Raw genomic sequence first — 115,343 nt, 5'->3', positions numbered from 1 at the left:
TAGTTTAACAAATAGCTCAATAGGGCTAAAGCGGTAATGTTCAGCAATAAATTTGCTATTTTGGCATTTTCGCTTTTCCAACCAAAACCTAAAAACCAATCGTAAAAAATAGTGGTAAGTTCGCTTCCTTCCATAATAAAAAATTTAGCACAAAAATAGCAATCCTTTTAGATTTTTATACAATTAGACTTTATTTAATGCCTTTACGGAAATAATCTTGCTCAAAATACCTTGAGAAGAAACTTTATCGCTTCTTGTAAGATACGATTTCGTGAAAACGAAAAGACAAAACACGGCCTTAATACTAACCGAAATTTAAAATAGTTTTTAAGATTTTTTCTGTGCTTTCCGGAAGCATTTCTAGCTGCTATTAAAAATAAATTTAAACTATTCTTAATTATCAAGCAGCCCTAAATAGTTTAAATATCTTTGCTGTGTAAAAACAAGTTAATGACGTTAAATTTCAGTAAAACTCTTTTTCTAAGGTATCTAAAAAGCACAGATTTATATAAATCTTTTGTAATGGCTTTAGCGGCGGTAATACCCGTTATGTTGGCAGTTTACACCGATAATATGGCCTTGGGTTTTGGTAGCGTTTTAGGCGTTTTATTAACCGCACCAAACGATGTGCAAGGTAATGTAAAACATCGTTTTAATGGGATGCTACTTGCTATTAGTTTAATAATGTTTACAACTTTGGTATTGAATTTAACCAAAGATTTTCTTGTACTCAATTTACTTCTTTTTTTTATAGCAAGTATGAGCATTTCTATGCTTTCTGTTTATGGATTTAGAGCTTCATTGGTAGCATTATCTGGGCTTTTGGCTTTGGTGTTAAGTTATGCTAATCTTGGTGAGGCATCGGTTTACCTTCATGTTTTTTTTATGGGTATTGGTGGCATTTGGTATATGCTTATCAGTACATTTTTTATCTGGTTGCGGCCAACCAAACAGTTAGAATTAGATCTTGGAGAAACGGCCAAATTAACAGCAGATTTTTTAGAATTACGTGCAGATTTATTGCGTTACAAAAATACCCGGGCAGATTTACAAAAAAAACAAACTGATTTACATACCAAAATAAATGATTTACACGAAAGCTTACGCGAACATTTGCTTAGCTCTAGAAAAAGATCCGGAAGCTCTAATTATACCAGACGCCGACTGCTTATTTTTATAGATTTGGTAGATATTTTAGAACTTGCCATTGCGCATCCGGTAAACTTTAAAAAAGTAGATGCGCTAACCAATCACAATCCCGAAATTATAAAAGAATACGTTAGCTTAGTTTTAGCAATGAGCAAGGAGCTTAGCCATATTTCGGAAGTTTTTATAGATGGTAAAAGATTAGAAACTTCTAATCTTGCCATAGACTCTATTAACACAATAGAAAAATTCATAACGCAATCTTATCAACAACAAAATCTATCACAGTCTACCTTATTGCTTTTAAAAAATGTACTGGATTTTGAAAAAAAACAACGCCAAAAAATACAATCTATAGAGCGTGTTTTAACCAATATAAAACAAGGAGATCTTGTAGGCTTTAGAAGCAAAGACATAAAAAAGTTCTTAACCCCAACAGATTATAACCCCAAAATTTTATGGGAGAATATAAGTTTTAAATCCAATATATTTAGACATGCTTTGCGCATATCTGTTTTATTATTAATTGGTTTTTTTGTTGGTACTTTTTTTCAATTACCTAACACCTATTGGATTTTACTTACTATTGTGGTAATAATGCGTCCCAGTTACGGTTTAACCAAACAACGCACGTTCAAAAGAATTTTAGGAACTTTAATTGGAGGGGCAGTGGCAATTAGTATAATATTATTGGTGCAAAACAATAATGTTTACGCTATTTTAGGTATAATTTCGCTCATTTTGGCATTTTCTATGTTTCAAAAAAATTATGTTGGCGCCGCCGCATTTATTACAATAAACGTGGTGATGATTTATGCTTTGTTGCGCCCTAATGCTTTTGATGTTATTCAATATCGCGTTTTAGATACGGTTTTGGGGGCTGGTTTGGCGTTTGGCGGCAGCTTTTTCTTATGGCCAAATTGGGAGTATAAAGAAATGAATAAAAGCGTAATTGCCTCCTTAGAAGCAAATTTAGATTACTTTCAAAGTATTACAGAATTATATATTTCAAAAAACGACGATTTATCTAAGTTAAAGCTAAGAAGAAAACAAGCTTTTCTGGCTATGGGTAATTTAAACGCCGCCTTTCAAAGAATGGCGCAAGAGCCAAAATCAAAACAAAAATCGTATAATAGGTTGTACCAATACACTTCTTATAACCATACTTTTTTAGCGTCTTTGGCCAGTTTAGGAACTTTTATTCGCACACATCCTACAGGTGGCGCATCGGTTTATTTTAAGGCTTACGCCGAAACGATTAAGGGCAATTTAAAGCGTAGTATTAATAATTTAAAAAATAAGGATAATAAAATTCCCGAACCCGAACTGGAAATAAAAGAAATAAAGCAATATATTAACCAAGAAAAACGCCGCTTAGACACCTTACGCTTTGAAGAACTGCAACTGGGCAAAAATCAAATTAGCGACAGTTTAGAAAACAGCATGCAGGAAGTACAGCTAATAACAGAGCAATTGCAGTGGTTGTACAAAGTTTCTTTAAATTTAAAAAAAATAAAATAAGAATATGAGCTATTTTAAAAGTTTACCGTTTTATGTTACTATGGGTATTTTGCTATTTGTGACAGCTGTTTATTTCTTATTTCGTAGCAAATATGAAATAAATCACGTAAACCCTTCCGAAGTAAATGTGGTAAACAAATGGGAGATGAGCGATACCTTGCACGAAGTTTCCGGTATTGCTTATTTAGATAAAACCTCTATGGCCGCTATACAAGATGAAAAAGGAAGTATTTTTATTTACAATTTAATTACAAAAAATATAGATAGAGAAATAAAATTTGCAGAAAATGGCGATTATGAAGGTATAGCAATGGTTGGTAACAAAGCCTATGTTTTAAGAAGCGATGCCTATATTTTTGAAGTAGAAGACATTACCAAAGAAGAACCACAGGTTACCAAACATGAGTTGGGTTTAACAGACGAATACGATTTTGAAGGAATTACTTACGATAAAAAATTTAATAGATTATTGTTAGCTTACAAAGACGAAAACCCGCAAAAAGATAAAGATTATAAAGAAATTTTACAGTTTGATCTTGAGCAGAAAAAACTCTTAAAAGAACCGGTTTATAAAATAACCTATAACAATCCGTTGTTTAAAGAATTACGCCACTTTAATACCGATAAAGTTTTTAAACCTTCCGAAATTGGCATACATCCCAAAACGGGAGATATTTATATTTTAGATGGCAAAACACCAAAATTGCTAATTTTAGATTCTAATTGGCAAGAAAAACAGCTTTACGTTTTTGATCCAAAAGTATTTAACCAGCCAGAAGGCCTAACTTTTAGTCCCGAGGGTAAAATATATATTGCTAACGAAGGTGGTTTTAGCGCTGCCAATATTTTACATGTAGTTTTTGGTAGCTCGCCAGTAAGCGCGCCATAATTTATTTGTCTTTTTTCCCTTTAAGGAAAGAGAAGATACCGCCATTTTTATCTTCTTTTTCTTCCTCAAATTGCTGTTCTTCTCTTTCTTTTTTACCGAATAATCGTTTAAAAAAACCATCTTTTTCGGTTGGTTCGCAATCTAATTCTTCTTGTATACTTTTTGGTATAGGTTCAAAATTGGCGTGCGTGTAGCTATTAAATTCTTTATCGGCATTTAGTTTTTGCATAAACTTCGCAAAAATTGGTAAAGCAGAATTAGCGCCTTGTCCCAATCCGGTAGAGCTAAAGCCAATTTTATGGTTATCGTTGCCAACCCAAACCACATTTACCAGTTTTGGGGTAATGCCCACAAACCAACCATCTTTATTGTCTTGTGTAGTTCCTGTTTTTCCGGCAATAGCATTGTGCAAACCATACGTGGTGCGCAATCTTTTGGCAGTACCTTCATTTACCGTAGTTTGCAACATTTCTAACATTATTTGCCTTGTTCGAATAGAAAATGCCTGTTTTTCAAATACTTCCGGTTCAAATTCTACCAGTAAATTTCCGTTTTTGTCTTCTATTTTTTTAATGAAATATGGTTGCGATGCTTTTCCGTTATTTACATAAGTAGAGTAGGCTTTGGCCATTTCTATAAGCTTTATATCGGCAGATCCTAAGGCTATAGAAGGAACCGGTTTTATTTCTTCTTCAATTCCCATTTTTTGCACTAAAGAAATAACATTTTCTATACCGGTTTCATTCAGTACTTTAACCGCTATCGTGTTTATAGATCTGCTTAACGCAAACTCTAACGAGTAGTTTAAATCTTCGTCATATTTGTTAGAAGCGTTTGTTGGCGTCCAATTATCTACATCTGTATAGGTTACGGCTTTTATAGGAAAGTGGGTGCAAACATCCATTCCGTTTTCTATGGCTGCGGTATATACAAAAGGTTTAAAAGTAGAACCTACTTGGCGTTTACTTTGCCAAACATGATCGTATTGAAAATACCTATAATCTATCCCGCCAATATAGGTTTTTATTGCGCCGGTAGAAGGTTCTACAGAAAGCATTCCGGTATTTAAAAACTTTAAATAATGCGCCAGGCTATCTATGGTAGAAACATTTTTTACCGTATTTTTCTCCCAGCCAAAAAGTTCGGTTTCTTTGGTTTTTTGTAAACTATCCTGAATTTCATTTTCGGTAAAACCTTCTTTCTCAATTTTTTTATAGAGTTGCAATTTTTTTACGGCTTCGGCTAAAAGTGCTTTGTTTTTCCACGGGGCATTGGCAGAATATGCATTCTCATATTGCTCTTGTAATTTTTGCATATGTTCGCGCATTGCTTCTTCCGCGTAAGCTTGCATTTCTGCATTTAGAGTAGTGTAAATTTTTAAACCATCTGTATATAAACTGTATGCGCTGCCGTCTGGTTTTTTTATCTTTTCTTCTTCTAAAATTGCTTTTACCTGCTGTTTTACCCGATTTCTAAAATAAGGCGCTAAGCCTAAATTGGCCGTATAATAATGATAGTCTAATTTTATTTTTTGTTGCATTATCTTTTCGGCCTTTGCGGCAGGTAGGTAATCGTATTTTACCATTTGTTGCAGAACTACATCCCGGCGCAACTGACTTCTTTCCGGAAATAATCTTGGGTTATAACTATGATTGGCTTTTAGACTTCCCACCAAAGTAGCCGCTTGCGAGAGCGATAGGTTTTTGGTAGAAGTATTAAAAAATTTATGTGCGGCACTTTCTATTCCGTAGGTATTATCGCTAAAGGGAACTGTATTAAAATAAAGCGCTATAATTTCGTTTTTAGAATATATTTCTTCAATACGCTCTGCAATTATGCTTTCTTTTAGTTTATTGATTACAATACTCAAAAAACCGTAGTCTTTTCTTCCGTAAAGGTTTTTTGCTAATTGCAAGGTAATTGTACTGCCACCTCCAGAAGATTTATCTGATAATAATATGGTCTTAAAAAACACACGTAAAAGGCTTTTATTGTCTATCCCATCGTGTTCGTAAAATCGGGCATCTTCTGTAGCTATAAGCGCATTTATTAAGTGCTGCGGAATATCTTCAAAACCTACAGACTGTCTGTCAAACGTGTAAATTTTACCTATTAATTGTTCATTATCTGCTAAGATTTGGGTGGCTTGGGCTTGTTTTAAATTGGCTAATTCTTTTGAGCTGGCTACTTTTCCCCAAAAACCAAAAAATATACTTGCATAAAAACCAAAAAATAAAACAACAAGTAAACTTATAAAAAGACCTATTCTTTTTACCCATTTGTTTTTCAGAAATTTTAGCATAAAAATCAATTAAAAATAGACTGCAAAAATAGAAATACAACCGATAAAAAGATTAGGCTTTCGCAGATGTTTAACATGTTTTTATAGTTATACTAAACGCTTTAAATTCCGTAAAGTACAAAAACAGATTGCATTTTAAGTTTAACTGAATTTTTTAAATTTTGCCATAGCTAAAACAAACAAACCATAGCACAACAGACCTGCCGCGGCAAAACCAGCCAAATACATTCCGTAATCAGAATTTTCTAGAAATGAAAAAGCATCGCTTAAACTTTTAATTTCCTTATCGCCTCTGGAGCTTATACCGGCTCTTAAAAAGAAATATGATAAAAGCATAACAACCAATCCTCTTGCTGTAAAACCAAAATACCCCAGGTTTTTTAGTAATTTATAATATTTTAAATCTTGTATAGCAAATTCATCTAAAAAATCTTTCTCAAAAACTTTTTTTAAATGAAAAATTGCTTTGGCCAACAAACCTAAACCAACAATAATGAGAATTATACTGGCAACAGTAGGACCCAAGGTTTTTATTAAACTACTATTACCGGAAGACTGACTGCTAATTACCGCTTTTATGGCAATGCCTGCAAAAGCAATATAGGATAAACCACTTACGGCAAAACCAACTTTTTTTAAGATACCTTTCTTGTCGTTGCCAATATCTTCGGGATCTTGTGTTACTTCTATATAACGCCAAAAAGCATAAGCAATTAATCCTAGCGCCATTGCAATTAACAGTACTTGACCATAAGCTTGTTTTTGTATCCATTCAAACACCTGTGTTTTTCCGCTCATTTGTCCGCCTAAATTTAAAGCCGTTAATAAACTTAAAACACCAATTATAATGTAAATACTTCCTTTAGCTACAAATCCTACTTTTGCAATTTTTTTATATTTACTATCCATTTTGTTGGTTTTTTTATGATATTTTGAATGCTAAGGTAAATTTTTTTATGGATTATTTTTTTAAAATCAGAAAAACTTAACATTTAATAATGCATACGTTAAAAACTTGTCAAACCTCTGTTTAAAAGCAAAAATTTAAAGACTAATTCTTATTTTCAAGAAAAATTTAAAAATGAACAATTTAAAAGGAAAAACAGCTTTTATTACCGGTGGTAGTAAAGGTATAGGTTACGGAATTGCAGAAGCTTTATTAAATGAAGGCGTAAATGTTGCTGTAACCAGCAGGTCGTTACAAGCAGCTGAAGACGCAGCAACTAATTTAGGCAGCAATAATTCTGCTAAAGCTCTGGGCTTAAAAGCAGATGTACGCAATTTGGTAGACCAAGAAGAAGCCATAAGAAGAACTGCCGAAGAATTTGGTAGCGTAGATTTTGTTATTGCCAATGCAGGAATTGGTCATTACGGCAATATAGAAGAAATAACAGATAGACAATGGCGCGAAACTATAGATACCAATTTAACCGGTGTTTTCTACACGGTAAAAGCCGGGTTAGAAGAACTTAAAAAATCTAAAGGATATTTTATAAGCATTTCTAGCTTGGCAGGTACAAATTTCTTTGCCGGCGGCTCTGCATACAATGCTAGTAAATTTGGTTTAACCGGTTTTACACAAGCAGTAATGTTAGACTTGCGCCAAGAAGGTATAAGCGTTTCTACAATTATGCCGGGTTCTGTTAGTACACATTTTAATGGTAACGATCCCGAAAACAATAAAGAAAAAGATGCGTGGAAAATTCAAAAAGAAGATTTGGGTGAGCTGGTTGTAGATTTATTTAAAATGAATAAACGAAGCTTACCAAGTAAAGTGGAAATTAGACCTTCTCAACCTCCCAAAAAGTAATTTTATGAACTATAAATTATTAGGAAAAACCGATTTAAAAACGCCGCCTATTGTTTTTGGCGGAAATGTTTTTGGCTGGACCCTAGATAAAAAAGAATCTTTTGCAATCTTAGACGAGATTTTTGAAATGGGTTTTAATTTTATTGACTCCGCAGATGTTTATTCGCGTTGGGCGGAAGGCAACAGCGGGGGAGAGTCCGAAAAAATAATAGGAGAGTGGATGCAATCGCGCGGCAACCGTGATAAAATTGTATTGGCTACCAAAGTTGGCTCCAGTATGCAGCAAGGTGGAGATAAAGATATTAGTAAAAAACATATTTTCACTGCTGTGGAAGATTCCTTAAAGCGCTTAAAAACAGATTATTTAGATTTATATTTCACGCATTGGGATGACAATAAAACTCCGGTAGAAGAAACTCTGTCTGCTTATCAAAAATTAATAGAAGATGGAAAAGTACGTTATATTGGAGCTTCCAATCTTTCGGCAGAGCGTTTACAGGCTTCTTTAGATGCTGCAAAAAATGAAAATTTACCTAAATACCAAGTTTTTCAACCGGAATATAATTTATTAGAACGCGATAAATTTGAAGGTAAAATAAAAGAAATTTGTGTAGAAAATGACTTGGGCGTAACCAATTACTTTTCTTTGGCCAGCGGTTTTTTAACCGGAAAATATAGGCAAGAAAGCGATTTTGAAGGTCAAAAACGGAAAGATTTTGTAGAAAAATATCTCAATCGCAGAGGTTTACAAGTTTTAGATACATTAGACGAAATTGCAAAAACGCACCAAGTTTCTAATGCTGCCGTTGCTTTGGCTTGGATAATGCAAAAACCGGGGATAACTGCGCCAATTGCCAGTGCTACAAAAAGCAAACATTTAACCGCTTTTACCGAAGCTGTAAAACTAGAACTCTCTGAACAAGAAATGGGGGTTTTAGATCAAGTAAGTAAAAAGTAAAACTCAAAAATTAAGCATAAAAAAGGCTATCGAGATTATTTTATCTGATAGCCTTTTTTTATATATTACAAATTACCTTAACCTAAATATTTTTTAAGAATCTTATTTTTAGATTGGTGTTTAAGTCTTCTAATTCCTTTTTCTCTAATTTGTCTCACGCGCTCACGGCTTAAATCAAACGTATCGCCAATTTCTTGCAAAGTCATTGCGGGTTGGTTGCCAATACCGTAATTAAGACGAATAACATCTGCCTCTCTAGTAGATAAGGTATCTAACGCGCGATTAATTTCTATGCTTAAACTGTCTAACATTAATTGATCGTCTGGTGTAGGAGATTCTCCCGAACTCAAAACATCGTAAAGATTAGAATCGTTTTCGCCTTCTTTAAACGGCGCATCCATAGAAAGATGTCTTCCGGAGTTTTTAATAGCAGTTTTAACTTGCGAAATAGTCATATCTAACTCTTTTGCAACTTCTTCTGCAGAAGGTGGGCGCTCTAAACTTTGCTCTAAATGCGAAAAAGTTTTATTTATTTTATTAATTACGCCAATTTTATTAAGCGGCAATCTTACCACTCGCGATTGTTCCGCAAGCGCTTGTAAAATAGATTGTCTAATCCACCAAACAGCATACGATATAAATTTAAAACCACGGGTTTCATCAAAACGTTTGGCAGCTTTTACTAAGCCTACATTTCCTTCATTAATCAAATCTGGAAGTTTTAAACCTTGATTTTGATATTGTTTTGCAACAGAAACCACAAATCGTAAATTAGCATTTGTCAATTTTTCCAGCGCTACTTGATCTCCTTCACGTATACGCTGTGCCAATTCTACTTCTTCCTCGGCTGTAATTAAATCTACCTTGCTAATATCTTGTAGATATTTATCTAAAGATTTCGATTCTCGGTTGGTAACTTGTTTCGTAATTTTAAGTTGTCTCATGTATATAGGCTGTTTTTGTAAATTAACACAGTTTTCATTATACGTAAATTAGACGAGAATTCCAAATAAACTTACAATAAAATGCTTTTATGCGTTATTCTTTAAAAAAATACGTCAATTTTGTGTTTTTCTAAAAAAATTAAAAGGTTTCATAGTTTAGTTATAAAACTAAAAAAATCACGAACAAAAAATGCTCGTGATTTTTTAAGTAGTTATAACGTACAATTTATTTGATTTCCATAACTTCTACGTCAAAAACCAAATCTTGTCCAGCCAATGGGTGGTTAGCGTCTACTAAGATAGATTCATCTTTTACCTCGGCAACACGCAATTGGCGCTCGCTACCATCAGGATTCTTAGAAACTAAGCCCATTCCTACTTCCGGTTCTATTTCTTGTGGCAATTGGCTTTTAGGAACTTCCATAAAAAGCTCATCTTTTACATCGCCATAAGCTTCGGCTTGAGGTATTTCTATGGTTTTCTTTTCGTTTACCTTCATATCAATAAGACCGTTTTCAAGTCCCGGAATAATTTGTCCTCCGCCCACGGTAAACTCGATTGGTTCTCTTTCTAAAGAACTATCGAAAACCTGGCCATTGGTAAGTTTTCCTGTGTAATGTACTTTAACGGTGTCATCTTTTTTAACTTGACTCATAGAGTTTAATTTTCAGTTTAATAAATATGCGTACAACCTTTTAACAGCTGTTTGAAAACGCTTTGCAAAACTATAAGATTAAAATTGAAAACCAAGTAGTTAAGTCCGTTTTCTTCTAATTTTGGATAAAGCTTAACATTTTTTTTAGAACATAGGGTCTTAACATTTTGTAAAAGTTAAAAAAAAGCATTTATCTTGGCTTTCTAACTTCAATAAAAAATTTATGAAAAAAGAAAACAGACAAGAAAAAGAAGATTATATTCTTAAAGATAATAAGAAAACAAAAATTGGTGCAGGCCTTATTATTGTAGTCTTAATAATTTTGGCCGGCGGCGTGATTGCTTCCGGATTTTATATGGAATGGTGGTAAAAAATTTTCATACCTAATCTTTAATTCAATTGGAGGAGGGTAAAAAATAGTATCGCTTACGCGGAATTTTTATTTTGAAACTAAAAAAAGGGATAGTTCGTTTTGAACTATCCCTTTCTTCCGTAAAGAAAAATTTTTATTATTCTGAACTTTCTAACATAGCCAAAAACTTATCTAAGTTTGGCAAGATTACAATACGCGTACGTCTGTTTTTCTCTCTTCCGTCTGCGTTGCCGTTGTCTGCTACTGGTTTATAGCTGCTTCTTCCTGAAGCGATTAGCTGCTGGCCGTCTACATCAAATTTATCTTGCAATAAACGAACGATAGACGTGGCTCGTCTCACACTTAAATCCCAGTTATCTTCTAAATAAGAATCTTTTACAATGGTTTTATTATCGGTATGGCCTTCTACCAAAACCTCCATTGCCGGTTCAGATTTAATAACTTCGGCAATTCTACCAAGTAGTTTATGCGCTTTCGGGTTTACCCAATAACTACCACTTCTAAACAATAATTCGTCTGAGATGGTAATTTGTACTACGGTTTCGTTTACATCAATATCAATACCGTCGTCGCCATCTGATAGCGATTTGGTTAAATTGTACGAAATGGCCAAATCTACAGAATCTTTAAAAGTTTTGGCTCCTGCAAGCTTTTCGGAATCTACATTCCGTAAAGTTTTACGCATTGCATCTTTAGATTTTTTAGACATAGCGCCAATGTCTTCTACCATTTCTAATTTTTCGTCGTTTTCTTCTTGCAAACGATTAATCTTTGCGTAATACTCTGTAACCCGGTCTTGAATTTTTGCGTATTTTTCTTCGCATTCTTCCTTATCTACGCGGGTTTTCATCAAGGTGCTGCGCGTGTTGTCTAATTCTGTTTCCAGCTCTGTATATTTCTTCTTAGAAACACAAGAACTTGTTACAATAGCCAAGGCTACAGCGGTTAGTGCAATTTTAGATTTCATAGTGAATTTTTTTAATGGTTAGTGCTAAATAACTCAATATATTCAGTAAATAGTACTTATGAAATCTTATACTTTTGTTAATAATCCTTAAAAGAAAATTGGTCGTATTATTGTTTGGTGGGGTTTTTGTTTAAGAAATAATCTGTAAATTTATATTATGAAGAAAATTGTTTTTTTATTCGGAATTTTTGCAGGCTTTTTGCCGGTAATAAGTTATGCACAATTAGATAATTCTAACACAACTACTAGTGGTAGTATGTTTGGTAGATCTACCAATATGAACGGTTTTTCTACTTCTACGCCAAGTTTATCTAAAACCAATAAAGGCATTTACAGCACTAGAAATACTTCTAGAAGTTTAGAAAGTAATAATGAAACTTTAGACATAACCAAAAATGAAGGTTTTATAGAGCCCAATCAAAAATTTGATCCTAAATATTTAAAGAAACAAGAAAGCAAACGCAATATAGAACAGTTTAAACGCAACCAAGATTTAGGAGAGTTTAGAACAACCGGAGCCAATGTAAAATTATTATGTCGCGATCATCAAGCCGTAGATGGCGATTTGGTGCGCATAATTGTAAACGGAAAAGTAGCTTTAGACCAAGTCTTTTTGGAAGGCTCTTTTAAAAGCGTTTTTATAAAATTGGAAAAAGGTTTTAATAAGATTGAAATAGAAGCTTTAAATCAAGGTTCTAGCGGACCAAATACAGCGGCTTTTAAAGTATTGGACGATCAAGGAACGGTAATTTCTTCTAACCAATGGAATTTGGCAACCGGTTTTAAAGCCTCTATGATAGTAATAAAAGAAGAGTAATTTTCCCTCTATAATTTTTAGTAAAACAAATAGGAGAGGGGCAAAAATTAAAAACTATGCAACGAGTTTTAATAGCAATAGATTATCATCCATCTTCAGAAAAAGTAGCAGAAGCCGGTTATGAGCTCGCTAAAAAAATGAATGCAGAGGTGTGTTTGTTGCACGTTTTCACGGAAACAAAATATTATGGAGTAGAATTTCCTACCTTTTTAGGATACGACAGTTATAATGTAGCCTTGAATATGGAAATGCAATCGGAGATAAAAAAAGTAGCCGAAAATTATGTAGAAGAAGCTGCCAAACATTTAGGAAAAAACATACAAACCCAATTGAAAGTAGGAGAAACTGCCGAAGAAATTTTAAAGTATTCCAAAGAATGGAAGGCAGATTTAGTAGTAATGGGCACGCATAGCCGCAGCACTTTAGAAAAACTATTTATGGGAACCGAGGCTACTAAAGTTTTAGAAAATACCACAATACCAGTATTTATGGTGCCGGTAAAAAAGTAAATTTACGCAATAACTAATCTTGGTTTTTGTGTTTTTGCCTTTGTTTAGAAATAAAAGGTAAAGCCAAGCTAATAATACTACCAACTACTGTCCCGCCAATAAGACTTAGAAAAACAGAATCCCAAATAGAGTTGCTGGCAATATAATACATTATAAAGGTAGCAATACCCACTATAAAAAATACGAGTAAGAATAATCTAATACGTTTAGGCATAATCTGCTGTTTTTACTGAAAATTACATATATTTATAGAAATTAAAAACCGATTTAACGTAGCTTTTTATTATTTCGTTAAGGAATGTTTAATTTTTTGTAGTGTGTAATAACCAATCTTCTATGAAAAACCTTTTTACTTTTTTGATTGCAATTCTATTTTTTTGGAGTTTAATAAGTTGTAAAACCACAAATCTTGAAATAAATAACCAACCAGATTTTATAGCGAATAAAAATATTGGAATAGATTTTCATTCGGTTTTAACTCCAAATAGTAGGGTTTCAAGTAAGTTATCTGCTAAAGGAACACTCACAAATAATGATGTTATTAATAGCATTTCAGTTGCTTCAAATTCACAAATATTTATAAAGTTTAAAGGCGATAGCATAACTGGATTTTTACCATTTTATCGTAAGGGTAGTGGTAAAAAAAGTGCTAATGCTTTAGGTTCTATAGAATTTGAAGGAATTCCAAAAGAATTTCAAATGACATATAACCCAAGAAAAAATCGTACAGAAATTGAATTTAACATTAAACAAATTAATAGTGACGAAATCTTAAATGCAAAAATTTATATTCACGACAAAGGTAATAGTTTACTGAATATAAGCAGTTCTGAAAGAAATACCATTCAGTATTTTGGAAAAGCCAAAAGTTTAAGCAGAACTACTAAAAAGTACGAACTAGAGACAGGAAAACATTAAAATTTAATCTGAAAAAAGCATACTAAATGAATCTTTTACAGAAAAATCTTAGCCTATTATTAATCGTGCTATCATCTAGTGTTTTTTTTAGTGCGTGTACAAGCACGCAAAATCTTCCGCAACAGCGTCCGGATTTTATCGAAAACAAAACAATAGCAATCCGTTTTAATTCTGCAGAGCCAAAATTTAATCGTGCTTTAGAGCAATTATCTGTGCAAGGAATGCTGGGTGCTGGCAATACCGCCGGAAATATATCGTTAACAGCATCTAAGAACTATCTAAAAATTAAAGGAGACAGTATTAAAGCGTATTTACCATATTTTGGAAGCAGACAAGGTATTAGCATGCGCGATAATTTAGGAGCCATAGAATTTAGCGGGATTCCCAAAAATTATTCGATGGTTTACGATACAGAAAAAAGACAAACAGAAATTAGTTTTAGCATCGACCAAAAAGAAAGCAATGAAAATTATTCGGTTATTTTGTATATAAGTAATAGCGGCGGTAGTGTTTTAAATATAAATAGCAGCAATCGTGATCGTATTGCTTACCGTGGAAAAGCGACAGCCTTAAAAACAGAGGAGTATTAGTTTGAAGTTATTTTTCTCTTTATGGAATTATTCTATTTTACATAATATAAATTATAGTACAAATATGTTTAGCTGAATAAAATGGTGAATAACATCTTTCGTGCTATTTTACAACCAATCTGTGTTTTCATTCACAAACTATAATACTAAAACAAAATTGATTATTCGTGAACTATTCATAGTAGCATAAAATAATTATTACCTAATTCTCTTTTTTTCTTTTGGAGCTATTATTTCTCCTTGACTATTTAGTACTTCAAAAAATTTATATTCCAGTTCAATTCTTTCAATTAAAATTCTGGTTTCTTGCGCGTGTAATTCTTCTACACTCCAAGAAACGGGAATTGCTTTTTCTATTATCCAACCGCTAAGCATTTTATGTTCAGAATTTAAAAGACTTATTACAAGGTTTACAGCTTGTGTTTTATGGTTGTTAATTCTGTTCATACACCAACCAATTAAGCGCGAATCTGGCTCATAAGCTCGTTTAAGAACTAAATTCTCAAAATGCACTTTTTCTAGTTTAGATTCTTCGGTTTTACAGATGCTTGCTTTTAAACCATTAACAGATTGAAAATGTATATCTTTAGAAAACTCCTTGTGCTTGAATTTAACAACAAAATGCATATTTAAAGGCGGATAATTCATAATAACTAAAAATGATTTTTCATTAATTCTGAACGTTGAAGCCTTCGTGAGCAATCTCTAAACGTTCAATAAAAACTTCACTTTTCATCGCATTTAGTTCTGCATAATTAATAGCTACCGGCCAAGCACCTTTTATTTTCCATGTTATAGTTGGTTCGTGTTCTTCGTTTAATAAACTTATTGTGATATCTCGTCTTTCTACATTGCCTAGTCGTACAGTACTAAACCATTCAAACAATTCGTTATCTTATTTAAGAGCACCTCTTTTTAAAACAATAGAAGAATATTTGCGTAATCCCGGAATTTTCTGAGTTGCATATTCTTTTGAGGCACCATCTCTATATTCTACTATTTCTTGCGTTGCAGAAAGTCCTGTTATTTCCGTAAAGCCTATACGCGTACCACCCCATTCTACCTGAAAATGAAAATTAACCAAAGGATAGTCCATATTATTTAATTTATAAATTTGTAAGTTACTGATTATAAATATACTAAATAAATTTACTTTACTACTTATTTTGATTTATAAAAGAGGCTATTTTCAAAAAGCACCTCTTCCCTATCTGTATAGTTATTATTGGGCAATGCCAGATTTTCTAATAGATTGCGTAAAATTCAATTTCTCTTATTGGGTGTAATTCGAACGGTTTTTAAGCTCGTATAATTAAAAAGTTCAGTAAAAAACCTTACTCTCAAAGTGGTTTTTTACTATAAGATTTATAAAAACTTAAACGAATACTAAGGCATTTCCTGAAACTGCATTGCAGTTTTTTCAAACCTATAAACATTTGGCCATTTTTGTTTTTCGGTGGTATCTGCAATTTTAAGTAAACGTTTTTTAAACTCCGTTACTATTCCCGTCTTGGTAATATATTTCACGGCTTCTTCATAAGACTTAAACATGCTTTTACAAAACGCTTCTTTTAATTTGTTTTGTTCTGCGGCATAGGTTTGGGCAATTTCTATATTAAAAAGCATTAAATCTGCTGTTAAATGCGGTTCTACCCCCAATTGTCTAAAATGTTTAATTTCATTTTGCGCAACAGATCGTCGGGTTTTTGCTTTACGCTTTGTATCTGGAAAATATTCTTTAGAAATTTTAAACTTAGCCTTTCGCACCAACTCTTCTTCCCGCGGATTAAACACAAAATCGTAAAAAACCTTTACCGGTTTAAACCGCTGATAAAGATCTAAAACCTGTTCTTCTAATTCTTCTTTTGATAAATCTTTTAAATAGGCATTTAATTGGCGCTTACTCATTCCGTAAAGCTTTTAAAAAATAGATAATTGCTCACACATTCTTGTTTCTTTTTTTTCCTAAAAGATACCCCAAATAACCAGCAGGAAAATAGGCTACCACCAAATCTAAACCAATAAACCAAGTTGGGGCCGGGACGCTAATTGCGTTTACAATGCCACCACCAAAGAAGAACAGAACTGTAATAAAACTTACTTTAAACAAGTTATCTTCTGCAATTAAAACGCTAAGCAAAGTGGCAATAAATGTTCCTAAAACGTGGGCCAATAAGGGTAATAAAAATTGCGGACTTTCATACAAATCAGGAATTGTTTGTAAACCGCTGGCTCCCGTTATATCAAAACCGGCGGTTTCTGTAATAAGGGAAGCGCTTATTAAAACTAGGCTCATATTTACCAAGCCGCCAACAAAAATGCCTAAAAGAATTCCTATTATATTTTTTGCTACCGCGCTCAATTAATGTTGCATTTTAGAGCCGTAACTCAAATCTCCCGCATCGCCAAGGCCCGGTACGATATAGCCGTTTTTATCTAATTTTTCGTCTATTGTAGCAATCCATAATTCGCTGTTTTCAGGAAACTCTTCTTCTACCAACTTCAAACCTTCTTTGGCGCCAATTACGGCAACCAAATGTATTTTTTTAGGTTTCCCCATCTTTTCTAAAGCTTTTAAAACGTTTACAAAAGATTTACCGGTTGCCAACATAGGATCTGCCAAAATTAACGTCTTATCTTCTAAAGATGGCGAAGCTAGATATTCTACCAATATCTCAAACTCTTCGTCTTCTTTAGGATGATGTCTATAGGCAGAAATAAAAGCGTTTTCTGCCCAATCAAAATAATTTAATAAACCATTATGCAATGGCAATCCGGCACGCAAAATAGAACAAATTACCACATCTTTTTTGGGTAATTGATGCGTTGCGTTGCCTAAAGGTGTTTTTATTTCTTTAGGAAAATAGGATAAGGATTTACTCAATTCATAACCTAAAATTTCGCCTATACGTTCTATATTCTTACGAAAACGCATAGCGTCTTTTTGTCTATCTACATCGCGTAATTCTGACACAAATTTGGTAGCTAGACTGTTTTCTTCCAGTAAATGGTGAACTTTCATAAGGTTTTTTTCAAAAATAAGAAATCTTTTTGGCTAATTATGCGCTGTAAAAAAATATTATTGGTTTACTTTTTCCTGCATCCGCTCATAATCTAAATAACCCTTTTTTCCGCCGGTGTAAAAAGTATCTTTATCCCAATTGTTTAATTTGGCATTTTGTGCAAATCTCTCTACCAAATCTGGATTAGAAATAAAGGGTTTGCCAAAAGCCACCAAGTCTGCGTCGTCACTTTTAATTACCTCATTAGCTTTTTCTAAATCAAAATTGGTGTTAATCATTAAAGTACCTTTATAAATTGGTCTAAAATGCTTGGCAATATTAGTAATCGCGTGCGGCACTTTGCTTACGTCATTAAAAGGTTCTGACAAATGCACATACGCCAAATTATAATCGTTTAGTTTTTTGATTATATATTCAAATGTCGGAATGGTTTCTTCGTCCATTTTCATTCCAAATATATCGTGTAAACTAGGATTAAACCGCACTCCTATTTTATTTTGCGGCATCACTTCTGCCACGGCATCTAAAACTTCAAAAAAGAAACGCGCTTTGTTTTCAATGCTTCCGCCGTATTCATCTTCGCGCTTATTGGAAAAATTATTAAAAAATTGATGAAAAAGATAGCCGTTAGAAGAGTGAATTTCTATTCCATCAAAATCAGCATCCATTGCATTTATGGCTGCATTTTTAAAATCTGCCACAGTTTGTTTAATATCTTCTTTGCTCATTTCTTTTGGCGTAACCGTGTCTTTAAAACCTTGCGGCGTAAAAGATTGGCTTTGCGGATTTATAGCAGAAGGCGCCAAAGGTTTTTCGCCATTATGAAAATCTGGGTGAGAAATTCTGCCCACATGCCAAAGTTGTAAAAAGATGCGTCCTTTTTCTTCGTGCACCATTTTTGTTACTTCTTTCCAACCTTGGGTTTGTGCTTTGGTGTAAATTCCCGGCACGTTTACATACCCAATTGCTTGCGAAGAAACCGGAGAACCTTCGGCTATAATTAAGCCTGCAGAGGCTCGTTGTTGGTAATATTTCCCTTGCAATTCTGCCGTTGCTTTTTTCTCGGGGTTCTCTGCCCTACTTCGCGTCATTGGCGCCATTACAACACGATTTGGTAAAAATAATCCGTTTAGGTCGTAACTATTTAATACGGCGTTTTCTTTCATAGTATTTTAATTTTTGTTTTCAAAATTAAAAAAGTTGCGCCAGACAAAGCTATATCTAAGTTTAAATAAATGGTAAAATTTAAAAACGTTGGCATTTTTAGCTTCCGTAAAGCTATTCGTTTAAAAATAGTTATTCTTTTTACTGATTTTGAAGCTATTCTTTACGGAAAGTAAAGCGGATAAAAAGTAATTTAAAGCTAGTTTTATAATTCTAGCGCATTTAAATTTCCGTTTAACGGAAAAAATTAATCTATTTATTAGCTCTTTACGGAAAGAAAGAAGTTTTAAAATATGTTAAATGCTATGTGGTTACGACTTAAGTTTTTATCTTCAAAATAAAAAATTATGAGCGAGCAAAAGAAAGAAAATAGTAAAGCTAAAGAGAGTAAAAATCAAAAGGAAGATCCGTACAACTCTGAAATTACAGAGCAAGAAAAAAAGATCTTAAACCAAGAAAACGTTCATAAAGATGGCGGCGACGACGAGTTTTTAAGAGAAAGAAAACGCAACCCAGATTTTGCCGCAGAAGATTTAGATATTCCTGGGCAAGAACGTGCCAAAAGGAATAAAGAAGATTCAAAATTGCGCGACGAAGAAAATGATTTTTACAGCAAAGGCGGCAATACCAATAAATTAGAAGAAGATAACAGCGCCGATTAACTACTAAAAAATCTTGAAAACTTTTTAAAAATAACCGTTTAGGTATAAAGCTTAAACGGTTATTTTATTTATATTGAATTTTATAATAAGATTGTTTTTTATTTCTCACGGGAGTTTTTAATTTATAAGTATTTACCGTTATGCCTGTTACCGCATTGCAACAGCAATTATTGCCAACCTTAAAAAAATATTTTGGTTACGATAGTTTTCGTAAAAATCAAGAAGAAATAATAAAATCTGTTTTAAACCAAGAAGACGTATTGGTTATTATGCCAACCGGTGGCGGGAAATCTATTTGCTACCAACTACCGGCATTACTTTTAGATGGGGTTTGTATTGTAATCTCGCCACTTATAGCTTTGATGAAAGATCAAGTAGACGGACTTAAGGCCAACGGCGTAAAAGCAGAATTTTATAACAGCAGTCAAACCTACGAAGAGCAAGATGCTATTCTTAACAGCCTGGCTAAAAAAGAATTGGATTTACTGTATGTGGCACCAGAAAGTTTGGGCGGTTTAAACAATATTTTAAATAGCAACTACGTGAGTTGTATTGCCATAGATGAGGCCCATTGCATCTCTTCTTGGGGGCACGATTTTAGACCGTCTTACCAGCAATTGGGGTTTTTAAAAAAATCTTTACCGCAAGTACCGGTTATCGCCTTAACAGCAACTGCAGATAAGGCTACGCGGCATGATATTGTAAAGCAGCTCAACATACCGCATGCCAAGCAATTTATAAGTTCGTTTGATCGGAAGAATATCTTTTTGGAAGTGCGGCCCGCTGCCAATCGCGTAAAGCAAATTGTTAATTTTATAGAAAACAGAGAACAAGAAAGCGGTATAATTTATTGTTTAAGCCGGAAAGGAACAGAAAAACTGGCAGAAAAACTTCAAAATAAAGGTTTTAGTGCTACCGCCTATCACGCCGGTTTAAGTTTTGAAGACCGCAACCAAGTACAAGAAGATTTTATTTTTGACAAAGTAAAAATTGTTTGCGCCACCGTAGCCTTTGGAATGGGAATAGACAAATCTAACGTGCGCTTTGTAATACATTATAATTTACCCAAAAACTTAGAAGGTTATTACCAAGAAATAGGTCGCGCAGGAAGAGACGGCTTGCCATCTAAAGCTTTGCTTTTTCACACCTATGCAGATGTGGTGCAATTAAGAAGGTTTACGGAAGGAGCAGTTAATGAAGAACTGCAAAATGCAAAGTTAGATAGAATTAAAGAATTTGCAGACGCCACAGATTGTAGAAGAAAAATTTTACTGAGTTATTTTGGGGAGTTTTTACCGGAAAACTGCGGTCATTGCGACGTTTGTAAAAATCCGCCTGAATTTTTTGACGGCACCATTTTAGCACAGAAAATTTTATCGTGCATTGCCAGATTACGCGAAAGCGAGTCTACCAATACAGTAATAGATGTTTTGCGTGGTGCTAGAAATCAAGAGATTTTAAATAAAAATTATTCCAGTCTTAAAACCTACGGAATTGGGAAAGATGTAAGTTGGCGGGATTGGCAACATTATATTACGCAATTAATAAATCAAGGTTATTGTGAGATTGCTTTTCACGAAAAAAACGCTTTAAAATTAACGCCCTATGCAAAAGAAGTTTTGTTTAGAAAGCAAAAGGTTCAATTAACCAAACCACAAGACATTGCTTCTAAAAAAGCGCAAAGCAGCAAGCAAAGTGTTTCTAAAACTACCTCTACTCTATTTGAACAATTGCGAAAATTGCGCTACCGTCTATCGCAAGAAGAAAATATACCCGCTTATCAAATTTTTTCTGATGCTACCTTAAAAGAAATAGAACGGGAACGACCACAAAGTGAAAGCGAATTCTTGGCAATAAGCGGCGTTGGCGAGTATAAAATGCAAAATTACGGAAGCATATTTATAGCCGAAATACAAAAATTTAATCGCGCTAAAAATGATAAAAAAGCTACAACCTATCAAAAGACCTATAAACTTTTACAGGAAGGTAAAACTATAAAAGAAATCGTACAAATAAGAGACCTTAAGGAGGGTACAATTTATTCGCATCTCGGGCATTTATATAAAAAAGGAAAACCTATAGATATTTTACAATTTATTAGTGAAAAACAGATAGAGAAAGTTAGGGCAGCAAAAAAAGAAATAAAAGAGGACACCGCGCTTAAACCTTATTTTGAATTTTTTGAAGAGAAAATAGATTATGCGGTAATTAGGTTATGTCTTGCCTATTTAGAGAAAGAAAATTCATAAACCTAAGCTAAAAGTTTGCTACGTTTCTTACAAGGTTTTATTTTTAAAAATCAATTAATAAAAAAAGGAAAAATGACAATATTAGCAAAAAACGAACGCCAATTAATTCTTTATTATGATGGAACCAGTGAGTTGGGCAAAAAAGTACGCGCGCACGCAGAAGCCTCCGGAGCGCAATTATTACCAATAGACATTACAGAAACCAAAGTTGCTGCTACAGAATGGACAGAAGTAGCAGAACTTTTAAATTGTAAGGTAAGCGAATTAATTGCTACAGACCATCCGGTTTTTAAACAAACTTACGGAGAGGACAATGTAAATTTAGATGCAGACGATGCTTTAAAAGTATTGGAGAAAAACCCAGAAACTTTGGTGTATCCTATTGCTGTGCGTGGTCAACGCGCAATTAGAGCAAAGCAATCTACAGATTTAAGAAAATTAATCAATCCGGATACAGGAGACATTCCGCAACCATAAGCAAACAGAATACTATATAAAAATCATCTTGTTATCTATTAAGGTAACAAGATTTTTTTATACCTAAATTTTTAAACTTAACTAAAATATTGCTGCATTTTAATCCTTTACAGGGAATAAAATAAATATACGCTATGGTGCTAAAAGTCTATTAAATTATTGGGATTCCTGTAAATTTGGACGTATCTTTATAACTCAATTTAAAAGTTATACTATGGATACAAACTTTAACTATGTTCACGTAAAAGCGAGTGAACGCTTGGAGAATTCTACGAAAGAGAAATTAAGTAAATTAAAAGAGCGCTATGATTTTCTGGTTAGCGCCGAAGTATATTACAAAACCGAAAAATCTTCCTCTAATCAAAAAGGAAGAATTGTGGAAATTGAATTAAGTGTACCCGGCCCAAGAATTTTTGCTTCCTCTAACGAGGAAAATTTTGATATGGCACTTAGTAAAACCATTAACGATTTAAAACGCCAATTGCAGAAAAAGAAAGAAAAAATGAGTACGCATTTATAACGTACAGTTGAAAAGTGTTGTAATTAATAACTTTTCGGTATTATAAAGCTAATCCCATATATTTATTTATATGGGATTTCTCATTTAATACAATACCAGTTTAGTTGTGTTTTTCTTTAAGCGTCTTTACCCATTTTAAAGATCTACAACCAATAGTGTCAACTACAAAAACGAAAATTTCATTAACATTTTGCACTTTATAAATAAAAAAAACCGAGCTTAATTGCTCGGTTTCTCTAAACTTCTTTATGATACAAAACTTTTAATTTGCTTTTTGTTTTGCTTCTTCTTTTAAGTCTTCGTTAGCGATAATTGCCAACTCTACTCTTCTGTTTTTAGCTCTTCCGTCTACAGTAGAGTTATCGTATTTTGGTTGAGTTTCACCATACCATTTTGTGGTAAACCTATCTGCAGCAACTCCTTGAGCTACGAGATAATCTGTTACAGAGCTCGCTCTTTTTTTAGATAAGGTCATATTGTAAGCTTCACGTCCGGTATTGTCTGTATGTCCTTCTACCAAAATATTAGTATCCGGATACTCTTTAAAAATTCCGACAAGCTTATCTAAAGACTGTTGCGATTTATCGTTTATATTATGTTTATCGGTAGCAAAATAGACTCCGCTGTTTTCGTCAAAAGTCACATTAATTCCTTCTCCAACTCGTGTAACTTCGGCTCCCGGCACTTGCTGTTCAATATCTTTAGCTTGTTTATCCATTCGGTTTCCAATATAGGCTCCGGCTGCACCACCAACTACACCACCAATAATAGCGCCTAAAGCAGTGTTATCTCCATCGCCAACATTGTTACCAATTACACCACCAATTACTGCTCCGCCGGCGGTTCCTGCGGCAGCGCCTCGTTGTGTATTATTAGAGTTTTTTATGGCCTCACAACCAGAAAAGGTTAAACCTAAAGCAATTAGGACAACCAAAGGTTTTTTAAATATCGTTTTCATAATAATGTTTTTTTAGAATTTTTTATTAAACTGCATGCGTATTAAAAAAGGCTCTCCGTTGTAGGTTACATTTTGTTCCCACACCATAGCATTTTCAGATAAGTTGACTAAACTCATTCTAAAACCTGTATCTATTTTACGGGCATTTTCACCATCATCAACCGGCTTTAAAGTAAAATTAAAGGTGTTAGAATTGGCTTGCACTTCTTGCACAGACCACACAAATTCTTGCGGTTGGCTGCTGCAATTAGTTCCGCTAAGTATATAAGACCCTTTGTTATTGTTAGAGATAAAGCTCCAATCTGAGTTTCTAAAACAATTGGCAGATGCATCGTTAAACATGTTAACATCTACAAAGCCAGAACTGTTAGGGTACGTGATTTTGGTTAACGTCCAATCTCCCTTAAAAGTACGTTCTGCTTGCCGCTCTACTTTGGTAGAAGCACAAGAGCCCATTACGGCTATTAGTAATAAAATTGCTATTTTTTTCATAAAGAATAAGGTTAGTTTATACAATTCTTAATTAACATCAAATTTAAAATCGATTGGTATTTTCTAAAAATAATTAAGAATGTTTAACGCCAACTTGTTAAAAATTAGCTAAAACAAGATTTTAAACCTTGCATCTTTAAAAAGCCATTAATTCTTCTAAGCTTTCTTGCAATTTATTCTTAGCCAGATACTTTTCTTCCAAATTAGCGGCAAATGGAATTGGGGTTTCTATGCTTGCAACTCTTTTTATTGGCGCATCTAAATACTCAAAACATTCTTGTGCAATTAATGCCGAAATTTCTGCCGCCAAACCACCAAACATAGAATCTTCTTGTAAAATAAGCACTTTTCCTGTTTTCCTTACGGAAGCGAAAATGCTTTCTTTATCTAGCGGCTGCAAACTTCTTAAATCTATAATATCGAGTTCTATATCCGGTAATTCTTTTGCAATATCTAAGGCCCAATGCACGCCGGCACCATAGGTTATAATACTTATATTGTTACCTTCTTCTAACTTGGCTGCTTTCCCTAAAGGTAAATTATAATAATTTTTTGCAACCTCTTGCCGAACGCTTCTGTAAAGGGCTTTATGTTCAAAAAACATTACGGGGTTTGGGTCTTCTATTGCGGCGGTTAATAAGCCTTTAGCATCTGCAGGAAATGCCGGATATAGCACTTTCAAACCCGGGGTTTTGGTAAACCAAGCTTCGTTTGTTTGGCTATGAAACGGTCCTGCCCCAACACCTGCGCCACAAGGCATTCTTACTACAACATCTGCATTTTGGTTCCAACGGTAATGCACTTTTGCCAAATAATTTACAATTGGGTTAAACCCGGAAGAAACAAAATCACCAAATTGCATTTCTACCACGGCTTTCATTTTATTTATAGAAAGTCCCATTGCTGCAGAAATTACAGCAGACTCACAAATAGGTGTATTTCTCACGCGGTCCACGCCAAAACGCTCTGCAAAACCATCGGTTATTTTAAAAACTCCACCATATTCTGCAATATCTTGTCCCATTAATACCAAATTTTCATGCTTTTCCATAGCTTGGTATAAACCTTCTGAAATTGCATCTACAAACCGAATGTTTTCCGTTTCGCTACCAGGTTCTAAAATTTCGGGCTCGTGGGCTTTGTAAACATCTTGTAATTCTTCCTTTACGGAAGATTTAATTGCGGGTTCTTCGTTGGCAATTTTTAAATTAGAGTTAATTTCTTTCTTTATCTGTTTTCTTTCTGTTTCATCTTCTGTTTCGGTAAGAATACCTTCAGCAATTAAAAAGTTTTTAAAATTATCTATCGGGTCTTTTTTTGCCCAATCATCTAATAATTGATTTGGTACATATTTTGTTCCGCTGGCTTCTTCGTGGCCGCGCATTCTAAACGTTTTAAATTCTATTAATACCGGACGCGGATTCTCTCTAACGCTTTGTGCAATTTTTTCTACCTGCTCTACTACTTCTATAATATTATTGCCGTCTATAATATGCGCTTCCATTCCATAACCTTTTCCTCTATCTGCCAAATCTTTACAGAAATATTGTTCGTGAGTAGGTGTTGATAGGCCATAACCATTATTCTCTATACAAAACAAAACAGGTAATTGCCAAACCGAAGCAATGTTTAAAGCTTCGTGAAAATCGCCTTCGCTTGTGCCACCTTCTCCGGTAAAAACAGCGGTTAGTTTTTTCTCTTTACGCAGTTTATGCGCCAATGCAATACCATCTGCCACGCCCATTTGCGGACCAAGATGAGAGATCATACCAATTACTTTAAATTCTTGCGTACCAAAATGGAAACTACGGTCGCGCCCTTTGGTAAAACCATTGGCTTTGCCTTGCCATTGCGAGAAAAGCCGCTGCAGCGGAATGTTTCTGGTAGTAAAAACCCCTAAGTTTCTGTGCATGGGCAAAACATATTCATCTTCTTGTAAACAAGCAGTTACGCCTACAGAAATAGCTTCTTGTCCTATGCCGCTAAACCATTTAGAGATTCTTCCTTGCCGAAGTAAAATAAGCATTTTCTCTTCGATAAGACGTGGTTTAAGCATCTGAAAATAGAGTTTTTTAAGACGTTGTGCAGATAATTTGGTGTTGGTATAATTAATCAGGGTTGCTTCAGTAATATTCATAGTATATCAATTAAAAACCCAAAGTTAACAATATTATTTGGTAGATACTTAAATTTAAAATTGAAAGCAGATTTTATCTACAGCAGACCATAATCTTTAATTAACTTCGTAAATTGCATAAATTTCTTAACTTAGATTATAAAAAGTATTTTTAAGATGGCCATGAATAATATACCCAGCGTAGATTTATCTGATTTTCTGTCAGACGATCCCGATAAAAAGCAAAAATTTGTACGAGAAATAGGTAATGCTTATGAAGAAATAGGTTTTGTAGCTTTAAAAAACCACTTTTTAAGTGACGATTTGGTGAAGGAACTTTATAAAGAAGTAAAAGCCTTTTTTGACTTGCCTTTAGAAGTAAAAGAAAAATATGAAATAGAAGGTCTTGGCGGACAGCGCGGTTATATTTCTTTTGGAAAAGAACACGCAAAAGGTAAAAAAGAAGGCGATTTAAAAGAGTTTTGGCATTTTGGGCAAATTCCCGATGAAAACGCAAACCTAACAGAGGATTATCCTGAAAACGTTCAGGTAGATGAACTTAAAGATTTTAACAGCGTAGGTATGGAAGCCTATAGAATGTTAGAAAAAACCGGAATTTATGTATTACGCTCTTTAGCACTCTACATAGGTTTAGAAGAAGATTATTTTGACCATTGGGCAAGCAACGGTAATAGCATTTTACGACCAATACATTATCCGCCAATAGAAACAGAACCAAAAGGAGCAGTAAGAGCCGGAGCTCACGGCGATATAAATTTAATTACCCTTTTAATGGGAGCTTCTGCCGGCGGCTTACAAGTTTTGCGTAAAGATGGCGAATGGATTGATGCCATACCAAAAGACGATGAGTTGGTAATAAATGTTGGCGATATGTTAGAACGGCTTACCAACAATAAGTTACGCTCTACAATACATCGGGTGGCAAATCCGCCAAAAGAAGAATGGGATGAACCCCGTTATTCTATCCCGTTTTTTATGCACCCTAGAAGCGAAATGAAATTAAACTGCTTAGAAGAATGTATAGACGAAGATAACCCAAAGCAGTATGAAGATATTACTGCCGGCGAATTTTTGCACCAGCGTTTGGTAGAAATTGGACTTATAAAAGAAGATGATAAATAGTTTGGTATGGATTTAAAAGACCAACTTCAAAACCTTTTTCCGGAGCATACCCCACCTCCGGAAAAAGACGACAAAAAAAACAAAGATGATTTATGGCTGCAAGACGATGCTTTACTCTGTAAATTTGAAAAAAGAAAAGGAAAACCGGTTACCATTATAGATGGTTATACCGGCGCAGACAAAGATTTTAAAAAGCTTGCTAAAGAGCTAAAAACCACTTTGGGCGTTGGTGGCACAACTAAAAACGACAAGATAATTATACAAGGAGATTACCGGCCGCAAATTATGGAGATGTTGCAAGAAAAAGGTTTTAAAGTAAAACGGGTTGGCGGTTAGCAAAAGATGGCAAAAAAACAATTACACATAGTTAACAGCGATAACCTTGGTAAAAAAATCAAGACGCTTAAAATTGAAGGAGAACATATTATTTGGCGGGAAATGCTTAACGAAGGTCCCACAACAAAAGATATAGATTCCGAAAAGTTTATAAAGCAACGAAAAGATTTTTTGAAAAGATATTACGGAATTTCTGCAACAGATTATGAAAAGAATTTTGTAGAAGAAATCAAAAAATTTAAGCGCTTAGAAAACTATAAAGAAATTATTCTTTGGTTTGAGTTCGATTTGTTTTGCCATGTAAATATGATAGCGGCCTTGCATCTAATCAATAAATACAAACCCACTATTCCTGTTTATTTGGTTTGTAGTAGACCGCTAGAAAAAGAGAAAAGTAAACAACCGCTTTCTGCTTTAAAGCTGCCGCAACTTAAAGAACATTATAAACACCGTATTAACCTAAACGATCAAGACCAAGAACAGGCGGTTTTGATTTGGAAATTGTATTGCGAGAAAAATCCTATTAAATTAAAACCCGAAATTAAGCGAACCTCCAATTTTGAGTATTTGTCTAGTTGCATACGGGCACATATTGAGCGGTTCCCGCATTACAAAACCGGTTTAAATTCGGCAGAGACCAATATTTTAAAACTCGTTACAAAAAATACGATTAAAAATCGCAAGCAATTGTTGGGTTATGCTTTAGAATATCAAGGTTATTACGGTTATACCGAAATACAAATGCAGCGCATTCTTAAAAAAATAGATATTTTTTTCTACGAAAGTGAAAATAAATTACAACTTACAGAAGAAGGTCTTGCGGTAATAAATAAAACAAAAAGTTTTTATAGAACCTTAAAAGACGATATGCAGTTTGGTGGCGTTGGTAAATACGACTTCCTCTACAACACACAAACGCATAATTTAATGAAGCTTTAAAAGCTTCTTTTTTCCACACAAAAATTTTAGTATGAAAATTAAAGAGTCAGAATTAATCATAAATCCAGATGGTAGTATATACCACGTTAATTTAAGACCAGAGCAAATAGCAGACACAATTATTACGGTAGGAGATCCCGCTCGTGTAGAACGCGTTGCGGCTCATTTTGACAAAGTAGAAACCAAAGTGCAGAAACGTGAGTTTTACACGCAAACCGGTACCTATAAAGGTAAACGCTTAACGGTGATTTCTACCGGAATTGGCACAGATAATATAGATATTGTAATTAACGAACTAGACGCATTAGCCAATATTGATTTAACTACACGCGAGGTGAAAAAAGACCTTAAAAGTTTGAATTTTGTAAGAATTGGCACCTCTGGTTCTATTCAAAAAGATATTCCGGTAGATTCTTTTGTGGTTTCTGAAAAAGGATTAGGGTTTGACGGATTATTATATTATTACGAAGCAGAAAAAGTAATAAACCAAACCTATACCGCGGCAATAAATAAACATTTAAAAATACAAGCAGGAAAAGCCACACCATATATGGTAGATGGCAGCCAAGATTTGATAAATTTGTTGTCGCAAGAAGATAAAGTTTATAAAGGCATAACGGGAACCAATGTTGGTTTTTACGGTCCGCAAGGTCGTGTTTTGCGTGCAAAAGTTTCAGATCCAGATTTTATAGATCAACTGGTAACTTTTAATTATGAAGACAAAAAAGTAACCAATTTAGAAATGGAAACCAGCGCAATTTTTGGTCTTTCTAAATTACTAGGGCATCGCGCTGTTGCCATAAACGCAATTATTGCTAACCGTGCAAACGGTAATTTTAGTGAAAACCCCAAAAAAGCAGTAGATAACCTTATTCGTTATAGCTTAAACAAACTGGCGCAATTATAATTTATTAACAAAAAATTAGAAACGCAGCTAACTGCCATTGCGTATTTTTAAACAAATATATTTTATATGGATGAACCTATTGAGACTAGGGTAAAGCACCGCGATCTTAATTGGCTAAGTTTTAATAAACGGGTTTTGCAGGAAGCTGCAGATAAAAGAAATCCGCTTTACGAACGTTTACGATTTTTGGCTATATTTTCTTCAAACTTAGACGAATATTACCGCGTTCGGGTATCACAGCTGCGACAAATTAAAAAAATAAAAAAGAGCCTTCGAAAAAAATTGGCTTTAAAACCCTCTAGAAAAGTAAAAGAAATTATTGCCAGGGTAAAAGAACACCAAAAAGAATTTGGCCATATTTTATATGATCAAATTTTGCCGGAACTGGCAGAAAACAATATTTATTTACTAGAGCAAGAAGATTTTAAAAAAAGGCAATTAGAACAAGCCGAAGATTTTTTTAAATCAAAAATAAAATCGCATTTAGCGCCTCAAATCATCGACTTTACGGAAGAAAAAAAAGCTTTCTTAGAAAACAACACTATTTATTTTTTTGTAAGCTTTTCTAATTCCGATAAGGCAGGTTTGGTAAATATTCCTGTAGAAGAAGTAGGACGTTTCTACCAATTTTCTAATGCCGGTAAAAACTTAGAAATTACTTTTATAGACGAGATTTTGCGCGTACAAATGCAGCAGGTATTTCCTAAGTTTAAAATAAGCGGTATTTACGAAGTAAAAATGTCTCGAGACGCAGAATTGTATATAGACGATCAATACAACGGTGTCTTGGCCGAAAAAATTTATGCTTCCTTAAAACAACGTACAGACGGCCAACCTACGCGTTTATTATATGATGCAGAAATGCCCAAAGATTTACAGAAAAAAATAAGAAAACACCTGGGCTTGGGTAAAATAGATATGATGCCGGGCGGTAAATATCATAATCTAAGCGATTTTTTTGAGCTGCCAGAACCCAAAAGTAAACCAGAATTATTTTTTAAGGAACTGCCGCCGCTTCCGCAGAAAAATTTAGAAAACTCTAGCAATCTTTTTAAAACTATTTACGAGCAAGACCAATTGGTACATTATCCTTACCAGTCTTTTTCTTATTTAGAAAAATTTTTAGAACAAGCCGTCAACGACTCGCAAGTAGTAGAAATTAAAATAAGCCTTTACCGCGTTGCAGACGAATCTAAACTAACTACCTTATTATTGAGAGCTTTAGATAACGGCAAAGATCTTACGGTTTTTATAGAAGCAAAAGCCCGTTTTGATGAAGAAAACAATATAGAATGGGGTAAAAAATTCGAAGAAAAAGGCGCAAGGGTAATTTATAGTTATCCTAAAATAAAAGTACACAGCAAGATTTTATTGGTGCATCGTATTGAGGAAGATCAAAAAGTGGGTTATGCTTATATTGGCACCGGAAATTTTAACAGTAAAACCAGTGAAATTTACGCCGATCACGCTTTGTTTACCGCGCACAAAAAAATCAGTAAAGAATTAGACCGGGTTTTTAAAGTTTTGGAAGGAGAATTAATAATTCCGCGAACCAAAAATTTATTGGTCTCTCCTTTTAATACGCGCCAAGAATTTACCAAAATGATTTTAAATGAAATCGATTTGGCTAAACAAGGTAAAAAAGCGCAAATTACTGCCAAAATGAACAGTTTAGAAGATACAGAAATCATAGATCTTTTGTATCGGGCTAGTCAAAAAGGAGTTAAAATTAGATTGTTGGTAAGAGGTTTTACTTGTCTAATTCCGGGTAAAAAAGGGCTGAGCGAAAATATTTATATGACCAGTATTTTAGATCGCTATCTAGAACATGGTCGTATTTATTTATTTAATAACGATGGCGACGAATATTTATATATAGGAAGCGCAGATTGGATGACGCGTAACCTAGACCGGCGCATAGAGGTTTTAACGCCAATTTATGATAACGCTGTAGCGGAAGAAATAAAAGACATATTAAATATTCAGCTTGCAGATAATGTAAAAGCAAGAATACAAGACGAAGCAGAAACCAACGACTATGTAGTAGATAATTCTGCTTCTAGAATAAGATCACAATATAAAATATACGAGTATTTAAAAGAAAAGAATACGTAATGAAAACCATAACTATTGGTGGCGTGCCAGAGCATTTTAATTACCCTTGGCATTTAGCAATAAAAAATAATCTTTTTAAAGAACAAGGTATAAATTTAGTTTGGAAAGACTTTCCCGGCGGCACAGGACAAATGTCGCAAGCTTTAGAAAACAAAGAAATAGATTTGGCCGTAATTCTTACCGAAGGTGTAATTAAAAAGATTAACGAAGGTAAAGATTTTAAGATTTTACAGAAATTTATTGGTAGTCCTTTAATTTGGGGCGTTCACGTGGCGGCTAATTCGGCATACCATAATTTAGATGAATTAGAAAACACCACAGCTGCTATAAGTAGATATGGTTCCGGTTCGCACTTGTTGGCTTATGTAAATGCCAAAGAACAAAATTGGGATACCGGCGCGTTAGATTTTAAAGTAATAAATAATCTAGATGGCGCTTTAGAAGCTCTGCCAAATAATGAGGCGCAATATTTTATGTGGGAGCGTTTTACCACCAAACCTTTTGTAGATAAAGGTATTTTTAGAAAAGTTGCAGATGTGCCAACGCCGTGGCCGTGCTTTGTTTTGGCGACCAGAGAAAATTATTATAAAAATAACATAGCATCGGTAAGTACTTTATTGAAAATAATAAATAGCGTTACCAAAGAACTTAAGTCACGAGAAAACTTAACAAAAGAAATTGCTGAGAAATATAATTTAGAATTAGAAGATGTAAATCAATGGTTAAGATTAACCTCTTGGAGCCAAGAACAAATATCCAAAGACGAAGTAAAAGACACACAAAACCAGTTAAAAGACTTAGGTTTAATCGGTGAAAAAATGTCTTACGAAGAACTTATTTAAGTTAATTTTTTATTTTTTTGAAATTAAAGGTTTTTTTAACGCAACTTTTTGTTTACCTTAACATCTAATGCATAGACGAACCAAAGTATTTATCTGTTATGATTATTTTTTTAGGTGTTTTGGCGGTGTTATTGGTAATTACCGTTTTACTTTTTTTATTTAGTAGAAATTCAGAAGAAACTTCAGAAACTACGCAAAATCAAGTCTCCATTGGCGATAAATAAACTACCATTTTATTGGTTTTTTTCCTTGTTTAAGTAAAATTTCATTGGTTTTACTAAAATGCTTATTTCCAAACCAATAACCTCTATTTGCCGCTAAAGGCGAAGGATGTCCGGTTTCTAAAATAAAATGTTTTTTAGCATCTATCAGTTTTTTCTTCTTCTTTGCAAATCCGCCCCAGAGCAAAAAAACCACTCCTTCTTTTTCAGAAGATATTTTTTTAATCACTGCATCGGTAAATTTTTCCCAACCTTTATTTTGATGACTTCCTGGCTCGTGTGCACGTACGGTGAGTGCAGCATTCAGTAATAAAACACCTTGTTCTGCCCAACGTTCTAAATTTCCGTTTGGCGGAAGTTCTGTATTTACATCGGTTTTTATTTCTTTAAAAATATTAACCAAAGAAGGCGGAATTTTAGCATCTCTGTATACAGAAAAACATAAACCATGTGCTTGGTGCTCGCCGTGGTAAGGGTCTTGCCCTATAATTACAACTTTTGTTTGGTTAAACGGACAGTAATCAAAGGCTTGAAAAATATTTTGCGCTTTGGGGAAACAAGTATGGTTTTTGTATTCTTCTCTTACAAAACTCACCAAATCTTTAAAGTAATCTTTTTCAAACTCTTCTTGCAGTTGCTTTTTCCAACTTTCTTCAATCTCAACCTTCATAATATTTATGTAAATTTGCGCAGCTACGAAAGTAGGAAATTTTTTATATGATAAAAATAACAGACAAGACATTAAAAGATTTAGAGTTTCCTGTGGTATGCGGGCAACTTAGCCAATATTGCGTAACAGATTTAGGTAAAGAAAAAGCGCTAAAATTACGCCCCTTCCCTACCGAAAAAGAAATTAGATTTAGCTTGGCGCAAACCCAAGAGTATAAATCTTCTGCTTTACAAGAAAGCACCATTCCCAATCACGGATTTGATCCCATTACGGAAGAAATAAAGTTGTTAAATATTAAGAACACAATTTTAGAAATAAACGGAATTAGAAGAATTGGTTTTATTGCACAAACGGTAAATACACATAAACGCTTTTTTAAAAAGTACCAAGAAATTTATCCGAAGCTTTATGAAACTTCCGAGACGGTTGAGTTTACTACGTTTATAAACGATGCCATAGATAAAATTATAAATAGGTTTGGAGAAGTTAAAGATGATGCCTCTCCCCTTTTACAACAAACCCGTCGCGCTATTAATCGCGTGCGCGGAAAAATAAATTCTAGTTTCTCTATCGAACTTTCAAAATACAACAGCTTTGGGTATTTAGACGAAATTAAAGAATCTGTGGTAGAAAATGTGCGGGTTTTAGCGGTTTCTGCTATGCATAGGCGCAAAGTAAAAGGTTCTATTTTGGGCAACTCTAAAACGGGAAGAATTGTTTACATTCAGCCGGAAGTTACTTTGCAGCATTCTAGAGAACTCAACAATTTACAATATGAAGAACACGAAGAAGTAAAGCGTATTTTAAAAACCTTAACGGAAGAAATTAGGCCTTATCGTGAGTTATTGATAGATTATCAAACTTATTTAAGTGCTATAGATGTTGTATCGGCAAAAACAAAATATGCCGAAAGTATGCAAGCTATTCTTCCGAAAATCACTAAAAAACGAGAGTTACAATTAAAAGATGCTTATCACCCATTATTGTATCTTACCAATAAAAATTCTAATAAAGAAACCTTTCCGCAGGACATAAATTTACAGCCGGATAACAGGATAATTGTAATTTCGGGACCAAATGCCGGCGGTAAAAGTATCACCTTAAAAACCGTTGGACTTTTACAAATAATGCTGCAAAGCGGTATGCTTATTCCGGTTCACGAATACAGTAGAATGTGTTTTTTTGACAAGATTTTGACAGATATTGGCGATAATCAGAGTATCGAAAATCATTTGAGCACTTATTCCTATCGTTTAAAAAACATGAAATATTTTCTTAGGAAGGTAGACGACAAAAGCTTATTTTTAATAGATGAATTTGGTACAGGAAGCGACCCGGAGTTGGGCGGAGCTTTAGCCGAAACTTTTTTAGAAGTTTTCTACGAGAAAAATGCCTACGGAATAATTACCACGCATTACGCCAATTTAAAAAAGATGGCCAACGAGACAGAAGGTATTAGCAACGCCAATATGCTTTTTGATGCCAGGACTTTAGAACCAAAATTTAAATTACATTTAGGTGAAGCCGGAAGCTCTTTTACGTTTGAAGTAGCCCAAAAAAACGGCATTCCGTATAGTTTGATAAATAGGTCTAAAAAGAAGGTAGAACGTGGTAAAATACGGTTTGATAAAAGCATTGCAAAATTACAGCAAGAACGTTCTAAATTAAATAAAACCACTACCGCCTTAAAAAAGAAAGAAGAAAAAGCTACAGAAGAAAAAGAAAAATTAGAAGAAACCAACCAAAGAATTCAGCAAAAGTTAGAAGGTTTTCAAGAGCTTTACGATAGCAATCAACGAATGATTCATTTGGGAGAAAAAATAGATTCTTTAGCTGAAAACTTCTTCAATAACAAAAACAAGAAAAACCTTATTGGCGAATTTTTAAAGCTAATTGCTATAGAAAATTCCAAACGGAAAAAAGTAAATAAAAAGCAGAAAAAACAACAAGAGCAACAAAAAAAGCAACTGGAAAAAGAAGCTCAAAAAGAGGTTGTTGAAATTAGGAAAAAGAAGAAAGAAGAAAAAAAGAAAGAAAAAGCTATTGAAAAAGAAGCAGCCGCGAAAAAAGTTACTTCTTTTAAAGTAAACGATAGGGTTAGATTAGAAGACAGTCGCGCCGTTGGCAGCATAGATAAAATAGAGAAAAAGAAGGCTTTTGTAAATTATGGTATGTTTACCACAGAGGTAGATATGTCTAAACTAGAATTGGTAGAACGCGCAAAAAAATGAAGCAAAATTTAGAGAATAAAAAAATAATATTATTTGATGGCGTTTGCAATTTGTGCAACAATGCCATCAATTTTGTTATTGACAAAGATAAAAAAGACGTTTTTAGATTTGCCCCATTACAAAGTGAAATAGGCGAAAAACTTTTGGAAGAGCGCGGTATAGATTCTTTGCAAACAGATTCTATAGTTTTAATAGATCCGGGAAATGCTTATTATTTAAAATCTTCTGCGGCTTTGCATATAGCAAAAGAACTATCTGGCGTTTATCCTACCTTAGGTCTTTTCTTGTATTTGCCAGAAGGTTTGCGCGATGCTGTTTATGATTTGGTGGCTCGTAAACGCTATAAATGGTATGGTAAAAGAGAAAATTGTCGCATTCCTACGCCAGAGTTACAGAAAAAATTTTTGGCTTAAACCATTTGTCGGGGTTGGCCGTCTTTTATTTTTTCTTTTGCCCAGTTTTCTTCTTCTTTATCGGGCTCCGGCTCTTCTTGCACTACTTTAGCTTTTGGTTCTAAATTCAGATTAAAATACATAGGAAAATGATCTGACCCGACAGATTTTTCTCTTTTTATCTCTATTAAAGTAAAATCGTGCGAATGAAAAACGTGGTCTAACGGCCATCTAAGCAAAGGATAATCAGCATGAAAAGTGTTATAAAAACCTCTGCCAATTCGCGGATCTAAAAAACCGCTTATCTCGTGAAATAATTTTGTAGTTCGTGACCAAGCTACATCGTTTAAATCTCCAAAAACCAAGGTTTTATCGTGAACCTCTTTTAAACTTTCGCCAACCAAAAGCAGTTCTGCATCGCGAGCAGTAGAGGTATCACTTTCTGTTGGACTTGGCGGTCTTGGGTGCAAACAATGAATTTTTATTGCCGTGTTTTGATCGTCATCTAAAATAACTTCGCCGTGAATAGAAGGAATATCTTTCTGCACCAAATATTTTACTTCAATATTTTTCAATTCTAATTTTGAGTACAGATGCATTCCGTAAAGGTTATCTTGCGGTATCTTTACGGTATAAGGGTAATCTTTTTCTAATACTTCTAATTCTTTTTCCCAGGTTTTATCGGTTTCTAAGGTTAAAAGAATATCTGGTTTTCTTTCTTGCACCAAATTTATAAGCTTATTATATTTTTTATTTGGAGTTAGCACATTGCTTACCAAAACAGAAATATTACGCTTTTCGCTTTGCGGATTGTATTTAAACACCTCTGTTTTAGCCAAATAAGTATACGGGTAAATATAATAAAATTGATATCCTAAACTGTAGATTAATAATCCGGCTGCAAAGAAATGCAGGTATTTATCAAAGTCTAAAAAAAATAAACACCCCAACAAACCCACTAAAATCAGTACCGAAATTTGTATTCTAGGAAAATCAAATCCACGAATCCACCACTGGTCTATTCTTGTTATAGAAGCCAAAGTTGGTATGAGCATTATTGCCGCATAAACTAAGACGATAATTTCTAGGGTTTGCATAGAGACTGTTTTTAACTTTTATTTTTAGGATAATTATCGTCCCAATTTTTGATAATGGGTTTATCTCTAAGTTTTCCTACAGATTTTCCTACCATCATAGACACTGCTGCATCTCCGGTAACATTTACAGTAGTTCTACACATATCTAAAGGTCTGTCTACCGCAAAAATAAGTGCCAAACCGGCTTCCGGAATTCCGGCTTGAGCCAACACGATAACTAACATTACCATTCCTGCGCCGGGTACCGCGGCAGAACCAATAGATGCTAAAGTTGCAGTAGCAATAATGCCTAATTGCGCCCCAATGCTTAAATCTATTCCAAATGCTTGGGCAATAAAAACGGCGGCAACTGCTTGGTATAAGCTGGTTCCATCCATATTTATGGTAGCGCCAATAGGTAAGACAAAACTGGCTACTTCTTCTTCTACTCCCAAATGTTCTTCTACGCGCTCCATTGTTACCGGTAAAGTTGCCGCACTAGAACTTGTAGAAAAAGCAAGTAATTGCGCTGGCGATATACCGTTTATAAAGAAACTTGGTTTACGTTTGGTAAAAATCCAAACTAGTAAAGTATAAATTACAATCATTAGAGCTAAACCAATTACAACGGTTAACGCATACATTCCTAAAGCTGCAAAAAGATCGGCGCTTGGAGCTTCTACCACCAAAGCCGCCAACAATGCAAAAACGCCGTAAGGAGCGGTAAGCATAATAATGTCTATCATTTTTAAAATAACTTCGTTAAAGCCATCAAAAAAATCTTTTACGGGTTTGGCAGTTTTTTCAGGTATTAAAATAAGTCCAATTCCAAAGAAAATAGAAAAGAATATTACTTGCAGCATATTAGAATTTTTTCCGGCTGCGCCAATAATATTTTCGGGCACTAAATCTACCAAAGCCTGCAAGGGACCGGCCTCTTTCTGTTTTTGTGCATTTTGTCTGGTTAATTCTGCATCGCCACCGTAATTTTCTACTAGCTCTGTGCGTGTATCGGGATTTATGGTCTTCCCGGGTTTAATTCCGTTTACCATCAATAAACCAATACTCACAGCTATTACAGTGGTAAGTATATAGATGCCAATGGTTCTAATTCCCATTTTAGAAATTTGAGAAATGTCTTTTAAATCTGATATTCCTTTTATTAGCGATGCTAAAATTAACGGTACCGCAATAAGTTTTAAAGCGTTTATAAAGATGGTTCCAAAAGGTTTTATCCAATCTTCAATAAAATCTGGTCCCCAAGAAAAATTGGTCAATATTAAAGCGAAAACAACCCCGGCGGCCATCCCCAATAAAATTTGCCAATGCAATGCTAATTTTTTCATATAAAAAAACTATTCGTTTATAAAGTTATTGCTTTTTGTTGTAAATAAAAATCGGTTAAAACCATTGCAGCCATTGCCTCTACTATTGGTACAGCGCGTGGCACTACACAAGGGTCGTGTCTGCCTTTACCTTGCATTTCTACCACTTGGTTTTTACTATTTATAGTTTGCTGTTTCTGCATTAAGGTTGCTACAGGTTTAAACGCTACTTTAAAATAAATTGGCATCCCGTTAGAAATACCACCTTGTATGCCACCGGAATAATTGGTTTTGGTGCTGCTATCTGTATTAAAACTATCGTTATGATTGCTCCCGCGCATTTTAGCACCTTCAAAACCGCTTCCGTACTCAAAACCTTTTACCGCATTTATAGAAAGCATTGCTTTTGCTAAATCTGCGTGTAATTTATCAAAAACAGGTTCGCCCAAACCTATAGGTACATTTTCTATAACGCAAGTTACCACGCCCCCAACGGTATCGCCTTCTTTACGGATTTTTCTCAGGTAAGTTTCCATTTTTTCGGCAGTTTTTTTATCTGGACAACGCACAGGATTGTTTTCTGTTTCAAATAAATCTATTTCCGTAAAGTCTTTTTTTAATTCTATTTCTCCCACAGCACTCACAAAAGCTTGAATTTTTACCTTGCTAATTACTTGTTTTGCAATAGCGCCCGCTACTACCCTACAAGCTGTCTCTCGTGCGCTTGCACGACCGCCGCCACGATAATCTCTGTGTTTGTATTTTTTATCGTAGGTAAAATCTGCGTGACTTGGCCGGTAAACATCTTTTATATGTTCATAGTCGCGGGATTTATAGTCTTTATTTACAATTTGGAATCCAATTGGTGTTCCGGTAGTTTTGTTTTGAAATATTCCGGAAAGAAAATCTACAATATCGCTCTCTTTACGTTGCGTAACAATAGCAGATTGACCCGGTTTTCTACGATCTAGATCTTTTTGAATAGCTTCTAAATCTAGCTCTAAATTTGCCGGACAACCATCTAAAATACCACCAATGGCTTTGCCGTGCGATTCGCCAAAAGTAGTTAGTTTAAAAAGTTTGCCAAAAGAGTTGCCTGCCATAGATAGCTTTTTAACAAATGTAATTTTTTATACCAATATCTGAAAATAGAATTTAAATTATCCCGCTTATTTTCTACAATAATAAAAAAATGCGGTTTAAAAACCTTTGAATATGTATATTTGATAAAACTTAAAAATTATGAGAAAACTGCTTTTTCTTTGCGGAATTACATTATTGTTTTTTACCGTAGGTTGCTCTGATGATGATTCTGATGTACTAAATTCTAACCTTGCGAATTATTATCCGTTAGAAAATAATAATTCTTGGACGTACACTAACCGCCTTAACATAGAGCAACAAGAGAACCAAGAAGGCACAGAAACGCTTACAGCAGTAGATGCCGGCAACAACGCCTATACTTTTGAGCGAGAAGGCGATATCTTAACCGGTTTTGCATCTAGCATTTTAACTAATGGCGAAGTAACCAAACAAAACAATAGTTTGCTATATAATGGCGCTTTAACTATAGATTTAAGTGAATTTGGTTCTTTTCCAATAAACCTAGAACCTATTGTATTTAGTATAGAAAATGCGAAATTGTATGATAAAGCAGCTAGCGCCGGAACCAATTTATTTTCTAATTCTAATCAAATAACGCAAGAACTTAGTTTTGAAGGACAAAGTTTTGATTTGGTTATAGACTATGACATTTTTATAGATCAAGGCCAAAAACTGGATAATTATAGCGTTGCTACGGAAAGTTTTGCAGATGTAATAACCTCCAAAATAGGTTTAAGAATGAGCATAAGCGCCATTGTTGGTGGTTTTATAAGCCTACCGCTGTTAGATGAAACCGAAGTAATAAGTTCTACCAATTACTTTGCAAAAGACATTGGACTTATTTACAACGAAACCCAATACGATATTGCTACCGAAGCCATAAGCGAAATAAACATACCCAGTTTAGAATACCACGCCGTTTTATCACAAGTTATTGATTCATATAGCTTTAATTAGGAATAATTAAAGTAAAGCTTCATTCAAAATACTTACGGGATGCAATGCTATTTTCTGCGTTCCATCTAGAATTTGATGTCTGCAACTCGTACCATTTGCCGAAATAACAACTTCAGGTGGCGCTTTTCTTACAGCCGGAAATAAAGAATGTTCGCCTATTTGCATACTTATTTTATAATGTTCTTTTTCATAACCAAAACTGCCCGCCATCCCGCAACAACCCGAATTGATAATGCGCACTTTATAATTTTTAGGTAAATTAAGCATATCAAAAGAATGCTTAGAATTACTTAAAGCTTTTTGGTGGCAATGCGTATGCAGCTTTATGGTTTTATTTTGTGTAGTAAATTGGTCACTTTTGATATTTCCAGCCTTTATTTCGGCAGCTAAAAATTCTTCTATTAAAAATACATTTTTAGAGAGTTTTACAGCTGTATCTTTATTATTTGCCAAACGTAAATATTCGTCTCGAAAACTTAAGATGGAAGATGGCTCTAGACCTATTAATGGACTTTCTTCTGAGATTATCTTAGAAAAAATACTAATATTCGAGTTTGCTAAAGCTTTTGCTTCTTCCAAAAAACCTTTAGAAATATAACTTCTTCCGCTTTCTTTATGGTTTAGTATTTTGACTTCGTAGCCTAAATTAACCAATAAATTTATAGCGTCTACTCCAATTGTAGTATCTAAAAAATTGGTAAATTCATCAATAAAAAAATATACCGATTTAATTTTATTAACCGGTTTTAAGTTAATTTTATTTTGCCCGAGTAGCTTCCATAAACTTCTACGCGCTAATAATGGTAAACTTCTTTTTGGGGCTATTTTTGCTATTTTTTTTAGGAGCGAGCTAGTTAGTTTATTAGAAAAAAAGAAATTGGTAAGCAGTGGAAAATTACTACCCAATTTATTATAAGAGTTATTTTTTGCAAAAAGTTTATTTCTAAAACTAAAGCCATTCTCTTTTTGGTATTGGTATTCAAACTCAGCTTTATATACCGCCATATCTACGTTAGAAGGACATTCGCTTTTGCAGCCTTTGCAGCTAATACATAAATCTAAAACTTCTTTTAGTTCTTTGTTATCAAATTTTTTGTCTTGTGGGTTTTGCGTTAAAAATTCGCGTAAAGCATTGGCACGACCGCGGGTTGTATCTTTTTCGTTTTTTGTAGCGCGATAACTTGGACACATAACGCCGCCGGCTTCTACACTTTTTCTGCAATCGCCGCTGCCGTTGCAATTTTCTACCGCACGTAAAAGTCCGTTAGTATCTTCAAAATTAAATAAGGTTTTTATTTGCGGTTCCGTACGATTTGCTTCATAACGCAAATTTTCTGTCATTGGTAACGGATTAACAATTTTACCCGGATTTAAAATGTTATCCGGATCAAACGTATTCTTTATTCTTTGTAATAAACTATAACAATCTGCGCCAAGCATTTCTTTTATAAAAGAAGCCCTTACCCTGCCATCTCCGTGTTCTCCACTTAATGAACCTTTATATTTTTTTACCAATTTTGCCACAGTAGCAGTAATTTCCTCAAAAAGTTTTACCTGCTCTTTGTCCTTTAAATTTAAAATAGGTCGCAAATGCAATTCTCCTGCGCCGGCGTGGGCATAATAAACCGCGCGTTGGTTAAAACGTTTCATAATTTGTGTAAACTCTTCAATATAGGCAGCTAAATCTTTTAGCGCTACTGCCGTATCTTCTATACACGCTACAGCTTTTGCATCGCCGTGCATATTAGACAGTAAACCCAAACCGGCTTTTCTAAGATTTATAGCCTTATCTATATTATCGCCACGCAAAACCGGATGAGCATAGCTTTTAGTTTTATTTTGTAAAAGTTTTAATAAATTATCTACCTGTATTTGCAAGTCTCTAGTGTGATTATCTCTAACCTCTAGCATTAAAATAGCCTGCGGATCACCTTCTAAAAAAAACCTACTTTCCTTAAATTTAATATGGTTTTTTGTGCAATCTAAAATCACCTTATCCATCATCTCACAAGTATATAGCGAGTGCTGCATAACCAATTCTACCGCTTGCAAGCAATCTTTAATATTTGTAAAATGAGCAGCTATTAGAGCTGTATTTTTGGGAGGTAAATTATCTAATTGTAGAGTTATTTCTGTAATAAAAGCCAAAGTACCTTCGCTACCGGCCAATAATTTGCACATATTGAATTTTTGTGGCAAATTGGAAAAAACTTCGCTTTCTAAAAGTGCATCTAATGCGTAACCGGTATTTCTACGATGAATCTCTGGTTTGGGAAAATTATTTTCTATTAATTTTTGGTTTTCTTTATCTTTTAAAAGCTCATAAATATTTTTATAAATACTGCCTTCTAAACTGTTTAATTTTGTTTTTTCAAGAAATTCTTTTTTATCAATTTCTTCAAAAGTAACTATAGAGCCATCGCTCAAAACCGCTTTTGCTGCAATTACTTTGTCGCGGGTTACGCCGTATTTTATAGAGGTGGTTCCGCTAGAATTATTACCAAACATGCCGCCCAACATACAGCGGTTAGAAGTAGAAGTATTGGGGCCAAAAAACAAGTCGCTGTCTTCTAAAAACCTATTTAAATCATCTCGTATAACGCCGGGTTGCACCACTACCTGCTTTTTATTTTCATCTAGCCGGATAATTTCCGTAAAGTGTTTAGAAATATCTATTACAAGACCATTTCCTACGCATTGTCCCGCTAAAGAAGTGCCCGCTGCACGCGGAATTATACTAAGCTTTTTTTCTTTTGCAAAAGAAAGCAACTGCTTAATATCGTCTGTGTTCTTAGGAAAAGCAACGGCAATTGGCATTTCTCGATACACCGAAGCATCTGTAGCATATAGGGTTTGGGAAAGTTTATCGTAGTGCAAACTTCCGTTAAGTTTTGTTTCTAAATCTTTTAGCAAAATAATTGATTGGATTTTTTATAAAAATACGATTAAAGCAGGAAAAACAAAGCTTGTTAATAAATTTTAAATTAACAAAACATTAGAAGATAAGCCGCATGCAGCGGTAGTTTAAGCAATATATTTGCTAAAAAACTTAGTAAAATGAAGAAGTATTTATTGACGGCGATAATCTTCGCCACAGGTATTTTAGTTTCTCAAGCGCAAGAAATTGCCCCTAATGCGCTCGGGCTTCGTTTAGGTGGTGCCAATGGTGTTGGTGCAGAAGTATCTTACCAACGCGCTTTTGGTGATAATAACCGGATGGAGTTTGATTTAGGTTGGCGAGATGATAACCATTTTGATTTGGTAAAAGCTACAGCGCTTTACCATTGGGTATGGAATATTGATGGCGGTTTTAACTGGTATGCAGGTGCCGGCGGTGGTTTAGGTATTGTAGACGACAACCATCACTACGAAGATCATCATCACGATGATGGCGCCTTTTTATATGTGGCCGGTAATATAGGAATAGAATATAACTTTGATATTCCTTTAATCTTATCGATAGATTTTAGACCGGAAATTGGTTTTAGCGATTATGATGTAATAGACGATTTTGCGCCAGATTTGGCCATTGGCGTTCGTTACCAATTTTAAGCTTTAGCTAAAGCCCTCTCATAAACATCTTCGTAGAGCGGAACAATAGCATCGATATCAAATTTCGATGCTATTTTTTTTGCATTATCTTTAAATGTGCTTAAAGTTTCTTCATCTTTTAAAATATGCAAAGCGTTTTTTGCCATATCTTCTACATCGCCAACATCGCTCAAGAAGCCAGAATTACCCTGTTGGTTAACTTCCGGCAAACCGCCAGTATTGGTAGAAATGACTGGCACACCATTTACCATAGCTTCTAAAGCAGCTAGACCAAAACTTTCGCTCTCAGAAGGTAACAAGAATAAATCTGAAAAACATAAAATTTTATTTACTTCGCTACTTTCGCCCATAAAAATAATTTTATTGCGTACGCCTAAATCTCTAGCTAAATCTTTGGCATTCATAATTTCGGGACCTTCTCCCACCATTATAAGTTTAGATTTTATTTGTTTATTTATTTTCGCAAAAATTTTTATAACATCGTCTATGCGTTTTACTTTACGGAAATTACTAATGTGAACAATAATTTTCTCATCGTCTGCTGCCATAATTCTGCGTTGACAGTCTTCAAAGTTATTTTGTCTTTTGGACGTATCTATAAAATTTGGTACAACTTTTATTTCGTTTTTAATATTAAAATAACGCAAAGTGTCGTCTTTTAAGCTTTGTGAAACAGAGGTTACCACATCACTCTGATTGATGCTAAAAGTAACTGCCGGTTTATAAAAAGGATGATTACCAACCAATGTAATATCTGTACCGTGCAAAGTTGTAACCATAGGAATATTAATACCTTCTTCTTTAAGCATTTGTTTGGCCATATAACCGGCATAAGCATGCGGAATGGCATAATGCACGTGTAAAACTTCTATATTGTGCAATTTTACCATATCTACCAACTTGCTAGAAAGCGCCAACTCGTAAGGTTGGTAATGAAATAACGGGTATTCTGGTACATTAACTTGGTGATAATGTATATGATTGGAAAGGTGTTCTAAACGAACCGGCTGTTTGTAGGTGATAAAATGTATTTCGTGCCCACGTTGCGAAAGCGCCATTCCTAATTCGGTAGCTACTACTCCGCTTCCGCCAAAGGTGGGATAACAAACAATTCCTATTTTCATATTACTTTTCTTAATTGCCTTAAATGTAAACTTTCTCTTAAGTCTTTGGTATAATTTAACCGCTTTTAACGCTTGTTACTCTATAGCTTGATAAATTGCAGCTTGTATTTTTGTTCGGATGTCTTCTGTTATTAATTTTCTATTGGTGGCATCTGGGAAGGTTCTGTTAGAAAGAAAAACATATATAATTTCTTCATCCGGATCTGCCCACGCATAAGTTCCGGTAAAACCGGTATGGCCAAAACTATTCATAGAAACGCAGCCACAAGTTGGTCCTACTTCTTCTAATTGCGGTTTATCAAAACCCACTCCTCTACGCACGTCTTCATCGCAGTAATAACAAGTATTAAAGGCGTTTATAGTTTCTCTTTTAAAGTAATTTCTCCCACCATAGTAGCCGCCGTTCAAATACATTTGCATGATTTTGGTCACATCATTAGCATTGCTAAAAACACCTGCGTGACCACCAATACTTCCTTGCATAGCTGCGCCTTGGTCGTGCACATAACCTTGTATTTTTTGCTCGCGCCAGTAATCGTCTATTTCTGTAGGAATAATGTTATTTTTATCTATCCGATTTAACGGTAAATAACCGGTTCTGTTTGCGCCAATAATTTTATACAAATGTTCTTGCGATAAATAGTCTAAAGAAGAAGCATAGGCACGTTCTATAAAGCGCTTTAAAAAATAGTAGGGTAAATCTGAGTATTTGTATTCTAATTTTTCTCGAAGTTCGCTGTTTGCTATAGCTTTATATATCGTGTCTTGTAAGTCTTGGCGCATATAGAAATTCTCAGCAACTTTAACAGAGAATTTCCCCGATTTATTTCGTTTAAAATATTTTGTAGAAGCTTTATTTGTTTCTTCGTCTATAGTAGCAATGTAAAAAGGAATCCAAGGTTTTAAACGCGCATAATGACTAAGCATTTCTTTTAAAGTAATATTTGCTTTATTGGTATCTCGTAATTCCGGTAAGATTTCTTGCAAAGTAGTATGCATACTGATAATATCTTTCTCTTGCAGCTCCATAATTCTTGGCAGAGTTGCTAAAATTTTGGTTAGAGAAGCAAGATCGTATACATCGTCATTTTTTACCTTTTGTTTTTCTGCGTAGGTATGGTAGCCAAAATTTTTATGATAAAACACCCGACCTTTTCGTGCTATAACCAGTTGTAAGCCCGGCGTCATTTTATTAGCTACCGCAATTTTTGCTAAAGAGTCTATTACCGTCAATTTTCTAGAATCTATATCTACACTTTCTGGAGTGCCGTAAGATAATCGGCCAATAGAATTTGTTTTATACTGTGTGCCTACCGGAAAAGTATTGCCAATACTAACAGGTAATTTACCTTTGGCTCCTAAAGCACCAAATAAAATTTGAGCAGCTTTTTCTTGCGCTATTTTGCTATTTTGATAAGCAACCAAAATTGCATCTATATTGGTAAAACTATCTACATCTAACAAAGCATAAGGCCTTGCAAATAGGCTTAGAATAGTTAGGTTTTGAGCGGCAATTTTATCTAACCATTGTAATTCTTTGTTAGAAAATTTATAATCTTGCCAAGGGTTTTGGTTTGCTTTATGAAATCCAACTATTACGTGGTCATATTCTTTAAGGTTAATTAAAAGTTCTGATAAATTATTACTTTCTACCTTATCTACAGCTGTATATTTTTTTAAGGTATTTAAAAAATCGTCCCCCTTTTTATCTCCTAAAGCTACGTAAGCTACTTTGGTATTTTTTAATTTTTTTATGGGTAAAATTCCGCGATTATTTTTTATAAGTGTAATAGCTTTTTCAATGGCTTCTTCATAAATCAAATCGTCTTTTGCGGTGTTTAAATCGTTTATTAAATTGGTAGTGTCTACGGATTTGTACGCATTAAGACCTACTTTATATTTAGCCATTAAAATTTTCTTTACGGAATGTTTTAATCGCTTTTCTGTTATTTCACCACTTTTGTATGCTTTTTTAATTTGCGCCACTCCTTTTGGCACGCTTTCCGGAATAAGCAAGATGTCGTTACCCGCTTTAAAAGCTTCCAAATCTACTTTTCCCGGCTCATCATAGTCCGAAATTCCTCGCATATTCAGGGCATCGGTAAAAATTAAACCCTTATACCCATAATCTTCTTTCAGTAAATTGGTAATAATAGGTTTGGAAATAGAAGAAGGATGATTTTTCCTATCATCTAAGACCGGTACATTTAAATGTCCAACCATTATACTGGAAACTCCCGCTTTAATCATTAATTTATACGGATATAATTCTATGCTATCCAGGCGTTTTCTACTAAAATTTAAAACTGGTAAGGCTTTATGAGAATCTACATCTGTATCGCCGTGTCCGGGGAAATGCTTAGCGCTAGATAAAACATTTTCGCTATGCATGCCCTTCATAAAAGCAATGGCTTTTTGGGTTACATTGTATTTGTTTTCGCCAAAAGAACGGTTGCCAATTATAGGATTATCCGGATTTACGTTTATATCTACCACGGGCGCAAAATTGATATGCACGCCCAATCTTTTGTTATGTTTACCTATTTGTTTTCCTACGCGCTCAACTGTTTTTAAGTCTTCTATGGCGCCAAGTGTCATATTCCACGGAAATGCGTAAGTAGAATCTAAACGCATAGACAAACCCCATTCTGCATCCATACCAACTAACAACGGTATCTTTGAGAGTTCCTGGTATTCGTTATTTAGTTTTGCTTGTCTTTGTGGACCGCCTTTAGAAAAAATAACCCCACCAATATGATAATTTTTTATAAGAGTTTTTATATGGTCTGTGACCGATTTTGGTTTACTCGAAAAAATATCGACCATAAATAACTGACCAATTTTTTGGTCTAAGCTCATACCACTATAAACACTATCTACCCATTTTTTTTGTGCAATTTTATTGGCGCTTTCCAGCGGACTTTTTTGCGAAAACACCAAAGAGGAACAGAGTAAAAAACAGAAAAGAAGACTTTTTTTCATAAAAAATTCGCCTAAATAAATTAAAAGAAAAGCGTTTAAAATTGGATTTACAAATTATAAAAACCTGCTATGCCAACTTTCTTTTAATGGCACTTCCCAATCTTGTTCGTATTCTTGCTTTGTGTTTACTAAGTTGTTAAAAACAATAGTATTAGGCGAAACCGAACGGTTTTTTACCATTTTGCGAAAATCTTTTAGTGCTTTGTAAGCCACAAATTCTCCTTGCTTGTAGGTAACATTCATTTTATCAAGCAAATCTACATTATATTCTTTTTCCAAATCTTGTATAAAATGCACCGAAGCATCAATAGAGCAACCGCTGGCACCGGTTTCTTCTTGGTCTAAACCAAAAACAATAAACCTACGGTATTGATAATCTACCCCAGCTTTAAGGTTAGCGCCGTGAGCTGTCCAAGTGGTTAAAAAATTATCTACTTTGGTTCTTATTTCTTGTAATTCTTCTTCCGTAAAGGGTCGATTGGCTTGATAAATCCAGATTCTTGAAGAACCTGGTAATTGCTTAAAAGGAACGAGCATAATAATAGGAATTTCTACAGTTAAATATTAAAGGTCTTCTGCTTCTGCTATCATTTCGGCAACATCTTTTACCTGTATGTTGTCTTCTTGATTTTTTCCTTTTACCCCATCTGTCATCATGGTATTACAAAAAGGGCAACCTGCTGCAACCACATCTGGTTTGGTTTCCATGGCTTGTTCTGTACGTGCTATATTAACGTCTTTATTTCCTTTTTCAGGTTCTTTAAACATTTGTCCGCCGCCGGCGCCACAACACATGCCCTTGCTTTTACACCGTTTCATCTCTACCAATTCTACTTCTAATTTTCTAAGTAAATCTCGTGGTGCTTCGTATTCGTTATTGGCACGACCTAAATAACAAGGATCATGAAAAGTAATGCGTTTTCCTTTAAATTTACCGCCTTGTACTTTTAAACGGCCTTCTTCCATCAAGGATTTTAAAAATTGGGTATGGTGCATTACTTCGTAACTTCCACCCAATTCTGGATATTCGTTTTTTATGGTATTAAAACAGTGTGGGCAAGCGGTTACTATTTTTTCTATTTCGTAGCCGTTGAGAACTTCAATATTTGTAGCGGCTTGCATTTGAAATAAAAATTCGTTACCGGAGCGTTTTGCGGGATCTCCTGTGCAACTTTCTTCGGTACCTAAAACTGCAAAATCTACTTTGGCTTTAGATAAGAGTTTTACAAAAGCTTTGGTAACTTTTTTTGCTCTATCGTCAAAGCTTCCCATGCAACCAACCCAAAATAAAACTTCCGGCTTTTTACCTTCTGCCATATATTCTGCCATTGTTGGTACTTTTATTGCTTCTGCCATAATATATATATGCTTTTTTGTCTAAAATTATTGTTTCTAGTTATTTTCTTCTGCCCATTTTAAACGGTCCATCTGGTTGTATGGCCAAGGAGCGCCATTGTTTTCTATATTGGTCATTGCAATATTGAGCTCGTTTGGTGCAGCACTTTGCTCCATCATTAAATAACGTCTCATATCTAAAATAATAGAAAGCGGATCTATACCAATTGGGCAGGCTTCTACACAGGCGTTACAAGTTGTACAAGCCCAAAGTTCTTCTTGCGTAATATAATCTCCTAACAGCTGTTTGCCGTCTTCTTTATATTCGCCATTTTTATTAATGTTTTCGCCAATTTCTTCTACTCTATCACGAGTATCCATCATTATTTTACGTGGCGATAATTTTTTACCGGTTATGTTGGCAGGACATTCTGATGTACATCTACCACATTCTGTACAAGTATAGGCGTTTAAAAGTTGTACCCAGTTTAAATCTTGTACATCGCTGGCACCAAATTTTTCCGGTTCTTCTTCTTCTCCATTTTCTTCCGGTGCAGCAAATGGGTCTGCGTTAGGATCCATCATTAAATCTACTTCCTTTTTCACTGCAGCCAGATTATTCATTTCGCCTTTAGGCTTAAGTTTTGCATAATAGGTATTTGGAAACGCCAATAAAATGTGCAAATGTTTGGAGTAATATAGATAGTTTAAGAAAAATAGAATTCCTAAAATATGCAACCACCAAGCAGCACGTTCTACAATAATTAAAGTGGAAACACTTAACCCGTCTAAAAGCGGAAGTAAAAACTGACTAACAGGAAAAGCGCCCATTATTTGACCATTGGCAGCAGCATAATGTTCTGCTCCTAGTAGTTGTAGTTGGTAATCACTAGCATTCATTAATAAAAACAAGGCCATTAAAACCATCTCAAAATATAAGATATAATTAGCGTCATTTTTTGGCCAACCCTTCATTTCATTAGCCCAAAAGCGTTTTATCTTACTAATATTTCTTCTGGTCCAAAATACTATAACACCCAATAATACCAAAAAAGCCAAAACTTCAAAAGAACCGATTAAAAAGTCATAACCGGGACCTAAAAAAGAAAAAATGCGGTGGGTACCAAAAATACCATCTATAATAATTTCTAAGACTTCTATATTAATGATTACAAAACCAACATATACAAAAATGTGCATTATACCGGCTATTGGTCGTTTTACCATTTTAGATTGTCCCAAGGCTACTCTGGCCATATTACCAAAACGAGCTTTAGGATTATCTGTACGGTCTACATCTTTTCCTAGTTTTATATTTCGGATTAAGCGTTTTACATTTCGGGCAAAAAAGCCAATACCAAAAAGTAGGGCAGCGATAAAAATTATTTGAGCGATTAATTGCATGCTAAATCTATTATTTTAAAGAATCTTTTGGTTTTTCATATTCTCCGGCATTTTTTCCAAATACAGAGAAATGTACGTAACGTTTTGGGTTTAATTTAATATCTTGTAAAAGCTCTTCCATTTGTTTGGTGGCTCGCTCAAGATTTTCGTAAGCGGTATCGTCATTTAATAACTTACCGGCTGTACCCTCGCCGTTTTCTAATTTGGCAGCTACCTTTTTAAAATCTGAAGCAACTTCTTCAAAATCATTTAAAATTTTATTTATTTCTATCGTAGAGAGCGTGTCTGAAAATTTATTGAAATTGGCAGACATTTCATCTAAATTTGTAAAAGTTCTATCTAACTTAGAGGAGTTATCTGCTAAAAGTGCATCTATAGACCGGGATGCTCCTTTTAACGATTTCATAGTTTCGCTAAATTCTTTAATGGCAACTTGGAGATTTTTTCTGGTATCGGGATCTAATAGTTTGTTAACTCCGGTAATTACAGAATCTGCACTTACCACGGCGTTTTCTACCTTGTTTTGAAGTGGGGTTAATTTATCGTTAACCAACTCTAATAAACCTTCATCTATTGTAGCATTTAGCGTATCGCCATCTTGCGCTCTTTCTCCCCCATATTCTGGAATTATAGATACAGATTTTCCTCCTATCAAACTACCACCATAAATTTGAGCAGTACTGCTTTTATCAAATTCAAATTTATTTTGCACGTTTAGGGTTACCAAAAGCTCTCCTTTATTATTTAAAAATCTAATATCTGTAACGCTGCCTACCTGCAAACCATTAATGGTTACTTTAGAAGATTTGGCAAGCCCTTCTACATCTTCATAAACAGCATAAAAAGTACGGTTGTTTTCTAACAAATTATTACCTTTTAAAAAGCTGTAGCCAAATATTAATAAAATTATGGCTATAATAACTAATAAGGCTGTTTTTACTTCTTTGGTTATTTTCAAGTGATTAAGATTTAGATAGTGACAAATTTAAGCATTAAATATAGAAAAGTAGCTTTATTTAGCTTTAGTTTTTAACGCCTCATTAACGCTTATTTTTTTTCCGTTTTTAAACGCAACTATATAACTTTGTTTATAACCTTTTTTATCTGCTTTACGCTGAAGCTCTTGTATGTCTAGATAATCGGAAGTTTTACCGTAATAATATTTATAAAGCTTTCCTTCTTTTTTACGGTCTATATTATGCAAGCCTCTAAAGTTATACGGTAACGTTTCTAAAGGTGTAGAACCGGCAGCAAGTTGCACTCTAAATATAATGTCTTTATAAATATCTGTTTCTTTTGTACCAGCAATTGGACTTTCTGGAGTAGATTGCATCTCTAAGGCATGCAAATTAATATTGTTTTTATAGTTAATAACGCCATCTACAATAGCCTCTGCCATTTTTACTTGGCCGTTGCCGGAATTTAAAAATCTACCTTCTGAGTTATTGGTTAAAAATCCTGTCTCTATTAATACACTTGGCATATAAGTTTTGCGCAGCACTAAGAAACCAGCTTGTTTAACACCGCGATTTAAACGCTGTAACGCGTTGGTAAATTGCTTTTGTACAAAGTCTGCCAATAAAATACTTTGGTCTAAGTATTCTTCTTGCATCAACGTCATACCTATATAAGAAGCTGGAGATTTAGGGTCAAAACCACCATAAGTAACTTCATAATCTTCTTCTAAATAAATAACCGAGTTCTCTTTCATGGCAATTTTTAGGTTATCGTCATTTCGGTGTAAACCTAAAACAAAAGTTTCTGTGCCGTGAGCTTGTGAGCTGTGGGCATTACAATGTACAGATACAAACAAATCTGCATTAGCATCATTAGCTATTTTTGCTCTTCCGTCAAGGGTAACAAAAACATCTTTTTTGCGGGTATAGAGTACTTTTATATCGTTTTGTTTCTCCAGTTCTTTTCCAACTTTTAAAACAATACTCAAAGCAATGTCTTTTTCTTTATATCCATTGCCACGGTTACCGGGATCTTTACCGCCGTGGCCGGCATCTAAAACAACTACAAATTTCTGGTTGTTAGAATTGCTCTGTGCGTTAACCGGAAAGACCATTACTAAAAAAGCAAATGCGCACAATAAAAAAGCTACTTGTTTTGTTCTCATCATAAATAACTTGTCAAGATTTTTAACGGCAATCTGTTTAATTTATATATTTTGACTATACCGCTTTCAAAAATATATGTAATTTTGACTTTTCAAAAAGCAAGCCAAACATTACAAAAATAGTACTATAAGCGTTGCGCACAAATATACAATACATACTTTTATTATTTTCGGTTTTCTTTATTGGCAAGCCTGTTTTTGCGCAAGAAATAGATACAGTTAGCAAACCAAAAATTCCGGCAATAGAGCTACCTGCCTTTAAAGAAGCCGACTCTACTTCTATTTTAAACCCGCTAAATTTAAAAGAGCAAGACACGGTAAAGAGCGATTCTGTAAAGGTAAAACAACAATCTTCGCTTACCGCGGATGTTATTTACTCTGCAGAAGATTATATTCGGTTTGACCGAAAAAATGAACGCGTTTATCTTTACAATGAAGCAAAAATAAATTACGGCGATATAAAAATAAGCGCCGGTTTAATTATTTTAGATAACCAAAAAGAAGAAGTCTATGCTTTTGGTATTGAAGATTCTTTGGGAGAATACACGCAGAAACCCGTTTTTGAGCAAATAAATAATAAAGTAGAACCAGACAGCATTCGTTTTAATTTTAAAACCGAAAAGGCTTTGGTATACAACTCCAGAACCAAACAAGGCGATTTTAATGTAAAAGGACAGATAACCAAGCGCGAAAACGATTCGGTTATTTTTATGCGCAATGTCAAATTTACCACTGCGCAAGATATAGATAATCCCGACTATTATTTTTACGCCCGGAAAATAAAAATGGTACCCGATAAAAAAATTGTTGCCGGTTTGGTAAATATGTATATCGCAGACGTTCCTACTCCGCTGGGTTTGCCTTTTGGTTATTTTCCGCTAACAGATGAACGTGCTTCCGGATTTATAATTCCTTCTTTTGGCGATAATAGAAATCGCGGTTATTTTTTAATGAATGGCGGCTATTATTTCGCGGTAAGCGAGTATTTTGATTTTGCTGCCTTGGGAGATTATTACACCAACGGGAGTTATGCTATGCGCTTAGAATCTAATTATGCTTTGCGCTATAATTTTCGTGGTAATTTGAGTTTTAGATATGAACGCTTATTAAATAGTGAACGCGGTTTCCCGGATTTTAGCGAATCTTCTATCTATAACATTAGATGGTCGCATACGCAAGACGCTAAAGCCAACCCGAATTCTAGGTTTTCTGCTTCGGTAAACTTAGGAAGTAGCCGTTATTACCAAGAAACCATAAACCAAACCAATACCGGTAGTTTTTTAAATAACAATTTAAGTTCTTCGGTATCTTATTCTAAACGCTTTCCCGGAGAACCGGAAATAAACCTTAATATCGCTGCTACACACAACCAAAACACACAAACCCAAGAGATAAATATGACATTGCCAACGGTGCAGGCAAGTCTGAGTAGAATTTACCCGTTTGAACCAAAAACAGGAGCTAAAAAAGGTATTATTCAAAATATAAATTTTCAGTACAACTTTAAAGGAGAAAACCGTTTTAAAACTTCAGATTCTTTATTTTTTAAACCCGAAATGTTTAAAACCGCAAGAACCGGTATTCAACACAGCATACCTATAAGCACCAATTTTAAACTTTTCAATTACTTTAGTGTATCTACCGGAACCAACTTTAGAGAAAATTGGGTTTTTAAAACCTACGAAAAGTCGTACGACCAACAAAACCAAGAAGTAATTACAGATACTATAAATGGTTTTGATGCCTATAGAACTTATGATTTTAACGCTAATATTGGTACTACGGTTTACGGAAAAGTAAATTTTAAAAAAGGAAGTAAAATACAAGCCATTCGGCACGTTATTAAGCCCAACTTAAGTTATAATATTAATCCGTCTTTTGACCGTTATTACGATACTTATTTAATTCCTGGAACGGGCGGTTTGGAAGACGAAATTAGAGAATATTCGCGGTTTGAAAGTTCTCTTTACGGAGCGCCAAATAAAAATTATTCCAGTTCTTTAGGATTTTCGGTAACCAACGATTTTGAAGCGAAAGTAGCTACTAAAGACACGCTTGAAGAAGAACCACGTAAAGTAAAGCTGCTTAGCAACTTACAATTTAATACTTCTTATGATTTTGCAGCAGACTCTATACATTTCCAACCCGTTAGTTTTAGAGGAACCCTTCCTATTATTCAGAATAAATTAGACGTTAATTTTAACGGAGCTTTAGACCCATATGCGTTAGATAACAACAACCAAATTATAGACGAGTGGAATATTAACAACGGTGGTAGTCTATTTCGATTAACACGGGCAAATGTAAGTTTTGGTTACTCTTTTTCTAGCACAGATTTTGAAGGTGGCGAAAAAAACACAGACGAGTTAGAAAACGAAACTTTTAGAAACGGCGGTAGACCAGACGATTTGTTTGGAAAAGGAATGGATTTAGACGGTACTTTCTATGATGAAAAAGAAGAAGATGACGAGCCGGTTACCAACGATACCGAGCGATATCACTATAAAATTCCGTGGAATTTACGCTTATCCTACACAATGACGTACAACAATACAGCGCGTCAAAACGAGATTTCTTCACACTCGCTTATGTTTTCTGGAGATGTAGAACTATCTCCGCGTTGGTCTGTGGGAGCTTCGTCTGGTTATGATATTAAAAATAAAGGCTTTACTTACACACAACTTCGTTTTTCGAGAGATTTAGAAAGTTGGCGAATGTCTTTTAACTGGACTCCCTTTGGAATACGAGAATCTTGGTATTTCTTTATAGGAATTAAGGCGAATGTGTTGAGCGATATTAAATATGATAAAAACCGAGAACGCGACAGAAACTTATAAAATTACATAAAATGAGAAGTATAATTAACACCTCTAAAGCGCCGGCTCCTATTGGGTCATACAACCAAGCGGTGCTGGTAAAAGAAACCTTATATATTTCAGGACAAATAGCCATAGACCCTGAAACTAACGAGTTAAAAACCAGCTCCCTAGAAGAAGAAACCGCTTTGGTAATGCGAAACTTGTCTGCTATTTTAAACGAAGCAGACATGACGTTTGAAAACGTAGTTAAATCTTCTATTTTTATTAGCAATATGAAAAACTTTGCTATAATAAATAAAATATACAGTAAATGTTTTCGGGAAGAAAATGCACCAGCCCGCGAAACGGTAGAAGTAGCAAACTTACCAAAATATGTAAATGTCGAAATTAGTATGATAGCGGTACGTTAAAATAACCTTATATGCTTCTTGCTACCATAGACTGGCTTCTTATAATTGGTTTTTTTCTTGTAAGCTTGCTTGTAGGAATTTTAGTTTCTAAAAAAAGTGGTAAAAACACAGCTAGTTTTTTCCTTTCTGGCAGAAATATGCCTTGGTGGTTATTGGGCGTTTCTATGGTGGCTACAACCTTTGCCGCAGACACGCCCGGTTTGGTTGCCGGTATTGTAAGAAAAGATGGCGTTTACGGAAACTGGATCTGGTGGAGTTTTTTATTAACCGGCATGTTAACCGTTTTCTTTTATGCCAAACTCTGGCGAAAAAGCAATATTACTACAGATTTAGAATTTTACGAGTTACGCTATAGCGGAAGAAGCGCAGCCATACTAAGAGGTTTTCGGGCGGTTTATTTAGGTGTTTTCTTTAACATAGTAATTATGGCAACGGTTTGTTTGGCCGCCATAAAAATTGGGCATGTAATGTTTGGCTTTTCGGAAGTGCAAACGCTTATTATAGCTTCTTTGGTTACCGTAACTTATTCTATGTTAGGCGGTTTACGAGGCGTTCTAATAACAGATTTTATACAGTTTATTATTGCAATGGTTGGTAGTATTTGGGCAAGCATTTATATTTTAAACCTACCCGAAATTGGCGGATTAGAAAATTTATTAAATCACCCTAAACTCGCACAAAACACAAATTTTTTCCCTGATTTTTCGCAACCTGAAATTTATGTACCTTTATTGGTTATTCCACTTGCTGTGCAATGGTGGAGTGTTTGGTATCCCGGGGCAGAACCCGGCGGTGGTGGCTATATTGCGCAACGAATGTTGGCCGCCAAAAACGAAAAACATGCCGTTTTGGCAACTTTATTTTTTAACGTTGCGCATTATGCTTTACGTCCGTGGCCGTGGATTCTTATTGGTTTGGCTTCTGTAATTATGTTTCCAACACTAGGCAGTTTGCAAGAAGCTTTTCCTGATTTGGGTGCCAGCTTTGTAAAAGACGACCTCTCCTACCCCGCTATGTTAACATTTTTACCGGCAGGTTTATTGGGCATAGTAGTTACTTCTTTAATCGCTGCTTTTATGAGTACAATTTCTACCCATTTAAACTGGGGAAGCAGTTATGTTGTAAACGATTTTTACGCCCGATTTGTAAACAAAAACGCCACCGAAAAACAAAAAGTTTTAGTTGGTAGACTTTCTACGTTAGTAATGATGGTGTTTGCCGGCTTACTCTCCTTAGTATTAGAAGAAGCGCGGGATGCATTTAATTTGTTACTACAAATTGGGGCCGGGACCGGCTTACTGTTTATCTTACGTTGGTTTTGGTACCGTATAAATCCGTATAGCGAAATTGCGGCAATGGCGGTTTCTTTCTTAGTTGCTTTACTCTTTTTTATAAATAATAAAGCAGATCAACCTTTATTTGAGCTTGCAGGCCATTGGCAATTAGTTTGCGGCGTTATTATAACCACTATTGCTTGGGTTTTGGTTAGCTTATTGACAAAGCCTAGCAACAAAGAAACTTTACGGAAGTTTGAAGAAAAAGTATTTGATAACAGCCAGCGTTTTGTTTATTTTAAGTATAAAATATTGGCGTTCTTTCTTGGTGTTATCGGTATTTATAGTATTCTTTTTGGTACCGGTTATTTTATTTATGGCGATCTTTTTTTAGCCGGAATAGCTTTTAGTATTTGTATACTTTGTACGCTTTATTTAATAAAGTATTGGAATAAAATTGTGTAGCCGAGTTCTTTCCGTAAAGTAAAAAATAACTTTACTTTTTTTTAACCAACAATTATATAATTTTTAGTAAAAATGCATAGAAAAGGCCTTATCTTTAAAGATGAACCAAAAAATTTGTACTATGCTAATCAAAGAAAAAGAATTTAACACGCTGATTGAACATACCGATAAGTTTTGTGTTTCTATGTTTATTCCTACTGCTCGTGCAGGAAAAGATGTTTTAGAGGAAAAAAATCGTAAACACTTAAAATCAGAATGGGATACGGTTAAAAAAGAATTAAACAACCAAGATATAGACCAAGCTCACTTAGAGAAGTTAGACCAAAAAGTAAATGGCATTTTACAAGACAGTAACTTTTGGAGAAACCAATCTGACGGTTTAGCGGTTTTTGTTGCCGAAGATTTTTTTGAATACTATAGCGTGCCGGTAAACTTTGCGGCTTATCATTATATTGGACAATCGTTTTATATAAAGCCATTGCTGCCAATTTATACAGACGATGAAAAGTTTTATATTCTCTCGCTACAAATTGAAGATGTAAAACTGTATGAAGCAACCAAATATACAATTGCAGAGGTAGATATTGAAGATTTGACTCCGGCGCGTTTAGAAGAACGTGTTGGTTATGATTATAAAGAAAAAGCCTTACAATTTAGAACCCAAAACGAAGATGGTGCTAAAACCCAATTTCACGGTCACGGCGGTAGCGAAAGAGACGAAAAAAACGAAATTTTATTGTTCTTTAGAGCAGTAAATAAAGGTTTGCAATCTTTCTTCAATAACAAAAAAGATCCTTTAGTAGTAGCATGTCAAGATTATTTGTTTCCTATTTACGAAGAAGCAAATACGTATAAAGAACTTTTTGACAAACCCGTACCTGGAAATCCGAATGATGGTAGCGCGCTAGATTTGCACGAGAAAGCAGTAGATTTACTCGAAGGTTTTATAGGGAAAAACGAACAAGAAAAAATAAACGATTTTAAAGAAACCACGCCAGAGAAGAAATCTTCTATTGTTCACGATATTATTCCCGCCGCTTTTGAAGGTAAAATAGACACTTTATTTTTAGAAAATCGTGCAGAGCTTTGGGGTAAATACAATGAAAAAACCAGAGAAGTAATTGTAGACAATGAAAAAGATGCTAAAAGTGTTTCTTTAATGAATTTGGCTGCCAAAAAAACAATTGAAACCGGCGGAAAGCTATTCTTGGTAGAAGCGCAATTTATGCCGGAACAAGAGGCTAAATTAAACGCGATTTACCGCTATTAATATTGTTTTGCTTTAATACCAATTTAAAGTAGTGAAGCTATCTTTCAAAAAAGTATTTTGCATCAATTTATCGGAAAACAATTTCCTATTTTGATAAATGCAGATTCTATTTGAAAGATAGCTTTTTTAATTGCCGGGAAATTTAATGTAATCTGGTGCTAAACTTTCTTTATCAGCTTGTTCTTTCACTTCTTCAGGAATTTGGTTTAACTCTATGTCTTTATTCAATACTTTATGGATTAACTCTTTAAACGTATCAAAATCTACCGAGTAAGAAAGACCAACGCCTTGTTTATAACCTAATTCTTCTCCTATATACTGAATTTCGTTCTCGCGATTAAAGAGTTTTGCTCGTAAATTACCTTCTTCGTTTAATAATAATTCTACTTCTACATCACCCACCACAACAGATTCTGTTACGCCGCCAATTGGCACCCCTACTTTACCGTTTATTAAAATACGTTTACTGATTTGTGTAGATAAAGTAACCCCAAAACGGTCTGCGGTATCTTGATCTGGCGTGCGGCCACCTTGGGTATAATTTATCCCGACTTCAAACTTAGCATCTTCATCAGAAAAAATATCGTTAAACAAACCAGATGCCCGCTCAAAAAGATTACCGGTTATAGCATTCTGACCAGTTGCATATTGACTGTAAAAACTACCTTGGGTAATTAAAGATAAAGCTTGTATTTCCGTGTTTTGCCTATCGCTAATCCGGTATTCCAATTCAGATTTTACCATAGAACTAAGCGTAGGATATTTTAAATCGAATTCTAAATCTGTTGCAGTTAGTTGGCCGGTTAAATCTATATAAACTTCTACCGGAATATTTCGGTTTACGGTAGGATTTTCAAGCAAAATAGCCGGGTTGGCTTCTGTCCTATATAAGGCGCTTACGTTAAGATCTGCGCGTGTTGGGCTGCCATCCCAAGTAATATTCCCGCCAGAAACTACTTCGAATTCTTTTTGTACCAAGCCCGCATACTTAAAATTATATACTCCTTCGTAAACCACAAAATCTCCCCACATATTAAACTTGCCGTTGGTGTTTATTTCTATAAGCAAAGTTCCGGCGCCGTTTCCCTTTAAGGAGCTTCCACTGTTTTGATCTACCACAATTTCTACTTGCGCATCGTTGGTAACGTCTAGTTCAAAAAACAATTCTAGACCTTTTACTTCTTTAATTTTTAATTCTTCCCCGGCTTGCAAAGCTGCTTTCTCTTCTGGGGTGATAAAGTAAATAAACGAATGATCGCCTATACTTTCTGTATCGTTCAACGGAATTTTAAAAATTGTACCGTCTTGGGTTTTTGCATTTACATCTATTACCAACTCATCTGTTGGTCCGGTAAGCGTGGCGTTTCCGCTAATAAAAGCAGTACCGTAATACAACGAATTTTCTTCTGCCTCTGTATCTAAAACCAGTAAACGCTCGGGGGCGGAAAGGTTTAAGTCTAAGCGCCATTTAGAAAAGTTATTATGTGAAATACTGCCATTTAAAATCCCTTTAGTGTTGTATTTTGTATCGGTAAGTTTAATATTTTCGAAAATAAATCTTTGCTCTTTTAAATTTACCAAAGCATTTTCTTCCATATCTAAATCTACTTCCAAGTACGGAATTTTAATTCCAGCTTGACTTAAACGCAAACTTCCTTCAATATCCGGATTAGTATAATTGCCGCTTACTTTTGCTTGCCCTGATGCAAAACCCCGGATGTTAGAAACCACATCTGTACCCAACGCACTAAAGCCGGCAAGCGCAAATTTATCTAATTCTACATCCAAATCTATACTGGGGTTTTCTTCTGCAACGTTAATACTACCGGTAGCCGAAAGGAAATCTTTTTCATCCCGGCCTAAAAGCGCATCTATATTATATTTGGTGAGATTTTCGTTAGCAGCTATTTCTAATTTTAAATTACCGTAATCTATCGTGTTAATTCCTATATTTTTTATTTTTAAGGAAGAAGTTGGTTTAAAAACACCTTCTTCTTGAAGAAAATGCAAATCGCCATTAACGGTACCAGACAGTTTTAAATTTTCTATATCGGGGGTTATTTTAGCCAAGTCTACATCCGTAAAGTCTAATTTAAAATTTTTGGAAGTAGAATCGCGCATTGCACCACTAAGCCTAATCAACTCGTTTTTATGACGCATTACCAAAGTGTCTAACTGGAAATTATTTATGTTTTTATCGAATACAATTTGGGTGCTTTCTTTTTTATTTGGGTTTAAAAACCACGTACTTTCTTTAAATTTTACATTGCTTTTACGTATACCTACAACAGATTTATTTTCCTCGTTAATAGTATGGTAAAAACTAAGATTATACTCATCGTTATTGTTGCTGCCGCCTTGCAACTCAGACCGTACAAAAAGCGTGTCGTTTAAGGTTACGTTAATCAAATTTACTTTAGAGAAATTATAAAATCCGGTAGAAACGCTGTCAATATCTATAAAAGTATTAAATAGCGGATTGGTGTTATCTACTTGCAAGTTTACATTTTCTAAAGTATTACCATAAGCTTTTATTTGAGGCGATTTAAAAGTGAGTTTAAAATCAGAATCGGTAGATTCTACTCTTCCTTTTATAAATGTGTTGGGTGCCAAAGTAATATCGGGCAGCACGACTTCTATTATTTTGTTGTAAACATCAAAATTAAAATCTAAATATTGGTCGCTTTCTATGGCAATTGGACTGTAATTAGTGTAAAGACTGCCCAAAGCATTTTCAAAAATAGCAGGTATTTCTCGTATGTTGAATTTCCCTACAATTTCACCATCTATAATATCTGGCGAGTTTATTTGTATGGTGCGCACTTCTTCATCAAAAGAAGAAGTAATGCGCAGTTGATCAAACTCATAAAGATTTTCTTGGTTTTTATAACTAGCATCTTGCAACAAAATTTGTCCGCGGGCATCATTTAGGTTTTCGCCACGCATATTCATACTTACTAAACCTTTAAAAACAGAAAGAGTGTCGCGCTTCACAAAATTGAGCGCGTGCAAATCTGCATAATTTACATCTGCTTTAAAATCATATATTCCGGTTTGGGTGCTTACATCTGCCAAACCATTAAATTCTAATTTTAAATTAGGATCGTCACTAACTAACTTTCCGTTAAAAATAGAGTGTCTCACCACGCCTAAAACCTCTATATTATTATAGGTATAATCGTTAAAAGTAAAGTTGTTTATCGTGCCATTTAAGCTGGTATTTAAAGTTTGTTGGGTTAAACCACTACCATCTACATTTGCAGTGAAACTTGCTTTCCCTAAATTTTTATTTCCTAAAAGTTTTCCTAAATTAAAATTATTGATGCGCACTTTACCCTTATAGGTAGCAAAATCAGGATCGTGCAAATCTCCTAAATCTATTTGTAAATTGGCACTACCCAATTGTGTATTTACCTTAGAATTGGTAGAAACCGTAGTTGGCGTTGCTTTTAAATAACCTTGTAGGTTTATATTGCCCAATTGGCGCAATTCTTTCGGTAGATTATTGCCAAGAATATTGGGCAGTAAATTAGCTAAATCGTAATAATTGGTTGCTAATTCTGTAAAATCACCACTTACGGCAAAATTGTTTTTATTTTCCGTAAAGATATTGTCAAATTGTAGATTGCCGGCAATAACCGTTCTGTCCATCCCGCGCAATTGTAAGTTTTCTAAAGAAAAATTGTTTAATGTTCCCTGCATTTCTCCAGAAAAAACAATCCTTTCGGAAGAACCTAATTCATCGTAGAAAACGTGTAAGTCGCTGGTGGCTATTTCGGTTTTATCAAAATTGGCTTTTATTTTTACCTTGTTTTCAAAATCGCCCATCTGCTCCGGATTGTCGTATAAAAATACAATCGAGCCGTTAAGGGTAGATTGCGGGGTTTCTAAATGCAGGTTTTGTAACTCCATCTTAGTAGAAGTGTAAGCAAAATTGGTAGAAAGATTATCTATAACCAAGCCGCGTTTTTCTTTTCCGCACATCGTGTTAACATCCAAAAACACATCTTTACCAGCAACCAAAAGGTTTTTGGCATTAATGTTTAATTCTGAAAGGCTTATAATCTCTGGCGTTTCTAAAGATCTGTCTTCGTAGCTAAACTCACTATTGGTAGCAATAATATGACTTATACTAAGCTTAAAATTATTGGTATTGGGTTTGCCATCGTCAAATTTATCTGCAAAAATGCTAATATTATCGCTGTCTTCTCCTTCATAACGAACCAAGCGTAACTTTAATTTTTGTGCAGTAACATCGCCAAAATCTAAACGCTGCCCAGACAATAAGCCGGGAAGATTAAGAATAGAAGTTTCTAATTCTTGCGCACTTATGAGCGTATCTTGATGGTGGTCTGCAATATAAACTTCATCTAGAACCACATTACCATCATAAGACAAACTAATTTTGTTTAAACGGATATCTGTTCCATAAGTTTGGTTTAAACTGCCAACTATTTTCTTAGCTACAGAAGTTTGAACACCCGGGATAGAAAATACCAAAAACAAAACAATAAAAAGCAGCAAAATTGCTACTAAAATACGCCCTATTATTTTTAAAAATTTTTTAATGTAAATTTGGTTTAATTGCGGTTTGACAATTTTTCTATTTTCTGCGGAATAATCTTAATTTTGCATTAAGTTAGGCTGTTTACAAATTTAAGTAGCTTTGGTGCAAAATAAGCAATTTATATTGGCAAAAATTAAAAAATGAACAAGGAAAAAACATATATTTTAGGCATAGAATCTTCTTGCGACGATACTGCGGCAGCTGTTTTATGCAACGCAAAAATTGCCAGCAATATTATTGCTACACAAAAAATACACCAAGAATACGGTGGCGTGGTGCCAGAGTTGGCTTCTAGAGCGCATCAACAAAATATTGTGCCGGTAGTAGATCAAGCTTTACGGAAAGCTAACATACAGAAAAAAGACCTTGCTGCCATTGCATTTACCCGTGGTCCCGGCCTTATGGGATCTTTACTGGTTGGCACTTCTTTTGCAAAATCTATGGCAATGGCTTCAAACATTCCGCTTATTGAAGTTAACCATATGCAAGCCCATATTTTGGCACATTTTATCGAAGAAGAAAATTTTAAAAAGCCAACTTTTCCTTTTTTAGGACTTACCATAAGCGGCGGCCATACGCAAATTGTTAAAGTAGAAGATTATTTTAAGATGAGTGTAATTGGCGAAACTTTAGATGATGCTGTTGGCGAAGCTTATGATAAATGCGGAAAAATGCTTGGCCTCCCCTATCCTGCCGGGCCAGAAATAGACAAACTTGCACAAAAAGGAAACCCGAAAGCTTTTGAATTTCCCATTCCGCAGGTAAAAGATTTAAATTTTAGCTTTAGCGGATTAAAAACGGCTATGTTGTATTTTCTTCAGAAAAACGAAAAAGCCAACCCAGATTTTATTGAACAAAATTTAGAAGATATTTGTGCATCGTTTCAGTACACTATTGTAAAAATACTTCTAAAGAAGCTAAAAAAAGCGGTGCAGGAAACAAAGATTCGGCAAGTTGCAATTGGCGGCGGGGTTTCGGCCAATAGTGGCATTCGAAAAGCTTTAAAAGAAATGGAGCAAAAACACCAGTGGCAAGTTTATATTCCCAAATTTGAATTTACTACAGATAATGCTGCAATGATTGGTATTGTTGGTTACTATAAGTTTTTAAAACAAGACTTTTCTTCGGCTTCGATAAGCGCGCAATCCCGTTATCATTTATAAAAATATTTTATGCAACTTTTTTACAATCCGCAGCTTAGCAAAACAGACAAAACGGTTCTTTTCCCTAAAGAGGAAAGTAGACATATTGTAAAAGTTTTACGGAAAAAGGAAGGCGACCAAGTTTTTGTAACCAACGGAAAAGGTTTGCTTTTTACCGCAGTAATCACTCAGGCAAATCACAATAAATGCTTTGCGGAAATTACCGAATACCAAGAAACAGAGGCGCGTAAATACAAACTACACCTGGCAGTTGCGCCAACAAAAATGAACGATAGGTTTGAGTGGTTTTTAGAAAAAGCTACCGAAATTGGTATAGACGAAATAACCCCAATTATCTGCGATCATAGCGAACGTACAAAAGTAAAACTAAACCGTTTTGAGCGCGTGTTGCAAAGCGCCTTAAAACAATCTTTACATTACCGTATTCCCGTTTTAAATGCGCCAATTAGCTTCGAAAAGTTTATTGAGGAAAATTCCGCGAAAGCGCAAAAATTTATTGCCCATTGCGAAGAAGGTCATAGAAAATCCTTAAAAAACCAAGTAGAACTCAATAAAAGCTACACGATTCTTATTGGTCCCGAAGGCGATTTTTCTCCGGCAGAAATTGAAAAAGCTTTAAATAACAATTATATACCAATTAGCTTAGGAAATAGTAGATTGCGTACAGAAACTGCAGCAATTGTAGCTTGCCATAGCATTGCTTTTATGCACGATAACGATTAAAACGCATCTCAAAATGAAAAAATTACTTAGTATAATTTTAATCTTAGGCAGCCTAGTGGGGTACGGACAAGAAATAGCACTTTTAAAATATAAAGGTGGTGGAGATTGGTATAGTAATCCTACTTCTTTGCCAAATTTAATAGCGTTTTGTAACAAAAATATAAATACAAAAATTGCGGAAAAACCGGTAACGGTAGAACCATCTGATCCGGTTTTGTTTACTTTTCCTTTTGTGCATATGACCGGTCACGGCAATGTTTTTTTTGATGAAAACGATGTACAGAATTTACACGATTATTTAATTAGCGGCGGCTTTTTGCACATAGACGATAATTACGGCATGCACGATTATGTGGTAGAAGAAATTAAAAAACTTTTCCCCAACATCAAATTAGAAGAATTATCTGCGCAACACCCAATATTTTCTGCTGCTTTCGATTTCCCGAAAGGTTTACCAAAAATTCACGAACACGACGGAAAAAGACCCCAGGCCTTTGGTATTACACACAATAATAGGCTGGTTTTATTATTTACGTATGAAAGTGATTTAGGAAACGGTTGGGAAAACCAGGAAATACATAACGACCCCGAAGCTGTAAGACAAAAAGCGTTAAAAATGGGCGCTAATCTTATTAAATATGTTTTTGAACATTAGAAATGAACGAGCAATTAACCCATGAAAATAATGCTTTTGAAGCAAAAGAATTTCCTATAATTTTACTTAGCGAAACGGTTTTGCAACCCGCAAATACCGGAAGTTTGTTTCGACTGGCAGATGCTTTTGGTGTAAAGAAAATTTATTTACCCGAAGGGATAAACCTTAATAGCAACCGATTAAAAAGAACAGCAAGAGCAACAATTAAATCGGTGGAACATAGCTTTTTCTTTTCTATTGAAGAGATTGTTGCGCATTATAAACAAGTAGGTTATAAAATTTATTGTTTAGAAATTACAGAAGAAAGCATTGCTATAGAAAGAATACAGCTACAAACCGAATCTAAAATACTTTTGGTGGTAGGAAACGAAAATTTTGGTATTAGTTCCGCTACTTTAAAATTGGCAGATGCTTGTATACACATTACTATGTTTGGTCAAAACTCTAGTATGAATATTGCACAAGCCACGGGCATCGCACTTTTTGAGATTACAAAAAAGCTTAGTCAAATTAAAAAGAAATAATATCTTTACGCTGTGACTTCCAAAACCATAACATACGGCATTTTGAGAGCAGTGGGTATAATTGTAGGTATTATACTGCTTTTACTTTTTATTTACAAAATACAATCGGTTATCGTATATATTGCTATGGCTGCTGTAATTGCGTTAATAGGAAGGCCTATTGTAATTTTTTTAAAACACCGTTGTTATTTTCCTAACGCATTGGCCGTAGTAACTGTGCTTATAATAGTCTTGGGCGTTTTTATTGGATTAATAGGTTTGTTTGTACCAATAATAATAGAGCAAAGCCGCAACTTGAGTCAGATAGATTTACAAGCTTTTAAAAACGATTTAAATATTCTTAATAATCAAATACGAGATTATTTAGGCTTACAAAAAGAGATAAATATTTTACAACACTTACAAGGAACCAGTTATTTTAAAGATTTTAATTTAGGAATGATTCCCAATTTTCTAAATATGGTTTTCAGCGGATTTGGTGCAGGTCTAATTGCTATTTTCTCTACGCTATTTATTTCTTTTTTCTTTTTAAAAGACAGTAACCTTATGCTTAACAGTATTTTGGTTTTTTCTAACCGTGGAGAAGAAGCTCGTTTTAAACGTGTTTTTAATAAAATTAAAGTCTTGCTATCGCGCTATTTTGTAGGATTAACTATGCAACTTTTCGTATTGTTCGTTTTGTATTCTATTTTACTGATGGTTTTTGATATAGACAACCCAATTGCGATTGCTTTTATATGTGCTGCCTTAAATATTGTGCCCTATTTAGGACCGATTATCGCCGGGGTTTTAATGATGCTTTTTGTAATATCAAGCAATCTTGGCTCCGATTTTTCCAGTATTATTTTACCGCGTTTGCTTTATATTTTAGCCGGTTATTCTGTGGCGCAGCTTATTGATAATTTTATAAATCAACCTTTAATTTTTGGAAAAAGTGTACGCTCGCATCCTTTAGAAATATTCTTAATTATCTTAATAGCAGGTTTGTTATTTGGCATAATAGGCATGGTTATAGCTATACCCTCGTACACTGCTATAAAAGTAATAGCCAAAGAGGCTTTTAGCGAATATAAAATTGTAAAAAAATTAACGCGCGATATGTAATGCCAGATTTTGCTGTTTTAAAAGATGAAATTCAAGATTTTATAAACCAAAACTTACAAGCAGATCTGCCTGCTTTAATCTTAAAAGGCAGTCCGTTTAAAGAAGTAAGCATACAAGAAATTGCTGCACAAATTGAAGCCAAACAAAAGGCAAAAAAGAAATTACCTACCTGGTTTAACGCCAAAAACATACTATATCCACCTACTTTAAATTTAGAACAAACCTCTTCTGAAGTTACTGCGCGCCACAAAGCAATTTTGGTTAACGGGAAAGTAATAGACCTAACGGGAGGTTTTGGGATAGACAGTCATTTTTTTTGTAAAAAGGCAGAAGAAGTTTGGCATTGCGAAATTAATACAGAGCTTTCTTTGCTCGCTACACACAACCATAAAATCTTGGCGCCAAAATGTAAAATGAATTTTGTTACTGGTAACGGACTTGAATTTTTAAAAAACGAAAGCTTAGAATTTGATTGGGTTTATATAGACCCGTCAAGGCGGGAAAAAGGAAAAAAAGTATTTCTGTTGGAAAATTCTACGCCCAATATTTTAGAGAATTTAGAATGGATTAGCAAAAAAACACAAAAACTGCTTATTAAAACTTCACCCTTGTTAGATATTAACCGAAGCATTCAGCAATTAAAATGGGTAAACAAATTGCACATTGTAGCCATAGATAACGAAGTAAAAGAATTGCTTTGGGTGGTAGAACCCAATTACCAAACCGAAAAAATAAAAGTAGAGTGTTTTAACTATAAAAGCAAATCTACTGAAAAATTCACTTGTCTTTTCTCTTCTATAAAGGAAAAAGAAATTAGCTACAGTAAACCCCAACAATTTTTATACGAGCCCAACGCGGCTATTATGAAAAGTGCTTGTTTTCAAGCTCTAGCCGAAAAATATTCCGTAAAGAAAATAGCCGCTAATACCCATCTTTTTACGGCAGACCAACAAATAGATTTTCCCGGTAGAAGATTCAAAATTTTAGAAAAGTTGCATTTTTCTAAAAAAGCATTGGCAAATTCAGGCATTAAAAAAGCCAATATCGCTACGCGTAATTTTGTGTTAAGCGTAGAACAAATCCGTAAAAAATTTAAGATTAAAGATGGCGGGGAAACCTATTTGTTTTTTGTTACTACACAGGATGAAGAGAAGATGATTTTGGTTTGCGAAAAAATATAATTGCTGGTATCTAAAAGGAAATTCACTTTCTATCATCAATAAAACGAATGGGTTTGCGTTCTTCCGGTTTAAAAATCATAGTTTCTAAAACTTTTTCCTCTTTTAAAACAAGCTCCGGTAAAACGCGTAAATTGGCGCGTAAATGATTTTTTAAAGCTTTCTGTGTGTCAACTGATACCGTGTTAGGGATGTAAATTTCTATGGCATCTGTGTCTAATTTATTGGTGCTAACACGTATTAAATACAAATCTATTTCTTTAAAACGTGCCAAGACTTCTTCTATTTGTTGCGGATAGACGCTGGTGCCTTTAAATTTAATAAGCTGTTGTTTTCTACCCAAAACCGTGCTTATGCGATTTCCTTTAACGCCACAATTACAAGGCTTATTTATTTTTGTAACAATATCGCCCGTGGCATAACGCAAAAGCGGCATGGTTTCTACTCCCAAGGTGGTAATTGTAAGCTCTCCAGCTTCGCCATTATTTACGCTATTACCTTCTTCATCTACTACTTCCGTAAAGATTAAATCTTCGGGAATATGATTGCCGCGGTGCATTTTACACTCGGTAAAAGCGGTGCACATTTCTGTGGAAGCATAGGTAGAAAACAACTCGATATCCCATAATTCCTTAATTTTCTTCCCTAAAGTATTTAATTCAAAATTATTATTCCGTAAAGGTTCGCCAATGCAAATTGCAGCTTTTACAGAGCTTTTATTGCAGTCAATATTATTTTCTTTAGCAAACTGAATCATTTTTAATAAAAAGGAAGGTACGGCCACCAAATAACTTGGCGAAAACCGTTGTATAGAATCCCACTGTAAAGCCGGCGCTCCGGAGCCAACACGCACAATGCCGGCGCCTAATTTTCGTAAGCCTAAAAAATATGCCATTCCGGCAATAAAACGCCTGTCTAATGTGGTGGTAATTTGCACCACGTCTTCTGGTTTTACGCCAACCAGTTTAAACGATTTTGCTTCGTTTTCTGCCAATCTTTGCAAATCGTTTTCGTTTAAAGCAAAGCTAACCGGTTTTCCTAAAGTGCCCGAGGTAGTCACATAATCTATAATTTCTGTCTGCGGAACGCAAATAAAATCACTTGTTTGCGCAGCCAAATCTTTTTTGGTGGTAATAGGAATTTTACTAAAGTTGGTAGGCGTTATTTTAGAAAGTTCTATATTATTTTCTTGCAACAACTTTTTATAAAAAGCAGAGTTTTTTTCTAAATAATAAAGTTGCGTCAGTACTTTTTGCCACTGCTCACTTTTTAAATCTGTTTTATCTGCCATGCAATTTCTAAATTTTGCGGTAACTTTTTTTTATTAACTTTTTAAGTTGCTTTACGGAATTTTTTGTGGTCACCTCCCGTTTTAAAGCTTGTTTAAAATGAATAATGGCTTTTTTATATTGCTTTTGCGCATAATAATAATGACCTATTAAATAATAGGTTTCCCAAAAATACGGATTTAAATTCCGAAAAGTATTTATTTCTTCTTCTTGCAAGCTTTGTTCGCTATTTATGACTGTTTTAAACAGCTTTACTTTTTTTCTATACGTCTCATAATCCTGAAAATCCTGCGTGTGTATAAAACTATCTTCGCTAATTTTTAAACTATCAATTCCTTTAAGCGAATAATCTCCGTTTTCAAATTCCGTAAAGGCTTTTTTGATATCGTAGGCAACAAAAGCGCCCATTTGGTAAGGACTAGAAGATACCCAAGCCAAATTAGATTCGGGTTTAAAAACCACACCGTGATGCGCCAACATTTGGTTAACTGCCAACTCGTTGCCCATTCCTAAAATTTTATTGTCTACTCCTCTTCTATCGCGCAGAATTTTTACTGCTTTTTGTGGCGTTATTTTATCGTTTTTCTCCAATAATTGGTTCATTCTGTCAAAACGCGGTAAAGTGTGACTGTTTTCAATAGTTTGTAAATTGCGGGCTTCATCTTTAAGGTTTTCACTTTGAAAATGATTGCTACACACCAACTTTGCTTGGTTTTTTACTTGGTAGACGCCAAAATTTTTGGGAGCCACTTCTATAAGAATTGCCTTTCTCTCTTTGCTGCTGCCAACCATAATTGCTTCAGACACAAAAACTTCTTTATTTCTGGCAATAGCAATGGCTTCTTGGGTAGTTTTGGCATATTGTAAAATTTCGCGCGTAAGCAAAGCAATTGGTGTTTTGGCTTTCCAGGGAATTTTAGATTTCCCGGCGTTTATGGTAACCGTTAAACCCGCGTTGTTCATTCCGCTTACTACGCCCACAAATCCGGGCCAAGTATACATCATAAATTTGTGTCCTTTTTGCGGATTGATAAAAGCTATAATTTTTTCTTCGGAAAAAGCATCGCCTGCATAAAAATCAAAATTACGACCAATAAGTAATTCCCCGTCGCTGGTTTTTTGGTCCCAAGCTGCAAAAGAAGTACAGCCTACTAACATTAAATCTTGCAAAGCGTGGCCAATATCGTGTGCGCCGTGCAAATACAAAGAGCGCACATAAGGTTTTGCGAAGTAGTTGTATTTATGCGTATTATAGCGGGAAATTCCGTAAATTTCTGCTTTGTATTCTTCGTTTACGTGCGTGTACAAATCGCGATTATAAAAAGCAATTATTTTACTCAAAAACTTACGGTAACCCGGTTTTTCTACCATTGTAAAAACCTGGTTCATCAAAGCTTCTTCTTGTTTTTTAAGAAGCTCGCGCGATAAACTTCCTATGGCAAAACCGCGCTCTAAAGCCTCTCCTTCTATATACATTTCCCATAAACCTTCCTTGTTTTTACGCAAGCTGTTGTTGCCAACTTTATAAAAATCTTCTGCCAATTTTGTTCTAGCCGTATCTACAGAAACAATTCCTGATAAATCCGGACGGTCTTCCAAAGATTTTTTGACGCCACAACTGCCCAAAAAACAAACCATTACGAAACAAAAAAGAAGCTGTTTTTTCATAATAAGTAAATTGGGTTTGGTTTTGTTCAAAAGTAAAAATATGGTAAAAATTAATTAGAATCTGTTTTCTTCTTTACGGAATCAATCCGTTTAAAAAACACCTTAAAAAGAAAAGGTTGTACGCAAATCGTTACAAAACTAACACATAAAATACCAATTACCGAAATTGCCGCCACCGAATGTAAGGCAGGATGTTTTGCGAAAATTAAAACCCCAATTCCTAAAATTGTGGTGATTACAGAAAGAAAAATAGAAGTTTTATAGGTAGCAAGATTTTCTTTTTCGTAGCGTAAACCATTGCTAATAAATATGCTATAATCTATTCCCAAACCAAAAATAAAACTGGTAATTATGATGTTAAAAATATTAAATTCTATTTTTAACCAATACATAATTCCTAACGCGATTACCCAAGTTATCGCAATTGGTAACATAGTAAGCAAGCCCCATTTTAAACTTCTGTTTACCAATAATAAAAGTAAAAAAACCGCTGCAAGCGAATAAAGAACTAAGTTATTGAACTGGCTTTTTAAATTGCCCAAAAGTGATTCGTTTAAAGATTTTCTGTTTATAAGCAATAAATTTTCCTCTTTTCTAAAGCGTTCTCTAAATTCTTCCGCATTTTCTTGCAGGCTTTTTGCGGTAGATAAAACCGTATAAAGAGCTTTGGTAGCAGAACTGTCTATAAATTCGTTTAGAGATAAAGCTTCTAATTTTGTGTACTTTGCTATGCCAATTGGCTTATAGGTTTTCTTTAATTTGTTTTTAAAATCATTAAAACTCGAAGCCTTAAAACCAGTCTCTTTTACTGCTAAAGAAAGCCGTTTTTCAAGATTATTTAGTCTCTGATTATTCCAGAAATTTTGCCATTTTTTAATTTTTTCTTCTTGTTTGGCTTTGGGCAAAACCACCTGCCCAACACTTGCATAACTTAAGATTTCTTTTTCTTTTTTGGCTGTTTCCAATTCTTCGAACAATTGGGAGTTTTTTAGAAGTGCTTTTTCTAAAGTCTTGGCGTGGCTAATTACATAAATATTTTTGCCGTGCATATTAGCAACGCTATCCAAGTTTTTTTCGGCTTGTTTTAAATAAGTTGGTTGGTAATTAAGCTTACTTAAATTGGAGGTAAAAGAAACTTTTTGGAAATAAAATAAGGCTGCTATAAAAACAATTCCGGTACCAATTAAAAGATAAATATTCTTATGAAAAGCATACTGTGCAAACTTGTCTAAAACAGTTTTTCTATTTGCGAAATTTTCTTTCGGTTTATATAAATGCGGTAAAAATAGCAAAGCATAAATTGCGGTGGTTACTACGCTAATTGCTGCAAAATAGCCTAAATCGTTTAAAGCCGGACTATCTATAAATCCAAGGCATAAAAAAGCAGAAGCCGTGGTAAAACTACTCAGTAAAACCGGTTTGCTCACTCTGGCATACAATTCTTTAACCTTAGGATTTGCTCGATAATGCGTCAAAATGTGTAGCGAATAATCTAAGCTAATCCCAATTAAAACCGACCCAATACCCAAAGCAATTAGCGAAACTTCTGACTGAAACAAAAACAGAAAAAACAAAGCGGTAATCCCGCCAAAAACACTTGGCAATAAAAGTAAAAACGGAATATATATTTTACGGTAAAACCAGATTAAAATAATTATAAGCACGCCTAAAGCTATACCAACACTAGTAAAAATATCTTTTTTAATTTGCCTTGCATTAGCTACCGAATATAAAATTGCGCCCACGGCTTCGGCAGTTACATTTGGTTTTTTTTGGTTTAATTTGTTTAAAGTTTTACGTAATTCTTGTGCAAAAATTTCGCTGTTTTTAGCCGATTTTGCTTCTTCTGTCGGCGTGATAAAAAGCAATAAGTTTTTACCATCTTGGGTAATTAAAAAATTATTGTACAACGTAAAACCAGACGAGAACTGTAAAGTTTTTAGTTTTTCTAAACCCAAATTGGTAAACCCAAGCGGATCTTTGAGTAAAAACTGTTTGCTAAACATACCAGCCGGCGAAGTAAGCGAACGGTAAGCTTGCCCTACTCTTTTACTTATGCTGTCTTTTGCCAAACGTTTTTCTATAACTTGATAATCTTTTTCGTTAAGAAAAAGCGGCAAATGTTCATTTACAAAAGTATAGGTTTGTAAAACATTGTCTTGCGGCACTTTACCTTGTATATTGGCTATATGCGGAGAAGCTTTTATTGTTTGAAGAAAAGTTTCCGCGTAAGCTGTCAAATCTTCTCTTGTGGCAGTACCTTTTGCTTGAATATTTACAATTACCTTATCGGAAAAATTTACGGTATTTAGAACTTCTTGTAATTTTTGAGATTCTTTAGATTTCGGAATTAACTGCGTGATTTCTTCCGTAAAGTTTAAACGCGAAGCAAAAAAAGTCATCCCGCTTAACAAAACCAGAAAAGCAATAAAAGCCGGCAAACGATTTTTTCTAATTATCTCAAAAATTTTATAAAAGAAAGTCCCCATTTACGAGAGTTTTTTCTTAGCTGTAGGTTTAAATACCGAAAGTAAAAAGTAAAAAATAAGTCCGCTGCAAATAGCGCTCAAACCAGCCAAGATAAAGCTTCCTATGAGATAGGTTTTCATTCCTACCAAAACATCTAAAGCAGAATTTACCTTATCTAAATTAAGATTTAGACTCACTTCTTCGCCGGTAACCAAAGCGCCCGTTTGATAGCTGGCATACAAAATAAACGGAATAAACGGCGGAATGCTAACGTTAGAAAACACAAAAGCCAACAGCTTATTGAGCCCCAGCATTTGCGCCAAAAAAAACACCAGTAAACTCTGTAATCCCCAAAATGGAGCAATACCAATAAAAACGCCTAAAGCAATGGCAAGAGCTTTTTTAAGCGGCGGTTCGTCAATTTTAAGAATATCTTCTTTCCAGATGCGTTTACTGCCTTTTTCTTTAATTTGGCGGATGCGTTTTTGCGGAATTACAAACAGAAAAGCGTAGATTACAAACCAAATATTGAGCAAAGTAATACGCACAATATCTATTACCGGTCTAAAATGCGTAACGCGTTCTTCCGGGTCATAAAGTACTTTTACCGGAATGTTTTTTACCGGTATTTTCCGCCAGGCGGTTTTTACGATAATTTCTATTTCAAACTCAAATTTTGGGGTAAGTAACTTTATATTGTTTACTACTTGTAGCGGATATAAACGTAAACCACATTGTGTATCTTCTAAGTTGATGCCTGTTTCTATCCACACCCAAAAACTAGAAAATTTGTTCCCAAAACTGCTGGTATTGGGCACTTCTGGGTCGTCCATTTTTCTAGAGCCAATAATTAAAATTGGTTCTTTATTGTTGGCTTCCAACTCGGTTAAAAAAGACGGCATATCTTCTGCAAAATGTTGCCCGTCAGAATCTATGGTAATGGCGTGATGATAGCCCAGTTTTTCTGCTTTTTTAAAACCTGCCAATAGCGCTTTTCCTTTTCCTTTATTTTCTGTAAAATTAATGCGGGTAATTTCCGGGAAACCGTTTAAAATCTCTGGCGTTTTATCTGTAGAGCCGTCGTTTACCACAATCAGGTTGCGCGTATATTGCAAAACTTCGTTTAAAACACGCGCCAAGGTATTTTGGTTATTGTACGTAGGTATTATTACACAACAATTTAACCTGTCAAATTTCTCTTGATATGTGGGTGTTTTTTTCAAAAATGGCTATTCAAAAGAGGTTAGTTCCAGTTGTAATTTAGCTACCAAGTTATTTTGGGCGTCAAAAGCTTTTCCGAAAAGGTGTAATTTATTTTCCGAAGTTTTAAAAATAGTCAATAATTTTAAACTCGTCTCCTCTTCTACTTTTACCACCTTTAAAAACTTCACGTTTTTTATATGGTTAATTAATAATTTTTCTTGCGAATAGTTTTCTGCTTCTTTTTTAAAAATATCAATTAAAACTACTCCCGGTAAAATAGGATTTTTAGGAAAATGACCTTTAAAAATAGCGTGTTCAGAATTTAAAACTACCCAACTTTCAGATTCGTTTTCGTTTTGAATATGCCTTTTTTGGACGTATAATTGCTTATCCATAAAAAAATTTGAAATAAAAATTAAGGTTTAAAAACCGCATTATGAATAATTTCGTTTACACGGATTTTTTCTAAGCTAATTAATGTAAAATCTTTAGCATTTTCCATAATTTTTATCTTTTCTACCAGCAAAGTTTCAGGATTAATGTATAGAACCAATTGCTCTATAAAATCTTTGATAGTGGCCTCTTTAGGTATTAAATGAGCCGTTATAAATTGCTTTTCTTTACGATAATTTACAGTAAAACTATTATCGCTAAGCATTTCGCCATTTATACTTTTGGCGATTAATTGACTTAATCTACGCAACAATTTATTAGAAGAAATGGCTATTTCTTTGGTGTTGCCTTCTTCTTCAATAAACAATTTTTGATTGGTAAAAAGCAAGCTAAAAGATTCTGGCGAAAGATAAATCCATTTTAATTGCTTTGGTGCTTTATAAATAAACTTTCCCGAACTTTTGGCCGGTTCTTGTAAAAAATCTAATTTTTTAGTTTGTATAAATTCGCCTTGTAAACTATTTATATCGGCATTTTTTTGCTGGATATTTTCTTCTAAGCGTTTTACTTCTTTGGCAGAAAGCTTTTCTTGTGCTATAACCGAGCCACAAAGCAAGAAACAAAAAATAAGTAAACTATTTATACGCATTGATTTTGAGTAATTTATCTACGCTTTCGCAAGTGTAATCATTATTTTCTAAAAATAGCAACAATTCTGCCAAGATACGAACCGTGTGTGGTTTTGAGTCGTGTAACAGAATAATTTTACCGGGTTTTATATTTTTGGTCAAACGTTTTAAAATATATTTTTCCGAAGAAAATAATGCATCAAAAGAGCGCAAACTCCAACCAATTGGTGTGTGTTTTGTTTTTTTAAGTGCTTTTTTAACCTTAGGATTAGAAACCCCAAAAGGAACCCGAAACATATTTAACCGAATATTACCGTGACTAAAAGCCGCCCGATCGCAACTCTCGATTTCGCGTTGTACGGTTTTGGAAGATAAAAATCCAAAGTTTTTTGGATGACTATATGTATGATTGCCAACGCTATGGCCGGCTTCTATAATTTTTTTAAAAAGCTGCGGATTTTCGTCAATTTTATGTCCTATACAAAAGAAAGTAGCTTTTACATTATGTTTTGCCAACAGCTGCAAAATAGCTTCGGTTTGTGTGTTTGGTCCATCGTCAAAAGTTAGAGCCACTTTTTTTTGGGTGGTTTTCTTTTGATGTAGTGCTTCAAAAAAATAATTTGTCCTAACATTGGTGGCGCCCCAAATGGTAATTCCAAACCAAAAAGCTCCGAGAATTAAATAAGTATAAATTGGCCAGGAATAGCGAAAAACCAGTAAACTAAGCAAGAGAAAAAGCCCTATAAAAAGATAATTTATGCTCTTAAATTTTAACATGTGCGCAAAAGACTAAAACTATGGTTTTTACCACGGTATACATTGTATAATAAGATATACTCAGGCTTTTTACGGATTTGGAACTGATTTAATTTACAACTTTGTGGAATTTTACCTTCTTTTAAAATATGACAAGCCAACCAAAAAGCATAGGCAGAAGCGGTGTAAAATTCGCCTACCAAATGTTTATAGTATAACTGCGGAATATCTTGCAACTTTCCTTGAGAAAAAACCGAAAAATATGGCTGATCTACCAGCATCGCATTTTGCCCTAAAATTATAGCATCAATATCTTTCAGCGTTATTTCCTTTTCTTGTAAAAAATTCCGTAAAGCCATTTCGACTTCATCTTCTTGCAACTGATTATAAATTTTGTTGCCTAAATATTGGGCATAAGAATTAGCTTTTTTGAAGTTACTCAACACAAAAAAAGAAGCCCCCTCGCCTATTATACTTCCTGGAGAAATGTGCTGCATTAAATGTGTATTGGTAAAGTTCTCTTCTTTTATTTGTCCATCTAAGCGTTGCAAATCTATACTATAATCAGAAATTTCGTCTACCCCACCAACTAGATAGTTTTTGTGCTTTTTGGCGGTTTGTAATTCCATTTCGGCATCTAAGAAAGCACTTTCAAAAGAAACCGAACTTTGTACATACGTAGTATTATAAGCTTTACAATCTAATTGTAAAGCAATTTGCCCTGAAACCGTGTTGTGGGTAGATTGTATAAACTTGGTTGGCGTTAAAAAATCTTCTTTATTCTGCAGCATATCTTCCAGAAAAATATCAGAATCCTGTTTACATCCCATACCTGTTCCTACCAAAATACCGGATAATTCTTTTACATTGGCATCTTCTAAACTAGCATTTGCAGCTGCTACGCCCAATTTTACCGCAGTAGACATACGTCGCATTTCTCTCGGACTAATATATTTCTTAAAATCTGTAAAACAATGTTTTAAAACTGGCGCATTATATAGATTTGGACCCTCTAAAGCCTGTAAACTTGCTTTTTGTGCAGAAATAGAACCGGTGCCGTTTATGTAAATTTTGGGTTCCATCTATGCTTTACTGAAAATTAAACTGGTACAATTACCGCCAAACCCAAAAGAATTAGACAAAACGTGTTGGTTTCTATTTGTCTGAAAATCTTCTACCGGTTTTATAGAAGTTTCGGGCATTTTGTTTTTAAAATTTAAATTTTTAAAAACCACTTGTTTTTGCAAAGCTAAGATAGCAAAAACAGCCTCTACTGCGCCGGCAGCGCCCAAAGTATGACCGGTAAAGGCTTTGGTAGAACTTACCGGAGGTAAATTAAAATTCTTAAAAATACGTTGTAGCGCTTTGCCTTCCGATACATCGTTATTAATCGTTGCCGTGCCATGCGCCAAAATATAATCTATTTGAGAAGCGTCTAAATTTGCTTTTTGCAAAGCTTGCTGAATGGCCAAATAATTTCCTTCGCCGGTAGCCGAAGAAGCGGTTTGGTGGTAAGCATCGTTTGCGTTGGCATAACCACTGCAATAGCTTAAAATAGGTTGATTTCTTTGTTTTGCAGTTTCTTCGCTTTCTAAAACTAAATAAGCTGCCGCTTCGCCCAGGTTTAAGCCATCCCGATTTTCATCAAAGGCTTTACAGGCTTTTTCAGACAAAATCAACAAACTTTTAAAACCATTAATGGTAAATTTTGACAAACAATCTGTCCCGCCAACCAAAACCTGTTTGGCTTTGTTGGTTTCTATCAGTTTGGTGCCCGTTAAAATAGCGTTTGCACTGCTGGAACAAGCTGTACTAATGGTGGTTACCAGATTTTTACAACCTAAATGTGCGGCAATAACATCTGTAGTAAAACCCGGATGTTGCGCTTCTATATATTTTTGTGTTTTCTGCTTGTCGGAAAACTTACGGTAATATTTTTCGGTATAATCCATACCTCCCACGCTTGTGGCATTTATAAAAGCTAAATCGCGCGGTAAATTTTCTAAATTTGCGTTTTTTAGAGCTTCTTTGGCTGCGAGGCTTGCCAATAAAGCTCCACGGGTAAAATTATTATCGTTAGGCAGGTTTAATTTTTGCACCAATGCCGTATTGCTTTGTTTAACTTCTCCAAATAAATAATTGTTTGCGTGTTTGGTGTCTAAAAAATCGAGATGACGTAAACCTGATTCAGAATTACATAGACTGGCAAAATTTTCGGCTACTGTGTTGCCAATAGCAGAGATGACTCCCATACCGGTTATTGCCACGCGGGTTTTCATACTTATTTTTGGTGCTGTTCTATATAATTTGCCATCGTATCTACGCTATAAAAAATTTCTTTACCTTTTTCTGGATTGGTTATTTTAAGGCCATAATCTTTTTCTAGAAGCACGATTAGCTCTAAAGCGTCTATAGAATCTAAACCAATAGCATCGCCAAAAAGTTCGTCTTTATTGCTAATATCGCTTACTTCTAAGTCTTCTAAATTGAGTTGCTTAATAATTTTAAGCTTTAACTCCTTTCTTAAATCACTCATCTACACTATGGTATAATTGTTTCAGATTATCTGGGGTAAACCCTATTTTTCCTTTGTTGGAAATCAAGGCCAAAAATACATTATATCTGTCGTTATACAAATCTATCCAACCACAAATTGCACTATTTGCTTTGTTGGTTTGCAGGAGAATACTGGTATAGGTGTGAATAAAATCTGGCGTGAAATTTTCTGCAATAAAAAAAGCGTTTTCGCTTTTCAAATTGTGCTTAATAGCAATTTCGCCCATTACAATATTGGGTAAAGTATAAACAAAAACAGCAGGAGAAGCCATTGCATTTTCTTTTTGGCTAATGCTTTTTTGATGCTCTAAATCTGTTGATAAACTACTGGCATTGTTTTGAAAAACCAAAGCAGTATTTTTATCAATTTCATTTTCTTGTAGTAAAATTTCTGTACAAATAATTCCCATTTTAGAGAGCAAATCCATTTTATAAAACTTTGGATACGCTAGGTTTTCCTCTTTATAAATACTTTTTAAAAAATCTGCTAAACTTATTTCGTTAGATTTTGGATAAAGCATATTTTCTTTACGGAATAAACCGCGGCTGTTAAGATGCACAAAATCTGTTATTTGAAAAGTAGCATTCATCAGGCTTGTTTTTTTAAAAGCATTGCAAAATTACATCCGCCAAAACCCGAAGCTGTTTTTAAAACATTTCTTAAGGATTTTTGGCTTAGTTGGGTGATTATTTCCAATTTCTTGGAAGTGCCCATTTCCGTAAAGTTAAAATTGGGAAGCAATTGATTTCTTTTCATACACTCAACACTAATTATCGTTTCTAATAAAGCCGAAGCTCCCAAAGTATGACCATAATGTGCTTTTAAACTGTTAAGCGGAATGGCTTGCAAACCTGCCCGCGAAAAAGCTTTAGCCTCCATCTCGTCGTTATAAATTGTGGCCGTACCGTGCGCAGATATAAAATCTATTTCTTTGGCAGTAAGCTGCGCTTCTTTTAGTGCGTTTTGTATGCTTTTATAAAGTCCGTCACCGGTTTTAGACGGTCCCGAAATATGATTGGCATCGTTTGCTGTGGCTTCGCCGTCTATGCTTATGCCATTTTGAGACATTGATTTAGCGCTTAGCAAAATACAGGCCGCAGCTTCTCCTAAATTAATGCCGTTGCGTTCTTTGCAAAAAGGCGCACAAATTTTGGAATCTAAAGCCTGAAAGGAAGAAAATCCCGAAACGGTAAATTTTGATAAAATATCACCACCAACTATAAGCGCATGGTCGTAATTTTGATGTGTGATTAATTTTTTACCCACCGCAATTGCCAAACCTCCGGAAATACAAGCATTAGAAAGCACAATTGGAGTTTGAGGAAGATTAAAAAAAGTTTGTAGTTGTTTGGCAAGTTCAAATAATTTTGCTCTTTCTTTAGGGAAAGCATTGTCGTGGCTTAAGGCATCTATATTTCCTTTGGTGGTAGAAATAATAACCGCTGTTTTGTTTAAGTCTAAATCGGGATTTTTATCTAAAATTTTGTCTACGGCCAGGAGCAACATTTTTTCTAATTTGGTATAATTTTTAGAAGTTGCAGAGAGATCTTCAAAAGCTTTTTCTAAGGCTTTTTCTGGAAGTTGTGCTCCAAAAAAAGCTTTGTCTAAATAATTTTTATCCTCTATATATTTTATTCCGCTAAGGCCATTAACCAAGTTTTCGTAGTTTTCCTGAACAGAAAAACCCAAAGGCGAAATAATTTCGGTATTGGTTATATACGCTTTTTTCGTCGTTTTTGCCATTGTAGGTTTGGAGCCAATTTATGATTTTGATACCTCTTGCAAAAGTACCAAATACTTTAACCAATAAAAAGCGTTATTCTTTGGCTAAAGTTGTTGTAATTTCGGCACTTGCCAAAGCCTTGTTTTGCATATCTTTTATTTCTGCATGATAGCGTTTTATGGTACCTAAGGCGTGAGTGAGCTTAATTTGGGTAGTGATTTTTTGTCCTACTTTGGGAAGATGGTAAATTTTAGCGTTTTTAATGGCTGCCAGATAACCAATTTTTGGAGTGTTTTGCTTTTGGTGCTTTGCCAAATAACCAGCTTTTAGCGCAATACTTTGCGCCATATTTTCTAAAATTCCTGCTTCTGATAAAAAACTATCTTCTACCAAGCTATGTTCTTTCGGAATATTAAAACCTGTTTTAGCTAATGAAGCCTTGCAAGAATATAAAGCATCTACCAGGACAAAAGGTTCTTTTTGTGGTAATAACAGGCTTACTTCTTCTTCCGTAAGTAATGATTTTTCAGGCATATTTATCTTTAGTTTTTAAACGCTTTCCAATAATCATAAAAGTTAAACCATTGGTATGGATACTTCTTTACTTTTTCTTCTAAATCTTTAAAATAACATTCTAAAATTGTGGTAATGCGATAATTTTTTCCCCGGAAGGGTCTAGCGTAAAGATGGTAGTGATAATTGCTTTCTCGCATAATGTGTACAAATAAAATAGGACGTTTTATGATGGAAGCCAATTTATAAGGACCTTCTAAAACTTGTGTAGTTTTATTTAAGAACTGCATTGGGATGTTTTTATCTTTTCCGTCTCTATCTGCGGCTATCACTATAAGTTGATTGTTACTAAGCGCTTCTTTAATTTTAAAAATATGCGAGAAATCTTCTTTAACCAATATAATATTTAACCTGTTATTTTCTGCTATAGAACTAATATATTCTTTAATTTGCTCATGCTCATTATCTGTCATAAGCATATTTACTTTTGCTTTGGGCGTTAAGTCTTGAAAGAAATTATTGGCTAAGTTAAAATTACCTATATGTGCGGTAAACAAAAAGCCACCCGATTTTTGCGTTAATAAGTTTTCTATATGTTTTACGCCATCTAACTCAAAACTATATTTCTTTTTTTGGTTTAAATTAATAGCCAAACGATCTATTAAAACCTGCCCGAACGCATAATAGGTTTTTAGAACGCCAAGAGCGGCTTTGGGTTTGGAAAATTGTAGACGTTTGTGCAAAAAATAAAAATTACTTTTTGTGGCTTTGGGAGCAAAAAAAACAAAGTAAGGAATTGGCAAAGCTGTGAGCCAATAGGCCGCTTTGACTCCAAAATTTTTGATAAAAAACACAAAAACTTTAAAGCCTAAAACTGTTCCTCGGGATTTTCCCGTCCACTCTGCCATATTAATTTATTTTTGTTATGCGAGCTTAACCAAGTGCTGTTAAATTTCTATTACAAAAGTCTGCTAAAATAAAAAACCGTTGGCATTTGCCAACGGTTTTTTTATTAAGGAGAACGAAAGAATTTCTAATTTAATTTATTCTTCATTTGCTCTGCTTTTTCATCTTCGCCTAACTGAAGGTAAATATTTCTAAGCGTTCTTATAGCTTCTGTATTATTTGGGTCTAATTCTGTAGCTTTCTCTAAATAAGGTAAAGCTTCTTGGTATAATTCTTTTCTTTCCTCACCCAACTCCTCATAGCGCTTGTTATCTTCTTTAGACATTCCTAAATTATTCATCTCGTCTATAATTTCTTGCTCTTTCATTAACTTTGCGGAAGCTAAATTAATATAGGCATCTGTCATAGAAGGATCAATTTCTATAGCTTGTTTGTAATATTCTACAGCTTTTTCGGGTCTTTCCATTTGCATAGAGGTAATTCCTAAATTGTAGTACAAACCGGCGTTATTAGGATCTTTTTCAATAACCTTTTCTACCAGCTCACTATACTTATCCAATTTACCCATTCTGTAATAGATATTAGCTTCTGCCAACATTAGACTAGGATCGTCCGGACTTTCTGCTTTAGCACGGTTTATAGCTTCTATAGCTTTTTTATCATTATCGTTTTCAATATGTATTTGTGCAATACTTCTAATGATATCTCCTTTCTTGGAAGGAATTTCTTCTTCTCCCGGATTTATATAGTCTCCACTTTTGATGTAGATATCACGATTCTTTTTATTCTGAAAAGTTTGTACTTCGCCGGTTTCTTTCTCTACCGCTGTGTACTGTATACCCTCTCCGGTATAACCCATTTTGTCTAACTTCTGAAAATACTCTAAGGCTTTATCTTTTTCTCCTGCCTGAAACATATTGGCAGCAGCGTAATAAAGATAAATAGTGTCTTGTGTATTTAAATCATAAGCCGCTATTAATTTTTCTGCCGAAGAAGATAATTTCTGTTGGTTTTGATCTGCAATTGCACTATTTACCATTGCATCTTTAACCTTTGTTAAACCTTGCTCTCCTTCTTGCTCTTCGCCATACTCAATTGCTTTTTGAAAAGCATTGGCAGAGGTCATTAAATCTTTAATCGTTGCAGTTTCGGGTTTGGCACCTAAATATGCGCGTCCTTTTGCCAAATAAAAATCTCCTTTTATACGATCTTTTTCAGAGGCAACTTGACCCTCTACAGAATTAATTAAAGATTTTGCATACTTGTAATCACCTTCTTCTACAGCATCACCTGCTTTTCTTATTTCTTTACGTTGTCCAAAGGCTAAAATTGTAACCAAAGACAAGCCTATTGTTAAAAAACTCTTTTTCATTTTAGTTTTTGTTTTATGATTTATTCTTCTTCTTCCGTTTTATCAAGATTTGTGCCATCGTTTAAAGAGCCGTCTTCTTCGTGGGTATTTTCTTCCCCGGTTTCTTCAATCATCTCTTCTTCTTCCTCTTCGTTTACAATTTTTGCAACGGCTGCAATAGAATCATCTTCTCGTAAATTTATTAAACGTACGCCTTGCGTTGCACGCCCCATCACCCGAAGATCTGCTACGGCAATTCTTATAGCTACGCCAGATTTGTTGATAATCATAAGATCATCTAAATCAGTTACGTTTTTCATAGCCACTAATTCTCCGGTTTTTTCGGTAATCGAAATAGTTTTTACTCCTTTACCTCCACGATTGGTAACACGATAATCTTCTAAGCTGGAACGTTTTCCGTAACCGTTTTCAGAAACTACCAAAATATCTGTTTCTTGGTCATTTACTGTAACCAGACCTATTACTTCGTCTTTATCGCTATCTAATCGAATACCACGAACTCCTGAAGCGTTTCTACCCATAGGACGTGTTTTACTTTCTTCAAAACGAATACATTTACCACTTTTTGCAGCGAGCATAATTTCGCTGTCTCCGGTAGTAAGCCTTGCAGAAAGCAATTCATCTCCTTCTTTTATGGTTATCGCATTAATACCATTAGATCTAGGTCTGGAATATTTTTCTAAAGAAGTTTTCTTAACCTGACCTTTTTTGGTGGCCATAATCACATAATGATTATTGATGTACTCTTCGTTTTTGAGATCTTCCGTACAGATAAAAGCTTTTACTTTATCTTCAGGATCTATATTGATAAGGTTTTGTATGGCGCGACCTTTAGAAGTTTTACTGCCTTCTGGTATTTCAAAAACGCGCATCCAAAAACATTTACCTGCTTGGGTAAAGAAAATCATGTATTGATGGTTGGTACCTACAAAAAGATATTCTAAAAAGTCTTCGTTTCTGGTTGTAGATGCTTTAGAGCCAACTCCTCCTCTATTTTGTTTTTTATACTCTGTAAGCGGTGTTCTTTTAATATAGCCTGCATGGGAAATTGAGATAACAACTTGCTCGTCTGGAATCATGTCTTCCATACTTAAATCGCCTCCGGCATAGTTTATCTCTGATCTGCGCTCGTCTCCGTACTTTTCTTTAATTTCTAGAAGCTCTTCTTTAATAATCTCCATACGCCTTTCTTTGCGCGCTAGAATATCTTTGAGATCTTCTATGGTTTTCATTAAATCTTCGTACTCGATACGCAATTTATCTTGCTCTAGACCGGTTAGTTGTCGTAGACGCATTTCTACAATTGCTTTGGCTTGTACTTCACTCAACTCAAAACGCTCTATTAATTTATTACGAGCTTCTTCTGTATTGTTAGAAGAGCGAATAAGTGCAATTACTTCATCAATATTATCTGAAGCAATTATTAAGCCTTCTAATATATGAGCGCGATCTTCTGCTTTTTTAAGTAAAAATTGGGTGCGACGTAAAACCACTTCGTGACGGTGATCTACAAAATGCATAATCATATCTTTTAGATTTAGCATTTCCGGTCTACCGTTAACCAAAGCAATATTATTTACACTAAAAGATGATTGTAAAGCGGTATGCTTATACAAGGTATTAAGTACTATATTAGGAATAGCGTCGCGTTTTATCATATAAACAACGCGCATCCCATTTCTATCAGATTCATCTCTAATTAAAGAAATACCTTCAATCTTTTTATCGTTTACCAAGTCTGCCGTTTTCTTAATCATATCGGCCTTATTTACTTGGTAAGGAATTTCAGTAACTACAATGCATTCTCTCCCTTTCACTTCTTCCATATGCGCTTTTGCACGCATTATAACGCGACCACGGCCGGTTTTGAAAGCTTCTCGCACACCATCATAGCCATAAATAATTCCCCCTGTAGGGAAATCTGGCGCTTTAATGTGTTGAATTAATTCTTCTATTTCTATATCGTGGTTTTCTATGTAAGCTACGGTACCGTCTACCACTTCCGATAGGTTGTGCGGCGGCATATTGGTAGCCATACCTACTGCAATACCACTAGCGCCATTAACTAACAAATTGGGAACGCGCGTAGGTAAAACTGTCGGTTCTTCTATGGTATCGTCAAAATTTAATTGATGATCTACTGTATCTTTATCGATATCAGAAAGCATATCTTCGCTCAATTTGCGCATTCGTGCTTCTGTATAACGCATTGCAGCAGGACTATCGCCGTCTACAGAGCCAAAGTTACCTTGACCATCCACCAGCATATAACGCAAACTCCATTCTTGCGCCATTCTAACCATCGTATCATAAACAGAGGTATCACCGTGTGGGTGATATTTACCTAAAACCTCCCCTACAATTCTAGCAGATTTTTTATGTGAGCGGTTGGAAAGTACGCCCAATTCATACATTCCAAATAAAACCCTTCTGTGAACGGGTTTTAAACCATCACGAACATCTGGCAGCGCACGTGACACAATGACCGACATTGAATAATCAATGTAGGCAGACTTCATTTCATCTTCGATATTAATGGGAATCAGCTTTTCTCCTTCAGCCATAAAAACTCAAATTTATTTATTAAATTCTAACGCGGCAATTTAAGCAAAATATCTATTATATATAGGGTTTTTAATGAGTTTCACACATATTTTATTAACAAAAATTTATCGGGTGTTGGTTATAAGTTGCTGTTAATCTATTTTGAATTTTGACAATAATTTTGTCTATTAGCGATAAACCTTTTATAAGGCATGGTTTTTGAATAACTTTGAGGGAATAACTAATTGAGGAGATATAAAGATGGACGATAATTTTTCACCACGAGTAAAAGATGTAATTACCTATAGTAAAGAAGAAGCTTTACGTTTGGGGCACGATTTTATTGGTACCGAGCATTTGGTACTTGGTCTTATACGCGATGGTAACGGTAAAGCAATAGATATACTAGATTCTTTAAATATAGATTTAGATCACCTTAGGAGAAAAGTAGAAATTCTTAGTCCGGCCAATCCGGAATCTGCTAATCTTTCTAACGAGAAAAAGAATTTACACCTAACCCGACAAGCAGAGCGAGCGCTTAAAACTACGTTTTTAGAAGCCAAACTGTTTCAGAGTTCATCTATAAACACCGCGCATTTATTGTTGTGTATTTTACGGAATGAGAACGATCCTACCACAAAGTTATTCAATAAATTAAATATAGATTACGATAACGTAAAAGGAGAGTTTAAAGCAATGATAACACAAGACGACGATTTTATAGATAGCCCCACATCCGAATCTTTTTCTAATGAAGATTCACCTTCCGGAGATGCTACCAAAAACAATCCATTTGGCGACACACAAGGAAAAAAAGGAAAAGGAAGCAAAAAATCCAAAACTCCGGTTTTAGATAATTTTGGTAGAGATTTAACCGCAATGGCAGACGAGGGTAAATTAGATCCCGTAGTTGGTCGTGAAAAAGAAATAGAACGCGTTTCACAAATTTTAAGTAGACGTAAAAAGAACAACCCTTTATTAATTGGCGAACCGGGAGTAGGTAAAAGTGCTATTGCAGAAGGTTTAGCTTTACGGATTGTACAACGCAAAGTATCCAGAATATTATTTGATAAACGTGTAGTTACCTTAGATTTGGCAAGCTTGGTAGCGGGAACCAAATACCGCGGACAGTTTGAAGAGCGTATGAAAGCTGTAATGAACGAGCTCGAGAAAAACGACGATATAATTTTATTTATAGATGAAATTCATACCATTGTAGGGGCCGGCGGTGCCACCGGAAGTTTAGATGCCAGCAATATGTTTAAACCTGCTTTAGCGCGCGGAGAACTACAATGTATTGGGGCTACCACTCTGGATGAATACAGACAACATATAGAAAAAGATGGCGCTTTAGAGCGACGTTTTCAAAAAGTATTAATAGAACCTACCAGCGTAGAGCAGACTATTGAAATTTTAAACAATATTAAAGAAAAATATGAGTCTCACCATAGCGTAGAATATACAAAAGGTGCTATTGAAGCCTGTGTAAAATTAACCAATCGCTATATGTCTGAACGTTTTTTGCCAGACAAAGCTATTGATGCGATGGATGAAGCCGGATCTCGTGTTCATATTACCAATATAGATGTTCCCAAACGCATATTAGATTTAGAACGGAAATTGGAAGAAGTTAGAGAAACCAAAAACTCTGTGGTTAAAAAACAGAAATATGAAGAGGCAGCCAAACTTCGGGATGATGAGAAAAATTTGGAAAAAGAATTAGAAGAAGCCCAACTTAAGTGGGAAGAAGAATCTAAAGAACACAAAGAAACGGTTACCGAAGATAATGTAGCAGATGTTATTTCTATGATGACGGGAGTTCCTGTAAATAGAATTGCCCAAACAGAAAGTAATAAATTGGCAGAATTGCCCGACCGCATTAAAGGAAAAGTAATTGGCCAAGACGAAGCTGTTGGCAAGGTCGTAAAAGCTATACAACGTAACCGCGCCGGACTTAAAGATCCTAATAAACCAATTGGTTCGTTTATCTTTTTAGGGCAAACCGGAGTAGGAAAAACTCAGTTAGCCAAAGTGTTAGCCAAGCAAATGTTTGATAACGAAGACACTTTAATTAGAATAGATATGAGTGAATATATGGAAAAATTTGCCGTATCTAGATTAATTGGAGCGCCTCCGGGATATGTTGGTTACGAAGAAGGCGGACAATTAACAGAAAAAGTTCGTCGTAAACCTTATGCAGTAGTTTTATTAGACGAAGTAGAAAAAGCCCATCCAGATGTATTTAATATGCTTCTGCAAATTCTAGATGATGGCTATATAACCGATAGCTTGGGCAGGAAAATAGACTTTAGAAATACGGTTATTATAATGACTTCTAATATTGGAGCCCGTAAAATTAAAGATTTTGGGCAAGGAGTTGGTTTTGGTACCAAGGCAAGACAAGATCAAGCAGATGAAAATACCAGAAGCATTATAGAAAATGCTTTGAAAAAATCTTTTGCGCCAGAGTTTTTAAACCGTATTGACGATGTGGTAATCTTTAACTCTTTAGAACGAGAGCACTTACATAAGATTATAAATATAGAATTAGAAAAATTATATGTTAGAATTGCAGATTTAGGTTATAATTTAACATTAACAGACGCTGCCAAAGATTATTTAGCAGATAAAGGCTTTGATAGACAATATGGAGCCAGACCATTAAAAAGAGCAATTCAAAAATATGTAGAAGATGTATTAGCCGAAAAAATAATTACCTCCAAAATTCAAGAAGGAGATAATATTATTATGGACTTGGACAAGAAAAAAAATGAATTGACCGTTAAAATAGATAAGCCTAAACCAGAGAAAAAAGAGTCTTAGTTTTATAAAGGTATTGAATAAAAAAAGTAGCTGTTTTACAGTGAGTTTTTACTACTTGTCACATTGAGCGCAGTCGGAATGTCTTAAATTTCACGACGTCGCTTTAAATGACTTTAGGATTACTCCTTGAAACAGCTACTTTTTTATTTCCGTTTAACGGAAAACAACTTTCTAACAAAAATAAAGTAAATCTTTATCTATTGAAAAATGGTTTAAAAACTCCTTAGCTTTTTCCATTTCTTCCGCCATTACCTTATCTTGTTTTACTATAGGAACTTCCTTTCTAAAAGCTTTTACCAATTGCTCGATAAATTCGGAAGATTTTAAGGGCTCTCTATAATAAAGGGCTTGCGAAGCGTTAAATAACTCTATAGCTAAAACAGTTTTTAAATTCTCTACTACTTTCAACAATTTTGTGGCAGAGTTTGCGCCCATACTTACGTGATCCTCCTGCCCATTAGAAGACACAATAGAGTCTATACTTGCAGGCGTGCATAATTGTTTGTTTTGACTCACAATACTGGCAGCCGTATATTGCGGAATCATAAAGCCGTTATTTAATCCTGGGTCATTTACCAAAAACATTGGTAAATTCCGTAAACCAGAAACCAGTTGATAAATTCTTCTTTCTGAAATATTAGCCAATTCTGAAACAGCAATAGCCAGATAATCCATTCCTAAAGCCAAAGGTTGACCGTGAAAATTACCTCCGGAAATTATTTTGTCTTCATTTACAAAAATATTCGGATTATCGGTAACGCTGTTTATTTCTGTTTTTACGGTTTGGTGCACAAATTTAAGTGTCTCTTTAGAAGCGCCGTGAACTTGCGGAATACATCTAAACGAATACGGATCTTGTACATGCGCTTTTGTTTGTTCTATAATTTCGCTTCCTTCTAGAAAATCGCATATACGTTGAGCGGTTTTAATCTGCCCCCTGTGCGGTCTTACTTCGTGCACCAAGGCATCATAAGGCGACAAGTTACAGTCAAAAGCATCTATGCTTACTGCACTTACGGCATCTGCCAAATAAGAAAGTTTATGCGTTTCTAACAAAGCATAAACTGCGTGCGCACTCATAAATTGCGTTCCGTTAAGCAAAGCTAAACCTTCTTTAGATTGCAACTGAATTGCTTCCCATTCAAATTTTTTAAGAACTTTATCGCTAGCTACAATTTTACCTTCAAAATACACTTCTCCTTTTCCCAGTAATGGTAAAGCCAAATGTGCCAAAGGTGCTAAGTCTCCAGATGCACCTAAAGAACCTTGTTCATAAACTACCGGCAAAACATCGTTGTTAAAAAAGGCAATTAAACGTTTTAAAACTTTTAAAGAAATACCTGAATGCCCATAGCTAAGCGATTGTATTTTTAACAAAAGCATGATTTTTACAATCTCCGGTTTAATTTTTTCGCCGGTACCGCAGGCGTGCGATATCACTAGGTTTTCTTGTAATTGGGTAAGTTTATCTGTAGAAATTTTAACATTGCATAAAGAACCAAAACCAGTGTTAATTCCGTAAAAAGGTTCTTTAGAATTTTTTATTTTCTCGTCTAAATACTTTCTACTTTTTTTAATGCTTGCAGTAGCTTCTTCACTGAGCTCTAGCTTTTGATTCTCTAATAAAATTTCTTGAATATGCTGTAAATCCAGCACGTCTTTACTTATATAATGTGAATTGGGCATTTTTGGACTAATTTCTATTTTAAAGCCTCCAAAAGTGGAAATAACTCTTATTATTTCCAAATCTTTTGTGGTTTATTACTGGTTATTTTCAAATAAAGACTGAAAAGATTTTCCTAAGTTAGCTATAATATCACCTGCAATCATAGCTTCAAAACTGTTGGTTTTTGCAGCCTCGTCTCCTGCTCTGCCGTGCAAATAAACACCAAAAACGGTAGCAATATCCGGCGCATAATTTTGTGCAAGTAAGCCACCAATTATCCCGGTAAGCACATCGCCACTCCCTGCAGTAGCCATTCCCGGATTACCGCTAGTGTTTACATACATCTTTTTATTGGTAATACTTATGGTATTTGCACCCTTAATAACCAAAATTATAGCATATTTTTCAGCAAAGGCTTTTGCTTTTTCCAGTTTATCAAAATCGTCTTCCCACTCGCCTATCAAACGTTTTAATTCTCCCGGATGCGGAGTAAGTATGCTATCTTTAGGCAGTAACTCTAATAATTCTTTGTTTTCTGCCAAAATATTGAGGCCATCTGCATCTATTACAAATTTGCTTTTTTGGGTTTGCAGTAAATTTTTCAGTAAAGCAACGGTTTCTTTTTTTGTGTCTGCGCCAATACCAAAACAAATAACATTTGGTTCAATATCTAATTTGGTTGGCGCTAAAAACTTATCGCTTTCACTACTTATGGTCATCGCTTCCGGTACGCTACTTTGTAAAATTTCATAACCGCATTTAGGAATTAAAGCTGTCACTTTTCCGGCGCCGGCGCGCAAAGCAGCTTTTGTACTTAAACAAACACTGCCCATTTTACCATAGCTGCCGCCAACCACCAAACAGTGTCCAAAAGTACCTTTATGCGCATACTTTTGTCGCGGTCTATAGAGATTGGCAACTTCTCGTGGTGTTATTAAAATTGCTTCGGTTGGGGTTTCTGCGATAAATTTTTCGTCTAAGCCTATTGGAATTATTTGCAGATTACCACAATAATTAGCAGTTTCCGGTAAAAAGAAAATTAGTTTTGGTAATTGAAAAGATACCGTTGTATTAGCTATTAAAATGCTATCTTTTTCTTTTGGCACCGCATCTAAATAAAGTCCGGAAGGTATATCTATTGCTACTACGTAAGCTTTAGATTGGTTTATTTTTTGTATAAATTTTCTAAGCCATTTTTCCGGCGGACGGTTTAAACCAATTCCAAAAATAGCATCTATTATAATTTGGTTTGCTTTAAAATCAGGAAAATCAGAGTCTTTATTAATAAAGTTTGGCCATACATCTTTTTGTTTCAACTTATCTAAATTATGCAAAAAATCATCGGAACGTTTTTCGCTAAAATTTACGATATATACCTCTACTTTATAATTTTCGTTTAAGAGCATTCTGGCAATTGCCAAGCCATCTCCCCCATTATTCCCTACGCCACATAAAATATTTATTACCGGAGTGTTTTCTGGTAAGTTTTTCTTTAACCACTCAAAAACTTGCGTTGCTGCACGCTCCATCAAAACCTCGCTGGTAATTTTTTGAGTTTTTATAGTTTGCTTATCGGCATCGTAAATATTTTGTTTAGAAAAAATTTTCATACAAACTGGATTTACTGCTAAAGTTAAAGAAAATATCTAATCTTCCAATTTGGTCAATGCTAAAATTTTGAAGGTTGCTATCTGTAAAATCTAAATATTACCATATTAAAAATTAAGCGACCAATTATATTTCCGTAAAGAAGAAAAAACAATTTATGGGTTTTACTTTACGGAAAAATTTTATGCTGGATTCTTTTGTTAAGATATTTTTCGTTTTAGCCGAAAAACCGTTGTTTACTTTTATTCTCCCTAAATTTTGAATATTTTTGCAGACCTTAAATTATAAGCATGAAAAATACAGCACTTACCAACATACATAAAAAATTAGGCGCTAAAATTGTTCCCTTTGCCGGATACAATATGCCCGTTTCTTACGAAGGCGTTAATATTGAGCATCAAACTGTTAGAGAAAAATTAGGCGTTTTTGACGTTTCGCATATGGGCGAATTTTTAATTTCTGGTCCCAATGCTTTAGAATTGATTCAGAAAATAAGCTCTAACGATGCTTCTAAATTAAAAGACGGGAAAGCACAATATACTTATTTACCTAATAAAACTGGCGGTATTATAGACGATTTGATTATTTACCGAATGAACGAAGAAAAATATCTTTTGGTGGTAAATGCGGCTAATATTGATAAAGATTGGAACTGGATTTCTGAAAATAATACTGTAAACGCAGACATAAAAGACCTTTCTGAAGAATATGCTTTATTGGCCATACAAGGTCCAAAAGCTATTGAAGCTATGCAAAGCTTGACCGAGGTTGATTTAAAAGCCATTAAATTTTACAATTTTGAAATTGGTAAATTTGCCGGTCAAGAACACGTAATTATTTCGGCTACCGGTTATACGGGCAGCGGCGGTTTTGAAATTTATTGCAAACAAGACCAAGTAGAAGCTATTTGGAAAAAAGTTTTAGAAGCCGGAGAAGATTATGGCATCAAACCAATTGGTTTGGCAGCTCGTGATACTTTGCGTTTAGAAATGGGTTTCTGCCTTTACGGAAACGATATTGACGAAGAAACCTCTCCTATTGAAGCCGGTTTGGGATGGATAACCAAATTCAGTAAAGATTTTATAAACGCTGAAGCTTTAAAAAAAGAAAAAGAAGAAGGACCAAAACGTAAATTAGTTGGTTTTGAACTTACCCAAAAAGGAATTCCCCGTAAGGGATATAGTATCAAAAATAAAGATGGCGAAGAAATTGGCGAAGTAACTTCTGGCACTATGTCGCCTTCTACGGGTAAAGCTATTGGTTTGGGTTATGTAAAAACCCCTTACAGCAAAAAAGGAGAAGAAATTAGAATACAAATTAGAAAAAAAGAAGTAGACGCTGTTGTGGTAAAAACACCTTTTTATAAAGGAGAATAAAATTTACAAACCGTCTTAAAATCTTTAATTTTTTTAAGACGGTTTATTTTTAGAACAATTGGTAACTCACTTTTATTTTACGACTTCCTTAAAAATAAAACCAGCTTAAAAACGTTATTTCTTACTTTACTAGCCAAGCAATGATAAAGCTTCACATAATTATTTCAGTAAAGTTTAAAAAATCCATTTATTAAAAAATCAAAGAAAATACTTATTTTGGGCGGCAGTGGCTTTTTGGGCAATGCCGTATATAAAGAGCTGTCCGGTTATTTTAACATAGCTGCTACCTACTGCACCCCAAATTCGCAATTTGAAGAAAATGGCGATTTTTACCATTGGGATATGCAAACCGAAAGTATTTTGCATTTACTGGAAAATCTAAAACCAGATATAATTATTTCATGCTTACGCGGAAATTTTGAATTGCAACTCCACGCCCATTTCGAAATTATACATTATCTTTTAAAAAATCGCTGTAAATTGCTGTTTCTTTCCGGCGCCAATGTGTTTGATGCTTTTACCAATTTCCCTTCGTACGAATACGATAAAACTTTCTCTGTAAGTATTTACGGAAGATTTAAAATAAAGATAGAAAATGCACTTTTGCGCTTACCAAACCATAAATATGCCATTTTACGACTTCCAATGGTTTTTGGAGCCAAATCTCCGCGCATAAAAGAAATTAAACAACTTTATAAAGTTAACGAAGCCATAGAAGTTTTTCCTAATGTAGTGACCAATGCTACTAGCGTAGATAAATTTACCCAGCAATTGCATTATATCATTAACCGTAATAAAACCGGTGTTTTTCACTTAGGAAGTGCAGATTTAATTCACCACCAAGAATTGATAGAAGAAATTTGCCAGGTATTAGAGTTAGAAAAACCTTTGCTCAAAAAAGTTTATAGTTCTAATAACGATAGGTTTTTGGCAATTTTACCCAAAGACAATTTGCTGCCGCCTAATTTGCGCGTTTTTATCACAGATGTAATTCAAAACTGCGTTACGCAAAAACGTTAATTTAGTATTAAATAAAAAGTAATCTTTTTAGAGAGTAGCATAAATTTATACCTTATACATAAAAAACAGCTATGAGTACATTAAGCGAAAAGCAAATATCAGAAAAATTAAAAGATTTAGATGGTTGGCAGTTTAACGATAATGCCATTCATACAAAATTAGAGTTTGAAGACTTTAAAGAAACCTTTAGCATTATGACGCGTATTGCTTTTGAAGCAGAAGCGCAACAACATCATCCAGAGTGGACAAATGTGTACAACACGCTAAGTATTAGCCTAACCAGTCATGATGCAGGTGGCGTTACGGAAAAAGATTTTAAAATGGCAAAAACCATCGAATCTATTATAGATACGGAATAATATTTTTTTTTTGAATTAATGAGTGATTTTAAAAGGAAAATCGCTGATGAGAGTTCAAGAATCTGTTATAAAAAAGCGTTTGGAATAATATTTTCCTAAACGCTTTTTTTATATTTTTACCGACAAATAAATTTACTATGGGAAGAGCTTTTGAATTTAGAAAAGAACGCAAAATGAAACGCTGGTCGGCAATGGCAAAAGCATTTACCCGCATTGGTAAAGATATTGTGATGGCTGTAAAAGAAGGTGGTCCGGACCCGGATACCAACTCAAAATTGCGTGCGGTAATTCAGAATGCCAAGAGTGTAAATATGCCTAAAGATAATATTGAGCGCGCCATAAAACGCGCCAGCGATAAATCTTTAGGAGATTATAAAGAAGTGCTTTTTGAAGGTTATGCGCCACACGGCATAGCGGTTTTAATAGAAACTGCTACAGATAACAATACTAGAACAGTAGCCAACATACGATCATATTTTAATAAATGTAACGGGAGTTTAGGTACTTCTGGTTCTGTAGAGTTTATGTTTGACCACACGTGCAATTTTAAAGTAAACGCGCCCAATCAAAATATAGAAGATTTAGAATTAGAATTAATAGATTTTGGCGTAGAAGAAGTTTTTGAAGAAGACGATGCAATTGTACTCTATGCTCCTTTCGAGAATTTTGGCAGCATACAAAAAGCATTAGAAGAAAAAGATATTGAGATTATATCTTCTGGTTTTGAAAGAATTCCTACCGTAACTAAAAGCTTAACAGAAGAAGAGCAAAAAGATGTAGACAAACTTCTAGAAAAAATAGAAGACGACGACGACGTGCAAAACGTCTACCATACAATGCAATAAAAAAAGCTGTTTAAAATATTTCGTGAAAACGAATTTAATTTTAAACAGCTTTTCTTAAATTTTAAAGAAATTATTTAAGAGATTTCCTTAAAAATAGAATGCATTAAACGTTTTTTGTCGTTTAGGCTTTCTTCCAAAGATATCATAGTTTCTGTACGGTATACACCTTCTATATCGTCTAAAAGGAAAATTACCTGCTTTGCGTGCTCTGTGTCGCGCGCTCTAATTTTACAAAAGATATTAAACTTACCGGTAGTAACGTGTGCCACGGTAACATAAGGAATCTCATTAATACGTTCTAAAACAAATTTGGTTTGCGAAGTTTTCTGTAGAAAAACCCCTACATAAGCTATAAATGCATAGCCTAATTTTTTATAATCCAAATTTAAAGAAGAACCGGTAATAATTCCTGCTTCCTCCATTTTCTTAACTCTTACATGCACGGTTCCCGCAGAAATATCTAACTTCTTTGCAATGTCTGTAAAAGGGGTACGAGTTTGATCTATTAAAATATCTAGAATTTTATGATCTATTTCGTCTAACTTAAATCTTGCCATTTTAATATTGATTATAATTTATAAAACGAAACGCAAAAATAAAACAATTTTATTCAACAAACACGATAAAAATCTAAGTAATTGTTAAATTAATCGGTAAATATCCATTTTCTATTGCTAAATTCTGAATTTCAGTACCTAAATAAAAACAATCTGTATTATTGACAACGATTTTTGTGCGGTTAGCGTCTATTTCGCGGTGTCCATAATAAGATTCTAAATTATTTATGTGTTTAATAAACGGCAAAAACTTCAACTTATTTCCCAACAAACATTCTTTATAATGAATGCCAACATCGGTAATTTTATTTTGATAGTGTATATTTCTTATAATTACATCTAAAAATAATTTTTGATTTTGCGGAATAGCTTCATAATTTTCTACCTTATAGCTTTTATACGAATTTTGATAAATTAGATTTAAGGCCTCTAATATTGCAAAACAACAGTATTTTCTAGTATTCTCGCGTTTATAATCTGTATCTAAATGGCCGGCTTCAAAAAGTATGGTAGTAGCGCCACGAGTTTGAAAACTATCGCCCACGCAATTAGCATTAAAAGTATCGTCATAACGACCTATTTTATTCGGAATGTATTCTTGTAAAACATCGTTTATGCCACTAATAAGCTGCATTGCCTTCAGTCTGTTAGCTGGTACCGTTTTTTCTGCATCTGCTGCCGGCGACAAAAAAGATAACGCAGCGGTATTGGACAACCAGCCTACGCTAAAAATACTGCGCTGGTCGTGTAGGTTAAAACAATAATCCGGTTTAATTTTTTCGAATTGTTGCTTTAAAATCTTGCTTTCCGGTTGCGAAAGGTTCTTGGCATCGCGGTTTAAATCTACATTGTTGGCATTTACACGCGTATAAGCATTGCAACCATCTGGATTTAAAACGGGAATAATATGTAAACTAACAGTTGCTAAAAAACCTTTAAGTTGCGCTTTACGGAATTTAAAGTAATTGATAACATCTAATAAAGCTTTGGTACTTGTAGTTTCGTTTCCGTGCATTTGCGACCAAAGCAAAACCTTTTTCTTTCCATTACCAATTTGCAATTTAAAAATAGGTTGTTTTAAAACCGACTCACCAATTTGTTGTAAACTAAAAGCAGTTTGATAAGCTTCTATATTTTTCTGTAGTTCTTGATAAGGAAAATACCTGCCTTCTATCGCGGTTAATTTGTACTTAGTATAATCTTGTAAATAATGCGCTCTTTCCATATTTCACAAAAGTAAACAATCTTAAATTTACAAATGTAAACGAATCAAATCAGCCTCTCATTTACAATTGTAAACTCAAAGCTCTTGCAAAAACTAATTGGCACTGGAATTTATCCTAAATACAGTTATTTTATCTTTAAATAGCTGTCATTTAATAAATTAAAGGTATTTACATAAAGTTTAAATTTAACCGTGATAACCATTTATAAAACTATTTTGTTTATTGAATTAAACGTGTTACATTTGTAAATATCATTACCGACTAAATAATTTTACAATGGTAAACAGCAAGGAGTTTACAAAACGATTAGAAAAAATAATGCAGTATTACGATATCTCTGCTGCGGCTTTTGCCGATAAAATAAACGTTGGCCGCTCCTCTATTTCACATTTGCTTTCCGGAAGAAATAAACCGAGTTTAGATTTTGTAATGAAAGTCATCAAAACTTTTCCGGAAGTAGAATTGTATTGGTTGCTGAACGGAAAAGGAAATTTTCCGCCCGATGCTGCTTCCAAAAACGGAACAGCAGAAAGAGAAAAAGAAAACCAAAAAGTTGCTCCTACTCCAATTTCTTCTTCCGCACAATTGCCTTCTTCCATTCCTACGGAAAACAAAAAACAAAAAGAAATTCAGAAAATTGTTATATTTTATAAAGACGGTAGCTTTGATGCATTTGAGAATTGAAAATTATAAACTAAATGCTACCTTTGTCTAAAAAGTAAATGCAAAGAATTCTTTACCTTTTGTTGTTGTGTTTGTTGGTAACTGCCTGTTACAGTCCCGAAAGAAATTGTGCCAAATTTAAAACCGGAGCTTTTGAGTTTGAATCTTACCTAAACGGCGAGCTTGTAAAAACTACTTTTGTGCGTAACGATACGATGGAGATTGATTATTTTAAAGATCACGTAGATTCTTCTTCGGTAAGATGGATAAACGACTGCGAGTATATCTTAAAAAACATGAACCCAAAAAATATGGCAGAAGAAAAGCCTTTGCATATGAAAATTCTTACCACAGATGGCGACACTTATACTTTTGAATTTTCTATTGTAGGCGACGATAATAAACAAAAAGGAACAGCCAGAAAAGTGAAATAAGTTTTTTAGCAAGATTCTAGCTCATCTGAAATTCTTTTATTGTAAAAAAACGTTTTGCTTGCAGATGGAGTGATGTTTGGTGTTTTTGATTTACTTTTTTATTGCTTACAGCGATTTTGTGGATTATAAAGGTTTGTGGTTAATGCTTTGAATTTAAACCGGTTTATTTCTTGTCATTAAATATTCTTATTAAAATTTTATATCTGCAATTTTTTTATTTCCATAGAAAAGAGTAGTTATCTCCGAATTTACTGGTATGAAAAAATATAAATTTAAGTTTTGTTTCCTAAAATCTCTAGGCTCAAAATAAGATTCGTGAGCTACTGTTTTAGGGTTTTTTAAACTTATTTTAAATTTATCGTAAGCCTCGTAGTTTATTGGTATACATACATTTGTAACACCTTCGAATTCATAATCTAAAAATGTATCTTTTATATCTGGTTTATATTTATCTTCTAAAGATTTGTAATTGGGCTTATTCTTAATCAATCTATTCAAATGCCATTGATTTAAATAATTTGAATTGGCTATATCAACTGGTCTTAATCGTATTTTATTTTGCTCATCTACAATTGAAAACTTGTTAGGATCAAAAGGTCTTTTTTCATTATCGATCATCTCAATTCTAACTTTAATTCTGTATTGGATCAACTTTTTCGATTTGGAATAAACATTGGTTATGTTTCCCATGCCTACCATCAAACCCGCTTTGTTATTTTTTTTGTATTCAATGGTCAGGTTGTCTTCCTGAATTTCAACTTGCGAATAAAATAGTTGTGTGAATAGTAAAGTCAGAATTAAGAATATTATTTTCATACTAGTTTTATTTATTAATTTTCGGTTAACCTATTTCGGGAAATAACTTCATTTAAATGACGCGTAACGCTCTTTTATGTATCTAATATAGTGATAGTTAGCTATTATTTTTTGGCTAAGCACAAGCCGATTTTTTAAGTTTTCACCTTTAAACTTCTAAAACTCCAAATTTAAGATAAAGAAGTTTTATTAACACTGAGTAGCTGATCTATCTCTTTTTCGAACCTTTCAAAGTTTCTTTTATTTTTTCCCCAATCATAAATCTGAGTAGGTAAAGCACATATAGATTTAAACTTTAATTCAGTTTTATTTTGAGTATTTTGATAGGATATTTCGATATATTCAAGAAATGAGGACATTGAAAATGTAGTTTTCGCGTAAAAACAGTTTTTATCCTCATCGATTCCAACTTTATTAAAACCAGCATTTTTCAAAGCCTGCTTGATAAGGTTTAAATTATCGTGAGGTAAACCTTTAATTTTTTTAGTTGTTTCAAATTTACACGTATTAACATCGGGGCTTTTTGTGCTTTTTTATAAATAAATATAGATGCTGTAATAGCGATGAAAATCAACCATCCAATATTTGTATTAATTATTTCCATATTTTAAGTTTTAAATTAATACCAACACCTCCTAAAATCCAACCTACTTCTTCTTTAAAAGCTCGTTTTACTCTTGGATGGAGTGATGTTTGGTGTTTTTGATTTACTTTTTTATCCTACATAGCGTTTTAATATGGTGAACGCGTGTTTGTATGGTGTTAAGCATATTTTTTCTTCGCTCCTGTATTTAGTTTTGTTTCGTCTTTCACAAAATACTTGACATAAAATAAAATTAAAATTGGAACTATTACTAAACCACTAACAAAGTTTAGCAGTGAAATCCAATCAGTTAATTCATTTCCGCCTTTTGAAATAAACATCAATTCGCCTAATGGTCCGTTTGAAAATATAGTGTTATAAATAAAATTCCAGCCTAAATGAAGTCCGAAAGGTAGCATTATCGATTTGGTTTTCGAGAAAGCCCAAGCCCAAGCATAGCCCATTAGCCCAGTCCCGATAAAAACTAAAATCATTGCCATTATATTTCCTAAAACTCCAAAAGAGAACCAATGATAAACTCCGAATGCAATGGCGGAAATCAATATACTTTTACGTGAGCCAATTTTTTGAATTAGAATATACAGCAAAGCTCCACGAAAAATTAATTCTTCTGTCAATACGGATTTAACATCCCACCAAAATGATTTTAAAATAATCCCGCCAGTAATATCTTCGTTCAGAATCCAAGTTGATGATTTTAGATATGATTCTAAAAATTGGTCAAGAACGCAAAGTATTCCAGTTATTAAAAATCCGATTAAGAATTGTTTTAACCTTTTTGCAATTGGAAGAAATCCTAATGCTAAAATATTCTTCTTTTCTATTAAGTATAGAAGTAACCAAGAAATGGCAATTGCGACTAAAATTCCTATCATTTACTTGGTTGGTTTTAAATTATGTCCAACACCTCATAAAATCCAACCTACTTCTTCTTTAAAAGTTCGTTTTGCTCGTGCATAAGGTTTTTTAAGTCCGATAAAAGTTCGATGTCTTTTGGGGTAACGGTCTTTTTGTTTTCGGGATCTTGTGCGTTTTTACGAAGTCTGTTCATTGCCCGGATTACCATAAAAACCACAAAAGCAATTATTAAAAAGTTTAAAAAAGCAGTAAATAACTCACCATATTCTATGGCAATGGCCGGCGAAGTAATCTCGCCGTTTACTTCTACCGCTTCTTGTAGTATTAACTTTTTGTCTTCATAATTAATACCACTGGTAAGCATAGACAGTGGCGGCATCATAATTTTTTTTACCAGAACATCTATAACCTTGTTAAAAGCGGCCCCAATTATTACCCCAACGGCAATATCTATCATATTACCTTTTATGGCAAACTCTTTAAACTCCTTAATTATCTTCATCTTACTAACTTAGAACAACGTAGGTTGCGACTCGTCATCTTTTTTGTTATTGGCGTTATCGTCTTTTTCTTCTTCTATCTGATTCTTGTTATTTTCAGTAACTTCCTCTTCTTCGTCTTCTTCTTTATAGGCAATGGGTTCTAGTAAATTTAGTTGTTTTACCTTATCTGTGGTTAATTGATTGCCTTGGGCTTTTATACCTTTTACAGCAATAAACTCTTCTAAATTAAGCGTTTCGTTTGGTTTTCTTTCTTTGCCTTTTGCTTTTTTAAAAACCATTTCTAACAGCGGTATATAATCTGTAGAAATTAATTCTAATTGGGATTTAGGGTGCTCGGTAATAATAAGTTCTTCTCTTTCTGGATTTTCAATTAGGAAACGTTTTACATAATACCGCTCTTTTTCTCCTTCCCAATAAACTGCTGTGATTGGTTTTTCGGGAATCCATTTTTCCAATACCACGTATGCTTCATCAAAACGTGTAGTTAGTTCCGGAACAATGGTTTTTACTAAACCATCTTGCGTTACCAACAAAATTCTGTCTTCGCCTTTAAACTCTCCTATCAGTTCTCCTCTTTCATCTGTATTTAGACGTTGCACGACATCGTCAAACCAAATTTTTCTTGGTTTTAAAGTAGAAACACCCTCTTCTTTTAGTTCAATTCGCTTAACGGCGTGTTTGGTAATTAAATTTCCTTTTACGCCTCTTCCTTTAATTTTATAGTCGGCAAAGTCTACTTCAAATTTTAATTTCTTAAGCTGTCCTTTTTGGCGTAAATATACGGTAACCACTTCTGCTTCGCCATTAGGGTTGGCCGAAAAATAAAGTACTTGCGTGCCAGGTTTTCCTTTACCAACACTATATTCCCTATCGCGGGTTATAGACGTTACTGCAAAACGTTTTAAGTAATTATTACCGCCTTTGCCGTTTTTATAAATAACATTATAAATAGTGCGTTTGTCTTTTTTCTTAAAAACAGCAACGTGAATAATATTTTTGCCAATAAAGGTTTTACTGTCTACTTTGGTTACGCGCATTGTCCCATCTTCCGTAAAGCAAATAATATCGTCTATATCGCTACAATCTGTTACGTATTCATCCTTCCGTAAAGAAGTACCAATAAAACCTTCTTTTCTATTAACGTACAATTTTGTATTGCGAATAACCACTTTTGTAGCTTCTATATCTTCAAACAAACGCAATTCTGTTTTACGTTCGCGGCCTTCACCATAGTTCTTTTTAAGACTTTCAAAATAGGCTATTGCAAAGGCAATTAAATTGTCTAGATTATGTTTTACTTGTGCAATTTCATCTTCTAAAGCATCAATTTTTTGTTGTGCTTTATCTAGATCAAAACGCGAAATGCGTTTGATTTTTATTTCTGTTAATCGCGTAATATCTTCTGTAGTTATGGCTCTTTTTAAATGCCCAATATGCGGTTGCAAACCTTTGTCTATGGCAGCAATTACGCCTTCCCAAGTTTCTTCTTCTTCTATGTCTCGGTAAATTCTTTTTTCTATAAAAATTCGTTCTAAAGAAGAGAAATGCCATTGTTCTTCCAGCTCGTGCAACTTTATTTCTAACTCTTTTTTTAAGAGCGACAAAGTGTGGTCTGTACTAAGTCGTAAAATTTCTGAAACCCCAATAAAATGTGGTTTATGATCTATAATTATACAACTTAATGGCGATATAGAAATCTCGCAATTGGTAAAAGCGTACAGCGCATCTATAGTTTTATCTGGCGATAAATTATTGGGTAAATGAATGAGTATTTCTACATTTTCTGCCGTATTATCTTCTATATGTTTTACTTTAATCTTGCCTTTTTCGTTGGCTTTTATAACCGAGTCTATTAAACTGGAAGTTGTAGTGCCATAAGGTATTTCGGTAACAACCAGCGTATTTTTGTCTCTTTGATTAATTTTAGCCCGTATTCTCACCTTGCCGCCGCGCAAACCATCGTTGTAATTGCTTACATCCATAATACCGGCGGTAGGAAAATCTGGAAATAATTTAAAACGTTTACCTTTTAAATGCTTTATGGAAGCGTCTATAAGTTCGTTAAAATCGTGTGGTAAAATACGCGTGCTCAATCCAACCGCAATACCTTCTGCTCCTTGCGCTAAAAGTAAAGGAAATTTTACCGGCAAGGTCACCGGTTCTTTTTTACGACCGTCATAAGAATTTTGCCAATCGGTTGTTTTTGGGTTAAAAACAACTTCTAACGCAAATTTAGAAAGACGCGCTTCTATGTATCTTGGCGCAGCGGCGCGGTCTCCGGTTAAAATATTACCCCAGTTTCCTTGCGTATCAATCAATAATTCTTTTTGACCAATTTGCACCATAGCGTCTGCAATACTAGCATCGCCGTGCGGGTGGTATTGCATTGTATGTCCTACAATATTGGCAACTTTATTGTAGCGGCCATCGTCCAGGTCTTTCATAGAATGCATTATACGTCTGTGCACCGGTTTAAAACCATCTTCTACGGCCGGCACTGCACGCTCTAAAATAACGTAAGAGGCATAATCCAAAAACCAGTCTTTATACATACCGGAAACTTTGGTTAAAACCTCTTGGTTATTCTCTTCTATATTATTCTGTTCGTTTTCTTCGTTTGGGTTTTCTATATCCATTAAGCAATAAAACTAATCGCGTTTTAATTTATACTTTTTTTACTGAAGTTCTTCTACTACATCCAACTCTACTCGCAGGTTATCTATAATAAATTCTTGCCTGTCGCTTGTATTTTTTCCCATATAAAACTTCAGTAAATCTTCTATACCGGTATCTTTATCTATCATAACCGGATCTAAGCGAATATCTTCGCCTATAAAATATTTAAACTCATCTGGAGAGATTTCTCCCAGACCTTTAAATCGTGTAATTTCCGGTTTTCCTCTTAACTTATTAATCGCATTGCGTTTTTCTTCTTCAGAATAGCAATAATAGGTTTCTTTTTTATTTCGTACCCTAAAAAGCGGGGTTTGCAAAATATATAAATGTCCTTCTTTAATCAATTCCGGAAAGAATTGCAGGAAAAAAGTAATTAACAACAACCTAATGTGCATCCCGTCTACATCTGCATCTGTGGCTATTACCACATTGTTATAACGCAACTCTTCTATAGAATCTTCTATATTTAAGGCTGCTTGCAAAAGGTTAAATTCTTCGTTCTCGTAAACAATCTTTTTGCTTAGACCGTAAGAATTTAAAGGTTTTCCTTTTAAGCTAAAAACCGCTTGTGTATTTACATCTCTGGATTTTGTTATACTACCGCTAGCCGAATCTCCCTCTGTTATAAACAAGGTTGTTTCTAAGTTGCGTTCTTTTTTTACATCGCCCAAATGTATACGGCAATCTCTTAATTTTTTATTGTGCAGACTGGCTTTTTTAGCCCGTTCTTTCGCCAATTTTCGTATTCCGGATAAATCTTTACGCTCTTTTTCTGCTTGTAATATTTTCTTCTGAAGTTTCTCGGCTGTTTCTGGATTACGGTGTAAATAATTATCTAACTGTCGTTTAACAAAGTCTAAAATATAGGTACGTACCGTTGGCAATTTACCGCCCATATCTGTAGAGCCTAGTTTCGTTTTTGTCTGACTTTCAAAAACCGGCTCCATTACTTTAATACTAATTGCAGAAACGATAGATTTTCTAATATCGCTGGCATCAAAATTCTTTCCGTAAAATTCTCGTGCTGTTTTTACAATGGCTTCTCTAAAAGCAGATTGATGTGTCCCGCCTTGCGTGGTATGTTGTCCGTTTACAAAAGAATTGTATTCTTCGCTGTATTGTGTTTTATTGTAGGTTATGGCAACTTCTATATCTTCTCCGCGAAGGTGAATAATTGGGAAAAGTCTATCGTTTTCGTTTATACGATCTGACAGTAAATCTTTTAATCCGTTTTCTGAATAAAATTTTTCGCCGTTATATACAATGGTTAATCCCGGATTGAGATAAACGTAGTTTTTAAGCATTTTACTCACATACTCAGAACGGTATTTGTATTTTTTAAAAATACTATCGTCTGGCACAAAAGTAATTTTGGTACCGCGTCTGCGCGAAGTTTCTTCTAGAAACTCTTCTTCTTGAATTTCTCCCTGAGCAAATTCGGCTGCAGCCGATTTACCTTCTCTGTTAGATTCTACTCGAAAAAAATTGGACAATGCATTTACCGCTTTGGTACCTACCCCATTTAACCCAACCGATTTTTTAAAAGCTTTTGTGTCGTATTTACCACCGGTATTCATTTTAGAAACTACGTCTACCACTTTTCCTAGGGGAATTCCACGTCCGTAATCGCGTACAATTACGCGTTGGCCTTGAATAGAAACCTCGATAGTTTTGCCGGAACCCATTACAAATTCGTCTATAGAGTTGTCTAAAACCTCTTTTAGAAGAATGTAAATACCATCATCTGCGCTAGAACCATCGCCCAATTTACCAATATACATACCCGGGCGCATCCTAATATGTTCTTTCCAGTCTAACGACCGTATATTATCCTCGGTGTACTTTGTTTCTTGTGCCATATAAGATTAATGCTGTACGGCTAATATAGTAGGTTTTAAGCGAAAATAAAACCTCTTTTTTAGAAAGTATTTATTTTTTTTTATGCCCGCTATTTAAGTAGATGTTTTTCTATAATTGCCACTAGTTTTTCTTTGCTAAATGGCTTTATTAAAATATCATCTATACCGGCAAGATCTGCTTTTTCTTGAATTTCTCGTAATTCTGAAGCTGTTACAGCAATTATAGGAACATTGTTTTGCGTCTCTCGAACTTTTTGGGATATTTCAAAGCCATTCATACCGGGTATATTAATATCGAGTAAAATTAAATCGTATTCATTTTGAGTTATTGCTTGATAACCTTCTTTACCTTCGTCTTTTATATCTAAATTAACCTGGTAAGCAGATAAGAATTTCTCTATGACCATACGGTTAATTTTATTGTCTTCTATAAGCAAAATGCGAGCGTTGGCAAGCAATTTTTTGTTGGTTACCAGTTTTTTATGAGCTGGTGTATCTTTAATTTTAGCGCAGATTAAGTCAAAATAAAAAGTAGTACCCTTCCCTAATTTGCTTTCTACTTGTATTTCGCTATCCATCAAATCAAGCAATTTTTTTACTATAGAAAGTCCTAAGCCGGTTCCTTCCATAATACTGGTGTCTAGGTTAACTTGCGAAAACTCGTTAAATATCTCTTCTTTTTTATCTTTTGGTATTCCGGCACCATTGTCTGTTACGGCAAACTGTAAGACAAGTTTATTTTCTTTTTCTTGCACCAATTTTATAGATAGAATTACTTTTCCGCTTTTAGTAAATTTTATTGCATTTTCTATCAGGTTTATTAAAATTTCAAAAAGTATCGTGCTATCTATCATTACTTTTGAAGGAATATCGCGCGACAAATCTACGTGAACCTGACAATCATTTTTTTCTGCAGAAAATTGTACAGAATTGGTAATATTATCCGTAAAGCTTTTTAAATCTGTTTCTTTTGGTCTTATTTTTACTTTGTGGTTATCTATTTTACTAATTAGCAACACATTGTTAATTAAACTTAACAGATAATCTCCAGAGAATTTAAGCGATTCGAGAAGCTGTTTATTCCCGTCAGAAATTTCTTTTTCAGCCAATAAAAGAGAAGTTATACCAACTACACCGTGTAACGGAGTGCGAATCTCGTGGCTTATGCTATTAATAAATTGCGATTTTATCTTGGCTGCCGCATCTGCTTTTTGGTTGGCTCTTTTTAAAGCTTCGTTATTTTGGTTTAGAAACTTAATTAATTTTCTTTTGGTGCGGTTTTCTTTAAAAATGATTATCAATAATATGAGTAGCACCACAAAAACAAATGTATAAACCCAAATTAATTTATTGCGCGAGGCAGCAATAGAAGCCATAAGCTCTTCGCCTCGTTTAGAAGTTTCTAAAGCTCGTTCGTATTCGGCAAGCTTAAATCGTATACCTTCTGCCCTTAGTTTTTCTGTGAGATCTCTGTTTACAAATATTTCTTTATATTTTAAATGCTCTTGTAAATGTTTGTACGCTGCTTGGTGGTTATTATTTTTCGCGTAAGCTTTGCTACTATATAAATAAGCATATTGCAATTGCTCGTACAAATCGTGCTTTTTTCCTAACGCAATAGACTTTTTAAATAAACGTTCTGCGTTTTCAAACCTGTTTTTGTGTGTATAATATCTACCTAAAACGTGGTTAATACTGCTTCGTGTAAGTGGTTCGTCGCCATCGTCTGGAGGGTTTTTCAGGTAACTTTGTAACCGACTAACATATGGAGTAACCTTTTCTGGTTTGTTTTGGTCTAAATAATTCCAACACAAATTTAAAGTTAAAGTAGCGGTGTATTGCGAATTAATTTTTTCTGCAAGATCTAAGCCTTCAAGATAATAAGCTTCTGATTTTTTAAAATTCTTGTCTTTTAAAGCAGTAACACTTCCTAATCCGTTGTAAATATCTACAATAAATAAAGTATCTTTCAGCTCTTTTACGATAGACAGCGATTTTAAGTACTTTACTTCTGCTCTATCGTAACTTCTGGTTATTTCGTCTACTAAACCAAGAAAATAATAGGCTTCTGCTTTAAAATGTTTGTTATCTTTTTTATGCGATGCATCTAAAAGTTTATTGGCAATCTTTACGGATTCTACAAATTCACTTTTCTCAAAGTGCTCGTAACATTCTTCTAAATATTGCTCCAAAGAATCTGTGGCAATATCTTCATATTCTTGCGAAGATGCAGACAAGATAAATAGCGCGAAAAATAAAATACAAAAGTACCTTAACATATATTTTTATTTAAACTCATGAAATACATTTGTATGTAAAGTTTTTAGCCTACATCTAAAAATATGTATTTTACAGCAAGCATAAATTTTTGTACCGAAATATATTAACATTTCTTTAATAATAAGATTACTCCTTAGCTTTTCGATAAAAGTGTAAAAATACCCTATAAAAAAAGCCCGTTCCCGGACTTTCTTTAATTATTATATCGTTTTCTGCTAAAAAAGCTTTGCTTACACATTAAATCTAAAATGCATTACATCGCCATCTTGTACGATATAATCTTTTCCCTCTACACCTAGTTTACCTGCCTCTTTAATTTTGGTTTCGTTTTTGTACTTTTCATAATCTGCATAACTAATAACTTCTGCACGTATAAAACCTTTTTCAAAATCTGTATGAATTACTCCCGCGGCCTGTGGAGCGGTCGCACCAACAGGAATCGTCCAAGCTCTTACTTCTTTTTCTCCCGCTGTAAAATAGGTTTGTTGGTTAAGCAATTTGTAAGCAGCCTGAATAAGTTTTGCGGCGCCCGCTTCTTTTAAACCTATATCTTCTAGAAACATTTTGCGCTCTTCATAATCTTCTAATTCTGCAATATCTGCTTCTATTCCTACGGCAAGCGTCAAAACTTCGGCATTTTCGTTTTTTACGGCATCTTTAACTTGCTCTACATATTGATTACCAGAAACTGCAGCTTCTTCGTCTACATTACATACATATAATACCGGTTTATCTGTTATAAATTGTAAAGGTTTTACAAAATCTACACGGTCTTCTTTATCTATATCTAAAGCACGAATATTTTTACCGGCTTCTAAGCCTTCTTTAAGCTTTAATAAAACAGCTTCTTCTTTTTGCGCTTCTTTTTGACCGGTTTTAGCGGCACGTTTAACTTTGTCTAATTTCTTTTCTACCGTTTCTAAATCTTTTAGTTGCAGTTCCATATCGATGGTTTCTTTGTCGCGTATGGGATCTACGCTGCCATCAACGTGTACCACATTATCGTTATCAAAACAACGCAAAACGTGCAAAATTGCATCTGTTTCTCTAATGTTACCTAAAAACTGATTGCCTAAACCTTCTCCCTTACTGGCTCCTTTTACCAAGCCTGCAATATCTACAATCTCTACAGTAGCTGGCAATACCCTTTCTGGTTTTACCAAATCTTCTAAAACTTTTAAACGCGGATCCGGCACGTTAACCACCCCAATATTTGGCTCTATTGTACAAAAAGGGAAGTTTGCACTCTGCGCTTTGGCATTAGACAAACAGTTAAACAAAGTAGATTTTCCCACATTTGGCAAGCCAACAATTCCTGCTTTCATAATCGTTTATTTTAAAAAGTTGCAAATATAAAAAATGTTTGGGTAAACAAACGCTTTCCTTCCGTAAAGATTAAGTAAACATTAGTTTTTACTTATAATAAATTAACAAGCCCAAGCCTTATATTTGTGTAAAATTAGAAAAAACAACTATTATGAAACGTTTATTAATAATTTTGGCCTTAGGTGCAGTAACTACAGGTTTTGCACAAAATGAAGATAGATTGGAAAAAACCACAACGGTAAAAACGACTACTAAATCAAGTAAAGGCGTAAATGTAGATGTTAAACAACGAAAACATAAACAAGCAGAAACTTTAGAGTTAGAAAATAGCGATGAAACCAACCAAAGTGTAACCAGAAAAAAGAGTTTTAGTGCTACTAAAGCTATGATGGTAGATGGCGATCAATTTACTGTTAGAAAAGACAATAAAGGTTATGTAATGATGAAAATGAAGGATGGTCGTATGCAAGAATATGGTAAAATTAGAAAAATAGATGATAATAACGCCTACTTTTTAATTATCGATGACAAGCATTCTATTGGTTTCTTTGACGATGAAGGTAACTTCATCTTAAAAAGCTACGACCCCGAAGCAGATATCGTAGTTTCTAAAAAATATAGAATTAAACGGTAATAAACTGAATACCCTTTAATAAAAAAAGCTCTCAGATTTCTGAGAGCTTTTTTTATTAATTTCTGTGCAAAGTTTTATTCATTATGCATAAAAGCTTGTTTTTCTAACAAGGTTTCTTCGCTTTCTACGTGATCGTCATCAGGAACACAACAGTCTACCGGGCAAACGGCAGCACATTGTGGCTCGTCGTGAAAACCTTTGCACTCGGTACATTTATCGGGTACAATATAATAAAACTCGTCGCTTACGGGTTCTTGGGTTTCTTGGGCATTTACTTCTTTTCCGTCGGGCAAGACGACATCGCCTTCCAAATCGGTACCATCTGCATAACGCCAATCATCTGCTCCTTCGTAAATTGCGGTGTTTGGACACTCTGGCTCACAAGCACCACAATTTATGCATTCATCTGTTATAATTATTGCCATTTTTTTCCTTTTATATTATGTAACTTTGTACAAAAATAAAGCCATTAGCATTCATAACCAAATTATATGAGACTAGAAACCCGTATAAAAGCTTTTACTGCCGTAGGAAATTTTTTAAAGGAGCATATTACCCAATTTTCCGAAGAAAATAATAACGAATCTGCTTTAACCCCAGAACATAAAAAACTGGCTGAAGCTATAGAAGTAAGCTTGCAACATAATGGCTGGTTTACCAAAGAGAATATCTATTTTGCTTTAAACCAATGGTCGCAAGCCCTCACCAAAGAAAAATTAGAAAATTGGACGGCGGCTTATACTTTTCCTACCTCCCAAAAGACAGTTGCTATAATTATGGCAGGAAATATTCCTTTAGTTGGCTTTCATGATTTTCTTAGCGTGCTTTTATCGGGTAATAAAGCCTTGGTGAAAATGTCTTCTAACGATAAGTTTTTGTTACCGGCTTTAGCCGAAATACTTATTAAGTATAACAAAGATTTTGAAAATTTAATCGCTTTTGAAAAAGAACAACTCAAAAATTTTGATGCTGTAATTGCTACCGGAAGCAACAATACCGCCCGGTATTTTGATTATTACTTTAGGAAAAAACCGGCAATTATAAGAAAAAACAGAAATGCTGTAGCTATTTTAACCGGCAAAGAAACTACACAGCAATTAAAAGCCCTTGCCGAAGATATTTTTAGATATTACGGTTTAGGCTGTAGAAATGTTTCCAAACTTTTTGTGCCTAAAAATTATGATTTTAGCGTATTTTTTGAAGCTATTTATGATTGGCACCCAATTATTAATCATCATAAATATGCCAATAATTACGATTATAACAAAGCGGTATATTTAATGAGCAATATAAAATTGCTAGACAATAATTTTCTTGTTTTAAAAGAAGACACCTCCTACTCTTCTCCTATTGCTTGTTTGTTTTACGAATACTATAATAACGAAGAAGAACTTTCCGTAAAGTTAAAAAACGATGAAAAAAAATTACAATGCATCGTTTCTTCTTCCTCAAAACATGTAGATTTTGGAGAAAGTCAGCATCCAGCTTTAACCGATTATGCAGACGGAGTAGATACCTTGCATTTTTTAAGCAATTTACGTTATGAGAAAGCATAATTTTTGCGCCGGACCTTGTACTTTGCCGCAAAGCGTTTTTAAAGAAGCTGCTGCGGCCGTAGAAAACTATAACAACAGCGGACTTTCTATTTTAGAAATTTCGCACAGAAGCGATGCTTTTGTTGCCATTATGGAAGAAGCAAGAGCGCTGGCTTTAGAAATGGCAGATTTGCAAAACAAAGATTATGAAGCGCTTTTTTTGCACGGTGGCGCCAGTATGCAATTTTTGATGGTTGCCTATAATTTTCTTCAAAAAAAAGCGGCTTATTTAGATACCGGAGTCTGGTCCTCTAAAGCCATAAAAGAAGGAGAATTGTTTGGGGAAGCAATAAAAGTAGCTTCTTCAAAAGATGAAAATTACAATTACGTTCCTAAAAATTATTCAATTCCTGAAGTAGATTATTTTCATTGCACCAGCAACAATACTATTTATGGCACGCAGCTAAAAGAATTTCCGCAAATAGGAATCCCGATGATTTGCGATATGAGTAGTGATATTTTTTCGAAAAAAATAGACTATAATCAATTTGATCTTATCTATGCAGGAGCCCAGAAAAATATTGGTACAACAGGAACGGCATTGGTACTTATTAAAAAAGAATTGCTCAAAAAAATAAAACCTAATGTGCCTTCTATGCTTAGTTATCAAACGCATATAGAACGTAAAAGTATGTTTAATACTCCTCCGGTTTACGCAATTTACGTGGCTTTACTGAATTTAAGATGGCTTGAAAAACAAGGGGGAATATCTGCTACAGAATCTAAAAACCGAAAAAAAGCCGCATTAATTTATAAAGAAATAGATCGAAATCCTTTATTTTACGGTTTTGCCAAAAAAGAAGATCGTTCTATGATGAACGCCACTTTTTTCTTAAAGGACGAAAGCCTAAGCGATAAATTTAATGATTTGTGGCAAAAAGCAGAAATAAACGGTCTAGAAGGTCATAGAACAATAGGCGGTTATCGCGCATCTATGTACAATGCTTTATCTATAGAAAGTGTAGAACTTTTAGTACAAACCATGCAAGAATTAGAAAAGAATATTTAATTGAAATTTGACGAATGAAAATACTAATTAATCATAAAATTTCGGCCAAAGCCTTAAACTTATTAAAAGATAAGCCTTTAGAATTAAAAATGGCTAAAGTAGCTCAAGCACAACTAAAAAATTATTTAAAAGAACATGAAATTGAAGCGGTGGTTATTGGTAAAGACACCGAAATACATAGAGGTATTATAGAAGATTGTTCTTCTTTGCAGCTAATAATCAATACGGCAGAAAATAACACGAATATAGACTTAAATGTTGCTAAAACTAATAACATTACTGTTGTAAACTGTGGCGACGTCTCTGCTAGAAGCGAGGCAGAATTGGTGTTTGCGCATATATTTTCTGGCGCAAGAAATTTACACAATGCAAACAGGGATATGCCATTAGAAGGCGAAACAAATTTTAAAAGCTTGCAAAAAAGTTATACCAATGCGCTAGAGTTAGAGGGTAAAACTTTAGGTTTAATTGGTTGGAATAGCGTTGCCACGGAAGTTGCAAAAATGGCTTTAGGTTTAGGGATGAAGGTAATGCTTTGCGACAGAAACACAGAGGCAAAAACGCTTAGCTTAAGCTTTGCAAACGGGCAACGATTAGAATTTACCTTAGAAACCCACAGCAAAGAAGAAGTTTTAAAAGCTGCAGATTTTCTAAGTTTACACAATGCTCCCCAAAAACAGTATACAATTGGCCAAACAGAGTTGGACAAAATAAAACCAAATGCAGGTATAATAAATGTAACCAACGGCAAACTTATAGACGAAGTAGCTTTGGTTAAAGCTTTAGACGACAAAAAAATACGTTTTGCAGGTTTAGACCGTTTTGAAAAAGAACCAACGCCAGAAATTCAATTATTAATGAATCCTGCAATTTCACTTAGTCCCAATATTGCTGCCAGAAGCGTAGATGTTCGGGAAAAAGAAAGTTTAAAAATTGCGGAATTAATCCTAAATCAAACTAATCTATAATATGAAAAACCTACTAAGTTTACTTATAGCAGTATTTATAATTACCGCTGCCAGCGCGCAAGTGCAAACAGGAAAAGCTTCTTTTTATGCCAATAAATTTGAAGGGCGTTTAACCGCAAGCGGGGTAAAATATCATCATAATAAACCAACGGCAGCCCACAGACATTTGCCTTTTGGTACAAAAGTACGTGTTACCAATATGGCCAACAATAAATCTACCGTAGTAGAAGTAAACGACAGAGGACCTTTTGTTGGCGGAAGAATTATAGATTTATCCAGATCTGCTGCAAAAAATTTAGATTTTATAGGAGCCGGCGTAACCGATGTTATTATTGAAGTTGTTGGCAATCCCGGAGACAATATTCAAGATTTAGAGCCCAGTGTGGCAAGTACCAATACAAATACCAAAAATGTAGATACAAATCAAACCGGCAATCAAAGTCAGAGTCCTGTCAATACCGTACAACCCGAAGAGTTTTATGAACTTTCTATAAACCGGATTAAACCAGATTGGTTTGGGGTACAAATTGGGAGTTTTCAAGAACTAGCAAATTTGATTAGATTGGCAGATAACTTGAAAAGCAGTTATCAAAAAGATATAACCGTACAAGTAAAAGATATAAACGG

At 34.4% G+C, this 115,343-nt stretch carries 103 protein-coding genes and 1 pseudogene (2 of these 104 running past the window's edge); 46 read left to right on the top strand and 58 right to left on the bottom strand.

Annotated features, from left to right (window positions below; all coding sequences use genetic code 11):
• Nucleotides 1-134 carry the 5' portion of a mechanosensitive ion channel family protein gene (locus tag FKR84_RS03415; RefSeq protein WP_141420790.1) on the bottom strand. It extends 1,144 nt beyond the left edge of the window, so only the first 134 of its 1,278 coding nucleotides appear in the window; its start codon is at nucleotides 132-134; its stop codon lies beyond the left edge, outside the window.
• Nucleotides 135-450: 316 nt separating this feature from the next.
• Here FKR84_RS03415 and FKR84_RS03410 point away from each other — a divergent pair, with 316 nt between their 5' ends.
• Nucleotides 451-2,667, top strand: coding sequence for an FUSC family protein (locus FKR84_RS03410; protein WP_141420789.1), 2,217 nt, complete (start codon nucleotides 451-453; stop codon nucleotides 2,665-2,667).
• Nucleotides 2,668-2,671: 4 nt separating this feature from the next.
• Nucleotides 2,672-3,556 (top strand): SdiA-regulated domain-containing protein, encoded by an 885-nt coding sequence (locus FKR84_RS03405; RefSeq protein ID WP_141420788.1) that lies wholly within the window; start codon nucleotides 2,672-2,674, stop codon nucleotides 3,554-3,556.
• A 1-nt stretch (nucleotide 3,557) separates the two neighbouring features.
• On the opposite strand, the gene FKR84_RS03400 is transcribed toward FKR84_RS03405, so the two are convergent.
• A complete protein-coding gene (locus FKR84_RS03400) occupies nucleotides 3,558-5,858 on the bottom strand; it encodes a transglycosylase domain-containing protein (protein ID WP_141420787.1) in 2,301 nt (766 codons plus the stop codon).
• A gap of 141 nt (nucleotides 5,859-5,999) precedes the next feature.
• Entirely contained in the window at nucleotides 6,000-6,767 is a 768-nt protein-coding gene (locus FKR84_RS03395) for a DUF1206 domain-containing protein (protein WP_141420786.1), read from the bottom strand.
• 172 nt (nucleotides 6,768-6,939) lie between these two features.
• Here FKR84_RS03395 and FKR84_RS03390 point away from each other — a divergent pair, with 172 nt between their 5' ends.
• Both FKR84_RS03390 and FKR84_RS03385 read left to right on the top strand, forming a co-directional pair.
• Nucleotides 6,940-7,668 (top strand): SDR family oxidoreductase, encoded by a 729-nt coding sequence (locus FKR84_RS03390; RefSeq protein WP_141420785.1) that lies wholly within the window; start codon nucleotides 6,940-6,942, stop codon nucleotides 7,666-7,668.
• A 4-nt stretch (nucleotides 7,669-7,672) separates the two neighbouring features.
• Nucleotides 7,673-8,626: an aldo/keto reductase gene (locus FKR84_RS03385; protein WP_141420784.1), complete on the top strand. Its 954-nt coding sequence runs from the start codon at nucleotides 7,673-7,675 to the stop codon at nucleotides 8,624-8,626.
• Between the two features lie 77 nt (nucleotides 8,627-8,703).
• On the opposite strand, the gene FKR84_RS03380 is transcribed toward FKR84_RS03385, so the two are convergent.
• Together FKR84_RS03380 and FKR84_RS03375 are read right to left on the bottom strand one after the other, a co-directional pair.
• Entirely contained in the window at nucleotides 8,704-9,570 is an 867-nt protein-coding gene (locus tag FKR84_RS03380; protein ID WP_141420783.1) for a sigma-70 family RNA polymerase sigma factor, read from the bottom strand.
• Between the two features lie 226 nt (nucleotides 9,571-9,796).
• The gene (locus FKR84_RS03375) at nucleotides 9,797-10,225 is read right to left on the bottom strand and encodes an FKBP-type peptidyl-prolyl cis-trans isomerase (protein ID WP_141420782.1); all 429 of its coding nucleotides are present in this window, start codon (nucleotides 10,223-10,225) and stop codon (nucleotides 9,797-9,799) included.
• 223 nt (nucleotides 10,226-10,448) lie between these two features.
• On the opposite strand from FKR84_RS03375, the gene FKR84_RS13300 reads away from it, so the two are divergent.
• Nucleotides 10,449-10,595: a hypothetical protein gene (locus tag FKR84_RS13300; RefSeq protein WP_233357648.1), complete on the top strand. Its 147-nt coding sequence runs from the start codon at nucleotides 10,449-10,451 to the stop codon at nucleotides 10,593-10,595.
• Nucleotides 10,596-10,734: 139 nt separating this feature from the next.
• Here FKR84_RS13300 and FKR84_RS03370 read toward each other — a convergent pair whose 3' ends face one another.
• Nucleotides 10,735-11,565, bottom strand: coding sequence for an OmpA/MotB family protein (locus FKR84_RS03370; protein WP_141420781.1), 831 nt, complete (start codon nucleotides 11,563-11,565; stop codon nucleotides 10,735-10,737).
• 157 nt (nucleotides 11,566-11,722) lie between these two features.
• Between FKR84_RS03370 and FKR84_RS03365 the strand changes: the two genes are divergently transcribed.
• Together FKR84_RS03365 and FKR84_RS03360 are read left to right on the top strand one after the other, a co-directional pair.
• Nucleotides 11,723-12,382: a hypothetical protein gene (locus FKR84_RS03365; protein WP_141420780.1), complete on the top strand. Its 660-nt coding sequence runs from the start codon at nucleotides 11,723-11,725 to the stop codon at nucleotides 12,380-12,382.
• 56 nt (nucleotides 12,383-12,438) lie between these two features.
• Complete coding sequence (locus FKR84_RS03360) at nucleotides 12,439-12,891, top strand: universal stress protein (RefSeq protein ID WP_141420779.1); 453 nt, start codon at nucleotides 12,439-12,441, stop codon at nucleotides 12,889-12,891.
• Between the two features lie 13 nt (nucleotides 12,892-12,904).
• On the opposite strand, the gene FKR84_RS03355 is transcribed toward FKR84_RS03360, so the two are convergent.
• Nucleotides 12,905-13,105 (bottom strand): hypothetical protein, encoded by a 201-nt coding sequence (locus FKR84_RS03355; RefSeq protein ID WP_141420778.1) that lies wholly within the window; start codon nucleotides 13,103-13,105, stop codon nucleotides 12,905-12,907.
• 122 nt (nucleotides 13,106-13,227) lie between these two features.
• On the opposite strand from FKR84_RS03355, the gene FKR84_RS03350 reads away from it, so the two are divergent.
• Both FKR84_RS03350 and FKR84_RS03345 read left to right on the top strand, forming a co-directional pair.
• Entirely contained in the window at nucleotides 13,228-13,809 is a 582-nt protein-coding gene (locus FKR84_RS03350; RefSeq protein WP_141420777.1) for a DUF4251 domain-containing protein, read from the top strand.
• Between the two features lie 26 nt (nucleotides 13,810-13,835).
• Nucleotides 13,836-14,399 carry a DUF4251 domain-containing protein gene (locus FKR84_RS03345; RefSeq protein ID WP_141420776.1) on the top strand — a complete coding sequence of 188 codons (564 nt, stop codon included), beginning with the start codon at nucleotides 13,836-13,838 and terminating at the stop codon, nucleotides 14,397-14,399.
• A gap of 198 nt (nucleotides 14,400-14,597) precedes the next feature.
• On the opposite strand, the gene FKR84_RS03340 is transcribed toward FKR84_RS03345, so the two are convergent.
• The 6 genes and pseudogenes from FKR84_RS03340 to FKR84_RS03315 form a co-directional block, all read right to left on the bottom strand.
• A complete protein-coding gene (locus tag FKR84_RS03340) occupies nucleotides 14,598-15,047 on the bottom strand; it encodes a phage tail protein (RefSeq protein ID WP_141420775.1) in 450 nt (149 codons plus the stop codon).
• Nucleotides 15,048-15,069: 22 nt separating this feature from the next.
• Nucleotides 15,070-15,495 (bottom strand): annotated as a pseudogene (locus tag FKR84_RS03335) (phage tail protein).
• 290 nt (nucleotides 15,496-15,785) lie between these two features.
• The gene (locus FKR84_RS03330; protein ID WP_141420774.1) at nucleotides 15,786-16,307 is read right to left on the bottom strand and encodes a DUF6155 family protein; all 522 of its coding nucleotides are present in this window, start codon (nucleotides 16,305-16,307) and stop codon (nucleotides 15,786-15,788) included.
• 31 nt (nucleotides 16,308-16,338) lie between these two features.
• Nucleotides 16,339-16,761: a hypothetical protein gene (locus tag FKR84_RS03325; protein ID WP_141420773.1), complete on the bottom strand. Its 423-nt coding sequence runs from the start codon at nucleotides 16,759-16,761 to the stop codon at nucleotides 16,339-16,341.
• Nucleotides 16,762-17,421, bottom strand: coding sequence for a uracil phosphoribosyltransferase (upp, locus tag FKR84_RS03320; protein WP_141420772.1), 660 nt, complete (start codon nucleotides 17,419-17,421; stop codon nucleotides 16,762-16,764).
• Between the two features lie 57 nt (nucleotides 17,422-17,478).
• Nucleotides 17,479-18,588: an alkene reductase gene (locus FKR84_RS03315; RefSeq protein ID WP_141420771.1), complete on the bottom strand. Its 1,110-nt coding sequence runs from the start codon at nucleotides 18,586-18,588 to the stop codon at nucleotides 17,479-17,481.
• 345 nt (nucleotides 18,589-18,933) lie between these two features.
• Here FKR84_RS03315 and FKR84_RS03310 point away from each other — a divergent pair, with 345 nt between their 5' ends.
• The 4 genes from FKR84_RS03310 to hpf all read left to right on the top strand — a co-directional run bounded on the left by FKR84_RS03310 (nucleotide 18,934) and on the right by hpf (nucleotide 22,494).
• Complete coding sequence (locus tag FKR84_RS03310; RefSeq protein ID WP_141420770.1) at nucleotides 18,934-19,248, top strand: hypothetical protein; 315 nt, start codon at nucleotides 18,934-18,936, stop codon at nucleotides 19,246-19,248.
• A 140-nt stretch (nucleotides 19,249-19,388) separates the two neighbouring features.
• The gene (recQ, locus tag FKR84_RS03305; protein WP_141420769.1) at nucleotides 19,389-21,497 is read left to right on the top strand and encodes a DNA helicase RecQ; all 2,109 of its coding nucleotides are present in this window, start codon (nucleotides 19,389-19,391) and stop codon (nucleotides 21,495-21,497) included.
• A 72-nt stretch (nucleotides 21,498-21,569) separates the two neighbouring features.
• Nucleotides 21,570-21,974, top strand: coding sequence for an arsenate reductase family protein (locus FKR84_RS03300; protein WP_141420768.1), 405 nt, complete (start codon nucleotides 21,570-21,572; stop codon nucleotides 21,972-21,974).
• Nucleotides 21,975-22,188: 214 nt separating this feature from the next.
• Nucleotides 22,189-22,494 carry a ribosome hibernation-promoting factor, HPF/YfiA family gene (hpf, locus tag FKR84_RS03295; RefSeq protein ID WP_141420767.1) on the top strand — a complete coding sequence of 102 codons (306 nt, stop codon included), beginning with the start codon at nucleotides 22,189-22,191 and terminating at the stop codon, nucleotides 22,492-22,494.
• Between the two features lie 262 nt (nucleotides 22,495-22,756).
• On the opposite strand, the gene FKR84_RS03290 is transcribed toward hpf, so the two are convergent.
• From FKR84_RS03290 to FKR84_RS03280, 3 genes are all read right to left on the bottom strand, one after another.
• Complete coding sequence (locus tag FKR84_RS03290; protein ID WP_141420766.1) at nucleotides 22,757-23,452, bottom strand: OmpA family protein; 696 nt, start codon at nucleotides 23,450-23,452, stop codon at nucleotides 22,757-22,759.
• 12 nt (nucleotides 23,453-23,464) lie between these two features.
• Nucleotides 23,465-23,944 carry a lipocalin family protein gene (locus tag FKR84_RS03285; RefSeq protein WP_141420765.1) on the bottom strand — a complete coding sequence of 160 codons (480 nt, stop codon included), beginning with the start codon at nucleotides 23,942-23,944 and terminating at the stop codon, nucleotides 23,465-23,467.
• 136 nt (nucleotides 23,945-24,080) lie between these two features.
• Nucleotides 24,081-26,081, bottom strand: a complete 2,001-nt coding sequence (locus tag FKR84_RS03280; protein WP_141420764.1) for an alpha-ketoacid dehydrogenase subunit alpha/beta — start codon at nucleotides 26,079-26,081, stop codon at nucleotides 24,081-24,083.
• Nucleotides 26,082-26,243: 162 nt separating this feature from the next.
• Here FKR84_RS03280 and FKR84_RS03275 point away from each other — a divergent pair, with 162 nt between their 5' ends.
• From FKR84_RS03275 to FKR84_RS13495, 7 genes are all read left to right on the top strand, one after another.
• Nucleotides 26,244-27,203 carry an isopenicillin N synthase family dioxygenase gene (locus FKR84_RS03275; RefSeq protein WP_141420833.1) on the top strand — a complete coding sequence of 320 codons (960 nt, stop codon included), beginning with the start codon at nucleotides 26,244-26,246 and terminating at the stop codon, nucleotides 27,201-27,203.
• A gap of 6 nt (nucleotides 27,204-27,209) precedes the next feature.
• Nucleotides 27,210-27,539 (top strand): translation initiation factor, encoded by a 330-nt coding sequence (locus tag FKR84_RS03270; protein ID WP_141420763.1) that lies wholly within the window; start codon nucleotides 27,210-27,212, stop codon nucleotides 27,537-27,539.
• Between the two features lie 6 nt (nucleotides 27,540-27,545).
• Nucleotides 27,546-28,478, top strand: a complete 933-nt coding sequence (locus FKR84_RS03265) for a DUF1835 domain-containing protein (RefSeq protein WP_141420762.1) — start codon at nucleotides 27,546-27,548, stop codon at nucleotides 28,476-28,478.
• A gap of 31 nt (nucleotides 28,479-28,509) precedes the next feature.
• On the top strand, nucleotides 28,510-29,385 hold the full coding sequence (locus FKR84_RS03260; protein ID WP_141420761.1) for a nucleoside phosphorylase: 876 nt from the start codon (nucleotides 28,510-28,512) through the stop codon (nucleotides 29,383-29,385).
• A 66-nt stretch (nucleotides 29,386-29,451) separates the two neighbouring features.
• Nucleotides 29,452-31,500, top strand: a complete 2,049-nt coding sequence (gene ppk1 / locus FKR84_RS03255; protein ID WP_141420760.1) for a polyphosphate kinase 1 — start codon at nucleotides 29,452-29,454, stop codon at nucleotides 31,498-31,500.
• Nucleotides 31,500-32,342: a substrate-binding domain-containing protein gene (locus tag FKR84_RS03250; protein ID WP_141420759.1), complete on the top strand. Its 843-nt coding sequence runs from the start codon at nucleotides 31,500-31,502 to the stop codon at nucleotides 32,340-32,342. The genes ppk1 and FKR84_RS03250 overlap by 1 nt, the downstream gene beginning before the upstream one ends.
• Nucleotides 32,343-32,440: 98 nt before the next feature.
• Nucleotides 32,441-32,566 (top strand): hypothetical protein, encoded by a 126-nt coding sequence (locus FKR84_RS13495; protein ID WP_262710711.1) that lies wholly within the window; start codon nucleotides 32,441-32,443, stop codon nucleotides 32,564-32,566.
• Between the two features lies 1 nt (nucleotide 32,567).
• Here FKR84_RS13495 and FKR84_RS03245 read toward each other — a convergent pair whose 3' ends face one another.
• Nucleotides 32,568-33,233, bottom strand: coding sequence for a uracil-DNA glycosylase (locus FKR84_RS03245; RefSeq protein ID WP_141420758.1), 666 nt, complete (start codon nucleotides 33,231-33,233; stop codon nucleotides 32,568-32,570).
• A 47-nt stretch (nucleotides 33,234-33,280) separates the two neighbouring features.
• Here FKR84_RS03245 and FKR84_RS03240 point away from each other — a divergent pair, with 47 nt between their 5' ends.
• Nucleotides 33,281-35,464: an endonuclease MutS2 gene (locus tag FKR84_RS03240; protein ID WP_141420757.1), complete on the top strand. Its 2,184-nt coding sequence runs from the start codon at nucleotides 33,281-33,283 to the stop codon at nucleotides 35,462-35,464.
• Nucleotides 35,461-35,877 carry a thiol-disulfide oxidoreductase DCC family protein gene (locus FKR84_RS03235; protein ID WP_141420756.1) on the top strand — a complete coding sequence of 139 codons (417 nt, stop codon included), beginning with the start codon at nucleotides 35,461-35,463 and terminating at the stop codon, nucleotides 35,875-35,877. The genes FKR84_RS03240 and FKR84_RS03235 overlap by 4 nt, the downstream gene beginning before the upstream one ends.
• On the opposite strand, the gene FKR84_RS03230 is transcribed toward FKR84_RS03235, so the two are convergent.
• From FKR84_RS03230 to aroC, 3 genes are read right to left on the bottom strand one after another with little or no spacing between them, the layout of a single operon-like run.
• Nucleotides 35,874-36,953, bottom strand: a complete 1,080-nt coding sequence (locus tag FKR84_RS03230; protein WP_141420755.1) for an endonuclease/exonuclease/phosphatase family protein — start codon at nucleotides 36,951-36,953, stop codon at nucleotides 35,874-35,876. The genes FKR84_RS03235 and FKR84_RS03230 overlap by 4 nt on opposite strands.
• 11 nt (nucleotides 36,954-36,964) lie before the next feature.
• Nucleotides 36,965-38,278: a dicarboxylate/amino acid:cation symporter gene (locus FKR84_RS03225; protein WP_141420754.1), complete on the bottom strand. Its 1,314-nt coding sequence runs from the start codon at nucleotides 38,276-38,278 to the stop codon at nucleotides 36,965-36,967.
• Nucleotides 38,279-38,295: 17 nt separating this feature from the next.
• The gene (gene aroC / locus FKR84_RS03220; RefSeq protein WP_141420753.1) at nucleotides 38,296-39,360 is read right to left on the bottom strand and encodes a chorismate synthase; all 1,065 of its coding nucleotides are present in this window, start codon (nucleotides 39,358-39,360) and stop codon (nucleotides 38,296-38,298) included.
• 139 nt (nucleotides 39,361-39,499) lie between these two features.
• On the opposite strand from aroC, the gene FKR84_RS03215 reads away from it, so the two are divergent.
• A complete protein-coding gene (locus FKR84_RS03215; protein ID WP_141420752.1) occupies nucleotides 39,500-40,318 on the top strand; it encodes a hypothetical protein in 819 nt (272 codons plus the stop codon).
• A gap of 6 nt (nucleotides 40,319-40,324) precedes the next feature.
• Here FKR84_RS03215 and FKR84_RS03210 read toward each other — a convergent pair whose 3' ends face one another.
• Nucleotides 40,325-43,234, bottom strand: a complete 2,910-nt coding sequence (locus tag FKR84_RS03210) for an FAD-binding and (Fe-S)-binding domain-containing protein (RefSeq protein ID WP_141420751.1) — start codon at nucleotides 43,232-43,234, stop codon at nucleotides 40,325-40,327.
• Between the two features lie 141 nt (nucleotides 43,235-43,375).
• Between FKR84_RS03210 and FKR84_RS03205 the strand changes: the two genes are divergently transcribed.
• Nucleotides 43,376-43,870, top strand: a complete 495-nt coding sequence (locus FKR84_RS03205; protein WP_141420750.1) for a hypothetical protein — start codon at nucleotides 43,376-43,378, stop codon at nucleotides 43,868-43,870.
• On the opposite strand, the gene bshA is transcribed toward FKR84_RS03205, so the two are convergent.
• From bshA to FKR84_RS03170, 7 genes are all read right to left on the bottom strand, one after another.
• Entirely contained in the window at nucleotides 43,867-44,994 is a 1,128-nt protein-coding gene (bshA, locus tag FKR84_RS03200) for an N-acetyl-alpha-D-glucosaminyl L-malate synthase BshA (RefSeq protein WP_141420749.1), read from the bottom strand. The two genes, FKR84_RS03205 and bshA, sit on opposite strands and share 4 nt — an antisense overlap.
• A 75-nt stretch (nucleotides 44,995-45,069) precedes the next feature.
• Nucleotides 45,070-47,976, bottom strand: a complete 2,907-nt coding sequence (locus FKR84_RS03195; protein WP_141420748.1) for a glycoside hydrolase family 3 N-terminal domain-containing protein — start codon at nucleotides 47,974-47,976, stop codon at nucleotides 45,070-45,072.
• 54 nt (nucleotides 47,977-48,030) lie between these two features.
• Nucleotides 48,031-48,513 carry an ABC transporter ATPase gene (locus FKR84_RS03190; protein WP_141420747.1) on the bottom strand — a complete coding sequence of 161 codons (483 nt, stop codon included), beginning with the start codon at nucleotides 48,511-48,513 and terminating at the stop codon, nucleotides 48,031-48,033.
• A gap of 27 nt (nucleotides 48,514-48,540) precedes the next feature.
• Nucleotides 48,541-49,332 (bottom strand): (Fe-S)-binding protein, encoded by a 792-nt coding sequence (locus tag FKR84_RS03185; protein WP_141420746.1) that lies wholly within the window; start codon nucleotides 49,330-49,332, stop codon nucleotides 48,541-48,543.
• 36 nt (nucleotides 49,333-49,368) lie between these two features.
• Nucleotides 49,369-50,715 (bottom strand): (Fe-S)-binding protein, encoded by a 1,347-nt coding sequence (locus tag FKR84_RS03180; RefSeq protein WP_141420745.1) that lies wholly within the window; start codon nucleotides 50,713-50,715, stop codon nucleotides 49,369-49,371.
• Nucleotides 50,716-50,725: 10 nt separating this feature from the next.
• Nucleotides 50,726-51,673: an MlaD family protein gene (locus tag FKR84_RS03175; RefSeq protein ID WP_141420744.1), complete on the bottom strand. Its 948-nt coding sequence runs from the start codon at nucleotides 51,671-51,673 to the stop codon at nucleotides 50,726-50,728.
• Between the two features lie 54 nt (nucleotides 51,674-51,727).
• Nucleotides 51,728-52,840 carry an N-acetylmuramoyl-L-alanine amidase family protein gene (locus FKR84_RS03170; RefSeq protein ID WP_394348475.1) on the bottom strand — a complete coding sequence of 371 codons (1,113 nt, stop codon included), beginning with the start codon at nucleotides 52,838-52,840 and terminating at the stop codon, nucleotides 51,728-51,730.
• A 131-nt stretch (nucleotides 52,841-52,971) separates the two neighbouring features.
• Here FKR84_RS03170 and FKR84_RS03165 point away from each other — a divergent pair, with 131 nt between their 5' ends.
• From FKR84_RS03165 to FKR84_RS03150, 4 genes are all read left to right on the top strand, one after another.
• Entirely contained in the window at nucleotides 52,972-55,674 is a 2,703-nt protein-coding gene (locus FKR84_RS03165; RefSeq protein WP_141420743.1) for a putative LPS assembly protein LptD, read from the top strand.
• A gap of 11 nt (nucleotides 55,675-55,685) precedes the next feature.
• Nucleotides 55,686-56,066, top strand: a complete 381-nt coding sequence (locus FKR84_RS03160) for a Rid family detoxifying hydrolase (RefSeq protein ID WP_141420742.1) — start codon at nucleotides 55,686-55,688, stop codon at nucleotides 56,064-56,066.
• Between the two features lie 11 nt (nucleotides 56,067-56,077).
• Entirely contained in the window at nucleotides 56,078-57,805 is a 1,728-nt protein-coding gene (locus FKR84_RS03155; RefSeq protein WP_141420741.1) for a sodium:solute symporter family protein, read from the top strand.
• A 121-nt stretch (nucleotides 57,806-57,926) separates the two neighbouring features.
• Nucleotides 57,927-59,075 (top strand): baeRF7 domain-containing protein, encoded by a 1,149-nt coding sequence (locus tag FKR84_RS03150; protein ID WP_141420740.1) that lies wholly within the window; start codon nucleotides 57,927-57,929, stop codon nucleotides 59,073-59,075.
• A 126-nt stretch (nucleotides 59,076-59,201) separates the two neighbouring features.
• On the opposite strand, the gene FKR84_RS03145 is transcribed toward FKR84_RS03150, so the two are convergent.
• Nucleotides 59,202-63,599 (bottom strand): translocation/assembly module TamB domain-containing protein, encoded by a 4,398-nt coding sequence (locus FKR84_RS03145; RefSeq protein WP_233357647.1) that lies wholly within the window; start codon nucleotides 63,597-63,599, stop codon nucleotides 59,202-59,204.
• A 183-nt stretch (nucleotides 63,600-63,782) separates the two neighbouring features.
• Here FKR84_RS03145 and tsaD point away from each other — a divergent pair, with 183 nt between their 5' ends.
• From tsaD to FKR84_RS03115, 6 genes are read left to right on the top strand one after another with little or no spacing between them, the layout of a single operon-like run.
• A complete protein-coding gene (gene tsaD / locus FKR84_RS03140; RefSeq protein WP_141420739.1) occupies nucleotides 63,783-64,805 on the top strand; it encodes a tRNA (adenosine(37)-N6)-threonylcarbamoyltransferase complex transferase subunit TsaD in 1,023 nt (340 codons plus the stop codon).
• A gap of 9 nt (nucleotides 64,806-64,814) precedes the next feature.
• Nucleotides 64,815-65,528, top strand: coding sequence for a 16S rRNA (uracil(1498)-N(3))-methyltransferase (locus FKR84_RS03135; RefSeq protein WP_141420738.1), 714 nt, complete (start codon nucleotides 64,815-64,817; stop codon nucleotides 65,526-65,528).
• Nucleotides 65,529-65,541: 13 nt separating this feature from the next.
• Nucleotides 65,542-66,183: a DUF4159 domain-containing protein gene (locus FKR84_RS03130; RefSeq protein ID WP_141420737.1), complete on the top strand. Its 642-nt coding sequence runs from the start codon at nucleotides 65,542-65,544 to the stop codon at nucleotides 66,181-66,183.
• Nucleotides 66,184-66,185: 2 nt separating this feature from the next.
• Nucleotides 66,186-66,707, top strand: coding sequence for a TrmH family RNA methyltransferase (locus FKR84_RS03125; RefSeq protein WP_141420736.1), 522 nt, complete (start codon nucleotides 66,186-66,188; stop codon nucleotides 66,705-66,707).
• Between the two features lie 12 nt (nucleotides 66,708-66,719).
• Entirely contained in the window at nucleotides 66,720-67,811 is a 1,092-nt protein-coding gene (locus tag FKR84_RS03120; RefSeq protein ID WP_141420735.1) for an AI-2E family transporter, read from the top strand.
• Nucleotides 67,811-68,992, top strand: coding sequence for a THUMP-like domain-containing protein (locus FKR84_RS03115; RefSeq protein ID WP_141420734.1), 1,182 nt, complete (start codon nucleotides 67,811-67,813; stop codon nucleotides 68,990-68,992). Before FKR84_RS03120 ends, FKR84_RS03115 begins: the two co-directional genes overlap by 1 nt.
• Before the next feature lie 22 nt (nucleotides 68,993-69,014).
• Here the strand turns inward: FKR84_RS03115 and FKR84_RS03110 are convergent, their stop codons facing one another.
• The 16 genes from FKR84_RS03110 to gyrA form a co-directional block, all read right to left on the bottom strand.
• A complete protein-coding gene (locus FKR84_RS03110; protein ID WP_141420733.1) occupies nucleotides 69,015-70,280 on the bottom strand; it encodes a phenylacetate--CoA ligase family protein in 1,266 nt (421 codons plus the stop codon).
• A 7-nt stretch (nucleotides 70,281-70,287) separates the two neighbouring features.
• The gene (locus tag FKR84_RS03105) at nucleotides 70,288-71,946 is read right to left on the bottom strand and encodes a C45 family autoproteolytic acyltransferase/hydolase (protein ID WP_141420732.1); all 1,659 of its coding nucleotides are present in this window, start codon (nucleotides 71,944-71,946) and stop codon (nucleotides 70,288-70,290) included.
• Nucleotides 71,947-71,996: 50 nt separating this feature from the next.
• Nucleotides 71,997-74,435 carry an MMPL family transporter gene (locus FKR84_RS03100; protein ID WP_141420731.1) on the bottom strand — a complete coding sequence of 813 codons (2,439 nt, stop codon included), beginning with the start codon at nucleotides 74,433-74,435 and terminating at the stop codon, nucleotides 71,997-71,999.
• The gene (locus FKR84_RS03095) at nucleotides 74,436-75,638 is read right to left on the bottom strand and encodes a DUF2062 domain-containing protein (protein ID WP_141420730.1); all 1,203 of its coding nucleotides are present in this window, start codon (nucleotides 75,636-75,638) and stop codon (nucleotides 74,436-74,438) included.
• 6 nt (nucleotides 75,639-75,644) lie between these two features.
• Nucleotides 75,645-76,013, bottom strand: coding sequence for a hotdog family protein (locus FKR84_RS03090; protein ID WP_141420729.1), 369 nt, complete (start codon nucleotides 76,011-76,013; stop codon nucleotides 75,645-75,647).
• Between the two features lie 20 nt (nucleotides 76,014-76,033).
• Entirely contained in the window at nucleotides 76,034-76,660 is a 627-nt protein-coding gene (locus FKR84_RS03085; RefSeq protein WP_141420728.1) for an outer membrane lipoprotein carrier protein LolA, read from the bottom strand.
• Nucleotides 76,647-77,417 carry a polysaccharide deacetylase family protein gene (locus tag FKR84_RS03080; RefSeq protein ID WP_141420727.1) on the bottom strand — a complete coding sequence of 257 codons (771 nt, stop codon included), beginning with the start codon at nucleotides 77,415-77,417 and terminating at the stop codon, nucleotides 76,647-76,649. The genes FKR84_RS03085 and FKR84_RS03080 overlap by 14 nt, the downstream gene beginning before the upstream one ends.
• Nucleotides 77,411-78,478 (bottom strand): beta-ketoacyl synthase N-terminal-like domain-containing protein, encoded by a 1,068-nt coding sequence (locus FKR84_RS03075; RefSeq protein WP_141420726.1) that lies wholly within the window; start codon nucleotides 78,476-78,478, stop codon nucleotides 77,411-77,413. Before FKR84_RS03075 ends, FKR84_RS03080 begins: the two co-directional genes overlap by 7 nt.
• Nucleotides 78,479-79,675 (bottom strand): beta-ketoacyl-[acyl-carrier-protein] synthase family protein, encoded by a 1,197-nt coding sequence (locus FKR84_RS03070; protein ID WP_141420725.1) that lies wholly within the window; start codon nucleotides 79,673-79,675, stop codon nucleotides 78,479-78,481.
• A 2-nt stretch (nucleotides 79,676-79,677) separates the two neighbouring features.
• Nucleotides 79,678-79,932: a phosphopantetheine-binding protein gene (locus FKR84_RS03065; RefSeq protein ID WP_141420724.1), complete on the bottom strand. Its 255-nt coding sequence runs from the start codon at nucleotides 79,930-79,932 to the stop codon at nucleotides 79,678-79,680.
• Complete coding sequence (locus FKR84_RS03060) at nucleotides 79,925-80,542, bottom strand: hypothetical protein (RefSeq protein WP_141420723.1); 618 nt, start codon at nucleotides 80,540-80,542, stop codon at nucleotides 79,925-79,927. The genes FKR84_RS03065 and FKR84_RS03060 overlap by 8 nt, the downstream gene beginning before the upstream one ends.
• Complete coding sequence (locus tag FKR84_RS03055) at nucleotides 80,542-81,696, bottom strand: beta-ketoacyl synthase N-terminal-like domain-containing protein (RefSeq protein WP_141420722.1); 1,155 nt, start codon at nucleotides 81,694-81,696, stop codon at nucleotides 80,542-80,544. Before FKR84_RS03055 ends, FKR84_RS03060 begins: the two co-directional genes overlap by 1 nt.
• Nucleotides 81,697-81,769: 73 nt before the next feature.
• Nucleotides 81,770-82,210, bottom strand: a complete 441-nt coding sequence (locus FKR84_RS03050) for a hypothetical protein (RefSeq protein ID WP_141420721.1) — start codon at nucleotides 82,208-82,210, stop codon at nucleotides 81,770-81,772.
• An 8-nt stretch (nucleotides 82,211-82,218) separates the two neighbouring features.
• On the bottom strand, nucleotides 82,219-83,097 hold the full coding sequence (locus tag FKR84_RS03045) for an LpxL/LpxP family acyltransferase (protein WP_141420720.1): 879 nt from the start codon (nucleotides 83,095-83,097) through the stop codon (nucleotides 82,219-82,221).
• 125 nt (nucleotides 83,098-83,222) lie between these two features.
• Entirely contained in the window at nucleotides 83,223-84,467 is a 1,245-nt protein-coding gene (locus tag FKR84_RS03040; RefSeq protein WP_141420719.1) for a tetratricopeptide repeat protein, read from the bottom strand.
• Nucleotides 84,468-84,487: 20 nt separating this feature from the next.
• A complete protein-coding gene (gene gyrA / locus FKR84_RS03035) occupies nucleotides 84,488-87,031 on the bottom strand; it encodes a DNA gyrase subunit A (protein ID WP_141420718.1) in 2,544 nt (847 codons plus the stop codon).
• 241 nt (nucleotides 87,032-87,272) lie between these two features.
• On the opposite strand from gyrA, the gene FKR84_RS03030 reads away from it, so the two are divergent.
• A complete protein-coding gene (locus FKR84_RS03030; protein ID WP_141420717.1) occupies nucleotides 87,273-89,834 on the top strand; it encodes an ATP-dependent Clp protease ATP-binding subunit in 2,562 nt (853 codons plus the stop codon).
• 171 nt (nucleotides 89,835-90,005) lie between these two features.
• On the opposite strand, the gene hutH is transcribed toward FKR84_RS03030, so the two are convergent.
• Both hutH and FKR84_RS03020 read right to left on the bottom strand, forming a co-directional pair.
• Nucleotides 90,006-91,520, bottom strand: a complete 1,515-nt coding sequence (gene hutH, locus FKR84_RS03025) for a histidine ammonia-lyase (RefSeq protein ID WP_141420830.1) — start codon at nucleotides 91,518-91,520, stop codon at nucleotides 90,006-90,008.
• Nucleotides 91,521-91,595: 75 nt separating this feature from the next.
• The gene (locus FKR84_RS03020) at nucleotides 91,596-93,110 is read right to left on the bottom strand and encodes an NAD(P)H-hydrate dehydratase (protein WP_141420716.1); all 1,515 of its coding nucleotides are present in this window, start codon (nucleotides 93,108-93,110) and stop codon (nucleotides 91,596-91,598) included.
• Between the two features lie 288 nt (nucleotides 93,111-93,398).
• Here FKR84_RS03020 and gcvT point away from each other — a divergent pair, with 288 nt between their 5' ends.
• The 4 genes from gcvT to FKR84_RS03000 all read left to right on the top strand — a co-directional run bounded on the left by gcvT (nucleotide 93,399) and on the right by FKR84_RS03000 (nucleotide 96,708).
• Nucleotides 93,399-94,484 (top strand): glycine cleavage system aminomethyltransferase GcvT, encoded by a 1,086-nt coding sequence (gcvT, locus tag FKR84_RS03015; RefSeq protein WP_141420715.1) that lies wholly within the window; start codon nucleotides 93,399-93,401, stop codon nucleotides 94,482-94,484.
• Nucleotides 94,485-94,700: 216 nt separating this feature from the next.
• On the top strand, nucleotides 94,701-95,504 hold the full coding sequence (locus tag FKR84_RS03010; RefSeq protein ID WP_233357646.1) for a sugar nucleotide-binding protein: 804 nt from the start codon (nucleotides 94,701-94,703) through the stop codon (nucleotides 95,502-95,504).
• 71 nt (nucleotides 95,505-95,575) lie between these two features.
• Nucleotides 95,576-95,863, top strand: a complete 288-nt coding sequence (locus FKR84_RS03005; protein ID WP_141420713.1) for a 4a-hydroxytetrahydrobiopterin dehydratase — start codon at nucleotides 95,576-95,578, stop codon at nucleotides 95,861-95,863.
• 137 nt (nucleotides 95,864-96,000) lie between these two features.
• On the top strand, nucleotides 96,001-96,708 hold the full coding sequence (locus FKR84_RS03000) for a YebC/PmpR family DNA-binding transcriptional regulator (RefSeq protein WP_141420712.1): 708 nt from the start codon (nucleotides 96,001-96,003) through the stop codon (nucleotides 96,706-96,708).
• A gap of 74 nt (nucleotides 96,709-96,782) precedes the next feature.
• Here the strand turns inward: FKR84_RS03000 and FKR84_RS02995 are convergent, their stop codons facing one another.
• Nucleotides 96,783-97,265 carry an Lrp/AsnC family transcriptional regulator gene (locus tag FKR84_RS02995; protein ID WP_141420711.1) on the bottom strand — a complete coding sequence of 161 codons (483 nt, stop codon included), beginning with the start codon at nucleotides 97,263-97,265 and terminating at the stop codon, nucleotides 96,783-96,785.
• Nucleotides 97,266-97,338: 73 nt separating this feature from the next.
• The gene (locus tag FKR84_RS02990; RefSeq protein WP_141420710.1) at nucleotides 97,339-98,490 is read right to left on the bottom strand and encodes a M14 family zinc carboxypeptidase; all 1,152 of its coding nucleotides are present in this window, start codon (nucleotides 98,488-98,490) and stop codon (nucleotides 97,339-97,341) included.
• 277 nt (nucleotides 98,491-98,767) lie between these two features.
• On the opposite strand from FKR84_RS02990, the gene FKR84_RS02985 reads away from it, so the two are divergent.
• Entirely contained in the window at nucleotides 98,768-99,175 is a 408-nt protein-coding gene (locus tag FKR84_RS02985) for a helix-turn-helix domain-containing protein (protein WP_141420709.1), read from the top strand.
• 38 nt (nucleotides 99,176-99,213) lie between these two features.
• Entirely contained in the window at nucleotides 99,214-99,588 is a 375-nt protein-coding gene (locus FKR84_RS02980) for a DNA topoisomerase IV (protein WP_141420708.1), read from the top strand.
• A gap of 189 nt (nucleotides 99,589-99,777) precedes the next feature.
• On the opposite strand, the gene FKR84_RS02975 is transcribed toward FKR84_RS02980, so the two are convergent.
• The 8 genes from FKR84_RS02975 to ychF form a co-directional block, all read right to left on the bottom strand.
• Nucleotides 99,778-100,404: a hypothetical protein gene (locus FKR84_RS02975; RefSeq protein WP_141420707.1), complete on the bottom strand. Its 627-nt coding sequence runs from the start codon at nucleotides 100,402-100,404 to the stop codon at nucleotides 99,778-99,780.
• A gap of 170 nt (nucleotides 100,405-100,574) precedes the next feature.
• Nucleotides 100,575-100,838 carry a hypothetical protein gene (locus FKR84_RS02970; protein ID WP_141420706.1) on the bottom strand — a complete coding sequence of 88 codons (264 nt, stop codon included), beginning with the start codon at nucleotides 100,836-100,838 and terminating at the stop codon, nucleotides 100,575-100,577.
• A gap of 328 nt (nucleotides 100,839-101,166) precedes the next feature.
• On the bottom strand, nucleotides 101,167-101,883 hold the full coding sequence (locus FKR84_RS02965) for a CPBP family intramembrane glutamic endopeptidase (protein WP_141420705.1): 717 nt from the start codon (nucleotides 101,881-101,883) through the stop codon (nucleotides 101,167-101,169).
• Between the two features lie 47 nt (nucleotides 101,884-101,930).
• Nucleotides 101,931-102,368, bottom strand: a complete 438-nt coding sequence (mscL, locus tag FKR84_RS02960) for a large-conductance mechanosensitive channel protein MscL (protein ID WP_141420704.1) — start codon at nucleotides 102,366-102,368, stop codon at nucleotides 101,931-101,933.
• A 9-nt stretch (nucleotides 102,369-102,377) separates the two neighbouring features.
• Nucleotides 102,378-105,005, bottom strand: a complete 2,628-nt coding sequence (locus FKR84_RS02955; RefSeq protein WP_141420703.1) for a DNA gyrase/topoisomerase IV subunit A — start codon at nucleotides 105,003-105,005, stop codon at nucleotides 102,378-102,380.
• A gap of 39 nt (nucleotides 105,006-105,044) precedes the next feature.
• On the bottom strand, nucleotides 105,045-106,904 hold the full coding sequence (locus FKR84_RS02950; RefSeq protein ID WP_141420702.1) for a DNA topoisomerase IV subunit B: 1,860 nt from the start codon (nucleotides 106,902-106,904) through the stop codon (nucleotides 105,045-105,047).
• An 89-nt stretch (nucleotides 106,905-106,993) separates the two neighbouring features.
• A complete protein-coding gene (locus FKR84_RS02945; RefSeq protein ID WP_141420701.1) occupies nucleotides 106,994-109,183 on the bottom strand; it encodes a tetratricopeptide repeat-containing hybrid sensor histidine kinase/response regulator in 2,190 nt (729 codons plus the stop codon).
• A 231-nt stretch (nucleotides 109,184-109,414) separates the two neighbouring features.
• Nucleotides 109,415-110,509: a redox-regulated ATPase YchF gene (gene ychF, locus FKR84_RS02940; protein ID WP_141420700.1), complete on the bottom strand. Its 1,095-nt coding sequence runs from the start codon at nucleotides 110,507-110,509 to the stop codon at nucleotides 109,415-109,417.
• Between the two features lie 152 nt (nucleotides 110,510-110,661).
• On the opposite strand from ychF, the gene FKR84_RS02935 reads away from it, so the two are divergent.
• A complete protein-coding gene (locus FKR84_RS02935; protein WP_141420699.1) occupies nucleotides 110,662-111,144 on the top strand; it encodes a hypothetical protein in 483 nt (160 codons plus the stop codon).
• 74 nt (nucleotides 111,145-111,218) lie between these two features.
• Here the strand turns inward: FKR84_RS02935 and FKR84_RS02930 are convergent, their stop codons facing one another.
• Nucleotides 111,219-111,569: a 4Fe-4S dicluster domain-containing protein gene (locus FKR84_RS02930; RefSeq protein WP_141420698.1), complete on the bottom strand. Its 351-nt coding sequence runs from the start codon at nucleotides 111,567-111,569 to the stop codon at nucleotides 111,219-111,221.
• Between the two features lie 66 nt (nucleotides 111,570-111,635).
• On the opposite strand from FKR84_RS02930, the gene FKR84_RS02925 reads away from it, so the two are divergent.
• The 4 genes in view from FKR84_RS02925 to FKR84_RS02910 are tightly spaced (at most 14 nt apart) and all read left to right on the top strand, a layout consistent with a single transcriptional unit that may run on beyond the window.
• Nucleotides 111,636-112,700, top strand: coding sequence for an acyl-CoA reductase (locus FKR84_RS02925; RefSeq protein ID WP_141420697.1), 1,065 nt, complete (start codon nucleotides 111,636-111,638; stop codon nucleotides 112,698-112,700).
• Nucleotides 112,687-113,748, top strand: coding sequence for a 3-phosphoserine/phosphohydroxythreonine transaminase (gene serC, locus FKR84_RS02920; RefSeq protein ID WP_141420696.1), 1,062 nt, complete (start codon nucleotides 112,687-112,689; stop codon nucleotides 113,746-113,748). Before FKR84_RS02925 ends, serC begins: the two co-directional genes overlap by 14 nt.
• A 14-nt stretch (nucleotides 113,749-113,762) precedes the next feature.
• Complete coding sequence (locus FKR84_RS02915) at nucleotides 113,763-114,716, top strand: NAD(P)-dependent oxidoreductase (protein ID WP_141420695.1); 954 nt, start codon at nucleotides 113,763-113,765, stop codon at nucleotides 114,714-114,716.
• A 1-nt stretch (nucleotide 114,717) separates the two neighbouring features.
• A protein-coding gene (locus tag FKR84_RS02910; RefSeq protein ID WP_141420694.1) for a septal ring lytic transglycosylase RlpA family protein crosses the window boundary here: on the top strand, nucleotides 114,718-115,343 show its 5' portion. 130 nt of this gene lie beyond the right edge of the window; the window shows 626 of its 756 coding nt (coding positions 1-626); it begins with the start codon at nucleotides 114,718-114,720; the stop codon falls past the right edge of the window.

The organism is Haloflavibacter putidus, from assembly GCF_006546625.1.
Classification (GTDB): Bacteria; Bacteroidota; Bacteroidia; order Flavobacteriales; family Flavobacteriaceae; genus Mesonia; species Mesonia putida.
The sequence above is the reverse complement of the archived record's forward strand: the minus strand, read 5'-3'. Positions and strand labels throughout refer to the sequence as shown.

What these genes read in the sequence shown, in the direction of transcription:
- FKR84_RS03040 (WP_141420719.1), bottom strand. Translation starts at nt 84,467, where the DNA reads ATGAAAAAGAGTTTTTTAACAATAGGCTTGTCTTTGGTTACAATTTTA.
- FKR84_RS02965 (WP_141420705.1), bottom strand. Translation starts at nt 101,883, where the DNA reads ATGATAGGAATTTTAGTCGCAATTGCCATTTCTTGGTTACTTCTATAC.
- FKR84_RS02990 (WP_141420710.1), bottom strand. Translation starts at nt 98,490, where the DNA reads ATGGAAAGAGCGCATTATTTACAAGATTATACTAAGTACAAATTAACC.
- FKR84_RS03005 (WP_141420713.1), top strand. Translation starts at nt 95,576, where the DNA reads ATGAGTACATTAAGCGAAAAGCAAATATCAGAAAAATTAAAAGATTTA.
- FKR84_RS03330 (WP_141420774.1), bottom strand. Translation starts at nt 16,307, where the DNA reads ATGAGTAAGCGCCAATTAAATGCCTATTTAAAAGATTTATCAAAAGAA.
- FKR84_RS03180 (WP_141420745.1), bottom strand. Translation starts at nt 50,715, where the DNA reads ATGCAATTAATCGCTCAAATAATTTTTATCGCTGCCCTACTTTTTGGT.
- FKR84_RS03375 (WP_141420782.1), bottom strand. Translation starts at nt 10,225, where the DNA reads ATGAGTCAAGTTAAAAAAGATGACACCGTTAAAGTACATTACACAGGA.
- FKR84_RS03270 (WP_141420763.1), top strand. Translation starts at nt 27,210, where the DNA reads ATGGATTTAAAAGACCAACTTCAAAACCTTTTTCCGGAGCATACCCCA.
- FKR84_RS03315 (WP_141420771.1), bottom strand. Translation starts at nt 18,588, where the DNA reads ATGAAAGAAAACGCCGTATTAAATAGTTACGACCTAAACGGATTATTT.
- FKR84_RS03110 (WP_141420733.1), bottom strand. Translation starts at nt 70,280, where the DNA reads ATGGCAGATAAAACAGATTTAAAAAGTGAGCAGTGGCAAAAAGTACTG.
- FKR84_RS03080 (WP_141420727.1), bottom strand. Translation starts at nt 77,417, where the DNA reads ATGTTAAAATTTAAGAGCATAAATTATCTTTTTATAGGGCTTTTTCTC.
- upp (WP_141420772.1), bottom strand. Translation starts at nt 17,421, where the DNA reads ATGAAAGTTCACCATTTACTGGAAGAAAACAGTCTAGCTACCAAATTT.
- FKR84_RS02945 (WP_141420701.1), bottom strand. Translation starts at nt 109,183, where the DNA reads ATGTTAAGGTACTTTTGTATTTTATTTTTCGCGCTATTTATCTTGTCT.
- FKR84_RS03285 (WP_141420765.1), bottom strand. Translation starts at nt 23,944, where the DNA reads ATGAAAAAAATAGCAATTTTATTACTAATAGCCGTAATGGGCTCTTGT.
- FKR84_RS02955 (WP_141420703.1), bottom strand. Translation starts at nt 105,005, where the DNA reads ATGGATATAGAAAACCCAAACGAAGAAAACGAACAGAATAATATAGAA.
- FKR84_RS03275 (WP_141420833.1), top strand. Translation starts at nt 26,244, where the DNA reads ATGAATAATATACCCAGCGTAGATTTATCTGATTTTCTGTCAGACGAT.
- FKR84_RS03265 (WP_141420762.1), top strand. Translation starts at nt 27,546, where the DNA reads ATGGCAAAAAAACAATTACACATAGTTAACAGCGATAACCTTGGTAAA.
- FKR84_RS03350 (WP_141420777.1), top strand. Translation starts at nt 13,228, where the DNA reads ATGAAAAACCTTTTTACTTTTTTGATTGCAATTCTATTTTTTTGGAGT.
- FKR84_RS03195 (WP_141420748.1), bottom strand. Translation starts at nt 47,976, where the DNA reads ATGAAAAAAAGTCTTCTTTTCTGTTTTTTACTCTGTTCCTCTTTGGTG.
- FKR84_RS02925 (WP_141420697.1), top strand. Translation starts at nt 111,636, where the DNA reads ATGAGACTAGAAACCCGTATAAAAGCTTTTACTGCCGTAGGAAATTTT.
- FKR84_RS03410 (WP_141420789.1), top strand. Translation starts at nt 451, where the DNA reads ATGACGTTAAATTTCAGTAAAACTCTTTTTCTAAGGTATCTAAAAAGC.
- FKR84_RS03290 (WP_141420766.1), bottom strand. Translation starts at nt 23,452, where the DNA reads ATGAAAACGATATTTAAAAAACCTTTGGTTGTCCTAATTGCTTTAGGT.
- FKR84_RS03360 (WP_141420779.1), top strand. Translation starts at nt 12,439, where the DNA reads ATGCAACGAGTTTTAATAGCAATAGATTATCATCCATCTTCAGAAAAA.
- FKR84_RS03355 (WP_141420778.1), bottom strand. Translation starts at nt 13,105, where the DNA reads ATGCCTAAACGTATTAGATTATTCTTACTCGTATTTTTTATAGTGGGT.
- FKR84_RS13300 (WP_233357648.1), top strand. Translation starts at nt 10,449, where the DNA reads ATGAAAAAAGAAAACAGACAAGAAAAAGAAGATTATATTCTTAAAGAT.
- serC (WP_141420696.1), top strand. Translation starts at nt 112,687, where the DNA reads ATGAGAAAGCATAATTTTTGCGCCGGACCTTGTACTTTGCCGCAAAGC.
- gcvT (WP_141420715.1), top strand. Translation starts at nt 93,399, where the DNA reads ATGAAAAATACAGCACTTACCAACATACATAAAAAATTAGGCGCTAAA.
- FKR84_RS03395 (WP_141420786.1), bottom strand. Translation starts at nt 6,767, where the DNA reads ATGGATAGTAAATATAAAAAAATTGCAAAAGTAGGATTTGTAGCTAAA.
- FKR84_RS03230 (WP_141420755.1), bottom strand. Translation starts at nt 36,953, where the DNA reads ATGCAAACCCTAGAAATTATCGTCTTAGTTTATGCGGCAATAATGCTC.
- FKR84_RS03385 (WP_141420784.1), top strand. Translation starts at nt 7,673, where the DNA reads ATGAACTATAAATTATTAGGAAAAACCGATTTAAAAACGCCGCCTATT.
- FKR84_RS03205 (WP_141420750.1), top strand. Translation starts at nt 43,376, where the DNA reads ATGAAGAAGTATTTATTGACGGCGATAATCTTCGCCACAGGTATTTTA.
- FKR84_RS03085 (WP_141420728.1), bottom strand. Translation starts at nt 76,660, where the DNA reads ATGCGTATAAATAGTTTACTTATTTTTTGTTTCTTGCTTTGTGGCTCG.
- FKR84_RS03115 (WP_141420734.1), top strand. Translation starts at nt 67,811, where the DNA reads ATGCCAGATTTTGCTGTTTTAAAAGATGAAATTCAAGATTTTATAAAC.
- FKR84_RS03105 (WP_141420732.1), bottom strand. Translation starts at nt 71,946, where the DNA reads ATGAAAAAACAGCTTCTTTTTTGTTTCGTAATGGTTTGTTTTTTGGGC.
- FKR84_RS03070 (WP_141420725.1), bottom strand. Translation starts at nt 79,675, where the DNA reads ATGAAAACCCGCGTGGCAATAACCGGTATGGGAGTCATCTCTGCTATT.
- recQ (WP_141420769.1), top strand. Translation starts at nt 19,389, where the DNA reads ATGCCTGTTACCGCATTGCAACAGCAATTATTGCCAACCTTAAAAAAA.
- FKR84_RS03280 (WP_141420764.1), bottom strand. Translation starts at nt 26,081, where the DNA reads ATGAATATTACTGAAGCAACCCTGATTAATTATACCAACACCAAATTA.
- FKR84_RS03215 (WP_141420752.1), top strand. Translation starts at nt 39,500, where the DNA reads ATGAGAAAACTGCTTTTTCTTTGCGGAATTACATTATTGTTTTTTACC.
- FKR84_RS03405 (WP_141420788.1), top strand. Translation starts at nt 2,672, where the DNA reads ATGAGCTATTTTAAAAGTTTACCGTTTTATGTTACTATGGGTATTTTG.
- FKR84_RS03370 (WP_141420781.1), bottom strand. Translation starts at nt 11,565, where the DNA reads ATGAAATCTAAAATTGCACTAACCGCTGTAGCCTTGGCTATTGTAACA.
- FKR84_RS03260 (WP_141420761.1), top strand. Translation starts at nt 28,510, where the DNA reads ATGAAAATTAAAGAGTCAGAATTAATCATAAATCCAGATGGTAGTATA.
- FKR84_RS03045 (WP_141420720.1), bottom strand. Translation starts at nt 83,097, where the DNA reads ATGGCAGAGTGGACGGGAAAATCCCGAGGAACAGTTTTAGGCTTTAAA.
- FKR84_RS03090 (WP_141420729.1), bottom strand. Translation starts at nt 76,013, where the DNA reads ATGGATAAGCAATTATACGTCCAAAAAAGGCATATTCAAAACGAAAAC.
- tsaD (WP_141420739.1), top strand. Translation starts at nt 63,783, where the DNA reads ATGAACAAGGAAAAAACATATATTTTAGGCATAGAATCTTCTTGCGAC.
- FKR84_RS03345 (WP_141420776.1), top strand. Translation starts at nt 13,836, where the DNA reads ATGAATCTTTTACAGAAAAATCTTAGCCTATTATTAATCGTGCTATCA.
- hpf (WP_141420767.1), top strand. Translation starts at nt 22,189, where the DNA reads ATGGATACAAACTTTAACTATGTTCACGTAAAAGCGAGTGAACGCTTG.
- FKR84_RS03050 (WP_141420721.1), bottom strand. Translation starts at nt 82,210, where the DNA reads ATGCCTGAAAAATCATTACTTACGGAAGAAGAAGTAAGCCTGTTATTA.
- FKR84_RS03135 (WP_141420738.1), top strand. Translation starts at nt 64,815, where the DNA reads ATGCAACTTTTTTACAATCCGCAGCTTAGCAAAACAGACAAAACGGTT.
- FKR84_RS03075 (WP_141420726.1), bottom strand. Translation starts at nt 78,478, where the DNA reads ATGGAACCCAAAATTTACATAAACGGCACCGGTTCTATTTCTGCACAA.
- FKR84_RS02950 (WP_141420702.1), bottom strand. Translation starts at nt 106,904, where the DNA reads ATGGCACAAGAAACAAAGTACACCGAGGATAATATACGGTCGTTAGAC.
- FKR84_RS03030 (WP_141420717.1), top strand. Translation starts at nt 87,273, where the DNA reads ATGGACGATAATTTTTCACCACGAGTAAAAGATGTAATTACCTATAGT.
- FKR84_RS03235 (WP_141420756.1), top strand. Translation starts at nt 35,461, where the DNA reads ATGAAGCAAAATTTAGAGAATAAAAAAATAATATTATTTGATGGCGTT.
- FKR84_RS03055 (WP_141420722.1), bottom strand. Translation starts at nt 81,696, where the DNA reads ATGGCAAAAACGACGAAAAAAGCGTATATAACCAATACCGAAATTATT.
- FKR84_RS02980 (WP_141420708.1), top strand. Translation starts at nt 99,214, where the DNA reads ATGCAAAGAATTCTTTACCTTTTGTTGTTGTGTTTGTTGGTAACTGCC.
- FKR84_RS03240 (WP_141420757.1), top strand. Translation starts at nt 33,281, where the DNA reads ATGATAAAAATAACAGACAAGACATTAAAAGATTTAGAGTTTCCTGTG.
- FKR84_RS03300 (WP_141420768.1), top strand. Translation starts at nt 21,570, where the DNA reads ATGACAATATTAGCAAAAAACGAACGCCAATTAATTCTTTATTATGAT.
- FKR84_RS03250 (WP_141420759.1), top strand. Translation starts at nt 31,500, where the DNA reads ATGAAAACCATAACTATTGGTGGCGTGCCAGAGCATTTTAATTACCCT.
- FKR84_RS02935 (WP_141420699.1), top strand. Translation starts at nt 110,662, where the DNA reads ATGAAACGTTTATTAATAATTTTGGCCTTAGGTGCAGTAACTACAGGT.
- FKR84_RS02995 (WP_141420711.1), bottom strand. Translation starts at nt 97,265, where the DNA reads ATGGCAAGATTTAAGTTAGACGAAATAGATCATAAAATTCTAGATATT.
- FKR84_RS03185 (WP_141420746.1), bottom strand. Translation starts at nt 49,332, where the DNA reads ATGGCAGAAGCAATAAAAGTACCAACAATGGCAGAATATATGGCAGAA.
- FKR84_RS03000 (WP_141420712.1), top strand. Translation starts at nt 96,001, where the DNA reads ATGGGAAGAGCTTTTGAATTTAGAAAAGAACGCAAAATGAAACGCTGG.
- FKR84_RS03020 (WP_141420716.1), bottom strand. Translation starts at nt 93,110, where the DNA reads ATGAAAATTTTTTCTAAACAAAATATTTACGATGCCGATAAGCAAACT.
- FKR84_RS03190 (WP_141420747.1), bottom strand. Translation starts at nt 48,513, where the DNA reads ATGCTCGTTCCTTTTAAGCAATTACCAGGTTCTTCAAGAATCTGGATT.
- gyrA (WP_141420718.1), bottom strand. Translation starts at nt 87,031, where the DNA reads ATGGCTGAAGGAGAAAAGCTGATTCCCATTAATATCGAAGATGAAATG.
- FKR84_RS02915 (WP_141420695.1), top strand. Translation starts at nt 113,763, where the DNA reads ATGAAAATACTAATTAATCATAAAATTTCGGCCAAAGCCTTAAACTTA.
- mscL (WP_141420704.1), bottom strand. Translation starts at nt 102,368, where the DNA reads ATGAAGATAATTAAGGAGTTTAAAGAGTTTGCCATAAAAGGTAATATG.
- FKR84_RS02975 (WP_141420707.1), bottom strand. Translation starts at nt 100,404, where the DNA reads ATGAAAATAATATTCTTAATTCTGACTTTACTATTCACACAACTATTT.
- FKR84_RS13495 (WP_262710711.1), top strand. Translation starts at nt 32,441, where the DNA reads ATGATTATTTTTTTAGGTGTTTTGGCGGTGTTATTGGTAATTACCGTT.
- FKR84_RS03170 (WP_394348475.1), bottom strand. Translation starts at nt 52,840, where the DNA reads ATGATGAGAACAAAACAAGTAGCTTTTTTATTGTGCGCATTTGCTTTT.
- FKR84_RS03310 (WP_141420770.1), top strand. Translation starts at nt 18,934, where the DNA reads ATGAGCGAGCAAAAGAAAGAAAATAGTAAAGCTAAAGAGAGTAAAAAT.
- FKR84_RS03125 (WP_141420736.1), top strand. Translation starts at nt 66,186, where the DNA reads ATGAACGAGCAATTAACCCATGAAAATAATGCTTTTGAAGCAAAAGAA.
- hutH (WP_141420830.1), bottom strand. Translation starts at nt 91,520, where the DNA reads ATGCCCAATTCACATTATATAAGTAAAGACGTGCTGGATTTACAGCAT.
- aroC (WP_141420753.1), bottom strand. Translation starts at nt 39,360, where the DNA reads ATGGCAGGCAACTCTTTTGGCAAACTTTTTAAACTAACTACTTTTGGC.
- FKR84_RS02985 (WP_141420709.1), top strand. Translation starts at nt 98,768, where the DNA reads ATGGTAAACAGCAAGGAGTTTACAAAACGATTAGAAAAAATAATGCAG.
- FKR84_RS03340 (WP_141420775.1), bottom strand. Translation starts at nt 15,047, where the DNA reads ATGAATTATCCGCCTTTAAATATGCATTTTGTTGTTAAATTCAAGCAC.
- FKR84_RS03380 (WP_141420783.1), bottom strand. Translation starts at nt 9,570, where the DNA reads ATGAGACAACTTAAAATTACGAAACAAGTTACCAACCGAGAATCGAAA.
- FKR84_RS03160 (WP_141420742.1), top strand. Translation starts at nt 55,686, where the DNA reads ATGAGAAGTATAATTAACACCTCTAAAGCGCCGGCTCCTATTGGGTCA.
- FKR84_RS03060 (WP_141420723.1), bottom strand. Translation starts at nt 80,542, where the DNA reads ATGAATGCTACTTTTCAAATAACAGATTTTGTGCATCTTAACAGCCGC.
- bshA (WP_141420749.1), bottom strand. Translation starts at nt 44,994, where the DNA reads ATGAAAATAGGAATTGTTTGTTATCCCACCTTTGGCGGAAGCGGAGTA.
- FKR84_RS03150 (WP_141420740.1), top strand. Translation starts at nt 57,927, where the DNA reads ATGCTAATCAAAGAAAAAGAATTTAACACGCTGATTGAACATACCGAT.
- FKR84_RS03155 (WP_141420741.1), top strand. Translation starts at nt 56,078, where the DNA reads ATGCTTCTTGCTACCATAGACTGGCTTCTTATAATTGGTTTTTTTCTT.
- FKR84_RS03400 (WP_141420787.1), bottom strand. Translation starts at nt 5,858, where the DNA reads ATGCTAAAATTTCTGAAAAACAAATGGGTAAAAAGAATAGGTCTTTTT.
- FKR84_RS03245 (WP_141420758.1), bottom strand. Translation starts at nt 33,233, where the DNA reads ATGAAGGTTGAGATTGAAGAAAGTTGGAAAAAGCAACTGCAAGAAGAG.
- FKR84_RS03390 (WP_141420785.1), top strand. Translation starts at nt 6,940, where the DNA reads ATGAACAATTTAAAAGGAAAAACAGCTTTTATTACCGGTGGTAGTAAA.
- FKR84_RS03365 (WP_141420780.1), top strand. Translation starts at nt 11,723, where the DNA reads ATGAAGAAAATTGTTTTTTTATTCGGAATTTTTGCAGGCTTTTTGCCG.
- FKR84_RS03130 (WP_141420737.1), top strand. Translation starts at nt 65,542, where the DNA reads ATGAAAAAATTACTTAGTATAATTTTAATCTTAGGCAGCCTAGTGGGG.
- ppk1 (WP_141420760.1), top strand. Translation starts at nt 29,452, where the DNA reads ATGGATGAACCTATTGAGACTAGGGTAAAGCACCGCGATCTTAATTGG.
- FKR84_RS03225 (WP_141420754.1), bottom strand. Translation starts at nt 38,278, where the DNA reads ATGAAAAAATTAGCATTGCATTGGCAAATTTTATTGGGGATGGCCGCC.
- FKR84_RS03065 (WP_141420724.1), bottom strand. Translation starts at nt 79,932, where the DNA reads ATGAGTGATTTAAGAAAGGAGTTAAAGCTTAAAATTATTAAGCAACTC.
- ychF (WP_141420700.1), bottom strand. Translation starts at nt 110,509, where the DNA reads ATGAAAGCAGGAATTGTTGGCTTGCCAAATGTGGGAAAATCTACTTTG.
- FKR84_RS03100 (WP_141420731.1), bottom strand. Translation starts at nt 74,435, where the DNA reads ATGGGGACTTTCTTTTATAAAATTTTTGAGATAATTAGAAAAAATCGT.
- FKR84_RS02930 (WP_141420698.1), bottom strand. Translation starts at nt 111,569, where the DNA reads ATGGCAATAATTATAACAGATGAATGCATAAATTGTGGTGCTTGTGAG.